Here is a 114,139-nt window from a genome sequence, read left to right on the forward strand (position 1 = left end):
GCTGGCAGCAGAGCCTGCAGCGGCGCGAGCTATGGCAGCAGCTGACGCGCAAGACCCGACAGCGCCTGCAACAGATTTATGAACAGAAAAATACTGAACCCTTTGATGCCAAAGCGCTGGAAGCCATCAAAAGCAAAGTATTTGACGAATTCCGTGCCACTTATACGCAGCTCAGAACGCAATGGATTGCCACTGACGAGCCCCTGCTGACCAGCATCGCTCTGCGCGAGCAGTATGACCGGCGCCTGACCCAGACCGATGAATGGGTGGCCCAGGCCAATAACGCCAGTTTCGGCGCCCTGGCCGCCTATGACGACTGGGTTCCCGCCATGACTAGTTGGTGGCTGCGGCTGAGCGGCGACGGCCCGCCCACGCGAGACACCTGGCTCAGCTTCTATGCGCAGATGCGCGATCTGTCGGCTCTGCCTGCTGAAGAACGCAAGCGACGGCTATGCGCCCAATGGGGAGAAGCGGCAAAAACAGCGACTCAGTGCCAATAAATATTTAAAATTGACATAAAACAATTTTTTACAAGGGTTAACCATGTAGGAGGCTTCAGCGGTTTTTAAGAAAGTCCCGCCAGACTTCTCCGATACCTATTTTTTTGCCGTCTACCGTGGCTACCCAAGACTCCGTTTCTGCCCCATTTTTCAAGGGGCTTTTTCAACCTCGCACGCCTCAGTTCATCGCTCTGGCCCTGGCCATCTGGCTGACACTGACGGCCAACTGGGCCCTGTGGCTGCGCCTGCCTTCCCTGGACGGCTATCACGGCAGTCTGGCCCTGCTTGCCCTGCGGGTTGTGCCGCTGGTGCTGGGCGCCAGCCTTCTGCTGACCTCTTTGTTTGCCTGGCCGCGCTTTACCAAGCCGTTCTGGGTTGCGCTGCTGCTGGTGGCAGCCAGTTCCCAGTACTTCATGGTCAGCTACGGCACCGTGATGGACAAGGGCATGATTCACAACATCCTGCAGACCGATGCGCGCGAAAGCTCGGACTTGTTCAACATCAAGCTGCTGGGCGAGGTGTTGATCATCGCCATAATGCCTGCCATCTGGCTGTGGAAAACCCCGCTCAAACGCGCCAACAGCGCCTGGCGCAATGTGCTGCGCACCGCCTTGCTGCTGCTGGGCGGCATCGCCCTGATAGCCGCATCGCTGGCCGTTTCGTACCGCGATCTGGCCCCCGTGGTGCGCAACAATCTTTGGCTGCGCTACATGATCAACCCCATCAACCCCGTGCTCTCGGCGGCTTCGGTGGCGCTGGACCCCATACTCAACAAGCCCAGACCCTTTGTCAGTATCACGGGGGGCGCAGCTCTGGGAGCCAGCTATGCGGCAGCCCAGAAACCGCCGCTGCTGGTGCTGGTGGTGGGCGAGACGGCACGCTCAAAGAACTTCAGCCTCAACGGTTATGAACGCGATACCAACCCCGAGTTGGCCAAGCGCGATGTGCTGAGCTGGCGCAACGCCCGCTCCTGCGGCACCAGCACCCGCGAATCGGTGCCCTGCATGTTCTCCAACCTCGGCCGTGAAGGCTTTTACGCCTCCAAGGTCGAGCATGACAACCTTCTCGACGTGCTGCAGGCTGCCGGCCTGGCCGTGCTTTGGGTGGACAACCAGGCCGGCTGCAAAGGCGTGTGCAAGCGCATCCCCATGGCCGACACCGCCGACAGCGTGAACACGCCTGCTGGCAAGGCCTTGTGCACCCAGGATGGCGAATGCCTGGACGCGCTGCTGCTCAGCGGCCTGGACGAGCGCATCGCCAAGCTGGACCCCGCACGCCGCGCCAAGGGTCTGGTGCTGGTCATGCACCAGATGGGCAGTCATGGCCCCGAGTACTTCAAGCGCTCCACCCCAGACCTCAAGGCCTTCACGCCCGAGTGCGCCACCAATGCCCTGTCCAGCTGCTCGCAGCAAAGCGTGGTCAATGTCTACGACAACTCCATTCGCTATACCGACCATTTCCTGGCCCAGACCATAGACTGGCTCAAGACCCAGCAAAGCCAGTTCGAAACCGGCATGTTCTACATGTCCGACCACGGCGAGTCGCTGGGCGAGCTCGGTGTCTATCTGCATGGCATGCCCTATGCCATGGCACCCGATGATCAAAAGCATGTGCCCATGATTGCCTGGCTGGGAACGCTGGGTGCTCGCACCGGCTTGAATCAGGGCTGCCTGAGCAAGGCACTGGATCAGCCGCTCTCGCATGACAACCTGTTCCATACGGTCATGGGTCTGATGGATGTCATCTCGCCGACCTACAACCAGCCGCTGGATGCATTTGCCAGCTGCCGCAAGGCCGGCTAGGCATTGACTGCGAAGCACAAAATGGCCAGCCGGATCAATGATCCGGCTGGCCATTTTCGTGTTCAGGTGCTGCGTTGACAGCGCTCAGAAACAGTGCATCACTCGCCCTGAGAGCCGCGACGTGCCCAGCCCGTGGTGTGCTTTTCCAGCAGATTGAACAGTTCGTACATCACCATGGCCATGGCCCCCACCACGATCAGCCCCGCAAAGGCCAGCCCCATCTGCATGGAAGATCCTGCGGAGACCAGCAGATAGCCGATACCCTCGTTGGCAGCCGTCATCTCGCTGACCGTGGTGCCAACGAAGGCCAGCGTGATCGCGACCTTGAGCGAGCCATAGAAATACGGCAGGGAGCGCGGCAGGCCGACCTTGATCAGCACGTCCCAGCGCTTGGCCCCCAGCACGCGCAGCACATCCTCCAGTTCGGGCTCCAGCGTGGCCAGACCCGTGGCGATATTGACCATGATGGGGAAAAAGCTGATCAGAAAGGCCGTGAGAATGGCAGGCCCCGCGCCGATGCCGAACCAGACCACCAAAATCGGCACGAATGCTGCCTTGGGCAGTGCGTTGAACGCCGTCATCAGCGGGTAGAACGCCGCATAGGCAAGACGCGAGGATCCGATCAGAAACCCCAGCAGCACGCCCACCACGATCGCCAGGGCAAAGCCTGCCATCGTCACCCAATAGGTGCGCCAGGCATGCATGGCAATCGTGCCCGCGAACTCATAGAGCTGATGGCCTATGGCCCAGGGGCTGGGGAAGATGAATTCCGAAACGCCGAAACCCGAACAGATGATCTGCCAGAGCAGGACGATCAGCAGCAACAGCAGCCAGGGAGCCCAGCGCTCAGCGGTTTTTTGATGTTTCATGGTGCGCCTTATTGAGGAATGGCTGCACCGGTGTCGGAGCCGCTTTTGCGCAGGGCACCGATATGGCCGCGCAGCTCGTAGACGATGTCCGAGAACTCGGGTGTGTAGGTGACCTCCAGATCACGCGGGCGCGGCAGATCGATGTCGCGGCGCACCACGAAGCGGCCCGGGCTTTTGCTCATCACATAGACGGTATCGGCCAGGAACACGCTCTCGCGCAGATCATGGGTGACCAGGATCACATTGAACTTCTGCTCAGCCTGAAGGTCGCGCAAGATGCACCACAGCTCTTCGCGGGTGAAGGCATCGAGCGCGCCAAAGGGCTCGTCGAGCAGCAACATCTGAGGCTCGTGAATCAGGGCGCGGCAGATGCTGGCGCGCTGCTGCATGCCGCCGGACAGCTGCCAGGGGAATTTGCGCTCATAACCGGCGAGTCCGACCTTGCCCAGCAGCTCAATGGCACGCGCCTCGTATTCCTTGCGCTTTTGCTTGAACTGCGAACGGTGCGGCTCCACGATCTCCAGCGGCAGCAGCACATTGTCCAGCGTGGTGCGCCAGGGCAGCAGCGAGGAGGACTGGAACGCCATGCCCGAGATCTTGAGCGGCCCTGTCACGCGCTGGCCATCGACCGTGATACGCCCCATGGACGGCATCTTCAGGCCCGTGGTGAGCTTCATGAAAGTGGACTTGCCACAGCCCGACGGACCGACGATGGCGATGAACTCGCCGCGCTGCACCGTGAGGTTGATGGCCTCCACCGCAAAGTGGTTGGCCTGCAGCAGCTCTTCGTTATAGGCCAGCCAGACGTCTTTGAATTCGACAAATGGCCGGACAGCTTCTGTATCTGATGACTTCATAAAAACAGGCTGTAGCGCTTGTCACACAAGCGCGTCCAGCTATCAATCAATGAGTAATTACTTCTTGGGAAAAACGTCGAGATCCGCGACGGGCGGCAGGAAGCGGCCGTTCCAGAGCGTCTCGGGATTCACGCGTGTCTTGGTCGCATAGACGTCCGAGATCTGGGAGGCCATCAGCGCCATGCGTGTGGGGCTGACCTGGCCAAAGCCTTCGCCGCGCGCATCGGCGGTGTTGATCACCGTGTCGATCGCCAGCTGCAAACGGCGGCTTTCCAGAGCGGTGTTGACGATGCCGTCGCGCTCCTTCACATAGGCAATGGCAGCACCGGGGTTGGCCATGACTTCCTTGGCGCCCTTGCTGAAGGCCTTGAGGAAGGCGCGCACGGCTTCGGGGTTCTCGCGCACCAGCTTGGCGCTTGCGATGATGGCGTTGCCATAGAGCTTGACGCCGTTGTCGGCAAACGGCATGACCGCCACATCGGCCGCCTTCACGCCACGCGCTTCCAGGTTCAGCAGCGAAGTAAAGGTAAAGCCCGTGATGGCATCGATATCGCCGCGTACCAGCATGGTCTCGCGCAGCGGAGGGTCCATGGTGGTCCATTGCACATCGCCGACCTTGTTGGCCTTGGCAAACAGCGGAAAGCCGCGTCGGCCTGCATCAAAGACCGGCGCTCCCAGCTTCTTGCCCGTCAGGTCCGCGGGCTTGGCGATGGCGCTCTTCTTGAGCGCCATGACCGAGGCCGGCGTGTTGTTGTAGACCATCATCACGGCCACGGGCTTGTCTTTGACATCGGGGTTGTTGGCATGAAACTCCATGAGCGCGGCCAGATCGGCAAAGCCCATGTCGTAGGAGCCCGATGCCACGCGCTGGATGGCGCCGCCGGAGCCGCTGCCGGCATCCACCGTCACATTCAGCCCTGCGGCCTGGAAATAGCCCTTGGCGACAGGCTGCAGAAACAGCGCCGCTGGCCCTTCGAAACGCCAGTCGAGCTGGAATTTGATGGGCGTGGCGGCAAAGGCTGCCGTGGCGCTGGCGAAGCTGCCCAGGGCCAGAACGGATTGCAGGAACAGGCGCTTGGTTTGCATGGTGGCTTCCCTCTCTCTATGTCAACGAGTTGCGGTTGGATTCATGTCGGCGCTCAGACCTTCCAGGCGCCCTGGTGCGAGCTGCTGGCCTCTTCGATCAAGGCCGGCCCTATGCATTCGATGGCGTGCGAAGCGGCCTGGAACACATCGCGGCAGGACAGCTCGGCATCTTTCTGGTCGAGCCGCTCGCCGCGGAACACGCGCAGCCGCTCGGCATCGATGCCATAGACCACTCGGCCGATGGCGGACCAGAAGATCGCGCCGGCACACATGACGCAGGGCTCGGCAGACGAGTACAGCGTGGCGCCAGCCAGTTCATCGCGTGAATGCAAGGGACTGGCCAGGCGGATCGCGGACAGCTCGGCATGGGCCGTGCAATCGCCGCTCTCGCCGTTGGCATTGCTGGCCTCGGCCAGAACGCGCCCGTCGGCAGCCACGATCAGCGCACCGAACGGCCGGTTACCGCGCTCGCGCGCCGTATCCGCTAGCGCAATGGCTTCACGCAAATAGCAGCCATCCGTGTCATTCAAGGCCTGTGCTTGAGGTAAGGACATGGGCCAACCCTCCTCAGGCCTTGAGCATGCGCGCCGACTTGGCGGGCAGCATGCTGCTGTTGAACAGCGCATCGGCAGATGGCGTGGTCTTGAGCGCAAAGGTCTGCACCACACTGTCCAACTGCTGCTCCAGCAAGCGCTTGCTGAAGTCGCCCAGCCCATGGCTTTTCGTATCTGCTGCGGCTACGTACTGTGCGGTGATGGACCAGCGCTCCAGCTCCAGCTTCTCATCGAGAATCGGCTCGCGCTGGCGCACGGCAGCAATGCCTGCAGCTGGGTTGGCAAGGCATTCCACAATCGCACGGTTGGTGGCACGCAGGAAAGCGGCCACCACCTGCGGCTTCTCGGCGATCAGTTGGCTGGACGCAAGGATCGCATTGCCATACAGATGAACGCCTGCATCGCTGTAGCGCAGTATGGAGAGTTCCTCGGGCTTGAGGCGCGTAAACAGCGATACCGCCGACTCATGGAAATAGGTGGCGGCATCCACATCGCCACGCACCATGACGTTGTCACGTGCCGAGAATTCCGTCGTCGACCAGGCAAACAGATCGGCAGGCAGATTCTTGTGCCGCGCAACCATGGGCCAGGCTCGGCGCGTGGACTCCACTGCCGCTGCAGCCACCTTCTTGCCCTTGAGACTTGCAAAATCCGAAGTGATGCCTCTGTCCTTGCGCCCGATGATCACAAAGGGCGCGCGGTTGTAGTACTGGTAGACGGCCTGCACGCGAGGTGTGCCGGCGTTCTGCGCATTGAACTCAATCAGCGAACTGATATCGCCCAGTCCGAGCTGGTAGGCACCGCTGGCGATACGAGTAATCGAAGCCACCGAGCCCGACCCTACGTCCAGACTCACATCCAGCCCCTCATCGCGGTAGTAGCCGTTTTGCTGAGCCAGAAAGAACGGCGCCGTCTGGCCGTTGACGCGGAAATCCAGCGTGAATTTCAGCGGAGTCAGCGACTTGCCCTGGGCATGAACCCAGGGTGCGCCGCAAAGAGGCAGGGCAGCAAGGAAATGGCGACGTAGCATGGTGGAACTCTCAGGTCTCTGGCGACAGGAACGCCAGCAGCTGCCGCTGCTGACAGGACTTGAGCAATTTCCGGGCACTGCACGCGGATGCAGGCTGAACGCTTCTACTCGTTCAACCTTCTAGCAATTGGCGTGCCTGCTTTGGGTTGCGCCTTGCCAGGTATCAACAAAGTGCATGCAAAGGGGATGGATGCATGGATTCATGCACGGCAATGCACCAGATTGAAGCCATGCACCAAAACCAAGAGTGCCAGCGCCCGGGTAAATGGCTGGCACGCTGTTTGCTGCACTCAAATCAAGAGTAGAAGCGTTCAGCACGGTGCTCTGACCGTCCCCCGGTCAGCAGCTTCGCGGGTCATTGCTCTTGAAGTGGGCGCGGCAAGCAGCCACGCCTGGTATCCACACTTCAGATGCCCCGCAGCCTCAAGCATCACTGGCAACGCCGGTGTCTGAAGTCATCGCAAGAGAAATTCTTATGCAGACCGTGACCAGCCACTCTTACAGCCTTGGCGAACTGGACAAGGAAGCCCGCATGGGCGGGCAAGGCGCAGAAACTTCAGCGCGCGAAGTTCGCGTCATCGACATCAGCGACTTCGAGCAGCGCAAGCAGGAGATTGCCGAGCAGATCTGGAGCGCTTCGATGGAAATCGGCTTCTTCCAGGTTTCCGGCCACGACATTGCCCAGGCCGATATCGACGCCGCATTCGGCAGGGCAGAACAGCTATTTGGCTTGCCACCCGAAACCAAGGCGCAATGGCCGCTATCGCGCAATGCAGGCTGGGAGCACAAGGCGCAAATTCGCCCTTCCACGCGCACCCCCGACCAGAAAGAGTCCTATCAGGTCACGCGCCCGCGCATGCAGGGTCTGTGGCCCAGCGAGCAGGAGCTGCCCGGCTTCAAGCAGGCCACGCTGGCCTTTGAGCATCAATGCTGGCAGGTAGGCATGCAACTGCTGTCCTGCTTTGCCTACAAGCTGGGCTTTGATGAGGAGTTCTTCACCCGCGCACATGACCCCGCTGTGCCCAGCTACCAGAGCACGCTGCGCATGCTGCATTACTTTGCCGTGGACCCGGCACTCAAGGACGAAATCGGCCTGTGGCGCGCAGGCGCACATACGGACTTCGACTGCCTGACGCTGTTGTTCCAGCGCGCCGGCCAGGGCGGGCTGCAGGTGCTTCCCGGCAAGGAGGCCGAGGCCCAGCAATGGACCCCCGTGAAGCCCGTGGATGGCGTCATCACCTGCAATATCGGCGACATGCTGATGCGCTGGAGCGACGACCAGTTGCCCAGTAACTTCCACCGCGTGCGCAACCCTCAGCCCCATGAATACCAGGGAGCCCGCTACAGCCTGGCCTTCTTCTGCCAGGCCAATGAGGATGCGGTGATCGAAGGGCCGGCCAAAAAATATCCGCCCATCACAGGGGCGGAATATTTGCGTCGGCGCATCAGCGCCAATTTCTCGAACAAGTACTGACACCCCCTGAGCAGCCCTGCCGCTTCCCCCAAGGGGGACGACACCTTCGGGGCGGGGCGACCCTTCCTCGGTGTGCCTAGCCTCGGGGCGCGCCAGTTTCCAGCTCCCCGTCCTTGGCGCAGTGTGATGTGGTCTGAATTGAAACGACAAGGCCCCGGAACCCGGAGCCTTGTCGGCAATCAGGGCTGGCGCAGATCAGCGCAGCGACTCGATGAGATCGATGTACTGCTGCTTGGCCTCATCCAGCGTAGTGCCTTCCAGCTTGGCCCACGCATCCCACTTGGCACGAGCCACCATGTCGGTGAAGCTGGGCTTCTTGGCTTCGTTGTCACCCTCGGTCGCTTGCTTGTACAAGGCATAAATCTTGAGCAAGGTGGCGTTGTCGGGACGCTCGCCGAGCGAGGTGGAATTCTTGACGGTCTCTTCAAACCGGGCGTTCAGATCGGACATGAAAGGTCTCCTGCGCTTTAGTAATCGAGGCCAGTGTAGCCAAAAATCCGCTAAATTAGAACGACCGTTCTTTTTATTTCACAAAGTACTGCGACGTCGGCAAGCAAGCAGCCCTTTGCGGCACACGCTCTCTCAGATCCGCCCCTTCGCGATTCGCCTTACGGCAGTAGCAACGGAGTGCCTTCAGAACATCATGCGCAGACCCGCATCAAAGCCCAATGCGCTGCGTGGCTGCATGCCAGGGCTGTTGCTGTAGGCCGGTTGCGGCATGATGACCGGGCTGCTGACGGCCAGCGGCGTCACACCCATCACCGCAGGATTGTTGTGTCCATTGCTCACGCTGATACGTGACACCGTGGTGTAGAGCGCCGTACGTTTGGAGAGGTTATGCACATAACCCAAGGCCAGCTTGTTCACCGAGGCGTCGCCAGTTCCCTGCCCATTTTTGAATTGCACCCTGGCCACCGACGCCCTGAGCTGATGCAGTCCGACAGGGATTTGCACACCAGCCAGAAGCCCGTCATAGCGGTCTGTGGCCCGCACATCGCTGCGCGCATTGCGCACCTGCGACCACTCGCCCAACACGCGGACCGGCCCGAAGTTGTACGAACCTCCCAGGTTCAGGGACTTGATGGTTTCCTTGCGGCCGTTGAAAGTGCCCAGCATGCTTTCGCCATAGCCCAGCGCAATATCGGTGGGGCCGCTGGCCCAGCCTATGCGGCCTCCCGCATAGCGGCCGCGCCTGGCATCATTTTCCGGGAAGGCATACATCAGCTGGCCATAAAGTCCGCCCAGCCCTGTCGGCAGGTGGTAGCCGATGGAGTTGTTCGCGCGCAGATAATTGTCCGTGCCTGCCGACAAACCGTTTCCCAGCAAGCGCTCAGGCAGCGTGCCGCTGGTCTGCGTACTCAGTGCACGGTTGATGGCCAGGTTGCTGCTGACCACCGCCAGCAAATTGACGCCCACACCGTTGACGGAATAGGGATCAAAAGCCCAGTCATTCAGAAACGAAGGCGTGTGATCGCGCCCAAGGCGCAGCTCGCCCCAATTGCCCGCCAGGCTGACGGTGGAGCGTCGCCCAAAGTTCAGCGCGCCGCCGCCCGTGTCGTTGGTCACAGGCGCTTCCAGCCACATACTGGCAGACATTCCAGCACCCAGATCTTCAACGGCACGAACACCCAGGCGGCTGGCCAGATTGCCCGATGGTGACAGCGCCCAGATACCTTGGCTGGCCGTGCGACCAGAGCCATCCCAGGAATTGCTGCGCACCATGTAACGGCTGACGCCCGCATCCATGACACCAAACAGCGTCACGGATGACTGAGCGCCGGCCAGACTACTGGCGGACAAGGCAAAAAGACTCCAGATATAGCGTGAAATACGTGGCATGTCATGTCTCCTTTTCGTTATGAATTTGCGGTCTTGATCCGCGAAATCACTCTAGAAAAGGAAGGCTGCAGCTCTTGTGCAGTTGATGCCATTCATTGCTTATTTGGTGCCATGTTCCCAAGGTGAAATCCCTAGGAATGTCGCCCTGCCACATGACCAATGTCAGGCAGAAAAAAGCCGGCACCTTGGAATAGGTGCCGGCACAGATCCTCGCAATGGCTTTACGCGCCCGACATTTGCACCCAGCAGCTCATGGCACGAGTACCGTTGCCCCCACGGTCTTGCGCGCCTCCAATGCGCGATGGGCTTGTGCCGCCTCGGCCAATGCAAACTCCTGCTGCGGCTCGCTCACAATGCGCCCTGCCAGCACATGCTCGAACAGCTCTGCAGCCATCTCCAGCATATGTGAGCGGGGCTGGATGTAATGCATCATGGCCGGCCGGGTCATCCAGATCGAGCCTTTGGCGGCCAGCAGCGATGAGTCCACCACCACGGAGCCGGAAGAGGTTCCGTTGCTGACCAGCGAGCCACGCGGCTGCAGGCAATCGAGCGAGTCCATCAGTGTGTCCTTGCCTACCGAGTCATAAACCACGGGAACGCCCTTGCCTGCCGTGATTTCCTTCACTCGCTCGACGATGCTTTCGCGCGAAGTCACGATGGTGTGCGCGCATCCGTTCGCCCTGGCCAGTTCGGCCTTCTCATCCGTGCTGACCGTACCAATCATGTTGACCCCCATGGCGCGGGCCCACTGACAGGCAATCAGACCGACGCCTCCGGCAGCTGCGTGGTAGAGAATGGTTTCACCGCCCTGCAGCGGATAGACCTGACGGAACAGATACTGGGCCGTCATGCCTTTCATCATGAGCGTGGCTGCAGTACGGTCTGAAATTCCGTCGGGCAGCGGAATCAGCACTTCTGCAGGCATCACACGTGCCTGTGCATAAGCGCCTTGCGGACCGATCAGATAGCCAACGCGGTCACCCACCCGGATATCCGTCACACCCGTTCCGACGGCCTCGACCACCCCGACGGCATCCGAGCCCAGTCCGTTGGGCAAGGCCAGCGGGTAACGCCCGGAGCGGAAGTACACATCGATGAAGTTGAGCGCGATATAGCTATGCCGCACACGCGCCTGGCCTGGGCCGGGGTCTCCCACGGCAACGTTTTCCAGTCGCAGAACTTCTGGACCGCCAGTCTCGTAAAAGCGAATGGCCTGAGTCATGAAATACTCCTGTCTCTATTGTTCACAGCAAGGTGCAGCAAGCGCTGCAAAGCAAAAGTCCGGGCATCCTCAGTCGCAGACATGCCCGGAACGTTTGACGAGCCGACTCAGTTCAGCTTGATACCGAAATTCCTGACGATCTCGCCATTGCGCTGGTATTCGGACTGCAGATCGGTAGACAGCTGCTCCAGCGTGCGCTCCTGCTTGATGGGCTCGAAGCCGGTGGACAGATAGCGCGCCTGCACCGCCTGGCTGGCGTTGACCTTTTGCAGCGTGGCATTGATCTTCTCCAGCAACGGCTGCGGCGTCTTTGCCGAGGCAAAGACGCCGGCCCAGTTGCTGAAATCAAGTTCCGGATAACCGAGCTCGCCCATCGTCGGCACATTGGGAAAATCGGACAAGCGGCTCTTGTAAGCAACGGCCAGCAGCTTGACCTTGCCGCTGGGAACCAGCGGTTTGGTGGTCACGGAGCCGTCGAACATCAGCGGAATCTGATTGCCCATGATTTGTGCCAGTGCCGGTGCAGAGCCTGGAAACGGCACATGCTGCATGTCCAGGCCAGCCTTCTGATTCAGTATCACTCCGGCGTACTGCGATGCCGTCCCCTGGCTGTAGGAGGCAAAGGACAGCTGACCCGGATGGGCCTTGATATAGGCAATAGCCTCCTTGGCATCCTTGGCCGGAAACTGGGGCGAAGCAATGAAGACCATGACGGAGCGTGCCATCTGCGAGACGGGTTTGACATCCTTCATGGCATCAAAGCCCCCCTTGAGCACATGCGGAACCTCGGTCAGGATATTGGTCACCGTCACTAGCAGGGTATTGCCGTCTGAGGGCTGGGACAGCATGTATTTCACCGCCATGGCACCGCCGGCACCGGGGCGGTTTTCCACAATCACAGGCTGTTTGAGCTCATGCGCCAGCTGATCGCTGATGATTCGTGCAAACACATCGATCGTGCCGCCGGGCGGGGCTGGAACAATGAGCTTGACGGGCTTGTCGGTGAAAGCGAAGGCGCTGCCAGTTGGCAAAGCTGCAGCCAGAGCAATGGACAACAGGACTGGAATGCGTTGCATCGTGCGATCCTTTGACCTCAGGCGACTTTGCGCAGAAAACCCTGCTGAGCACCGTTGCGATTCGGAGCAAAGCCGTTCCTTGTCAGGCTCTCCTCCACGGTGTCGTAGAACACCCCGATCTGGCAGATTTCGCGCGCCTGTGCAGGCGTGGCAATGGGGCGGCTGCATTCCTTGGCAATGCGCACCAACTGCTCGATCTGCTCCACCGTGCCCATTTTTCGGGTTCGGGTCTGATTCCATAGATTGTCTTCGGTGCCGCAGCGCACATGCAGGCCCATGGCAATGCCCATGAGATTGATGGGCAGCACGTTCAGCACCGAGGCCTCCACCGTGAGCACCGCACCGTCTGGCACGGCGCGCACAAAATTGGCCAGGCTGTAGACGCTTGGCTGGTCCATGCCGCCGCCGATGGCCACCCAGTTCAGCACCAGCGGACCTTTGTATATGCCGCGACGCATCAGCCGCTCAACCGACTCGAAGCTGTTGATGTTGTAGCACTGGAAGGCACTCTGAATGCCCGCCGCACTCAGGCGGCGTATATGTTCTTCGGCCCAGCCCGGCTGTGCAGGCACGGTCATTTCCTTGTAGGCATTGAACACCGCTGGGTCCTCCATCGAAGTGCCCTGGATATCCCGCGCATCGAACTGCTCCAGAATGTTCATCTGCGAGGTATTGATGGTCACCGTCACCTGATCGGGCTTGGGGTCCAGCTCGGCCAACATGTGGCGGGTATCGTCAGACAGCCATTTGGCGGCCGCGCCATCGGTTTCGGGTGCAAAGCTGATCGACCCACCCACCTGGATGATCATGTCCGGGACGCGGGCACGCACGCCGGCAATCAGCTCGTTGAACTTGGAAAGCCGCTTGCTGCCGCGACCGTCGAGCTCACGCACATGCAGGTGCAGCACCTGGGCACCGGCGTTGTAGCAGTCCACGGCTTTTTGAATCTGCTCCTCCATCGTGACGGGAATTTCGCCAGGGAAGTCCTCCGGCAGCCACGAAGGCGCATAAGGAGCTGCAGTGATGATGAGAGGCTGCTGATTTTCGGCAACCAGGTGACCGTCGAGAAAATTCATGATGGTGTCTCCGTTGTTATATGAAAGCCATTCCCGCACTTTGATCCTTGGGTACAGCTGTGCTTGCATCGCACGGCACGGCCAGGTCCTGCGCCTTGCCACGGGCGTCTCTGCCGATGCTCAAAAAGTCGGTGTTCCAATGATTCCAGCACGCTCCATCTTTCGATGGCTTGGCGGGTAATCCATCACCGCGTAATGCTGTGTCGCGCGGTTGTCCCAGATGGCGATGCTGCCGGGCTCCCAGCGCCAGCGGACCTGGTACTCGGGGATCGCGGCCTGGCTGATCAAGAACTGCAGCAGACTGGATGAGCCCTGGGTGAAGTCCTGGCCCACACGCACATTGGCAGGCGTGTGGAAGTTCGTGAAATGCGTGGTGAAGCCGCTGACGAACAGGACTTTCTCGCCGGTTTCCGGATGTGTGCGCACGACAGGATGCTCCGCATCCGGAAACTGCGCCTTGAGGGCCAGACGCTTGTGCGCAGGCATGGCGGCACCAAAGGTGCACTCAATGCTGTGGCGTGCCCGCAGCGGAGCTATCACGTCCTTGATATGCGATGGAAGCATCTCGTAAGCCAGCGCCATATTGGCCCACATGGTGTCGCCGCCAACCGGCGGACATTCAACGCAGCGCAGAACGCAACCCATGGGCGGCACCTCGCGCCAGGTGGCATCGCAATGCCAGGAGTTTTCATACCGGTCCAGCGGCTTGTCCGGCGTCTTGTAGATCTGCACCAGGCCGGGATGATCGGGATCGCTGCCGACCACCGGGTGATCCTCCAGCTCGCCAAAACGCCGGGCAAAACCAACATGCTCGGCGCGACTGATACTCTGGCGACGCAAGAACAGCACCTTGTGCTTGAGCAAGGCCGTCTTGATCTCTGCGAAAAGCCCATCATCGCGCAGCGCATCCGCCAGTTGCACATCGACCAACTCCGCGCCTATGGCACAGGTCAGAGGGTTTATCTGCATAGCTGTCTCCTACCTTTTTTGAACCCGGGCTTGTTGCAGGTCTCTGCCGTCCGGTAAGTCCACTGTAGAAAACCTGTGTCACATAGGTTGTGCATTTCATGCCGCACCTTATGCATCTCATGCCAGAATTTCCACGCCTCTATGCATGGAGCAGTCATGGTCACTTTTGTGCGCGCGGCATCTCTGACAAATTTCTCGGAACTCTTCAGCGAGCTGGGTGGAGACCCCGACGCAGCATTGCGTCGTGCGGGGCTGCGACCCGCCGTGGTGCGCGAGCAGGATCAGCTGATCGATGCGCTGACGGCCGGGCGCTTGCTGGAAGAAGCTGCAAGCATCACGGGTTGCGAAAACTTCGGCCTTCGCATGGCGCAATCGCGGCAGGTCTCGAACTTCGGTGTCGTCAGCCTTTTGTTGCTGCACCAACCCACCTTGCGCAAGGTGCTGAGTACGCTGATCGAGCATGTGCACATGCTCAATGAGTCGCTGGTGATTCATATGGACGACGCCAATGGCGTCGTGGTGCTGCGCGAAGAGTTCACCCTGCCGGAGGCGCTTCCGCAATCCATGGAGCTGGCAATCGGCGTGCTGTTTCGCACCTGCAATCTGCTGCTGCATGAGCAATGGCGCCCGCTGCGGGTCTGCTTCAGCCACCCCGCGCCCAGCGACACCAGCCTGCACAAGCAGATGTTTCGTTGCCGCGTGGAGTTTGATGCGGACTTCAACGGCATTGTGTTTCGCACCGAGGACCTGGATGCACCCAACCCCTTGGCCGACCCGGTTCTGGTGCGCTATGCCAAGACCATGGTGGACACCACGCAGCAAGGCCGTCAGGCCTCGATCGCTCAGCAGGTGCGCAAGGCCATCTACCTCATGCTGCCCTCGGGCAATGCCACCTGCATCTGCGTGGCCCAGGGTCTGGGGCGCAGCGTACGGACCCTGCAGCGCGAGCTTGACGGTGAAGGCCTGAGCTTTACCGACCTGCTGCAGGAGGTTCGCTCAGATCTTGCGCAGCGCTATGTGCGCAACCCTGACTACCCTGTGGGCCAGATCGCCTCCATGCTGGGCTACAACAGCCACAGTGCCTTCACACGCTGGTTCAGCACGCTCTTTGGCTGCCCGCCCGAAGTCTGGCGTGAAAGAAATCTTCCACCCAGCCCGCAACGGCGGGCCCAAGCCTTCAGCCGCACGTAGGCTGGTGCAGCCAACGCTGGGCCAGCTTGACCCAGAAGGTCGCGCCCAGCGGAATCAGCGCATCGTTGAAGTCGTAGCTGGGGTTGTGCAAGGTGCAGGGACCGCCGCCATGCCCGAGGGCGCGATGATCACCGTCGCCGTTGGCGATAAAGCAGTAGGCACCGGGCTTTTCCAGCAGCATGAAGGCGAAGTCCTCGGCCCCCATGGATGGCTCTTGAGGCACCACACCAGCATCGCCCAGAATCTCGCGCATCACGGCCTGGGCAAATTCGGCCTCGGGGGCCGTGTTGATGGTGGGTGGGTAGTTGCGCACGAACTCGAACGAGCATTGCGTGCCATGCGCCGCACAGACAGCCTCGCTGATCTGCTGCATGCGCTGCTCGATGAGGTCCAGCACCTCCAGCGTGAAGGTACGCACCGTGCCCTGCAGCTCCACGCTGTCCGGCACGACGTTGGTAGCCTCGCCGGCATGAACCATGGTGACCGACACCACACCCGCCTCAATGGGCTTGACGTTACGACTGACGATGGTCTGGAAAGCCATGATGAGCTGGGCCGCCACGGGTACCGGGTCCACCACCATATGCGGCATGGCCGCGTGGCCGCCCTTGCCGCGCACCACGATCCTGAATTCGTTGCTGGATGCCATGGCGGGCCCCGCACCCACGGCCATGGTGCCAGCCTTCATGCCCGGCCAGTTGTGCATGCCAAACACGGCCTGCATGGGGAACTGCTTGAACAGTCCGTCGTTGACCATCTCGCGAGCACCGCCACCGCCCTCCTCGGCAGGCTGGAAGATGGTGTAGACCGTACCTTCGAAGCTGTCGCGATGTGCGGCCAGATATTGCGCCGCCGCCAGCAGCATGGCCGTGTGGCCGTCATGACCGCAAGCATGCATCTTGCCCGCATGGCGGCTGGCATGGTCAAAGGTGTTGAACTCCTGCATAGGCAGGGCATCCATATCGGCACGCAGGCCGATGGCTCGGCCGCTGCTGCCGCCGTCACGACCTTGGATGATGCCCACCACACCGGTCTTGCCCAGACCGCGATGGATTGCTATGCCCCATTGCTCCAGCTTCGCCGCGACCAGATCCGAGGTCCGTATTTCCTCGAAACACAGCTCGGGGTGGGCGTGGATATCGCGACGCAGCGCGGCAATGTCAGGGGCGCTTGCTTGAAGTTCGGGCAGCAGGGCCATGCGCTCTCTCCTTGGGGTCATCAATGGCAAAGATGCCATGATGGCCCAAAGCGAGAGAGCTTGCGCCCTGTGCACCTCAAAGCCTCACACCCGGACCTTTCCGTCGCCCGTGAGCATGGACAGCTCCACAAAACGGGGCTTGCCCGCCTGTGCACGAAATGCGATAGGAAAGCCCGCAACCTGCTGGCCATTCATGGCCTCCAGCGCCGCCACCAGGCCATCGCGCTGCAGACGACCTGCGGCAGAGGCTGATTTCAGCGCTTCGCTCACGACACGGGCAGCCAGATAGCCTTCCATGCTGGAGTAATCGGGCTGCAGCGAAGCACCGCTTTTTTGCAGTGCAGCCTGAAACTCACGCGCCAGGGGATGCGAGGTCTTGAAAGGCGAGGGCACGACCTGGGTGACCACGACGCCCTCGGCCTCCTTGCCAAGGGCCTGCGCCAGTGCAGAAGTGCCCACGAACGACACGTTGTAGAACTGACCGCCATAGCCTGCCTGGCGTGCCGCTCGCACAAAGGCAGCGCTGGCCGCATAGGTGCCGACCTGCACTATCACATCGGCACCCAGCGGCACCAGAGTCTTGACGGCCTTGGCCACATCCTGGGAATTTCGCTCCACCGTCGCGGCACCCACGGGTTTGAGGCCATGGCCTTGCAGCGCCTGCATCACCCCCTCGAGACCTGACTGGCCATAGGCGTCGTTCTGGTGAAACACCGCGATCTTCTTGAGGCCCAAAGAAACCAGTTGTCTGACCATGAGAGCGGTTTCATCGGCATAGGAGGCACGCAGATTGAAGACCGTCTGCGCCAGCTTGGGGTCGCGCAGGCCGGCGCCCCCCGTCAGTGGAGCAATCAGCGGCAGCTTGGCTTTCTGCAGCAAAGGCAGTGCGGCCATGCTGGTGGGAGTGCCCAGATAGCCGAACAAGGCCATTACATCGTCGGCAATGAATTTCTGGGTATTGGCCACGCAACGCTCTGGCTCATAGCCATCGTCCAGCGTGCGCAGCTCCACCTGGCGGCGGCCAATGCCGCCCTGGGCGTTGAGCTGATCGAAGTACAGCTTGGCGCCCTGCACAAACTGCATACCCAGCTGCGCCGAAGGGCCGCTCAGTGCACAGGACTGCCCAAGCACAATGGGTCCGCTCGAATCCTGGGCATGACTGGCGCCGGTCCAACTCCCGGCTGCCACAGCTGCACCAGCAGTCATGAATTGACGACGATTCCACTCCACTCGCTTGTCCTGCATTGCTCTCGATCTCTTTCTACGGGCTACTCATTGCTACGGGCTGGATCGGCCCGTTTCTGGGGTCTTGCATCTCAGGTTTTTTGGCATGGATGCGCGCCGCATAATAGGCCCACAAAACGGTCTTCAGCCGCAAACCGGCCCAGAATTTTCGAGCCCACGACATGCCTCATATCGTTCAAGTACGCGGCGCCTGCCCGCATGACTGCCCGGACACCTGCGCCCTGGTCACCACGGTGGTCGATGGCACCGCCACCAAGGTGCAAGGCAATGCAGAACACGCTCACACGGGCGGCGTGCTCTGCGCCAAGGTCAGCAAGTACACCGAGCGCACCTACCACGCCGGGCGAGTGCTGCAGCCTCTCAAGCGCAGCGGCCCCAAAGGCAGCGGCCAGTTCACCCCCGTGAGCTGGGACGAAGCGCTGAGCGATATTTCCCAGCGCCTGCACGGCATTGCCCAGCGCGCGCCTGAAGCCATACTGCCCTACAGCTATGCCGGCACCATGGGACTGGTGCAGAGTGAAAGCATGGACCGGCGCTTTTTTCACCAGTTGGGCTCCAGCCTGCTGGATCGCACCATCTGCGCCAGTGCCGGCAGCGAGGCGCTGACTGCCACCTATGGCGGCAAACTGGGCATGCGCGTGGAGTTCTTTGCCGAAAGCAAGCTGATCCTGATCTGGGGCAGCAACAGCATTGCCAGCAATCTTCATTTCTGGCGCTATGCGCAGGAAGCCAAGCGCCAGGGCGCCAAGCTGATCTGCATAGACCCGCGCAAGAGTGAGACTGCCGACAAATGCCAGGAGCACCTGCAACTGCTGCCCGGCACCGATGCGGCACTGGCTCTGGCGCTGATGCACGAGCTGATCGTGCATGACTGGCTGGACCATGACTACATCGCCCAACACACCCAGGGCTGGGACGCACTCAAGGCCAGAGCATTGCAATGGCCGCCCGAGCGCGCCGCCAGTGTCTGTGGCCTGAGCGTGGAACAGATTCAGTCCCTGGCACGTGATTACGGCACGACCAGACCAGCGGCCATTCGCCTCAATTACGGTATGCAGCGAGTGCGCGGCGGCGGCAATGCCGTGCGCGCCGTGGCCTGCTTGCCGGCTCTTGTCGGTGCCTGGCGCCACCGCGCGGGCGGCCTGCTGCTATCCGCCTCGGGGGTCTCGCCCTTCAAGCGGGCCTCTCTTCAGATGCCGCAGTTGCTGGGTGAGCGTCGCCCACGCACCCTGAACATGAGCCAGATTGGCGATGTGCTGCTGCATGAGGGTGATACCAGCTTCGGCCCCAAGGTGGAAGCCGTCGTGGTCTACAACAGCAATCCCTTGGCAGTGGCGCCAGAGTCAACCAAGGTGGCCGCGGGCTTTGCGCGCGAAGATCTGTTCACCGTGGTGCTTGAGCATTTCTTGACCGACACCGCAGACCATGCCGACTATGTGCTGCCCGCCACCACGCAGCTCGAGCATTGGGACATCCACGGCAGCTACGGCCATACCGATGTGCTGCTGAATCGCCCCGCGATCGAGCCCCAAGGTCAGGCGCGCAGCAACGCGCAGATCTTTCGTGATCTGGCCATGCATATGTCCAGGCTGGACTCCGCTTTTGCGGCAGCATATTTTTCTGAGTCTGATGAAACTCTATGCCGCACAGCAGTCTCGGACACAGCTATTGATTTTGAAGAGCTGCTGCAACAGGGCTTTGCCCATATCCCGCTGCCCGATGCTCCGTTTGCCGAAGGCGGCTTTGCCACGCCATCGGGCAAATGCGAATTCGACAACCCCGCCCTGGCGCGGCTGGGCATCAACACCCTGCCCGACTACCTGCCCAATTACGAGCCGCCCACGACGGCCTACCCGCTGGCCATGATCTCGCCACCCGCACGCAACTTTCTCAACAGCAGCTTTGCCAATGTGGCCAGTCTGGCCCGCATGGAAGAGCGTCCGCTGCTGGAGATGCACCCCGATGACGCAACTGCGCGCGGCATTGCCGACGGTGACCAGCTGCGCGTCTTCAACCAGCGCGGCGAGCATGTCTGCCACGCCGCCGTCAACGGCCGCGCTCGCGCCGGCGTGGTGGTGGGCCTGGGCATCTGGTGGCGCAAGCAGGGAGCCAACGGCACGAATGTGAACGAGCTGACGCATCAGCAGCTCACCGATATTGGCCGAGCGCCCTGCTTCTACGACTGCGCGGTACAGGTGGAAAAGTTCAAGGAGTTGTCAGCCTGATGCGGCTGCATTGTGGTTGACCATGAGCAGGGCCACGGCTCGAGCAACCATAATGCAGACACTCAATGAATATGCGGCCGGGGTCTGAGCCTGTCAGAGCACACAGGTACAGCGCAGAGCCGCCCTGCTCTCGCGACATCATCTGTGAAGAAATCTCTCCCCTGGCAACGCCGCCTGGCACCGACCCGACTTGACCTGCGCCGCCTGATTCTGGTCCTGACCATCTGCAGCGCGCTGATCCCGTTTCTCAACACCTTCTATGCCGGCTATCTGGTGCAGCGCCAGCAGCTGATAGACAACACGCTCGAAGGTCACCATGCCTATGCGACCAAGCTGGCGCAGAGCACGGATGATTTTCTGCAATCCGCCCTGCAGCAGCTGGAATACAGCGCCAATCTGATGGGCGCGCACATGGACGACGTGGACTATCTGGCCAGGGAGGCCACACGTCTGCGCCTGCAAACCAAGAGCTTCAACTCCGTCACCATCATCGACCCCACGGGCTATGTGCTGGCGACATCGCCCGAAACCCTGCAGATCAAGGGCAAGACGCTGCAAAGCGCCGGAGTGACACAGACATTGAGCACTCGCGGGCCCGTCATCAGCCAGCCCTATATGTCCACGGCCGGCAACTACATCGTCTTTGTCTCGCAGCCCATTTTCGACCCTCAGGGCGAATTCCTGGGAGCGGTAGGCGGCAGCATCTACCTCAAGGAAGACAGCATCCTCGACACCCTGCTGGGCTCGCACTTCTACCAGGATGGCACCTATGTCTATGTGGTGGACAGGAACAAGCACATCATCTATCACCCCGACAACCAGCGTATCGGAGATCAGGTGATCAACAACGATGTCATCAACGCCGTGATCCGGGGCGAGTCGGGAACGGCGCCGGTCGTCAACAGCAAGGGCGTGGAAATGCTGGCCGGCTATGCCGTCATCCACGCCTCGGGCTGGGGCATTGTGGCCCAGCGTCCCAAGGCGGCCACGCTGGCCCCGCTCAACAAGCTGATGCGCTCCGTGCTCTACAAGACCCTGCCCATCGCCCTGCTGATGCTGGTGGTCATCTGGTGGAGCGCGCGCCGCATTGCCAGCCCACTGCGCCAGCTCGCCAACGGCGCTCACGATATGGACAAGCCCGAGACGGCGCAGAACATCCAGGCCGTCAAGTCCTGGTACTTCGAGTCCCACGAACTCAAGAAAGCCATGCTCAAGGGCCTGGGCCTGCTGCAACGCAATATCACCAAGCTGCGCGAGGATGTGAACACAGATCCGCTGACAGGCCTGGGCAATCGCCGTCATCTGGAGGCAGCTATCAGCGCCTTTCAGACGCAAGCGCTGCCGTTCTCGGTGATTGCCATCGACATCGATCACTTCAAGCATATCAACGACGGCTTTGGCCACGATACAGGCGACGAGGTCCTCAGACAGCTCGCACGCACCATGCGCGAGGTCTCGCGTGTCGATGACCTGCCCTGTCGAGTGGGTGGAGAGGAGTTTCTGCTGCTGCTGCCCGGCACGGGGCTGGAGGCCGCCGCCCATGCCGCCGAGCGTCTGCGTCATCTGGTCGAGAAGATGGAGATACCGCCAGTGGGCCATATCACGATCTCGCTGGGCGTGGCCCACTGGCCCGACAGTGCTCCCGATATCAAGGCCGTCTTCCAGCAGGCCGATGCCATGCTCTACGCAGCCAAGCGAGGTGGACGCAATCGTGTCATGGTCAGTAAGGCCAGCGAGCCTCCCAGCGAGCTCTGAGCCCGGCGGGTCCGTAGTTCCGCTCCCACTCTCAAGGCGTATCCGCTGTCACAGCCGATACGCTTTTTTTGCAGCTTATTGTGTGACTCCGCTGCACCAATTTGGCGATTGATGCTTCAAATTAGTGAGCATGCACCATACGAGTTAAGAGGATTGAATGCAGATTGATCTGAATTACATAACAAGTAACTGATTTCATTGAACTAATGCCTTGAGCCCCTTGCCCTGGCACAGCTCTTGCTGAAAACCCTTGCCCCGCAGCCCCGGATGGACAGCGGAATACACAACAGCAAAGGGATTTCAGATGCCAGAGCCAAGCAAGCATGTCAGTCGCAGACAACTGCTCTCGATGATCGGAAAGGTCGCGGGCGGCAGTGCCATGTATCAAGCCATGAGTTCACTGGGATATGCCGCCCAATCGCATTACAGCGGTCCGGTCAAGCTCGGCAACGCCAGACCTGGTGCATCGGTTCTGGTGCTGGGCGCTGGCCTGGCAGGCATGGTGGCAGCCCACGAGTTGCGTGCGGCCGGCTACAAGGTGCAGTTGCTTGAATACCAGAGCCGCGCCGGAGGCCGCTGCTGGACGCTGCGCGGCGGCGATGAATTCAGCGAACTCGACGGCACGCGCCAGAAAGTGGGCTTTGCCAAGGGCAACTACTTCAACCCCGGCCCCTGGCGTGTGCCCTACCACCACCATGCGATGCTGGATTACTACAAGCGCTTCGGCATCAAGCTCGAAGCCTTCAACCAGGTCAACTACAACGCATATCTGCACAACAGCAAGGCCCTGGCCGGCAAGCCTCAGCGCTTTCGCCATGTGCAGACCGATGTCTACGGCCATGTGGCCGAGCTGCTGTCAAAGGCTACCAATCAGGGCGCATTGGACCAGAGCGTCAGCCGGGAAGACAAGGAACGCCTGCTGGAGAGCCTCAAGGCCTGGGGCGTGCTGGACAAGGAGTACCGCTACCGCGCCAGCAATGCGGTCAGCGATTTCCGTGGCTACGACATCGACCCCGGCGGCGGCATGATGGCGCTGGCCAAACCTTCGACGCCCATGGGCCTGCACGAGCTGCTCGAATCCAATTTGTGGCGCCAGATGGGTGTGGGCAATATCTACGAATTCCACAGCGCCATCTTCCAGCCCGAAGGCGGCATGGACATGCTGGCCCAGGCCATGGCACGCGATCTGGGCTCTGCCATCCGCTACAACGCCAAAGTCACCAGGATCGCCCAGAACGACAAGGGCGTAACCGTGGACTATGTGGACGCCCTCAAGCCCGGCGCCACGCTGCAGGCCCGCGCCGACTGGTGCGTGTGCACGATTCCGCTGTCCATCCTGAGCCAGATCGAAGTGCAGGCCGGCAGCGCCATGCAGAACGCGATTGCTGCCGTGCCCTACGGTAGCTCCATGAAGGTCGGACTGGAGTTCAAGCGCCGCTTCTGGGAAGAGGATGAGCGCATCTACGGCGGCATCAGCTACACCGATCTGCCGATCCAGCAGATCTCCTACCCCTCCACCGGCTATATGAGCCGCGGCCCCGCCGTGCTGCTGGGCGCCTATGCATTCGAGAACTCCAACAGCTACCGCTTCTCCTCGCTCAAGCCGGCCGAGCGCGTTCGTCTTGCGCTGGAGTACGGCGCGCAGATCCATCCGCAGTACAAGCAGGAGTTCCTCAACGGTGTGTCGGTGGCCTGGCATCGCATGCCCTGGATCAACGGCTGCTTCGGCAACTGGACCGATGCGCTGCGCGAGCAGCACTACAAGGATCTGGCCCAGATCGATGGTCGCCTGGTGCTCGCGGGCGAGCATGTCTCGTACATCCCCGCCTGGCAGGAAGGTGCCGTGCTGTCCTCGCTGGACGCCATCCAGCGTCTGCACGCCAAGGCCTCCAGCCTCTGATCGCCCATGTCCGCCACAAGGAACTTCACCATGCACACATTGCACCGTCTTTGCGCCGCTTGCGCCCTGGCCCTGGGTCTCTGCGGCGCCGTCCTGGCCCAATCACAGGGCATGAAAACCCAGGATGTGAAAAACCTGCAAACGCTGCAGTCTGCCGCCGTTCTTTCCATCTCGCCCACCGATACCCAGGCGCTGATGCAGAACTTCTCTGCGGTCCGCCCACGCTTCAGTCAGAGCGGCGGAGAGACCCTGTACCAGGCCATCTGCCAGGGATGCCACATGGTCAAGGGCGAAGGTGCCAAGGGCGCGGGCTTCTACCCTGCGCTGGCCTCCAACCCCAAGCTGGCAGCCGCTGCCTACCCGGCCTCGGTCGTCATGAACGGCCTGCACGGCATGCCGTCCTTTGCCAGCAAGCTGTCCGATGAGCAGATTGCCGACGTCGTGAACTATGTGCGCAGCAACTTCGGCAATCAGTACCCGGACAAGCTGTCTGCCGCCGACGTCAAACCCTTTCGCGTCACCCCATAAATCCATTCAGGAGATCACATGAACGTTCCATCCATCTTAAAGACCGCCACCACCGCCGCCCTGCTGGGCACTGCAGTCCTGCTCACCGGCTGCGCAGCCACCACCTCCGGCAGCGGCGATGTCCTGCGTTACAGGACACCGGGCTCGACCTTCCCCATCGCCGCAGCCGTGGAAATCCCCACCGATGCCCGCACCGTCTACCTCTCGGGCAAGGTGCCGCCAGTGGTGGACAAATCCAAGCCCGCCACTGATCCTGCTGCCTATGGCGGCGACACCGAGGGCCAGACCGTCGCCATCCTCAAGGGCCTGGAAGAGCAACTCAAGAGCATGAATCTCGGCATGAGCGATGTGGTGAAAATGCAGGTCTTCCTGGTGGCCGATCCCGCCAAGGGCAACAAGATGGACTTTGCCGGCTTCATGCGCGGCTACACCCAGTTCTTTGGCACGGCTGCCCAACCCAACCTGCCCGCGCGTTCAGCCTTCCAGATTGCAGCCCTGGCCAACCCGGCCTGGTATGTGGAAATCGAGGTCGTGGCCGTGCGCGCCACCAAGCCCGTCAAGTAAGTGACGCACCGGCCTCAGCCCTGGGCCCTCGAAAAATAAACCGGGAGGCATTCATCGCCTGCCCCATCAGCGATGAATGCCGACTCCAGCGCCGCTCAGTGGGCGGGGGAGCCAGATCCCTGCTGGGCGCTGCGCGCATCCAGGGCCAGGAAATGGTGAACCACTGGCTTGTCCGGCCCCTGGTGGTAGCGCAAAGCGGCGGCCTGCAGATCGGCGTCGGCCTTGGACACGCGACCATGCTGGCGCAGGTGCTCGGCCCAGGACTCAACCAGAAACCACTCGATCACCCGGCCGGGCTCGCCGGTGTGTTCAGCCACGCCCCAGGCATAAGCCCCATCGCGACGGCGCTCCTGGGCCACTTGCTGCATAGCCTGGAAAAAGGCGGTCAGATCTTCGTGGGCAATGCGGTATTCGATCTGAATCATGACCGGGCCACGATCGTGGGCCACGGGTTCTGCCAGCAGGGGCTCGGGCCAGTGGTTGGACGGTTGCAGATCAGCTTCGCCAGCAGGCAGCTTGACGCGGTGGAAGACCAGAGACACTACTCCCAGGCCCAGGGCACCGAGCAGCAGCGTGACCGACAGGCCCAGCTGGCCAGCAATCAGGCCCCAGCCCAGACTGCCCAGGGCCATGGCGCCGTTGAATACCATCAGGTAGATGGCAAGACCCCGGCCGCGCACCCAGTTGGGCAGCACCGCCTGGGCCACGCCGTTGAGCGTGGTCAGCGCAACAATCCAGCCCAGGCCCAGCCCCAGCATCAGCGCCACGGCAGCCCACTGGGGCGGCGCCAGGGTCAGCATGCCCATGACCAAGGCCGTAACGACAGAAGCCAGCAACACCAGACCGTCGGTATCGAGACGCTTGCGCAGCTTGGGCAGCAGCACGGCGCCCAGAATGGCACCGGCGCCCACAGCGCCCAGCATCACGCCATAGAAACCGGCCGTGCCACCCAGCATGCGCCGCGCCACCAGGGGCAGCAGAGCCCAGACCGAGCTGGCGAACAGGAAGAACACGGCGGCGCGCAGCAACACCACATGCAGCTCGCGGCTGGCACGGGCATAGCGTACACCTGCCCGGAAGGCGCCGAAGAACTGCTCGTTGAGCGCCGAGGCCTCGGCCTTGGGACGTTTCCACCAGATGAGGGCGGCGATCACGAACACATAGCTCAGCACATCAAGGCCGTAGGCCGCGGCGGCGCCAAAGCTGGCCAGCAGCAGGCCGCCGGCGGCCGGACCGATGGCTCGGGCGATGTTGATGCCCAGGGAGTTCAGCGCCACTGCGCTCTTGAGTTCGCTGCGCGGCACGAGCTCGGGCACGATGGACTGCCAGGTCGGGCCCATGAGGGCGGCGCCAATGCCGCCTACAAAGGTCAGGGCCACCAGGTATTCCACCGTGAGGGTGTTGGTCTGGGCCAGCACCAGCAGTGTGCCGCTCACGGCTCCCAGCAGCACCTGCACCCCGATAAGGAAACGGCGGCGGTCCAGGATGTCGGACAGCACGCCGGCCGGGATGGCCAGCAGGAAGACGGGCAGCGTGGCCGCCGTCTGAATCAGCGCGACGGCCGTGGGGCTGGACGAGAGCTCGGTCACCATCCAGGCGCTGGCCACATCGCGCATGAAGCTGCCGATATTGCCCAGCACCGTGGCGGCCCACAGCACTGCAAAAACGGGGATGGCCAGGGGCGCAAAGCTGCCCGAGGCGGTTTTCTGGTTATCCGGCATGGGAGCCTCCAAGATCGTGCCAGGCGACGAGCAACATGCCGCCAACCAGGCCCCAGTGTTCAAAAAATACGTTGGCAGCACGCTGGCGCTCAGCCTGCGGCACTGCCCAGAAACGGTCGGCCAGCAAGGCCGCCAGCACCGTGAAACCTGCGAGGGCCAGCGCCCCCAGCCAGCGCCCCCAGCCAGCGGTACCAGCCCGTGAGGATCAAGGCCGAGGCCGCTAGCTGCAGCACCAGGACGGCGGCTGCGATGGGTGCGGCCGGGATGAGGCCCAGGGTCTTCACCTCGGCCACCGCCCCGCGAAAATCCCGCGCCTTGTGCCAGCCACCCTGCAGATAGGCCGCACACAGGCACAGCAGGGCCAGCGACTGCACCCAGGGTGCGGTCGCTGCGGCATGCAGCGCCTCACCCATGTCACACCGCCCAGCAGGCGCAGCCCAGCGCGCCCCAGAAGCCCTTGAGATCGGCCACGGGCAGCTTGCTGCTCCAGGCCGTAGCATGGGCATGCCCGTGCAGATTGCAGTTGCTGGCGCAGGCACAGCTGGCAGCGGCGTTGCGCATCACGGACTGCAGCGGCGCGCTTTCCTGCACTCCCCAGGCGCCGTATCCCTTGAAGGTGCGCACGGGGGACCAGTCGGGCATGGCCAGGGGCGGGGCCGATTCGTCGAAGTCGGCAAAGGCGCCGGCACCGTAGACCACCTTGCCGCCCACCACGGTGAGCAGGGCCGAGGTATCGGCAATGTCGGATTCGGGGCAGGCAAAGAAATCGCGGTCAGGCACGATGAGGTCGGCCAGCTGGCCCACCTGGATGCGGCCTTTCTTGCCCTGTTCGTTGCTGAACCAGGTCACGTTTTCGGTCCACATGCGCAGCGCCTGGTCACGGCTCAGGCAGTTGCGCTGGGGCGTGAGCTGCAGGCCGCCCACGGTCTTTCCCGTGATGAGCCAGGACAGGGAGACCCAGGGGTTGTAGCTGGCAACACGGGTGGCATCGGTGCCGGCGGACACGTTGACGCCTTTCTCCAGCATGCGCTTGACGGGGGGCGTGGCTTCGGCCGCAGCGGCGCCATAGCGTTCGACGAAGTACTCGCCCTGGTATGCCATGCGGTGCTGCACGGCCACGCCGCCGCCCAGGGCTGCGATGCGGTCTATGGACTTCTCGGAAATGGTTTCTGCGTGGTCGAAGAACCAGTTCAGGCCGGCCAGGGGCGTGTCTTCATTGACCTTCTCGAACACGTTGAGCGCGCGGTCGATGGTCTCGTCGTAGGTGGCGTGCATGCGCCAGGGCCAGCGGTTCTGGGCCAGGATGCGCACCACCTCTTCGAGCTCGCCTTCCATGCCGGGCGCCAGTTCGGGCTGGGGCTGGCGGAAGTCCTCGAAGTCGGCGGCCGAGAACACCAGCATCTCGCCTGCGCCGTTGTGGCGGAAGTAGTCCGTGCCCTGCTTGTACTGCGAGGTGGCGGTCCAGCGCAGAAAGTCGTCCTTCTCTTCCTTGGGCTTTTGCGTGAACAGGTTGTAGGCCAGGCGGATGGTGAGCTGGTCGGCATCGGCCAGCTCCTGGATCACATCGTAGTCGTCGGGATAGTTCTGCATGCCGCCGCCCGCGTCGATGGCGCCGGTCACGCCCAGGCGGTTGAGTTCGCGCATGAAGTGGCGCGTGGAATTGAGCTGGTAGTCGCGCGGAAGTTTGGGGCCCTTGGCCAGCGTGGCATAGAGGATGAACGCATTGGGCTTGGCCAGCAGCAGGCCCGTGGGATTGCCGGCGCTGTCACGCAGGATCTGGCCGCCGGACGGCTCAGGCGTGTCCTTGGTGTAGCCCACGGCGCGCAGGGCGGCGGCGTTAAGCAGGGCACGGTCGTAGAGATGCAGGATGAAGACCGGAGTGTCGGGCGCCACGGCGTTCAGCTCGGCCAGCGTGGGCAGGCGCTTTTCCACAAACTGGTGCTCGCTGAAGCCGCCGACCACCCGCACCCACTGGGGCGCGGGCGTCACGTCCACCTGGGCCTTGAGCATGGCCATGGCATCGGCCAGGCTCTTGACGCCGTCCCAGCGCAGCTCCATGTTGAAGTTCAGGCCACCACGGATCAGATGCAGGTGGTTGTCGATCAGACCCGGCAGCGCGCTGCGTCCGCCCAGATCGATGCGTTGGGTCTGCAGGCCTGCCAGGGGCAGGACCTCGCGGTCGCTGCCAACGGCGCTGAAGCGCCCCCGGCTTACAGCCACGGCCGTGGCCGTGGGCTTGCTGCGGTCCAGCGTGGTGAAACGGCCGTTGAACAGGATCAGATCGGGGGTGGAGGGCTGGGTCATGGAGGTCTCCATTGGTTCAGCGGCGCGAAGAGTGCGCCAGATTTCTTGGCGAGCAGACCGAAGTCGCATGGAGGACCGCAGCCGTACATGGGTACGGCGAGAGCCGCAGGTGCGAGATCGGTCTGCGCTGCAGAAAGATGATGTGCTCTTTTCAGCCTTCGTGGGCGCCGAACATGGTCTTGGCGTAGGTGATGCCGATGCCGTAGCCGCCACCCAGCTTCTTGGCGATGCCCGTGGTCATGTCATAGGTCTCAGTGCGGGCCCAATCGCGCTGCATTTCCAGCAGGTATTGCAGCGAGGTGATGGGCTGGGCACCGGCCTGGACCATGCGCTCCATGGCGCGGTTGTGCGCTTCTGTCGAAATGTCGCCACAGGCATCAGCGATCACAAAGACCTCAAAACCCTGGTCCAAAGCCGACAGGGCCGGTCCGACGATGCATACGCTGGTCCACAGGCCGGCCAGCACGATGCGGGGCTTGCCGATCTCGTTGACCTTCTTAATGACTGCCTCGTCTTCCCAAGTGTTCATGGAAGTGCGGTCCAGCAGGGCCTGACCAGGGAATGGCGCAGTCACTTCCTCGAACATGGGACCGGAGAAGCTTTTTTCGGCAACGGTGGTCAGGATGGTGGAGGCACCGAAACCGGCGGCAGCCGAAGCGACCAGGGCGGCATTGGAGCGCAGCTGCACGGGATCGATGGAGTGCGTGGCAAAAGCCATCTGCGACTGGAAGTCGATCATGATCAGTGTGTGGTCATGGGGGTTGAGCAGCTTGGCACCGGGCTTGGCGACAGCGACGGGACGGGCGATGGATACATTGGTGTTGGTCATGGCGAAACTCCTGGGTAAAAGGTGAGCGAGAGGCTGCAGGGGAAACAAGAAAACAGGATGAAAACCGCTGCTTACAAGGCGGGAAGTTCGCGGGGGCGCAGGTCAAACACCAGCACCTCCGCGCCTTCGCCCTGATCGAAGCGCAAGGCACCGGCGTTGCGGATGCGGGCGCCGTCGCCTTCGGACAGGCGCTCGCCGTTGACATTCAGGCTGCCGCGGGCCACATGCACATAGACGTGGCGCTCTGGCCCCACATCGAGTTCGGCAGACTCTTCGCCGTCGAACAGGCCTGCATAGACCCGCGCGTCCTGGCGCACGGCCAGCGTGCCGTCCTGGCCTTCGGGGGCGATGATCAGACGCAGGCGACCGCGCTTGTCGGCATCGCCCACATGGACCTGCTGGTAACGGGGAGAAGCACCGCGTTCGCCTGGAACGATCCAGATCTGCAGAAAGTGCACGGGGTCCTGGGCCGAATGGTTGAACTCGCTGTGCTGCACGCCGGTGCCGGCGCTCATCATCTGCACGTCGCCGGGGCGGATCACCGAGCCCGTGCCCATGGAGTCCTTGTGCTCCAGAGCGCCGTCCAGCACGTAGGAGAAGATTTCCATGTCGCGGTGGCCGTGGGTGCCGAAACCCTGGCCGGGGGACACCTGGTCATCGTTGATAACCAGCAGGTCCGAGAAGCCTTGCTGGTTCAGATCACGGTAGTGGCCGAAGGAGAAGGTATGACGCGATTGCAGCCAGCCATGGTTGGCGCGACCGCGGTGGTTGGATTGGCGAACTTCAAGCATTTTCATCTCCAAAAAAATCGATCAATTTCACACTTCCTGCTGCAGGCCTTCTTGCCTTTTTTCGCTGCGTTTCGTGTTGCGATGGATGAAGTATCGGCGGCCAACAAAGGTCAAATATTGAAAGAAAAATGCTTTAATCATCGAAAATTTCGATGATTAGTTTTTACACACCCCACCATGCTCAAACTCTCTCTGGAAGCCATTGAACTCGTGGATGCCATCGCGCGCTATGGTTCTTTCGCCAGCGCGGCCGAACGCCTGCACAAAGTGCCATCGACCATTTCCTATGCCGTATCCAAACTGGAAGAGCAACTGGGCCTGAACCTTTTCATGCGCAACGGCCCGCGCGTCAGCCTCACGCCTGCAGGTGAGGAACTGCTCAAGGAAGGGCGCTGGCTGCTGGCGGCAGCGCGCCAACTCGAGTCCCGGCTGCACCAGGTTGCTACGGGGTTTGAAACCGAAATTCGCCTGGTCCACGACTCACTGATTCCCACCAGTGCGTTCGGCCCCGAAATCCAGGCTTTCGAAGCCTTGAACAGCGGCACGCGCCTGCGCATCGGCAGCGAGACCCTGACCGGTACCTGGGAAGCCCTGCGCGAAGGCCGGGCCGACCTGGTGGTGGCTGCGGGCGAAGGCCCGGCCGGCGGCGGCTACAAGGCGGTGGCCGTGGGCCAGCTCGACTTTGTGTTCTGCGTGACAGCCAGCCACCCGCTTGCCCGCCTGGGTCGACCGCTGGCGCGCAGCGATCTGCTGGAGCACACGGCCATAGTAGTTGGCGACGGCGCGCGTTCGCTAACCGACCGCACCGTGGGTCTGTTGGCGGGCCAGCGCCGGATCACCGTGCCCGATATGCAGGCCAAAATCCAATGCCAGATTGCAGGCCTGGGCCTTGGCTTCCTGCCGCGCGCCTGCGTGCGCGTGGAGCTGGAAACGGGGATGCTGGTGGAACTGCCGGTGGAGGAGCCACGCCCGCCCGAGACCTTCTGGCTGGCCTGGCGCAGCGATGCGCGTGGCCGCGCACAGCAATGGTGGCGCGAGCGCCTGAACCGCCAGTTGCTGCCCGGCATACTCCCCTATTGAAAACAGCCCTGCAACGCAAGATTGCAGGGCTGTTGCTGTGCGACGGACGAGGTCTGCTGAACGGCTCACGCCATGCGCCATGACCTCGCGAAGTCCAGGGACGGGACGATCAGTCCAGCTTCACGCCAGCGACCTTGATCACCTCGCCCCAGCGTTTGGCTTCGGTGCGAGCCAACTGGTGGAACTGCTCGGGCGTACCGGGCAGGGCTTCCATGCCGAAGTCAGCCATGCGCTTGACCACGTCGGGGTCCTTGAGGGCTTTTTGCAGGTCTGCATTGAGACGCTGCACGATGGCTGGCGGCAATCCCTTGGGAGCCAGAATGCCCTGGAAGGCATAGACCTCGGAATCCTTGAGACCCAGCTCGGCCAGCGTGGGAACATTGGGCAGATTGGGCACGCGCTTGGCCGTGCCTATGGCCAGAGCCCGCACCTTGCCGGACTGAATCACCGGCAGGCCCGATGCCAAATCCAGGAACATGCAGGGCACCTGGCCACCCATCACATCGGCCAGGGCGGGCGCAGCGCCCTTGTAAGGGATATGGGTCAAACTCGTGCCGGTGCGGTTCTTGAACAGCTCCATGGCCAGATGGTGGGGCGAGCCATTGCCGGGCGAGGCGTAGTTGAGCTTGCCGGGGTTGGCCTTGGCATAGGCCAGGAATTCCTTGAAATCCTTGGCTTCGAACGCGGGGTTGACCACCAGCGCCATGGGGAAGCGGCTGATGCCGCCCACATAGGTGAAATCCTTGTCGGGGCTGAAGGGCAGCTTGCTGAACAGGTGCTCATTGAACGCCAGGATGGCGTTGTCGGCCGACATGATGGTGTAGCCATCGGGCTTGGCCGAGGCGACGAGCTGGCCGCCGATATTCGTCGAGGCGCCGGGACGGTTGTCCACCACGATGGTCTGGTTCAGCGTCTTGCGCATGGACTCGGCCACGGTGCGGGCCAGCACATCGGTACCGCCTCCGGGTGGGTAGGGCACTACCCAGCGCACAGGGTTGGCGGGCCAGTCCTGCGCCATGGCGAAGGGGGATGCGGCAGCAGCCGAGCTGGCTGCCACGGCAGCCAGGAATTGACGACGATCCATCGTTTGTCTCCTTGAGGGTGATGTAGGGGGTTGTGGAATGATTTTTAGACCCCGCCAGGCTGCCTTTTCTATTAATTGATAGCTGCCTGCGCTTGTCTCTATTCGGCTTGAATCGGCTTTGACTCCGATTTTTGTATGGATGGCGGTTTGAAGCTCACGCGCTCGACCTGATAGCCTTTCTGACGCAGCAGCTCAGGCAGGCCCTTAGGCCCGACCATGTGCAGCGCACCCACGGCAGCAAACACGGTCTTGCCCTGCTGGAGCTGACGAACAATGCCATCTGCCATACCCGGATTGCGTCCATCCATGAGGCGCGCGTACTTGAGCCGATCACGCTCGGTCTTGATGCAGTCGCACCAGTCGGCATAGTTCTCCAGCTGTTTTTCATTGCCGCTGGCCCAGATATTCGCCAGCTGCTGCAGGATTTCCGGAGCCTTGGGGTCATCAAGCTGGTCCAGCCCGTCGCGCACGCTTTCCTGGACCTCCGCAGGGTCGTCGGAAAGCAGCTCCTCGAGCTGGGTCTGCGCCGACTCCAGCCCCAGCACGGGCTTGTGCAATGCATGGGCCATGCCTGCCAGCAGCAGATCGGCGCCAAACTCGGCCACCAGCCCCTGCTTGCGGCCCAGTTGGCTGACCAGTCCCAGCAGCTGAGCGTCCGGGCGTTGTGTGCTCAGATGCTCGGCACAGGCCTGCTTTCGCTGCTGCGCCAGCCGGGCTTCCAGCTCTGCGGGCAGCGCAGGGGCGTCGACACGGGCCTGGAAGCCTTCGATCAACTGCTGCATGACCTGCGGATTCAGCACATCAAGCTCCAGCGCCAGCAGGTCCGCCCCATACATGGAGCGCACGATGGTGCGGCCGGGCAAGATCCACTCCCGCTTGCCTACATGCAAAGTGCCGTAAAGCCAGCTGGTGCGCTCGCCGTCCTGCACGCGCCAGAGCAGGCCTCTGTCCTGCATATGGGGGGCCATGGCCTGCACTTCAGCGGGCGTTGGCAGGCTGAACGGCGGCGGGCAACTGGCAGCAGATTCGGCGGCAGGCTCTGCCGCCATGGACAGGCCCGTCAACAAAGCGAGCGCCATGGCCGGCACGGCCTTCAGAGGCAAAATCCAGCGCGAGAGATTAAGACTTGGCATGGGCATGGCGGCTACAACGAGGGCTTAGTCTTCAGAGCTATCGACAGGCTGAGCTTCGGGCAAGTCATCCTTGCTGCCTCCGGGCGGCGCAATGTTCTGGTCGATGGCACCGAAAATGCTCTGGCCGTCCTTGCCCTTCATCTCGATGCGGATGGTGTCGCCGAACTGCATGAACTCGGTCTTGGGCGCGCCATCCTGAATGGTCTCTATGCAGCGCTTTTCAGCGATGCAGCTATAGCCCTTGGGCCATTCCATGCGCTTGTTCTTGCCGCTGCCGGTCTCCACGCCCTTGTTGCTCACCGTGCCGCTGCCCACAATGGAGCCGGCGCGTACATTGCGGGTCTTGGCGATATGGGCGATCAGCTGGCCGAAGTGAAAAGTCATCTCCTCGCCCGCATCGCACATGCCGACCTTGCGGCCGTTCCAGGTGCTCTGCAGCGTCAGATGCAGACGGCCGCTCTTCCAGGCATCGCCCAGCTCGTCCAGTGTCACAGCCACGGGACTGAAGGCCGTGGCGGGCTTGCTCTGGAAGAATCCGAAGCCCTTGGCCAGTTCGCCAGGTATCAGATTGCGCAGGCTCACGTCATTGGCCAGCATGACGAGACGGATGCCGTCCAGTGCATCCCTGGCATCCGTGCCCATGGGCACGTCGCCGGTGACGACGGCGATCTCGGCCTCAAAGTCTATGCCCATGGCCGTGTTGGGGACGATCACATCGTCGCAGGGGCCGATGAAATCATCGCTGCCGCCCTGGTACATCAGCGGGTCGGTGTAGAAGTTGGCCGGCACCTCGGCATTGCGCGCCTTACGTACCAGCTCCACATGGTTGATATAGGCCGAGCCATCGGCCCACTGATAAGCTCGCGGCAGCGGTGCCATGCAGCGTTGGGGATCAAAGGGAAACGCGTGGCGGGCCTTGCCATGATTGAGTTCGTGCGACAGATCCTGCAGCTGGGGGGCCATATAGCTCCAGTCATCCAGCACCTGCTGCATGCGATTGGCAATGCCGGTGGCATAGCAGGCCTGGCTCAGGTCACGCGAGACCACGACCAGTTGCCCGTCACGCGAGCCATCCTTGTAGGTTGCCAGTTTCATTCTCTGTCCCTCTGCTCACGGCAGCGGTGCTGGCACAATGCCTGACAACGCTAGCCAAAATTACGATTGGTTAAATTGATTTAACTAAACAAAATACGATTCTATTGCAATGGAAAAGGAACGCGCAGGGATTCAGTCGGTCGAAGTGGGTTTCTCCCTCGTCGAGGCGCTGGCACAGGCCAGCGGACCGCTGATGCTCAAGGATGTCGCCGCCGCCGCCGGCATGAGTGCCGCCAAGGCTCACCGCTATCTGGTGAGCTTTCAGCGCATCGGACTGGTAACCCAGGACGAACGCAATTCGCGCTACGACCTGGGCCCTGCGGCGCTGAAGATCGGCCTAGCCTCGCTGGCCCGTCTAGACCCGGTGCGCCTGGCACGTGAACGCATCCCGGCACTGCTTGAGTCCCTTAATCACACGCTGGCCATCGCTGTCTGGGGCAATCATGGCCCGACCATCGTGCATTGGGAGGAATCGGCGCAGTCCGTCACCGCCAACCTGCGCCTAGGCGACGTCATGCCCATGCTGGCATCGGCCACGGGGCGCTGCTTCGGCGCCTGGCTGCCGCGCGAGGCGACTGCCGCATTGCTGGAGCCCGAAATCGAGCGTGCGCGCAAAGCCCGGCGCCAAGACCTGCCCCAGACCGAGGAAGCCGTGGCGGCCATACTGGCCGAAGTGCGCGAGCGCGGTACGGCCCGCGTGGTCGACACCGTGCTGCCGGGCATCGTGGCTTTTTGCGTGCCGGTCTTCGACGCGTCCGGCCATATCGTGCTGGGGCTGATGACCCTGGGCTCGCTCGCGACTTTCGACCCGGACTATGGTGGTGCAATAGACGCGCCGCTGCAGGCAGCCGCCCGCCAGCTTTCCAGCGATCTGGGCTGGCGCGCCGATCCCAACCACTGAAACCCGCAATCTCCGAATCACGCTCATGGGCCGCTCCCCTCAGGCAAGCCAGGCACACAAGACTCTGCTGCCCATCACCGGCTTGGTGTTGGCAGCCCATGGGCTGTTGCTCTGGGGTCTGCCAGAGCCGAGCCCCCCAGACAGGCCTGCCGACGCCCAGATCGTCATGGAGACGCGCATGCTGCAGGCGCCCTCTCCTACCCCGCCACCGCCTGCCGCCCCCAAACCGGCTGTGCCACCAGCACCGACGCCCCAGACTGCACCCCGCAAGCCGGCTCCTGCTCCCGTGCCCGTTCCCGTACCGGACGCACAGGATTCCATACCAAATCCACCTCCAGACCAGGAGCCACAAACGCAAGGCGCTCCTGAAACAGAAGCACCCGCCAATAAAGAGCAGCCCACTGCTGCAGCAGAGCCGGCTTCCGAGCCCATGGCCGAGCCTCCCGAAGCCAATGGTGCCGACACGGCCCGCCCCATCCATGTCACGCCCGCAGGCAGCGCGCCGCTGCCGCCTAGCTCTGTGCTGCCCGTCACATTGCCCAACTCCGCCACGCTGGAGTTCAACGCCTCGGGTCAGGTCAAGGGTTTTCAATACTCGGCCAACGCCCAACTGCAGTGGCAGCATGACGGCCAGTATTACCAGGCCAGGCAATCGATCAGCATGTTCTTGCTGGGCGAGCGCGCCCAAACCAGCGAGGGGCTGATTACCCCCAAGGGCCTGCAGCCGCTCAACTTCAGCGACAAAGGGCGCAAAACTCAGTCCGCCGCCTTTGACGTGGCCAGCGGCAAGGCGCACTACAGCGGCGGCCAGACCGATGCGGCCATTGGCGATGGCGTGCAGGACCGCCTCAGCGTCTTTCTGCAGCTCTCGGCCCTGATGGCCGCCGCCCCCGAAAAATACCCGCCAGGCACACTAATAGAGCTGACTACCAGCAGCGCACGCTCGGCGGTGCGTTGGCAGTTCCGCGTGGGTGCCAGCGAGGCGCTGGAGCTGCCGTTTGGAAGCGTCATGGCGCTGCGCCTGGACAAGCTGCCCGGCAAAAGCAGCAGCGACCAGCGCGGCTCGGTGTGGCTGGCTCCGGCCATGCAATACCTGCCCGTGCGCATCAAGCTCAGCCAGGGGCAGGATGACTTTGTCGATCTGCAGCTCAAGAAATACCAGCCCGCCCCGCAATAGCCCGCAGTGTCGCCTCCTGGCGTAAACCCCAAGGCCACCGCATCGAAAGCGCTCACTTACATTCCAGCCAAGGCCTGCAACCTGCACCGGCTCGGGCTGAACGCTGTCGCAGCGCTCAAGGACTTGCCTACTACAGCTTGGGAAAACCGGTTGCCCACAACCATGTCAAATCCATGGAATACTGTGCTCAAGTGCCAAGAGCAGGCATTTCCACCTTGAAATGCGGCACCCTGTCGCCATATCCATGGCAGGCATGCTCATAACGGAAGTGAAAGGGGGAACACCATGCAAATGCTTTACGACTCTGAATCCTTTGCGGTGCTCCATCTGCGTCCCGATATGGAAGCAGACGCTCCGGCAGGCAAAGCCAAGGCCGAGATCCAGCAACCCCATCAACTGCCGCGCCACGGCTTCGAGATCGTGGACAAGCGCTCGGGCAAGGAGGTGTATCTGGATGGCTCCTGGGCCGAAATGTTCCAGAAGCAGATCCTTGCCTGGCAGCAGGACGCCCCCACCGAGGAAGAGGTGGAGGAAATTCTCGACACCTACACGGGCCTGGCCCAGCAGCCGGTCATCATTCACTGAACACCTTGCAAAAGCCACTCGAAAGAGTGGCTTTTTTCATGTCTGGGGACATGCTTTAGCGCATGTCAGAAAAGCGCGAGCCGCTATGACTTTCTGCACAACAGCAGCAACACCCAGGCAGTCAGCATGCCGCCAAGAAAGCCAAGTAGCCACCCTCCCGCCCCCAGCGCCTGCCAGTAGCCCCAGTCAATGCCCTGCTCTGCGCAGTGAATCTCGCACTGGGGGTTGTGCTCCCAGGCCATCCACATCAAAAGTCCGCCCATCGCAAAGCCGACGCAGGCGCTGATGATCAGGACCGGCTTCCAGGGATTTCGCCCAATGCGGATCACGGCCTCGCCCCCGGCAGTGCTTTGTTCAGCCACCGGTACAGCGGCGCCACCAGCAGCAGTACGGCAATCAGCCGGCAGACCTGGAAGGCCGTGACCACGGGAACGCCCAGTTGCAGCACCTTGGCGGTGATGGCCATCTCGGTAATGCCTCCCGGCGATGTACCCAGCAGCAAGGTCACCCAGGGCAGGCCTGTGCCCCAGTGCAGCAGCCAGGCAAAACCGGCGCAGACTGCCATCAAGCCCACGGTACCCAGCGCCACCATGCCCAGCCAGCGCGGAGCCGTGTGCAGGAATTCACGTCGAAAACGCACTCCCAGGCTGACGCCGATCACCAGCTGGGCGGCATTCATCAGCCATTGCGGCACGGCCGACAGCTCCAGGCCTGCCATGGTCAAGCCCATGGATACTGCCAGCGCGCCAAGAAACCAGGGATTGGCGCGCCTGAGCTTGAGCATCAGCAATGCCCCCGCGCCAGTGGTCAGCACCAGCCAGGCAAAGCCGGACCATTGCACGGTGCGCACGCTGGGCAGCGTCAGGCTAGGATCGCCCTGCAATCCTGCCCATTGCAGGGCAAAAGGAATGCTCACCGTCACGATCACCAGCCTCAGGCTGTGCGCCGCAGCCACCAGATCGGTGCGCGCATGCTCGCGCTCTGCCAGCAGAGTCATCTCCGAGGCCGCGCCTATCGCGCCCGAGAAATAGGTCGTGGCGCGCAAGCGCTCTTTGTCCATGTCCGGCTGCGCCAGCATGGAGGCGGCCTGCACGCGATACAGCCAGCGCCCGAAGGCCCAGCCCAGCAGCAAGGCCCAGGCAATGGCCAGCGCAATCGCCCACCACAGGCCAGCCACCAGCTCGGTCACGGCAGGCGTGAAATACAGGCCCAGTGCTCCGCCTATCGTCCACTGCCCCAGATCGCGCAGCCTGGCCCAGCTCTGGGTGGGAGCTCCGCCAATCGATAGCAGGGAGACGGAAATCAGCGGACCCAGCATCCAGGGCAGCGGCGTATGCAGCATCAGACAGAGCTGGGCAGCCAGCCAGGCCAACAGCAGGGTGGCGGCCACACGGGCCAGAAACGCGGGGGGAAGCAATACGGACATGTGCACGGGAATCCGGCAAGGCACGACAATGGACGCGCGACAGGGGCAATGCCCCGCAGTATCGCGGCAAAACTCGGTGGGCAAAGCCGGTACGAAATCTACAGCTACGAAGCCATGCCCCGTCTTAGACGAATGCAATCAGCTCATATGTGGACTTTCATTTCTGCGGCGCGGCCGCACCAGCGTTTCAATCCTTTGGCCCTGACGGCTGTTGCCGGCGTCCTGCTGCTGGGCGGCTGTGCCCATCAAAGCGCTCAGTTGACCTCCGACACAGAATGGCAGCAGACACTGGGGCAGTGGGTCGGAACACCGGTCATCCTGCTCGGCGAGCAGCATGACCAGATCGCCCATCACCAGTGGGAGGCAGCTACCGTGCGCCACCTGGCAGCACAGGGCCGGCTAGCGGCCCTGGTGGTCGAGATGGCCCCTGCAGGCGGCAGCACCCGGAGCCTGCCCGCATCAGCCAACGATGAGGAGGTGAAAACCGCTCTGCAATGGGCTCAGGGCGGCGGCCCGGGCGGCTGGCCCTGGCAGGACTATGGCCCGGTGGTGATGGCTGCCGTGAAAGCCGGCGTGCCCGTGCTCGGCGGCAATCTGCCGCGCACCCGGATGAAGCAGGCCATGGGCGAGTCCCGCTACGACGCACACCTGCCGGCTGCGGGCTGGCAGCTGCAGCTCGATGCCATCAAGGATGGTCACTGCGGCCTGCTGCCCGAATCGCAGTTCGCGCCCATGGCCCGAATTCAGCTGGCCCGTGACGAATCCATGGCCAGAGTGTCTGAAACAGCCGTACGTGAGCTGGGCAAGCCCGGCAAAAGCGTGCTGCTGGTAGCGGGCCGCGGCCATGTGCGCAGCGATATCGGCGTGCCGACCTGGCTGCCAGCAGAGTTCAAGCAAAAAGTGGCGATAGCCCAATCTGATAAAGCGCAGACTGCTATCACGATGAAGGCAGACAAACAGCTGACGCTGGAAGGCAATGCCTCCGAGGACCAATGCCAGCAACTGCGCGAACAATGGAAAAACAAACCAGCGCCCAAGCCTTGACGGGCTGATGCAGCGCTGGTGATCCTCAGTCCGCGGTTGCGACAGCCACCAGCGGCTGCCCCTCACGCGTCTTTTCCAGCAGGCGCGTGAAGTCTTCGGCCGGCAAGGGCCGGCTGCAGAAATAGCCCTGAAAGTAGTCACAGCCTTTTTGCTGCAAGAACGTCAGCTGCTCCTGTGTTTCCACGCCTTCGGCCAGGACCTTCAGACCCATGGCATGACCCAGGGCAATGACCGAGCTGCTGATGGTCATATCGTCCGCGCTGTGCGGAATGTCGCGGATAAAGCCCTGGTCGATCTTGAGCAGATCGAGCGGAAAACGCTTGAGGTGCGCCAGTGAGGAATAGCCGGTGCCAAAGTCATCAATGGCCAGGCGCAGGCCCAGTTCGCGCAGGCGGTTGAGCACGGCCAACGCCTCTTCGGGCTTTTCGGCCAGTGCACTTTCGGTGATTTCCAGCTCCAGCAAGCTGGCCGGGAAACCCGACTTGTTGAGCGCATCGGCCGTGGCACCGGCAATATCGGTCAGCAAAAACTGATGCAGCGAGACATTGACCGCAATCGTCAGATCGGGCAGACCCGCAGCACGCCATTGCTGGCCCTGACGGCAGGCCTCGCCCAGCACCCACAGGCCCAGCGGACCGATGACGCCCGAGTTCTCTGCCACGGTGATGAAGCGGGCCGGAGAGATCAGGCCGTCCTCGGGATCCAGCCAGCGCACCAGAGCTTCCGCCCCCACCAGGCGCCCCGTCGCCAGATCGATCTGCGGCTGGTAATGCAAGCGCATGTGACCGAGGTCCAGCGCACGGCGCAGACGCGCCTCCATGGCCAGGCGCTCGCGCGCGGCCTGGGTCATGTTTTCATGGAAGAAGCACCAGGCATTGGAGCCCCTGGCCTTGGCTCCATACACCGCCGCATGGGCACCCTGCAGCAGATCGTCGGCCGTCAGCGCATGGTCGGGGTACAGACAGATACCGGCACTGACACTCACCACAACAGACAGCCCGTCTGGCGTGGTCCAGGGCTGGCCGGCTGCGGCCATCAGGCGCTCGGCCACCTCCACCGCACTGTTGCGGCCGCATATCGACTGGGCCACCACGCAGATTTCATCTCCCGCCAGGCGGCCGATGATGTCGCCGTGCCGCAAAGCGCCCTGCATCTGCACCGCCACATGCCTGAGCACCTCGTCGCCGATGGAATGGCCGTAGCTGTCGTTCACGTCCTTGAAGCGGTCGATGTTGAACAGCAAGACCGCCATGCTGCGCTTGCTGCCCTGGCTCAGCGCTACTGTCTCGCCCAGCATTCGCGTGAACTGCGCGCGGTTCGGCAAGCCGGTCAGGATGTCGCGATGGGCCAGAAACTCCAGCTGCTGCTCGCGCGCCTTCTCGGCCGAGATGTCGGTGAACATGCAGACGTAATGCGTCACCTTGTCGTTGGCATCCTTGACCGCGCTCAGCGACATGCGCTCGGGAAAGATCTCCCCGTTCTTTCGCCTGTTCCAGATTTCGCCCTGCCAGTGGCCCGTGGCGTGCATGCTGGCCCACATGGCGTCGTAGAAGGCCTTGTCATGCCGGCCGGACTTGAACATGCGCGGCGTCTTGCCCAGCATCTCCTGCTCGGAAAAGCCCAGCAGCCGCGTGAACGCCTGGTTCACCGAGAGAATGCGGCTGTTTGCGTCGGTTACCACCACGCCCTCGATGGTGTTGTCCACCACAGTGGAAGCAAGGCGGCTGCGCTCATCGGCCTCACGACTCGCAGTCTGGTCGGAGAGCAGGCCCGAGATCCGTATCAGGCGTCCGCTCTCATCCTTGTAGGCTTGGCCGCGTGCGCGAAACCAGCGATACAGACCGTCAAAGCACAGCAGACGTGCCGTCAGCACCAGCATGCTGCCCTGCTCCAGCGCCTGCTGGGCCTGGGCACGCGCAGCTGCGGCATCCTCGGGGTGCAGGCGCTGCTGGAAATCGAACTCGCGAGCCAGATCCTGGCCCTGGTAGCGCAGCAAGGCGCTCATGCCCGTGGAGAAATTCAGCCGCTGCTCCTGCGCATCCCATTCCCACACGCCATTGCCGCTGCCCTCCAGCGCCAGGCGCAACATGGTCTCGCTGCGCACCATCGCATTGCGCGCACTCACCATCTCGCTGAGATCCTGCAACACGCAGACCAGGGCCACCGGCCCGTCCACGCCCGATGCCGCCACGCGGCTGGTTGTGCACAGCACGGGCGTGACGTTGCCGGTGCCGGCATGCACGCATTGGCGCAGCACCTGGAAGTAATCAGTGCTGCCGTCCAGCAGGCGCTGCAGTTGCAGAGCAACTTCGTCCTGGTCATTCACCGGCACAAGAACGCGAAAGTCCTGACCGCGCAGAGACTCCACGCTGCGGCCCAGCCAGCCCGCCAGCTTGGCATTGGCCCAGACAATCTCTGCCCCGCCCACATGCACGCGAGCCATGCCGGCCGGTGCGTGACGCACCACCAACTCCAGCTCCTGCGCCGTCTCCCGGCCACGCTGGTCGGCACGCGTCTTTCGCTGCATAAACCAAAGTGCAACCAGCGCTGTCGCCAGCAACCAAACAATGAACAGGCCTATCTGCCAACGCAGCGACTGTCGATTCAGCGATACATCAAAATAGCCGAGCACGCCAGCCTGCGCCCCCAACCACAGCATCCCCGCACACAGATAGAGGGTGACAATCACCCGGGGTGTGAGCGGAGAATGCCCCTCCTCGCTTTTCATGAATTTCCTTTGTCCGCAGGGTCCTCGCCTTGCTGCGACAATTGCCGAGCTATGACCCAAGCCTATATTTTGACTTTATCCTGCCCAGACCGACTGGGCCTGGTGCATGCCGTTTCCGGATTCTTGCTTGAGCAAGGCGGCAATATTGAAGAAGCAGCGCAGTACAACGACCCGGTAACCGGTCTGTTCTTCATGCGCGTGCAGTTTGCCTGCGATGGCAAAGACGCCGCCTCCTTAAAGGCATCCGTTGCCGAATTAGCTGATCAATATCAAATGCAGTGGAGTTTGCACTCCAAAGCCGAGCGCATCAAGACCGTCATCATGGTCAGCAAGGAAGGCCACTGCCTCAACGACCTGCTGTTCCGCTGGAAGTCGGGCCTGCTGCCTATCGAGATCAAGGCCATCATCAGCAACCACCGCGAGTTCTATCAGCTGGCGGCCAGCTACAACATCCCCTTCCATCACATTCCCGTGACTGCCGCGACCAAGGCCCAGGCCGAAGAGCGCCAGTACGAGATCATTGAGGAAGAAGGCGCCGAGCTGGTGGTGCTGGCGCGCTACATGCAGGTGCTGTCCAACGACCTGTGCAAAAAATTGTCCGGCCGCGCCATCAATATCCACCACAGCTTCCTGCCCAGCTTCAAGGGCGCCAAGCCCTACTACCAGGCGCATGACCGCGGCGTGAAGCTGATCGGAGCCACCGCCCACTATGTGACGGCCGACCTCGACGAAGGCCCGATCATCGAGCAGGACGTGGCACGTGCCGACCATACCGACACCGTGGAAGACCTTACGGCCCGCGGCCGCGACACAGAGAGCCAGGTTCTGGCCCGCGCCGTGAAATGGCATAGCGAGCGCCGCGTCATTCTCAACGGTCACAAGACCGTGGTGTTCCGCTAAATCCCTGGGCTTGGGATTGATCATATGACCCGCAGCCCCGGCGCCTTGAACAGCATTACGGCCAGGCGGATTCCGCCGATACAGTGCCTGCTCACCTTCGAGGCTCTGGCGCGGCTGCGCTCGGTCACGTTGACGGCGGAGGAGCTGTGTGTAACGCCCAGTGCAGTCAGCCACCGGGTCAAGCAGCTTGAGCAGATTCTGGGGGCTCGCCTGTTTGGCCGAACGGATTTCTCGCTGACCACGGACGGCAGCTCCTATCTGGCCCATGTACGTGAAGGCCTGGGCGCCTTGCAACGCTTTCCAGGAGCCTCGGCATCGCCTGGGCGCAGACGCCTGAAGCTGGCCGTCACCCCCACCTTTGCGCGCGTGATCCTGATCCCGCGCCTGCGCCAATTCACCGAGGCCTACCCCGAGATCGACATTGCGCTGCAGGTGTCGATTCCGCTGCTGGATGTGATCGGCGAGGATGCCGATCTGATGGTTCGCTTCGGCGCCGGCCACTATGCCGATGTGGAGCACATCGAACTGGCCCGCGACACGGTCACACCGCTGGCCTCGCCCAGCTTCATCCGCGAACATGGCCCGTTCGAGCGCCCGGACGATCTGGAAGGCATGCCGCTGCTGCGCAGCCCGCTGGAGCCCTGGCGCACCTGGTTCGCCGCGACCGGCCTCGACATGGCCGAGCCCAACGAAGGCTCGCAGTTCAACGACATCGGCCTGATGTGCGACGCCGCATCGGCCAGCATGGGCATTGCCCTGGTACGCCACAAGCTCGGCGCCCCCTGGCTGGAAAACGGTACGCTGGTGCGCCTGTTCGATGTCGATGCTCCCAGCCCTCACGCACACTATCTGTGCTGGAAGACCGGCATCATGGACCGCTGGGAATGCGCGGCCTTCGCAGAGTGGCTGCGCAAGGCCATGGGCTGAGCTGCAATCTGGCAGCTTAGCGGCGGCGCAGCTCTTGCTCGCCGCCCCTGGCCTGGCGAGCAGGTCGTTACACGGGCTGCTCGGTAGACAACGAAGATGGAGCACTCACGGCATGAACCTGCAGCCCAGGCTTTACCCCGGCCTTGACCAGAACCAGGCACTCAACAGCGAAGCGTCTTCGCTGCTCATCCGCGCCCTGGCCGGCACGGGCAAGACGACCACGCTGGCCATCAAGGCCGCCGACCTGATCCGCACCCAGGGCGCGCGCAACGTGCTGATGCTGGCCTACTCGGAGGCCGGTATCAAGGCCATTCAGACGCGCCTGGACCGGCTCTCTGCTGTGCGCCTGGAAGGCCTGCATCTGCTCACTCTGGAGCATTTTTGCGGCCGCCTGCTCGAAGAGCAGGGCGACCCTGTCCCCAGGCTCTCCTCCGGCCTGGAAAAGAACCTGCTCATCCAGCAGGCGCATGAAGCGCTGTCGCAAGAGGCCGAGCGGCATGCCGAGCTCGACATACCCGAGCTGGCGGACTACTTCGCACGGCCTCTGGACATCAGCGCCTTCCTCGCCTTTGAGGCCCAGGCCAAGCAGTGCATGCTGGAACTCGACATCGACAACAGCGGCCTCGGTGCGCTGGCATATTGCCGCGACAGCGCTCTGGACTACGGCCTGTACCGGCTGCTGCGCAGCTATGAGCGGCTGCGCGCAGGCCCCACCCAGGAGCCGCTGTTCTATGCGCCCGGCGACTGCACCTACGCGCTGGCCTGCCAGCTGGCAGCACTGGACTTCGATGCCGGCTTCCCGCTGCTGCAGGGTCGCTTCGAAGCCGTGCTGTTCGACGAACTGCAGGATCTGGATGAGGCCGCTCTGCTGGTGCTGCGCCATCTGGCGCGCGGCAACGGGCGCTTCATCGGTGTCGGCGACTTCAACCAGCACATCCTGCCGGGCGCCTCCTCCATCTTTGGCGACAGCGCCCAGCGCATCCTGCAGGAGCTGCCCGCGGGCACCGCCCAGGCCACGCTCAACACGACCTATCGCTTCGGCCCCGTCATCTGCCAGGAACTCAACCAGCTCTTCGGCACGGAGTTCGACGCCCATTACCGCAACGCCTCGGCCTGGTTCGAACATCGCCAGGGCGATGATGAGGACTGCGCACGGCAATTGCTGGATATTCATGCCGTCGTGGCCCGCCTGCCCCGCAAACCGCAGGACCCGCCGGCCGTGCTGCGCGTCATCCTGCATTCGCCCGAAGATTCGGTGCTACTCGAATGGCTGTTCGCACACGAGGGCGTGCACTATGCCTGCAAAGGCATGCAGCGCTTCTACCAGCGCCGCGAAATCGCACTGGTGCTGGCCATGCTGTGGGTCATGCAGGGTTGCAGCGGCGGTGCGCTGCTCTCACAAGGCATTCTGAACAGCGCTGCCGAAGGTCTGATGCGCTATGTGCGCAATGCCAGCCCGCCCGACCGGGATCTGCTGGCCAACGGCCTGTTCGACATGACTGCACTGGGTGACGCCCCGCCGGAGTCCGACACGCTGCGCATTGCCGCCGAACTCATGGGACAGCAAGCCGCCATGCGCCGCTTCCTCGCCGCCTACATCGCACCAGACTCCCCCTGCGCCCGGTTGCTGGCCCTGCCCGCCGACCAGTGCGCCGATGCGGGGCAGTTGCTCCAGCACCCTCTGTTGCGACAGTTCTTTGCCCAGGCCCCCATCAGCCAGGAAGAACTGCGCCAGTGCCTGGCCAGCCTGCAAGCGCTGTCGCGCATCTGCACCGGGCTTTCCGTCGATGAATTCCTTGGCCGCCTCAGCCTCATGGTCCAGTCGAGCATCGCGCAGCATCAGCGCCATGAAAAACCCAGCTTGCAACTGCTCACGGTAGAACGCAGCAAAGGCCATGAATACGAGTATGTGGCCGTACCCTTCGTCAATCCCAGGCACTTCTCGCCCAATGCGAGTGACCCACAACGCAACATGCTCTACGTCGCCATGACCCGCGCCAGCAAGCGCCTGTGGATACTGGAAAGCAGATGACGACGCAAGGCCATGGGGCGATGCAGATCAAGCCCGTATCTCATAAGCGGGTCAAAACACCATAACGTCGCCCCCAGCCGACATAGCCACAGTTGCCCTCTCCCACCCTTGTTGCAGCCCTCCCACCATGGACTCACAACAACGAGGAGGAGACCCATGCAAACCCCATTGCGCTGCGCCTGGCTACTGGCCGCCGGAATCACCGCCAGCCTGACCCTGCATGCGCAGGAGAACAACCTCACCATAGGAGCCAGCTTGCCGCTGTCAGGCTCGCAGGCCGAGGCCGGCAAGGAAGGCCTGAGCATCATGCAGGCGCAGGTGGAGGCATTCAACAAGCAGGGAGGCCTGGGCGGCAAGCCTTTGACACTCAAGGTGCTCGATGATGGCTACGAGCCACAGCGCGCCGCCAGCAATGCACGCCAACTGATCCAGGAAGGAGCCCTGGCCCTTCTCAACTGCTGGGGCACGGCCAGTTGCACAGCCATGCACCCCGAGGTTCAGCAAGGCCAGACGGCCCTGGTGGGCGTGATTGCCGGAGCCGGCAGCATGCGCCAGCAGCCGGGCCGTTTCATCTATCCACTGCGCGCCAGCACCCAGGCTGAAATCGCGGCCATGCTGCAGCAGATGCAGACCATAGGTCTGCGGCGGATCGCCATCGTTCACCAAAACGACGGCTTCGGCAAAGACAGCCTGCAGATTGCCCTGACCGCCTTTGCCGCCAAGGACCTCAAACCCGTCATCACGCTGGCAGTGGAAGCATCGGGCAGCAACACCCCGGATCTGGCCAGGCAACTGGCCGCCCTGCCCGATCTCCAAGGCGTCATCGTGCTGGCGGGCGCCTCTGCCACCATAGGTCTGATCACCATGGGCAGACAGGCTCATGTCATGGCGCCTTTCTACAACCTGGCCGCCCAGGCCAACCGTGCTGTGGTGCAAGGGCTGGGCCCTCATACGCGCGGCATTGCCTTCACCACCCTGGTGCCCAGTCCCTGGAAGGGCGCGGTTTCGGCTATCAAGGACTACCAGCAGCTCCTCGGCCACGGCGGCATGCCGCCTGCCTCCTATCTGGGCCTGGAAGTCTTTCTCAACACCCGAACCCTGCTGGATGCGCTGCGTAAGGCTGCGCCCACAAGCAGTCGAGCGGGCCTGCTGACCGCCCTCGACGCCATGGGCGAGATTCGCTACGGCACCATGCATCTGCGCTTCACACCGCCTCGCACCGGCTCCAGCTATGTGGGGTTGACCATGATTGATGCAAGCGGCCATTTCAGGGAATAAATCAACTCCAGGTCTTATTCATCAATCGTCAATAGCTATCGCTTCAAGAGCAAATATCATCATCGTCTCAAAGCATTTCAAGCAGCTTTGCAATAAAGCTCACACCAATGCGCGGGCGCATCCCCTACATTTGCAGGCATGACGTCCGCCAGCACTTTTACCGATCTCGTCGCCACCTCCAGCGCAGCTGCCAACGCCGCGCATCACCCGCCCGAGCAGTCCGAGCGTGCTCGGCGCCAGGCAGAGGTGGTGGAGGCTCTGCGCCCCCATGTGCCGGCGCATGCCCTGCTCTATCAGAGCGAAGACACCACGCCCTATGAGTGCGACGGACTGACGGCCTACCGCCAGCGCCCGCTGCTGGTCTGCCTGCCCGAGACTTATGCACAGGTGCAGGCCGTGCTCAAGGCCTGTCACGCCATAGGTGCCCCTGTCATTGCACGTGGCGCCGGGACGGGGCTTTCGGGCGGCGCCATGCCTCACCCCATGGGCGTGACGCTGTCGCTGGCCAAATTCAACAAAATCCTCAAGGTCGATGCCTACAGCCGTACAGCCCTGGTGCAGTGCGGCGTGCGCAACCTCGCCATCAGCGAAGCCGCTGCCCCCTACGGTCTGTACTATGCACCCGACCCCAGCAGCCAGATCGCCTGCACCATCGGCGGCAATGTGGCCGAGAACTCGGGTGGCGTGCACTGCCTCAAGTACGGGCTCACGGTACACAACGTGCTCAAGGTCAAAGGCTTCAGCATCGAAGGCGAGCCCGTCGAGTTCGGCTCGGATGCACTCGACACCCCCGGTCTGGACCTGCTGGCCATCATGATAGGCAGCGAAGGCATGCTGGCCGTGGTGACCGAGGTCACGGTCAAGCTCGTGCCCAAGCCCCAGCTGGCGCGCTGCATCATGGCCAGCTTCGACGATGTGCGCAAAGCCGGCGACGCAGTGGCCGCGGTGATCGCGGCCGGCATCATTCCGGCCGGGCTGGAAATGATGGACAAGCCCATGACGGCCGCCGTGGAAGACTTTGTGCGCGCCGGCTACGACCTCACGGCCGAAGCCATCTTGCTGTGCGAAAGCGACGGCACGCCCGAGGAGGTGGAGGAAGAGATCGCCCGCATGAGCGAGGTTCTGCGCCACGCCGGCGCCACGGCCATCACCGTCAGCGAAAGCGAGGAAGAGCGTCTGCGTTTCTGGAGCGGACGCAAGAACGCCTTCCCCGCCAGCGGCCGCATCAGCCCCGATTACATGTGCATGGACTCCACCATTCCCCGCAAGCGTCTGGCCGACATCCTGCTGGCGATTCAGGAGATGGAGAAGAAATACCAGTTGCGCTGCGCCAATGTGTTCCATGCAGGAGACGGCAATCTGCACCCCTTGATCCTGTTCGATGCCAACAACCCCGACGAACTGCACCGCTGCGAGCTGTTCGGCGCCGACATTCTGGAAACCAGCGTCGCCATGGGTGGCACGGTGACGGGCGAGCATGGTGTAGGTGTGGAAAAGCTCAACAGCATGTGCACCCAGTTCACAACGGCCGAGAACGCCCAGATGTTCGCACTCAAGGCAGCGTTTGATCCGCAATCGCTGCTCAACCCCGGCAAGGTGATTCCCACGCTCAACCGCTGCGCCGAGTACGGCAAGATGCTGGTGCGCGGCGGACAGATTGCCCATCCAGATCTGCCGCGCTTTTAACCTCCAGGAGAGCCATGCAGCGCAAATACCGGTTGATTCTGAGTCTGTCTGCGCTGCTGCTCATGGCTGCCAGCCCAGGTGCGCATGCGCGCGGCTATGCCTCCACTGGCAAATGCGGTATCTATCCGCGCCTGGCCATCACCAGTCCCCCAGGCACCTGCGTAGGGCTGATAGCCGACGATGCCCATGGCCTGCGCTTTCCGCGCCGCGCATTGGAGATTGAGCCGGGCCGTATCTGGGTGCTGGACATGGGCAACTGGATGCCCCAGGTGGGCCAGCTGATCGAGCTGCGGCTGCCGCCCGACGCCGCCACTGCAGCCAATGCCAACACCACGGCCAGGGCCGTCGAAGCCAGAGTGTTGCTGAGCAAGCTCAACTATCCTTCGGGAATGGCGCGCGGGCCGGACGGCAAAATCTATATCGGCGAGGCCGACAAGATATGGCGCGCTGCGGTGCCTGCACTCGGACAGACACCTCAGCCCGAGATGCTGGCCAGCGGCCTTCCGGCCGACGGTGCGCACCTGCTCAAGGAGCTGGCGTTTGCGCCGGACGGCAGCCTCTACGTCAATATGGGCTCGGCCACCGATGCCTGCCGGGGTGAAGACCAGAAGCAACCCGTGCCCTGCCCCGAACGCGCCACGGCCATGCCGCGCGCTGCCGTCTGGCGCATGGTGCTGCAGGCTGGCAAGCAACCCGTCAAGGAATTCAAACCCTTTGCCAGCGGTCTGCGCAACTCCATGGCGCTAGCCGTAATGCCCGACGGCCCTGCGGCAGGCACCGTCTGGCAAGGCGAAAACAACATCGACTACCGCGACCCCAAACAGCCGCCAGAAGAGCTCAACCTGCTGCGCGCGGGTGCCGACTACGGCTGGCCTTACTGTACAGGCGCACGCCAGAACGCACAGGGCTATGAAAAGCGCTTTGACTGCAGCAAGACCGAGGCGCCGCATATGCTCTGGCCCGCCCATGTGGCTCCGCTGCAAATGCTGGCCACGCCTGCGGGCAGCGCATTTGGCGGGCAATTGCTGGTGGCCTGGCACGGCCAGCGCGCAGACGGTCAACGCCTCGTGGGCTTTGCGCGCGACGGCAAGGGCCGCCCCTCTGGCAAGCCCATTCAATGGCTGAGCAACTGGGACGCCAGGCCCGGACTGCGTCCCGGCGGCCGCCCCACGGGCATGGGCCTCGATCATGCGGGCCGCCTGCTGGTGGTGGAGGACTTCAACCGCAGCCTGCTGATGCTGATGAGTGAAGCGGGCACGGCGCCAAGACCCAAGTAGCCCAGGCAAGACGCTCAGTTCAGCAGATCGCGTCCACGCGCCAGAAACCTCGCGTACTCCTCGTCGGGGACAAACAGGCCGCCCGTAGTCCAGACAATATGTGTGGCGTTTGCCATGTGCGGCAGCAGCTTCTGGCGCTGCAGATAATCCTGACCCGCAGCACTCTCCAACAAGGCGCGCGGACCGCCAAAGCCCGCTGCGGCCGATGGCTCGATCTGCAGCCCCTCTCTATCCTGCAGCAGGCACAGATGGCGAAACAGGGTTTCGTCCTCCACCGTGAAAACTCCGCCGAGAAAGCCTCGCACCACGTCGGCAGCCAGCTCCGATGCACGCGGCACTGCCAGACCATCAGCCTCGGTCTGGTTGTTCAGGCCCAGCTCATAGACCGAAGGATGGGCGTCCAGACCAGGCAGCGCTGCAGCACCGGCCAGCATCTCCACCATGAAACAGGGCGACTGCACAGGCTCGGCAAAAAAACAATGCACATGCGGCCCGAATGCCTGCTGCAGACCCAGCGCCACGCCGCCGGGCGCGCCCCCTACGCCGCAGGGAATATAGACAAACAAAGGATGCGTTTCATCCACGGCAATCTTGTTGTCTGCAAGTTGCGCGACCAAGTGCGGAGCCGCCGCCGCATAGCCAAGCAGCAGCGAAAGCGAATGCTCGTCATCCACAAAGTGACAATGCGCATCCTGGTCGGCCAGCGCGCGGCCTGCAGCAACGGCCTGGGCATAGTCGCCGGTATGCTCCACCACCTGCACGCCACGGGCGCGCAGGCGCTGCTTTTTCCACTCCTTGGCATCAGCAGACATATGGACCGTCGCCTTGAAGCCCAGACCCGAAGCCATGACGCCAATCGACAGGCCCAGATTGCCCGTGGAGCCTACCGCCACCTGGTACCTGGCGAACATCGCACGCGCAGCATCGCAGGCCAGTTGCAGATAGTCGCCGTCGGCCAGCAGGCCATGCTGCAAAGCGATCTGCTCCGCATACTCCAGCACCTCATGCACGCCACCGCGCGCCTTGATGGAGCCCGCCACTGGCAGGCTGTGATCGGCCTTGAGCCAGAGCCGGCCCAGTTGCTCGGGCAGCTGCAAAGCCTGCTGCATCTGCGGCACGTGCAGCAGCGCCGACTCAATACGCCCGCCAGACGCCTGCAGCTCTGGAAACAGCCGCGCCAGCAAGGGTGCAAAACGTTCAAAACGCTGTACAGCCTGCTGAACCTGAGCTGCGTCTATGGAGTGTGTGGACCGAGCCCCTTCGCTGCGCCCGGCCCATAGCGCGGGCCGGGCATGACGCAGGTCGTCAACAAGGTCGCGCAGTGCGGAGAAAGTCATGGCTGGCATCCATCGTCATACAAGACCGCCATATTAGGGCCAATGGTGCATGCCAGACAGGTCCGCAAAGGCGCAGCATGGTCGCTATACCTCGCCCATGGCAGGGTCGCTGATCGTGTGCTGACCAGTTTCCACGCGACCGGCAAAGCGCCGGTAGTACGCTGGATCGCTGCTGCAGGTTACGGCAAAGTCATACCACTGGCCGCTGGCCTTCAGCTCCCAATGCCTCTCGGCGCTGGCGGCGGCGGCAACACTAACCGTCCATGGACCGTCGCTCAGATAGGCCATGGGTGTGACGGTGAACACCGCAGACTGAGCGCCCTTGTTCATCAGATCCACGTAGACATTGCCATTGGTGATGTCGTAACACACACGCACCTCGGGGGCGGCCTGTGTACTGCCCAGGCGATTCAGGTCGCCCTTGAAGTGGCGGTGAAAACCGTTGGGGCCCAGCACCCAGAGGTCGTACTTGCCGAAATTATCACGCACGGCATCCCAGGTATCGGACAGAGTCTTGCCCGCTTCCACCATATAGCGGCGCGGCGTGCGATCGAGCTTGTAGCGGTCATAGACATGGAAGACTGCCGCCTGCGTACCGGTGTTGGCAAACACCAGCTCCACCTGGCTGTTGGCCTGACAGCGCGCACTGGTGTGTAGCTCGTAGGGCAAGGCCCGCGACGGACGCGTACCGCCTGCCTGCAAAGGCAGTTGCATATCGCGCGGCACCGGCACCGCGGGCAGCTTTTGCTGATCGGCGCGCAGCTGGTCGGCGACATCGCGTGTGGACCGCCCGGCCAGCACGGGCAGTGCCTCGTTGTTCGGCGTCTTGAAGTTGAAGGTGCTCAGAAGATCTCCACATACCGCACGGCGGAACGGGCTGATATTGGGCTCCTTCACGCCGAAGCGGGCCTCCAGAAAACGCAGCACCGACGTATGGTCGAACACCTGCGAGTTGACCCAGCCGCCACGGCTCCAGGGCGAGATCACATACAGCGGAACGCGCGGCCCGGGACCGTAGACACGGCCATCGGGGGCGGGCTGGCTGCGGCTGCCTGCCGGTGCGCCATGCGTGAAGTACTCGGCCTGCAGATCGGCTTGCGGCAGCGTGGTCTTGCCTGCATAGGTCTTGTCGGCGTTCTGCGATGGCGCCGAGGGAGAAGGCATATGGTCGAAGTAGCCATCGTTCTCGTCGAAGTTGACCAGCAGCACGGTCTTGCTCCAGACATCGGGATTGGCCGTCAGCGCGTCCAGCACCTCCTGCAGAAACCAGGCGCCCTGCACAGGGCTGGATGGGCCGGGGTGTTCGCAATAGATGGACGGTGCATTGACCCAGGACACCTGCGGCAGCTTGCCTTCGCGGATATCGCGCTTGAAGGCGTCCAGGTATTCCTCTGGCTTGTTGCCGGGCAAGGTGTTGGCAACGCCTTTGTACAGCGGGTTGGCTGCGTTGTCGCTGGCCGCATCATAGGCGTGGTAGGGCAAGGCCTGGCCGGTGTTGGTATACGGCGCATTGGGTGCGCCGCCGCTGGAGACCGGAAAGCCGGAGGCCAGATTCGCTCGGCGAAAGTTCTGGAACGCCCCCAGCATGTTGTCGCCCCACTCGTCGGGCATGTTCTGGTAGCTGATCCAGCTCACCCCGGCTTCCTGCAGCCGCTCGGCATAGGTCTTCCATGTGTAGCCGGTGTTGGCATCGCTGGGCACGCCGTTGATGGCATCCCACTCGTTATTCACGAACGCCACGTTCTGCGGTATGGCACCGTTGGTGCCTGTCATGTGGAATGACCGATTGGCGTCGGTGCCGGTGTGCATGGCGCAGTGGTAGGCATCGCAGATCGTGAAGGCATTGGCCAGCGCGAACTGGTAGGGCAGCTCCTGCTCCTTGAAATAGCCCATGGAGGTGTCCGTCTTGGCCACGGGCCAGCGCGACATGCGGCCGTTGTCCCAGGCCTGCTGACTGTCCAGCCAGGAATGGGGGGTGCCGGAAACGCGCTGCGCATTGTTGGCCGTCCCGTCCAGATGGTAGGGCGTGATGACCGTACCGTTGGTACGCTCCTGCTGCCAGACCTTGCGGCCGTTGGGCACGGGAATCGTCATCCGGTCGCCAAAGCCGCGCACCCCTTTGAGCGTGCCGAAGTACTGGTCGAAGGAACGGTTTTCCTGCATCAGGATCACCACATGCTGCACGTCCATGACGGTGCCCGTGACGTTATTGGCAGGAATGGCCAGCGCACGGCGGATGCTCGGAGGAAAGGCGGCCAGTGCGGCAGCGGAAAAGGCGGCGTTCTTGCCGGCCTGCAGAAGGTTGCGTCGCGAAATCATGGTGAAGCCTTGTCTGTCACCGCGCTCAGGGAGCACAGCGCATCTCCGGCTTGGCCGGCTCGGTGGGGGTCGTGGGATTGGTGGGGGTCGTCGGGGCAGGCGGGCTGTCATCGCTGCCACCACAGGCGGCCAGCGTGGCGGCCGTCAGGCAGACGAGCGCCAGCGCCTTGATCAAACGCTTGTTTTGCATGGAGTCTTTCGCTTGGATGTCGACAGGTTTCGACCGGCAAGAATCTAGGAAAAGCTCGTGTCATCCCGATGACGTTCGTGTTTCAGTACGTTTCTTCGCATCGGGCCAGCGCTCAAGATTCGCGAGCCTTGCTCGGCACGAAGCGCCATGCAAAAAGGGCCGATGCATTCGCATCGGCCCTGTGCAGAAAACATCGAAACGCCAGTCAGAACGCTGGCGCTTGCACGGCTACTCGCGCTTCTGGTAACCGAGTCTGTACAGCAGCGGAAGCACCAGCAGCGTCAGCACCGTGGACGAAAGAATGCCGCCAATCACCACCGTGGCCAGCGGCCTTTGCACCTCTGCCCCCGTTCCCGTGGCAATCGCCATGGGCACAAAGCCCAGCGATGCCACCAGAGCCGTCATCAGCACGGGACGCAGACGCGTGAGCGCCCCTTCGGTGACGGCCTGTTCAACGCTCATGCCCTGCTCGCGCAGCGAACGGATATAGGCAATCATGACCAGGCCGTTGAGCACGGCCACGCCGCAGAGTGCGATAAAGCCGATGGCCGCCGAAATGGACAGCGGAATTCCGCGCAGCCACAGCGCCGCGATCCCGCCCGTCAATGCAAACGGAATGCCGGTGAAGACGATGAGACCGTCGCGTACATTGCCGAACATGGCAAACAACAGCGTGAACACCAGCGCCAGTGCCACGGGCACCACGATCATCAGGCGCTGGCGGGCCGACTCGAGGTTCTCGAAGGTTCCGCCCCAGCGTGTCCAGTAACCTGCAGGCAACGCAACGCCTTCGAGTTCCTGCTGAGCCTGCGCCACGAAGGAGCCGATATCGCGCCCGCGTACGTTGGCGCTGACAACGATGCGGCGCTTGCCGTCCTCGCGGCTGACCTGGTTGGGCCCCGGTGCCAACTCCACCGTCGCCACCGATGACAGCGGCACAAAGCCCAGACGCCCGTCGCCGCCGCGCGGCAGCGCAATCGGCAGGCGGCCTATGCTGTCCACATCGCTGCGCATCGCCTCTGGCAGGCGGACCTGGATGGCAAAACGTCGATCTCCCTCGAATACCGTGCCGGCTTCACGCCCGCCGAATGCCGTGCTGATGGCATCTTGCACATCGCCCATGTTCAGACCGTAACGCGAGGCTTTTTCGCGGTCGATCTGTACCGTGAGCATGGGCAGGCCCGTGGTCTGCTCGACCTTGACCTCGGAGGCACCAGGAATCTTTTGCAGCATGGCAGCCACGGCCTGTGCGGACTTTTCCAGCTGAGCCATGTCATCGCCGAAGATCTTGACGGCCACATCGCTGCGCACGCCCGAGATCAGCTCATTGAAGCGCAGCTGTATCGGCTGCGAGAACTCGTAGTTGCTGCCCGGAATCTTTTCTACAGTCTCTTGTACGGCAGCCAGCAGATCGTCACGCGAGCGTGCCGGATCGGGCCATTGCTCACGCGGTTTGAGCATGATGTAGCCGTCCGAAATATTAGGCGGCATGGGGTCGGAGGCGATCTCTGCCGTGCCGGTGCGCGCAAACACGCGCTCGATTTCAGGGAACTGCTTTTTGAGCTCGCTCTCGATCTGCATCTGCATCTGCACCGACTGCGTAAGGCTGGTGCCCGGTATGCGCAGCGCCTGAATCGCAAAGTCGCCTTCATTGAGATTGGGCGCAAACTCACTGCCCATGCGCGTGGCCAGCAACAGACTCAGGGCGACGATGACGCTGGCCGCCGTCAACACCACTGCTGGTGCATGCATGACCTTGTCCAGCACTGGCGCATAGGCACGGCGCGCCCACTCCATCAGACGGTTTTCCTTCTCGGCCACCTTGTCGCCCATGAACAGTGCGATCGCGGCAGGGATGAAGGTGATAGACAGCAGCATGGCCCCCAGCAGCGCGATCACCACCGTCAGCGCCATGGGGTGAAACATCTTTCCTTCCACACCGGTGAGCGCAAAAATGGGCAGATAGACCACCATGATGATGAGCTGACCGAACAACAACGGACGCCGAGCCTCCTTGGCTGCCGCAAACACTTCTTCGAAACGTTCGCTGCGGGTCAACGATCGGCCTGCTGCCGCCTGCGCATGGGCCAGACGGCGCACGCAGTTCTCCACGATCACCACCGCGCCGTCAATGATGATGCCGAAGTCCAGCGCCCCAAGGCTCATCAGATTTGCGCTGACGCGCATCTGCACCATGCCCGTGAAGGTGAACAGCATGGACAGCGGAATGATGAGCGCCGTGATTAGCGCTGCCCGCAGATTGCCCAGGAACAGGAACAGGATCGCCACGACCAGCGCCGCACCTTCGATCAGGTTCTTCTTGACCGTGGCAATGGCCTTGTCCACCAGATTGGTGCGGTCGTACACCGTCACGGCCTTCACGCCGGGCGGCAGACTTTTGTTGATCACCTGCATGCGCTCATGCACCGCCTGCGCCACTGCGCGGCTGTTCTCGCCAATCAGCATGAACACCGTACCCAGCACCACTTCGCGACCGTTGTCCGTGGCTGCCCCCGTACGCAGCTCACGGCCCAGGCCCACATCGGCCAGATCGCGCACACGAATCGGCTGGCCTTGCGCCGAGCCCACGATGACTTCGCGAATATCGGCAATGCCCCCCACCTGCCCCGGTGCGCGGATCAGATACTGCTCACCCTGGCGTTCGATATAGCCGGCCCCCACATTGGCGTTGTTGCGCTCCAGCGCCGTGACGATATCGGCCAGCGTGAAACCATAGGCAGCCAGCTTTTGCGGCTGCGGTGCCACCAGATATTCCTTGGCGAAGCCGCCAATGGAGTTGATCTCGGTCACGCCCGCCACATTGCGCAACTGGGGCTTGATGACCCAGTCCTGGATCTCGCGCAGATCCATGGGCGTATAGGGCGTGCCGTCTGGCTTGGTGGTGCCGTCATCGGCCTCCACGGTCCACAGATAGATCTCGCCCAGCCCCGTGGAAATAGGCCCCAGCGCAGGCGCGACGCCGGCCGGCAGGGCGTCGCGCGCCTGCTGCATGCGCTCGTTAACCAACTGGCGCGCAAAGTAGATGTCCGTGCCGTCCTTGAACACCACGGTCACCTGGGACAGGCCGTAGCGCGACAGCGAACGGGTCTGCTCCAGGCCCGGCAGGCCGGCCATCACGGTCTCGATGGGGAAGGTGACGCGCTGCTCGGTCTCCAGCGGCGAATAGCCGGGCGCCGACGTATTGATCTGCACCTGCACATTGGTGATGTCGGGCACGGCATCGATGGGCAGGCGCTGGTAGTTGTAGATACCCAGGCCCACCAGGGCAAGCGTGGCCAGCATGACCAGCCAGCGCTGGGCAATGGCAAAGCGGATGATGCGCTCAAACATTCAAACTCCAAAACAGGATTCAGGGCCCGCGCTCATTTGCGACCTGACAGAGGGACACCGAGCAAGGGCCGCCTCGCAGCGGGGCCGCCCAGGCGAGGGGGTCGTCCCTTGGGGGAAGGCGCGCCGCGCCTCAGGGGGTTCCATTTAATGCACATGCTCGGCCGTGGCCTTGCCCAGCTCGGACTTCAGCACGAAGGCCCCGTCCTTCACATAGCGCTGGCCTGTACTCAGGCCCTGCAGCACTTCGGTGTTCCGGCCATCGGTCTTGCCCAATTTCAGGGCCTGCGCCTTGAAGCCGCCGTCCACCGGCACAAACACCACGGGCTTGTCGCCGTCGATCTTCTGGATGGCCGCACTGGCCACCGTCACCGCCGCCTTCTGGCCGGATGCCGTCAGTTCCACATTCACGAAGAGGCCCGGGCGCCAGATACCATCCGGGTTGTCCAGGGTGATGCGTGCCGGTGCCGTGCGGGTTTCCTGCCCGATCAAGGCGCCCACATAGGCCACCGTCCCCGTGGCTCTCGATTCAAAGGCCGTCGCATGCACAGTGGCCTGTTCGCCCACGCGCACAAAGGGCAGGTCGCCAGCGGCCACCTTCATTTCGGCCCAGACCGAACGCAGATCGGAGATGGTGAACACGGCCGTGCTGTCCTGCACGGCCTCGCCCACGGAGAGATGCTTTTCCACCACCACCCCATCGAAGGGCGTGCGCAGCTCGAAGCGGTTCAGCGCCCCGGCAGAGCCTGAGCCAGCACCGATCGCAGCCAGCTTCTGCTGCGCATTGGCGGACGCGATCTCGGCCTCGCGCAGCACCTGCTGGGCCTGCAGATAATCCTGCTCGGCCGAGATCTTTTCCTGCCACAACTGCTTCTCGCGCTGATAGGTGGTGCGCGCCAGTGCGAGGCGCTTTTGCGCGGCCATCAGCTCGCTGCGCTGCTCGGATACCGCAGGGCTGGTCAGGGTGGCCAGCAACTGGCCCTTCTTTACCACCTGCCCCAGATTAGCCGCCACACTCTCCGCCACGCCCGCCACCCGCGGCACCACATGGGCCGTCCTGTCCTCGTTGAAACGAATCTCACCCGGCAACTGCAGCATGCTGGCTATCAACGCCGGGCCGGCCTCGGCCAGCGCCACGCCCGCAGCCCTGGCACGCTCGGCATCGAGTTTGAGCAGGCCTTCATCCTCATCATCGGCATGAGCGGATTCGGGCTTGACTGCGGTTTTTCCGGTGCTTGCTGCCTGTTCATGCCCAGGCTCGCTGCCATGGTCATGCCCCTCTTTTTCGTCATGCTCATGCCCACTCTTTTCTTCATGGGCATGACTCTTTTCTGCAGCTCCGTGGGCATGGCCTTCCGCGTTTGCAGCCGCTGGCTGCGTACCGTAGACAATGGCTGCAGCAGCGGCCGCACCCAGCGCCAGAATGATGGCGATGGCAATCGCCGTGCGGCGTGGCTTAGGGGATGTGGAATTCATGATATGTGCTTGTTCTTACTCAAGACCGGGCACATCGCCCAGTTGGCGGGTGATGTCGGCAGCCGCCTGATGGGTTGCCACCAGCTGCTCCAGATAGAGGCTGCGCGCCTCGGCCAGCGTGCGCTGGGCGTCCAGCACTTCCAGGTAGCTGAACTTGCCCATGGCAAAGCCCTTGGCAGCAACTTCGTAGGCGGACTGGGCCGCCGGCAGGACCTGCTGCGCCAGTTGCTCGGCCTGGGCCCGGCTGGTCTGCAGCTGCTCGCGTTGCTGCTGCAACTGTGCGTACATTTGCTGGCGCGTGGCCAACAGCTCGTCCTCGGCCTTGTCTGCCAGACGCAGCGCCTGCAGCTGATTGCCGCGGTTGCTGTCCAGAATCGGCAGCGGCACCGAGATACCCACCACCAGCTGATTGCGTCCCACTTCCTGCGCACGCTTCATGCCCAGACTCACGCTGGGGTCAGGCAGGCGCTTGGCACGCTCGAGCTCGGCTACGGACCTGGCTTGAAAAACGGCCTGCTGCGCGCGCAGCATCTGCGGTGAATGCTCCAGCTTTTCCAGCATCAAACTTTCATCGGGCAGCACCGGCAGTTGCGCCAGCTCCCCCACCGCGCTGCCAAATGCCGCAGGCTGCGCTCCCCACAGCGCCGCCAGCTGCTGACGTGCCACACGCAGACCGGAGCGCGCTTGCGCCAGCGCCAGCTCGGCACTGCTCTCGGCCACGCGAGCCTTGGTTTCCTCGAGCGGCGCCACCTTGCCTGCCAGCACACGCTTGGCCGCAGCATCTCGGGCACTGCTGGCAATCTCCAGCGTCTTCTGATGCAGCTGCACGCGTTGCTGGCCGGCCAGCACATTGGCAAATGCCGTGCGCACATCGGCACGCAGAGCGGCCTGCGCGGCTTGCAGCTCGGCCCTGACCAGTTCGCGGCCATGCTCGGCCGCCTTCATGCGGGCCTCGCGCTTGCCGCCGATCTCTATGGACTGGTTCCACTGCAGCGTCATGGAGCGGGTTTCGCGGCGCGTGTCTTCCTGCGAATAGGCCAGCTCGGGATTGGGTCTGGCGCGACTTTGGACCAATGCCCCCTCGCTGGCCGCCAGGGCCTGCGCTGCAGCTCGCAGACTGGGGTTGTGCTCCATGGCCAGCGTCAGTGCGGCCTGTAGGCTGATTGGCGCTGTTGCTGTTGCTGTTGCCGGCGCAGCTTGTTGCGCCCAGGCACAAGGCACGAAAAGGCCCAAACCGCTGCCCAGCAACGCAGCGGCCGCCTTGGTGATGAATGTCATGGTGATGCTCCGCCGGCATGCCTGCCCTTCCATTGGCAGTCTTGTGCAAGCGGAGCAAATCTAGCCTCATAGCCCCCACAGGGTTCTGACCTCAAGATGACAAATTTGTCATCTTTGCAAACGACCGACTTGCTCGACAATCTGCGCATGAAGCTTCTAGTCATCGAGGACGAAACCAAACTCGCCGAGTACCTGCAAAAAGGCCTGGGCGAGGAAGGCTTTGTGGTCGATGCCGCGCACAACGGCATTGACGGCCTGCATCTTGCCACCGAGCAGCCCTACGATCTCATCATTCTGGACGGAATGCTGCCCGGCATAGACGGCCTGGCCGTGCTGGCGGCTCTGCGTCAGTCCCGCCAGACGCCAGTGCTCATGCTCACGGCCCGCGCCCAGGTGGAAGACCGCGTCAAAGGACTGCAGGCCGGCGCCGATGACTATCTGGTCAAGCCTTTTGCATTTTCAGAGCTGGTGGCCCGCATTCATGCACTGCTGCGCCGCGGCCTGCAGGCTCAGGCCACGCCCGAAGCCACGGTGCTGCGCATGGCCGATCTGGAGCTGGATCTGCTGCGTCACCGCGCCACGCGTGCGGGCCAGCGGCTGGACCTGACGGCCAAGGAATTCAATCTGCTGAGTCTGCTGTTGCGGCGCCAGGGCGAAGTGCTGTCACGCACCGAGCTGGCATCCCAGGTCTGGGACATGAACTTCGACAGCGAAACCAATGTCGTCGAGGTCGCCGTGCGCCGCCTGCGCCTCAAGCTCGACGCTCCGTTCGAGCTGCCCCTGCTGCACACGGTGCGCGGCATGGGCTATGTGCTGGAGCTTCGCGAGGATGGCTAGAACTTACCAGTCACGCTCGGTGATCAACTCTTCACGGTCGGCATCATAAAAACCGTAGGCATGGGCAATCGCCAGAAAATCGCTGCCAATGCAACCCCGAGCCACTGTTTCAATCTCGCTACCCTGCTCATCAAATTCTTGCTGCAAGTCATTGAAGCGCTCCGTCGCCACCAGGGTCAGCGCATAAAGCTGCTCCAGACTGGCAGGCTTTTTCGCCTCAATCTGCTGGCACAGTTCCACCAGAATGTCTGCTCCTTTTTTTACCAGTGCGCCGGGGTAATACGCATCGTCATACATTTCTGCCAAAAAGCGGTAGCCCGCCATTTTTGAATTGCTCAAGCTCACAAAATATCTCCTGAATACAAGGCCGTTGCAGCATAGCAGCGCTATGCGGCAGAACCTGATCCCAAGGAAAACCCATGACCCCATCCATTCCCCATCTGGGCAAACGCCTGTCGCGTGCGCTGGCCCTGCAAACCATGCTGGGGCTGGGTCTGGTCTGCGTGGCCGTGTATTGGGGCAGTCTGCTCGCCTTGACACTGCGCCAGCAGGAAAGCCTGGAGCAGAAACAGACCACAGTGACGCACTTGCTTCAGCAAGACCGGGATAGCCACTCCCCGGGCGCCATGCAGCACATGCTGTCCGACTTTCTCACCGGGCATGAGGACATGTCGATACGCGTCACGCAACAAAGCGGCCAGCTGTTCTTTGAAAAACTGAATCGCCCGCTGGACGACCGCCACAGCACAAGCCGCAGCTTTAGCGTGGAACTGCCTGCCAGCTCTGCCGAGCAAATGCCTCAAACCCTGCAGGTCCTGCTGCTGCTGGACCGCCGTCCCGACGATGCCCTGCTGCGCCAGCTGGCCTGGATTCTGGCTCTGGCAGCCGTGAGCAGCTCGCTGCTGGTCTCCCTCACCAGCGCCTGGCTGGTGCGGCGCGGGCTGGCGCCTCTGCATTCGCTGGTGGAGCAGACCCGGCAACTGGGCGCAAAGGATCTCACACACGACTGGCAGACCAGACTTGACGACAGCAACCAGCCCCAGGAGCTGCGTCCGCTGATTGCCCAGTTCAACGCGCTACTGGAGCGGCTGGCCGTGGCCTACCGCCAGATGGAGGCCTTCAACGCCGATGTGGCCCATGAGCTCAACACCCCGCTGACCACGCTCATCAGCAGCTGCGAGCTGGCGCTGCGCAAGCCCCGCGATGCGGGCGAGCTGCGCGACATCCTGGCCTCCAACCTGGAGGATCTGCAGCGCATGGCCGGCATCGTGGCGGACATGCTTTTTCTCTCTCACGCCGATCGCGGCGAGAGCGCGCACCGCATTCAGGTGGCCAGCCTGGCCAGCCTCGCGGACGAAGTGGTGGAGTACCACGAAGCCGCGCTGCAGGAGGCCGGTCTGCAGGTGCGGGTGCAGGGCGATGCTCAGGCCCAGGTCGATGCGCGATTGCTGCGCCGGGCGCTGTCCAATCTGCTGGGCAATGCCACCCGCTATGCCACGCCGGGCAGCTGCATAGAGATACAGATCAGCATGCCGCAGGCCGGCCAGGTCACGCTGGCGGTGCACAACCAGGGCCAGGCCATTGCGCCCGAGCACCTGCCCAGGCTGTTTGACCGTTTCTACCGCTCGGACGCAGCGCGCAGCCAGGCCGATCGCAACCACGGCCTGGGCCTGTCCATCGTGGCCGCCATTGCACGCATGCATGGCGGACAGGCGTTTGCGCACTCCGACCACCCCGTCACCAGCATCGGGCTGAGCCTGCCTGCAGGCCAGGACGCGCAAGCCCGGGCACCTGTTTCCGGAGGCAACCGGGCGTAAATGCCGGGGATGCCCACAAGCAGCACCGCGCGGGGATGACACGGAGCTGCGCGTCCAGGCCGCAAGATGGCCGGCCGTGTATCGCTGAAAGGAAACACCATGCATTGCTTGAGACATGCGGCCTGCCTGGCCTTGGCCGCCAGTGCTGCTCTTGGCCTGCCCGCTCTGGCTCAGGGCCGGATTCCCGATATGCAGCAGGCCGGCGCCCTGCGCTACAGCTGTGGCGGCATCGGCGAGGACGAATCCACGCTCATGCGCGCCGCGATGAAGGACTACCCGCTGTCGCTGCTGTTTGCGCAAAAGGACGGTGCCTACCTGGCCAATGTGGCGGTCGAGGTCAGCTCCGGCAAGGACAGCAGCCGCTTCACGGCCAACGGCCCGGTCTGCCTGATCCAGCTGCCCGCCGGCAGCTACAAGATCACCGCCACCACCAGGGAAGGCAGCAGCCAGACCCAGGCGGCAGAGATCGGCAAGGGGCCGCGCCAGCTGGACTTCCGCTACTAGCGACAAGCCGCTGGCAGGCAGCGGCAATGTCCCGGGGCCGTTCAGGGGAGATGCGCGCTGTCGCGCTCCTCGGGGCCAGGCAATGAGGACAATAAGCGCCATGTCCCAAGATCAAGACGCATCCACCTATCAGGCCCATCTGCAGGCCGGCAACGCGCTGGTGCAGCAGGCCCAGAAGATTGCCACGCAGGACTTCGAGCAGGCCCGCGCGTTCTGGCAGGCCGCCGGCAAGGAGTTCTATCTGGCGCACAAGGCCGATATGAGCGAGCCCGAAGCCGCCTTTCGCCTGGCACAGGCCTGGATGGCCGAGGCCCACGCCTTGCAAAAGGAAGAGAACAGGAGCGCGCTGGTCATGTGGGCCAACGCTGCTGCGCAATGCGAGCTGGCCTTTGACCTGGAGCCCGAGAACGGCCGCATCGCCATGACGGCCGCCAGCTGCCATCTGTTTGCCGGCCAGACCGATGCCGCCAAGGCCTGGCAGCTGATTGGCAAGCAGCTGCTGCCGCCCGAGCCTTCCGCGCCCGACGCCTGATATTTTTTAATAGCATTCAGCGCATGAAAATAAAGGGTTTCAATGCTTTTATGCATTGAAACCCTTTACTCATTGGCGAAAGCAGCTATTAAATTTTCTGTCTCTCACGGAGACTGGCGCTCGAGTGCGGTGCGGATCTGCTGCGCATTGGCCTGCATGGCCTGGGGGCCGCTGCTGCCCAGCAAATACCAGAGCTGCGGATCGACGAACACCAGCTGCTGCTTGCGGCCCGCACGCGTGCTCTTGATGATGTCGTTGTCGAACAGCACCCGCGACGGCAGGACCGGCTGGCCGTCCTTGTCCCTGGTGCTGCCCGTGCCCGCATTGCGGTCGATCACGAACAGCCATTCGGGGTCGATCCTGGCGATATCGTCCATCTTCAGCGCAATGCCGCGCGCCTGTGCCGGGTCTGCGGGCAGGGCTGGCTTGATGCCCAGCACGTCATGCAGCAGACCGAAGCGCGAGCCCGGCGTCTGGGCGCTCATGTTTTGGTTGACGGCCAGCACCAGCAGGCCCGGTGCAGCCCGGGCCGCGACGGCGCGGGTGGCCTCGACTTCGCTGCGCACCTGCTGCATGAGCTGCGCGCCCTGCGCCTGCTTGCCCCAGAGGCTTGCCAGTGCGGTCACATTGCGCTGCATATCGCCGAGCAAGTCCTTGCCCGAGGTGCTCAGATCCAGCGTGGGCGCGATACGGCTCAGCGCTTCGTACTTGCTGGCCGAGCGGCCGGCCACCACGATCAGATCGGGACGGATGCGGCTCAGCGCCTCGTATTCGGGCTCAAACAGCGATCCCGCCACCTGGTAGCGGGCATCGGCGTAGCCGGCCAGATAGGCGGGGAAATGAACCCTGGGCACTCCCGTCACCGGCAGCTTGAGCGCCTGCATGGTGTCAAGCGAAGCCAGGTCGTACACCACCACGCGCTGAGGAACCAGGAGCAGCTCGGTCACGCCCCGGGCATGCTCGACCTGCATGCGGGCGGGCTGGGCCGCAGACGGCCGGGCCGCCTGCGTTTGCGCCCAGGCGGAGCCGGCCATCATCAGCAGTGCCAGAGTGGCGGCGCGGCGGCTGTTCGGTTGTTGCATGAAGAACCTTGAAAAGCAAAACGGAAGAAAAGTCGGCAGCCAGTTGCCGCTCATCCCGGCAACGGCTGCGATGGCGACAATCAGAACTTGACGTTCATGCCCAGCCAGTAGCGGCGGCCGTCGAGCACGGTGTCGTAATTGACGCCGTCATAGATGACCTGCTTGTCCAGCAGGTTGTAGATGCCCGCGTACAGCGTGACGGTCTTGTTGAGCTTGTAGGAGCCGCCCAGGTCCAGCATGGTGTAGCTCTTCTGGGTGAAGCTGCCCGAGGATGCCCCGCCCGTGGGCGCGCTTTCCTCGCCGCGGTAGGACGCCTTGAGCCAGCCGTTGAGCTGGGCCGTGGGGCTCCAGTCCAGCGAGACATTGAACAGATGGCGCGGCAACTGGTTCAGCGGCAGGCCGGCAAACTGGCCGCTCTTTTGCTCGGACTTGGTGAAGGTGTAGTTGGTCTTCAGGCGCAGCGTCTTGCTCAGCTGGGTGCCCAGCGTGGCCTCCACGCCGCGCGTGATGGCGTTGTCCACATTGATGTTCGTGGTGGGCACGCGGCCCGAGCTGTTGAGCGGGCCGCAGCTGGGGCAGGCCACGCGGGTGATCTTGTCCTCGAACTCGTTGTCGAACACCGTCAGCCCTGCCGTGGTGCCGGCGCCGCTGTCGTAGAGCACGCCGATTTCCTTGGTCAGCGAGGTCTCGGGCTTCAGGTCGGGGTTGCCGTAGATATTGCCGCCACGGCTGCTCTGGCCCCAGTCACCCACGGTCTGGCGCAGCGACGGGGCGCGAAAGCCCGTGGAGACGCCGCCCTTGACCGTCCATTGCGCCGCCGGATTCCACACGCCATACAGGCGCGGGCTGACCTGGCCGCCGGCCTGGCTGTCATGGTCGTAGCGCAGGCCGCCGGTCAGTGCGAAGTCCTTGTGAAGGCGCCACTCGTCCTCGGCAAACACGGCCCACTGGCTGCGGTTGATGCTGGTGCGGCTGGCATTGGGCAAGGTGTTGGTGGTGGTGTCCGTCAGGTCCTGCTCGTTGTAGCTCACGCCCGTGGTCATCAGATGGCTGGCCCCCAGCGGCGCCACCCAGCTGCTGTTGAAGACCGTGTTCTTGATGGTCATGTCGCGCGACAGATTGCGCGTCTTCTCCTGCTGCAGATAGGTGTCCGAAGATGCCCAGCCCCAGCGTCCCTTGTGCTGCAGCGAGAAGTTGTCACGCTCGAATTGGCGGTCGCTGAGTGCAGCCGTGGCCGCCAGCGTCTTGCCCGGCGTCGAGGTGTAGTGCTGCTTGCCCGTGCCCAGCTCGGCAATGATGTCGTGGTCCTTGTTGGGCGTCAGCGCCAGCTTGACGTTGAGCGCGCGGTTGTCATAGTCGTTGTAGCCGTTGAGGATGTTGTCCTCGCCGCGCTTGTTGTAGTTGCCGTAGATGCTCAGGCCCAGCAGATCGGTCTGTATGGGGCCGGACAGATAGAAATTGCTCTGGTAGATATTGCCCGAGGAAGAGCGCTCCTGCAGCGTGGCCTCGGTGCGGATGGAGCCCATCCACTCCTTGGCCACCTTGCGTGTGATGATGTTGATCACGCCGCCCATGGCGTCCGAGCCGTAGAGCGAGGACATGGGGCCGCGCACCACCTCGATGCGCTCTATCGCCTCCAGCGGCGGCACCCAGCTCTGGTCGGTGCCGGTGGAGCCGTTGGCCTGGGTTTCGCGCGTGTTGGTGCGCTTGCCATCCACCAGGATCAGGGTGTAGTTCACGCCCATGCCACGCAGGCTGATGTCGTTGGAATTGTTGTCCGAAGGCACCAGATTCACGCCGGGCACGTCGCGCAGCGCATCATGCAGATTGTTGTAGCTGCCTTTTTCGAGCTCTTCGCGCGTGATGACGGAAATCGATGCGGGCGCATCCTTGATCTCCTGCTCGAAGCCCGAGGCCGTCACCACCACGGTCTCCAGAGATTTCTCCTGAGCCGCCGTCAGCCCCTGGGTCAGCAGGCCGGCCGCCGCCAGCGCCATGCCCAGCATGGGACGCAGTGGCCGGCGGGCGGTGGACAGAGGACGGGAAGACGAAGAGGCGCAGGCCGTGGCGAAGCCTGCAGCAGCGGCTGCATGAATTTGCATGATGAGTTTGGAAAAAGATGCACATCGACCAGGCACGGCTGCGCCCCATGGCCAGGGCCACGGAAAGCAGGTGCCGGTCAGCGAAGCATTCGCGCTGTTGGAGTGATGAAGAAGGCAATCACGATCTGCGCATGAGATCGTCCCTGGCTACACCATGCAGCGGGGCATGGCGGCATGCGGCCATTCAATGGGCATGCCTGGCTGAGTCAAAGATTACCGCAAGGTCTTCTTGTTGCGAATGGTTCTCATTTTAAACATAAACAGCAAGCATTCGAAAGAATTTTTACTGTTAAGTACTTTGACCAGGCCAGAACCAGCGTCGCCCGGCATCGGAATGCGCTACTGCGCCGTGAAAGGGCTTTAGCCCAGCCAGGCCAGCAGGCTGCGCCACAGGGCCGCAGCATGCGAGATGAGAAACAGCAGCAAACCGATGGCCCCGCCCACCAGCGTGCCGTTGATGCGTATGTACTGAAGATCCTTGCCGATATGCGCCTCGATCAGCGTGGCCAGCTGCTCGGCATCCCAGCGCTGCACCGTGTCGGCAATATGGCGGGCGATGAACTGCGAGACATCGGGCGCCAGCGTCGTCGCCCAGCGCTTGAGGCGCTCGTTCATGGACTCGCGCAGTGCCTCGTCATGCGCCAGAGCCTGGCCCAGCCAGCGCCCCATCACGGCGGCGCGCCGCGCCATGGCCGAATTCTCGTCGGCCAGATCACGCTCCAGCCTGGCGCGCCAGCCGGCCCACAGCTCGCGCAGGTAGACAGCCAGCTTCTCGTCGTGCAGCAGATAGTTGCGCAGCTTTTCCACACGCTCGGCGTAGGCCGGGTCGTTCTGCAGACCATCGATCAGGCGCTGTATCGAGTTGTCGAAGGCCTGGCGCAAACGGTGGCCGGGGTTCTGGGCCACATCCTGCAGCAGGCTGTCGAGAGCGCTGGCAATCACGCTGGCGCCCTTGTCACTGAGCCAGTCGGTGGGCAGCATTTTTTCCTTGATCGGGTGCTCGCGCTTGAGCCAGACCACGATGGTCTGCGCGATCATCACATGGGTCTGCTCCTGGCGCAGCACGCGGCTGATGCGCGCCAGCACATCGTCGAGCACCTCCTGGTGACGCCCGCCCGCCGTCAGCCCCGACAGCAGCGAAGCGGCCGCGCGCGACAGATCCACATGCTGCATCACGGCCTTGAGCGACTGGGTCAGAAACTTCTCGACCTGCTTGTCCTGCACCATCTCCAGCGCGGCCAGTGCCAGCCGCGCCACCTGTCTGCCCAGCAGTTGGCTGTTGGCGGGAGCCGTCAGCCAGTCGGCCAGCGCCTGGGCCGGGTTGTTGCGCTCGATCAGCGCCACCAGCGAAGGCGCGTCGAGAAACTTGTCGCGCACGAAAGTGGCCAGGTTGCGCCCTATGCGGTCCTTGTTGCGCGGAATGATGGCCGTGTGCCGCCCCACCAGCGGCAGCGGAATGTGGCGGAACAGCGCCGAGACCGCAAACCAGTCGGCCAGCGCCCCCACCATGGCGGCCTCGCAGATGGCACGCAGGCACACCAGCCACAGCGGCACGGCCTGGCCCTCCAGCCCCCAGCGCGAGCCCGCCAGCGCCGTGGCGATGAAGCCGGCCGTCACCAGCAGCAGCAAAATCAGCGGCAGCCGCTTGGCGCGCTGCAGGGACAGGCGTTGTTCTTCGGTGAGCATGGCGCAAGCATAGGCGAGTCGGGCCGGCTCGCCTATGCCTGCGGCCCCGATGGCCGCGCATGGCCTGCGCTGCACCATTGCGGCAACAGGCGGCAGGCTTTTGCAATTGCACCGAAAATAGCGCTCTTGTATTGCCTGACTCTCGAGAAATCATGACCGAAGCCACCCGCCCCGAACTGCCCGACCATCTGTCCGTTGACCCTCGCAGCCCCCACCATGTGGCTGCCGTGTTCGAGCACGACATCGGCATCCGCTTCAACGGCAAGGACCGCTTTGACGTCGAGGAATACTGCGTCAGCGAAGGCTGGGTCAAGGTGCCCGCCGGCAAGACCCTGGACCGCAAGGGCAAGCCCCTGCTGATCAAGCTCAAGGGCACGGTCGAAGCGTACTACCGTTGACCGCCTGAGGCGCTTTGCGCCTGGGCGGCCCTTGCTCGATGCCTCTCACTGGGCATTCGCCCAGTTCAAAGAGCAATGAGCCCAATCGCCGTCTCAATAAAAAGAGCTGCTCGCGCTGGTTCTGCAATGGTTTCAGATACTTTATGCACTGAAACTCAGCAATACCAAGCGCAGGCAGCTCTTTTTTCATGAGCATCCATTTGTTTGCAGATCACAGCGCTCAAAACCGGCGCGCCCAAAACGAGGGACGCCTAGCAAGGGCCGAGGCAAAACCGCTCAGGGGGTGCGATAACGTCAGGCCAGAGCTTCGGCCGGGCCGAAGAACTCGTAATGCACCTGGGCCTCGGGCACGCCCAGCTCGCGCAGCGACTGCTTGACGCTGCGCATGAAGCCGCGCGGGCCCAGGAAGTAGACATCGGCATCGCGCGACTCGGGCAGCCACTGGGCCAGTCGCTCGGTGCTCAGCAGGCCCTGGGCATCGACTTCATCGCCCGCATCCGCCTGGTCGTAGCAATAGCGGCGCGTGAGCTGCTCATGGCTGCTGGCCAGCGCATCGATCTTCTCGCGAAAGGCGTGCACGCCGCGATCGCGCGCGCAGTGGATGAAGGTGATCTCGCGGCCCGTGGGCAGCGCGGCCTGCAGCATAGGCAGCGTGGGCGTGATGCCCACACCGCCGCTGATCAGCACCAGGGGCTTGGCGTTGGCCTGCAAGGTGAAGTGGCCGGCAGGCGGGAACAGCTCCAGCGTATCGCCCACTTGCAGTTGGTCGTGCAGATGGTTGGAGACCTTGCCGCCGGCCTCGCGCTTGACGCTGATGCGATAGCTCTTGCCGTTGGCAGGCGCCGACAGCGAATAGTTGCGGCGCTGCTCCAGGCCGTCGACCACCACGCGCAGACCGATGTACTGGCCGGGCTGATGGGCGATCACCGCGCCGCCGTCCGCCGGCTCCAGGTAGAACGAGGTGATCTCGGCCGATTCGGCCTGCTTTTGCACCAGCTTGAAGGCGCGCGCACCGCGCCAGCCGCCTTCGGCCGCCGCCGTCTGATCGTAGGCGCTGCGCTCGGCCGCGATCAGGATATCGGCCAGTTGCTGATAGGCCGCCGCCCAGGCAGCGATCACCTCGTCCGTGGCGATCTCGGCGCCCAGCACCTCGCGAATGGCGCGCAGCAGGCAGGTGCCGACGATGGGGTAATGCTCGGCCTGCACCTGCAGCGCCACATGCTTGTTGATGATCTGGGCGGGCAGATTGCCCAGGTTTTCCAGGCGGTCGATGTTCTTGGCATACATCAGCACGCTGTGGGCCAGAGCGCGTGGCTGGGCACCGCTTTGCTGGTGAGCCTGGTTGAACAGCGGGCGCACCTCGGGGTACTCGCCCAGCATGGTCTGGTAGAAATGCGTGATCAGCGCCTCGCCGCCGGTTTCCAGCAGCGGCACGGTGGCCTTGACGATCTCGCGTTGACGTTCGGTAAGCATGCAAATCTCCTGGTTGCTGCCTTGCCAGCTGCAAGGCTTGAACAGATAAATGCAAACGGCATGCCAGCATCAAGACCACTGCAAAACAATGGCTTGCAAAAATATGAGTCAATATGACATTGCTCAATTGATGTCTTTTTGACGCATAACGCTGTCGTTATGACAACATCCCACATTCTCAACGCCGTCAGCCCGCTGATCGCCGATCTGGCCCAGGACCTGTCCGAGCGCGAACGCCTGCGCCGTCTGCTGGCCGCACTGCGCAACCTGCTGCCCGCCGATGCCGTGGCCCTGCTGAAGCTGGAAGGTGAATGGCTGCGCCCCATGGCGATCGACGGCCTGATGCCCGATACGCTTGGCCGACGTTTCCGTCTGGCCGAGCACCCGCGCTTTGCCCAGTTGCTGGCCGCCGGCCAGGCCATGCGCTTCGAACCCGACAGCCCCCTGCCCGATCCCTATGACGGGCTGGTGGCGCACAAGGGCCAGGCCATCAGCGAGCTGCATGTGCATGACTGCATGGGCTGCGTGCTGCAGCTGGGCGGCATGCCCTGGGGCCTGCTGACGCTGGATGCACTGGAGCCGGGGCGCTTTGCCGACCCTGCGGCGCTGGCCATGCTGCAGGCCTTCAGCAATCTGGCTGCGGCCACCGTGGCCACGGCCGAGCGCGTGCACCAGCTGTCCCAGCTCGCGCGCGGCGCCACCGGCTCTGCCAGAGCAGCCGCGCCGCAGGAGCGCGGACTGCAGGGCGCAAGCCCCGTCATGCGCCAGCTGCAAAAAGACATTTCCCTGGTCTCAGCCAGCGATCTTTGCGTGCTCATCACCGGCGAGACCGGCACTGGCAAGGAGCTGGTGGCGCAGGCCGTGCATGCGCAGTCGGGCCGTGCCGGCAAGCCCATGATCAGCATCAACTGCGCGGCCCTGCCCGACAACCTGGTCGAGAGCGAGCTGTTCGGCCATGTGCGCGGGGCCTTCACAGGAGCGCTGAGCGAGCGCAGCGGCAAGTTCGAGCAGGCGCACCAGGGCACGCTGTTCCTCGACGAGGTCGGCGAACTCTCGCTGCCCGTGCAGGCCAAGCTGCTGCGCGTGCTGCAAAGCGGCCAGCTGCAGCGCCTGGGCTCGGACCGGGAGCACCATGTGGATGTGCGCGTGATCGCCGCCACCAACCGCGACCTGGCAGCCGAAGTCGGTGCCGGGCGCATGCGCGCGGACTTCTATCACCGCCTCAATGTCTATCCGCTCAATGTGCCGCCGCTGCGCGAGCGCGACAGCGACGTGCTGCAGCTGGCGGGCTATTTCCTCGAGGAGAACCGCTCCAGGCTCAGGCTAGGCGGTCTGCGCCTGGATGCGGCCGCACAGGCGGCCTTGCTCAATCGCAGCTGGCCCGGCAATGTGCGCGAGCTCGAGCACTGCATCAGCCGCGCCGTGCTCAGGGCCCTGAGCCGCCATGACGGCAGCGCCAGCCGCGCCGGCTCCAGGCTGCGCATCGTGACGCTGGGGCTGGCCGATCTCTGGGAGCGGGCCGAGGCGCCAGCCACCGAACAGGCCCCAGCGTCCATGGATCCGGCCACACCGACGGCTGCGCCCGAGGCCGGCCTGCGCGCCGCCGTCAGCGCCTATGAACGCCAGCTGGTCAGCTCCAGCCTGGCCCGCCACCAGGGCAGCTGGGCCGCCGCAGCGCGCGAGCTGCAGCTCGATCGTGCCAATCTGCAGCGCCTGGCCAAGCGGCTTGAGATCGACAGGCCTTGATCAACGGCCCTGGATGCCCAGCAGCTCCACATCGAAGTTCAGCGTGGCATTGGGAGGCACGGCGCGGCCCGCGCCGCGTGAGCCGTAGGCAATGGCTGGCGGGCAGGTGAACTTGGCCTTGCCGCCAACCTTCATCTTCTGCACGCCCTCGGTCCAGCAGGGGATCACGCCATTGAGCGGGAACTCGATGGGCTGCTTGCGGGCATAGGAGCTGTCGAACTCCTTGCCGGTATCGGGGAAGTAGCCGCGGTAATGCACCTTGACGGTATCCGTCGCCTTGGGACTGGGGCCGCTGCCTTCGACCTGACTTTCATAGATCAGCCCGCTGGCGGTGGTGACCGGCGCAGCATGAACCACTGCGCCAGCACCCATGGCCCATACAAGACCGATCACGGAGATTGCTTTTTTCATATCGGATGCGCTGAATAAACAAAACCCGACTTTAGTACGAAGTCGGGTCGAAAAAATGTCACGGCAGCAATACTGCCGGCCACCTTGGCTCAGGTCCGGGCAATGCCGATATCGTCGAGCGCCTTGGACAGATGCGCCACGGAGCGATCCGAGTCATGCCATTTGTCCAGGCCGAACAGGCCGATGCGGAAGGTCTTGAAGTCCGGGCCTTCATCGCATTGCAGCGGCACGCCCGAGGCGGTCTGCAGGCCGACCTTGAGAAAGGCGCGGCCGCTCTGGATTTCCGCATCCGTGGTGTAGCTCACGACCACACCGGGAGCCTTGTAGCCCTCGGCGGCCACGCTGGGAAAGCCGCGTGACTGCAGCAGCTCGCGCACCTTGCGCCCCAGCTCCATCTGCTCTTCGCGCACCTTGGCAAAGCCGTACTCGCGCGTCTCCAGCATCACGTCGCGCAGGCGCAGCAGCGCATCGGTGGGCATGGTGGTGTGATAGGCGTGCTGGCCTTTTTCATAGCCCTCGGCAATCTGCATCCATTTCTTCAGGTCGCAGGAGAAGCTGGAGCTTTGCGTGTGCTCTATGGCCTCGCGGGCGCGCGCCGAGAGCATGACCATGGCGCAGCAAGGCGAGCTGCTCCAGCCCTTTTGCGGTGCCGAGATCAGCACGTCCACGCCGGTTTTCTCCATATCGACCCACATGGCGCCGGAGGCCACGCAGTCCAGCACGAACAGCGCGCCGACCTCGTGCGCAGCGTCGGCAACGGTGCGCAGGTATTCGTCGGGCAGCATGATGCCGCTGGCCGTCTCCACATGCGGGGCAAACACCACCTTTGGGCGCTCCACGCGAATGGTCTCGGCCACATCGGCTGCCGGGCATGGTGCCCAGGGGTCCTGGCTGCCCTCGCCTTGCTTGCGCGCCTTGCAGACCACGGAGCCGCCGCCCAGGCCCGCATCGGCATCGAAGATCTGCGTCCAGCGGTAGCTGAACCAGCCGTTGCGCACGATCAGCACCCGCTCGCGGTTGGCGAACTGGCGCGCAACGGCTTCCATGCCGAAGGTGCCGCTGCCGGGAATCAGCACGGCCGTGTTGGCGTGATAGACATCCTTGAGCATGCCCAGGATGTCCTGCATCACACCCACGAACTTCTTGGACATGTGGTTGAGCGCTCTATCGGTGTAGACCACCGAGAATTCAAGCAGGCCATCGGGATCGACGTCGGGCAAAAGTCCGGGCATGGGATATCTCCAATCGCAAATACTGGGCAATCAAAAACACCCCGGAGCAGCCGTTTGGCCGCCGGGGCGCTGGTGCAAGACATTCAGCTTAGCATGAGCCGGAATATGGTTTTGCGTATGCAGCTCATATCAAAAACATGAGCTACAAGCGCTTTGTACGTCGAAGATTCCGGCCGATTAAACGCTGCAAATGCGTAATCTCCATCAGCGTTTACCATGTGTCCACGAAGCGGCCTTCACCCTCGCGCAGGCGCGCACCGGCCAGGCCGCGCACCAGCCAGGCGCGGGTCTCCGCAGGGTCGATGACGGCATCGACTTCCAGCGTTGCAGCCATGTGCATGGCCTCGCCATGCGCGTATTGCTGGGCCAGCAGCTTTTGAAACAGCGCATCGCGCTCAGCCCCCTCGGGCAGGGCTTCGAGCTCCTTGCGAAAGCCCAGCCGCACCGCGCCCTCCAGACCCATGGCGCCGAACTCGCCCGTGGGCCAGGCCACATTGAAGATGGGCGCATGAAAGCTGCCCGCCGTCATGCCCATGGCGCCCAGGCCATAGCCTTTGCGCAGCACCACGCTGAAGTATGGGACGCGCAGCTTGGCCGCCATGACGAACAGCCGGCTGACATGGCGCACCTGGGCGGTTTTCTCGATCTCCGGCCCCACCATGAAGCCGGGCGTGTCGACCAGGCTGACGATGGCGATGCCGTGGGCATTGCACAGCTGCATGAAGCGCGCCGCCTTGTCGGCCGCGTCGGCATCGATGGCGCCGCCCAGATGGCCCGGGTTGTTGGCCATCAGCCCCACGGGCCGGCCCTCGATGCGCGCCAGCGCAGTGTGGATGCCGGCGCCGAAGCCAGCTCTCAGCATCAGCAGACTGCCCTCGTCCACCAGCCCGGCCATGGCGGCGCGGGTGTCGTAGGCGCGCAGGCGGTTCTCGGGCACGACCTGGCGCAGCAGGCGCTGATCGGGCTCGGACCATTGGTCGATGCGCCCCTGGAAGAAGGACAGATAGTGCCTGGCCGCGGCCACGGCCTGGGCCTCGTCGTCGACCAGGATGTCGATCACTCCATTCGCGTGCTGCACGCTGGCGGGACCGACTTCTTCGGGCCTGAAGACACCCAGGCCGCCGCCCTCGATCATGGCCGGTCCGCCCATGCCGATATTGCTGCTGCGCGTGGCGATGATCACATCGCTGCAACCCAGCAACGCGGCATTACCCGCAAAGCAGCGCCCATGGGTGATGCCCACCACCGGCACCTGACCCGACAGCGCCGCATAGGCCGCGAAGGTATGCACATGCAGGCCCGCGACCACGGGTGTATCGGTATCGCCGGGCCGGCCGCCACCGCCTTCGGCAAACAGCACCACGGGCAGCTTCTGCTGCAGCGCAATGCCCAGCATGCGGTCGGTCTTGGCGTGATTGCGCGCCCCCTGGGTGCCGGCCAGCACCGTGGCGTCATAGGACATGACCACGGCGCGCGACCGCTCTGCACCAAACTGCGCGGCATTGATGGAGCCCATGCCCGTGACCATGCCGTCGGCCGGTGTGTTGGCCACCAGATCGTCGAGGCTGCGCCTGCGCGTCTGCGCGGCAATCGCCAGCGCTCCGTATTCGATGAAGCTGCCTGCATCGCAAAGATCGGCAATGTTCTCGCGCGCGCTGCGGCTGCCCTGGGCATGGCGCCTGGCCATGGCGCCTGGTCGCGCCGCATCGAGCGTGAAGCCATGGCGCTCCTTGACGCGCTGCAGATCATCCCGGATGTGGTCGGGGTCCTGCAGCTGCGCCTGCACCTCGGCATGCGCCGCCTCGCCCTGCACGGGCGCGAGCACCAGCAAGGCCTGGTCCTGCGCCACATAGCTGCCGGGCTCTGCCAGCAGTTGCTGGACATGGCCTGCGGCCTGCGCCAGCAGCACATGCTGCATCTTCATGGCTTCAAGAATGCCCAGCTCGGCGCCCTTGGCCACCGTCTCGCCCGCTGCCACGGACCATTGCACAACCCTGGCCGGCATGGGCGCCAGCACAGCATTTTCAGGAGCTTGCTGCGCTTGATACACCTTGATTTCAGAATCAAAAGTATCTGAGTTCGTTGAATAGCTTGCGCTTGAAGCTATCTCTTTCGCAGCATCCAGCAGTTGCGGCAAGACCTCTTCGAGCCAGCGCGTGTGCACGGTCTGATCCAGCATCTCGGGCCGCTGCGCCAGGGCCTGCAGCAGCGGCAGATTGGTGGCCAGGCCCGCGATGCGGCAGTCGGCCAGCGCACGCCGGGAACGGCGCAGCACATCCTCGAAATGCGGCGCGTTGCTGTGCACGACGAGCTTGGCCAGCAAGGTGTCGTAATGGGGCGACGGGCTGACACCCTGCTGCGCATGGCTGTCCAGGCGTATGCCCGGCCCTTGCGGCCACTGCAGCTCGCCAATGCGGCCGCTGCCGGGGCGGGAGTGGCCCTGGGCATCGAGTGTTTCGGCATTGATGCGCCACTGCATGGCATAGCCGCGCGGCCGGGGCGGGGCATTCACGTTCAGGCCCAGATCGGCGAAATGCTCGCCCGCCGCAATGCGGATCTGGGCCTGCACCAGATCGACGCCAAAGACCTCTTCGGTAATCGTGTGCTCCACCTGCAGACGCGGGTTGGCCTCGATGAAGACATAGGGCAGAGACTCGGACTGCAGATCGACCAGAAACTCGAACGTGCCCAGGCTCTCGTAGCGCAGCCTGGCTGCCATGCGCAGCGCATCCTCGGTGATGCGCTCGCGCAGCGGCTGCGTCAGGCTGGGGCTGGGCGCAATCTCCACCAGCTTCTGGAAGCGCCGCTGCAGCGTGCATTCGCGCTCGCCCAGCGCCATGGGCCATTCGCTGCCGTCGCCCAGCAACTGAATCTCGATATGGCGCGCGCCGCTCATCAGCCGCTCGACATAGACGCCGTCCACGCCGAACGCTGCCTGGGCCTCGCTGCGGCAGCGCTGGTAGGCGGCCGCCACATCGCCCTCCTCGGTGACCGCACGCATGCCGCGCCCGCCGCCACCGCCGATGGCCTTGATCATGATGCCGCTGGCCCCGTCGGCCTGCTGGCGCGCAAAGAACTGCTGGGCCTGCTCCAGCGTCACGGCCTCGGTGCTGCCGGGCATCAGGGGCACGCCGCATTGCTGCGCCAGCGCACGGGCCCTGGCCTTGTCGCCAAGCAGCGCCAACTGCTCGGGCGTCGGGCCGATAAAGCGCAGCCCGGCTGCCGCACAGGCGCGCGCAAAGTCCGCGTTCTCGCTGAGAAAACCATAGCCCGGGTGCAGCGCATCACAACCATGCTGCTGCGCGATACGCAGCAGATGCGCGCCATCGAGATAGGCTGCCGGGCCGCTGGCGCCCAGTGCCTGCGCCTCGTCTGCGGCCTGCACATGCGGGGCCTGTGCATCATCGGCGGCGTACACCGCCAGGCTGGCAATGCCCAGCTCCTGCAGCGCTCGGATGATGCGCAGGGCGATTTCACCGCGGTTGGCGATCAGGACTTTCTTGAACATAGGACTCTCGTTTGAATAGCTTCTAGCACTCACCAACCAAGGGGTTCACCCGCTTTTGGCGCAAAGATTCAGGGGATGTCCCTGAGCAGGCGGCGCAATACCTTGCCAGCGCCGGTGGCCGGCAAGGCATCGATGAAGCGCACCTCGCGCGGAGCCTTGTAGCTGGCCATGTTTTCCTTGCTCCAGGCCAGCAGCCCGTCCGCCTCCAGGCTTTGCCCGGGCTTGCGCACGATGAAGGCGCGCACGACCTCGCCTTTCTGGGCGTCGGCAACGCCGATCACGGCCGCCTGGGCAATGGCGGGATGCTTGATCAAAATTGTCTCCACCTCCTCGGGGAAGACGCTGTAGCCCGAGACCTTGATCATTTCCTTGAAACGGCCGATGAAGGTCAGATAGCCGTCCGCATCGAACTTGCCCATGTCGCCGGTATGCACCCAGCCGTTCTTGAGGGTCTTGGCCGTGGCCTCGGGCTTGTTCCAGTAGCCCTTGAAGTTGCCCGGGCCGCGAATGATGATTTCGCCCACCTCACCTGCCGCCAGCGGCGCGCCGGTCTCCGGATCTATCACCCGGATCTCGTTGCCCGGCGAGGGCTTGCCATGCGTGCCCCAGCGGATGGCATCGCCGGGCATGAAGGTATCCATGGTGTGGGTTTCCGAGAGGCCGTAGGCCGCCTCGCTGGAGATGGCGTTGGGCGCGAACTGACGCCATTTCTGCGCCAGATCCTCGGTATAGGTGATGCCGAAGCTGGTGACGGTGTTGCGGCGCAGCGCGCTGAAATCCATCTTCTCCACGCCAGGCACCTGCATCAGCGCCACATTCATGGGCGCGATGCTGTACCACCAGCTGACGCGATAGCGCTCCAGCGCCTGCGCCACAGCCAGCGGATCGAAGCGATGCAGCAGCACGCAGGTCGCCCCCGAATGCACAGGCATGTTCACGCCCATGGACATGCCGGCAATGTGATAGAGCGGCGCCACGGCCAGCAGGACATCCTCGGCGCTGACCCCGGTCACCTGGGACGCGCCGGCCGTCTTGTACGCGGCCGCGCCGAAGCTCAGCATGGCGCCCTTGGGCAGGCCCGTGGTGCCGGAGGTATAGGTCATCAGCGCCACCTCATCCATGTCCACCTCGACATGGGAAGGCCTGGCGCCGCTGTGCATGAGATCCCAGAACGACGTCACATCGGCGGGCAGCTGCTGCACGGGGGCCTGCAGCTCGGCAGGCAGGGACAGCGTGGGCGCTGCGGGAAGCCAGTCGCCGTAGCGCACGGCCAGCACATGCCCAAGTGCCGTGCTGCTGCGCACCTTGTCCACCACGGGCAGCAGCACATCGGCCGCGATGATGATCCGGGCCTGCAGATCGTTGAGCTGGTATTCGAGCTCGTGCTCCTTGTTCAGCGGCCCGCAGGGGCACACGATGGCTCCGATCTTCTGCACCGCGTAATGCGCAACGATGTACTGCGGGCAGTTGTTCATGAACAGGGCGACGGGCTCGCCCTGCTTAACGCCCAGCTGCTGCAGATGGGCGGCCACGGCATCGCTGGCCTCATCCATCTGGCGCCAGCTGATGTGCTGGCCGTACCAGATGTAGGCATCGCGCTCGGGGTGGTTGCGCGCGTTGCGGCGCAAGGCCTCATGCAGGGGGATGAGGGTCTCGGATTCAGCCATGGTTGTCTCCTGGGTGTCTCGTATAGACCGAACAGCGGCGCCACTTTGCGGGCGTTCTCAGGGATTGCCTTAGGGCAATCTGCTGCTCGGCGTCTTGTCAATGTATACCTGCCGGTAGAACAATGCTACCCATCGGTATAACGAATGCGACACGCGCAAACCCTCATGTCCGCCCCATCCAGAAAGACCGCCAGAAAGCCGGCCGCCCCCGTGGCGCCGCGCGGCCGCCAGCGCCTGCCCACGGCAGGCTCCGACGAGAAGCGCGAGCGCATTCTCAAGGCCGCCGAAGCCCTGTTCGACCGCTATGGCTATGCCAACACCACCATCGAGCAGATCGTGCAGGCGCTGGGCGTGACCAAGCCCTTTGTCTACTACTACTTCCGCAACAAGCAGGAAATCTTCGAGACCCTGTGCTGGGCTCCGACCGAGGCCTGCTTCACGGTGCTGGACTTTGCGTCCGACGACCCGCGCCCCGCGCATGAAAAAGCCGTGGACGGCCTGCAGCGCCTGATCGCCGCCACCATTGCGCACTACCCGGCGGGCTTTTTCCCCTACCGCGAGCCGCAGGCCTTTAGTCCCGCCTATCTCAAGGCCTCGCGCAATGTGGCCCAGCAGTTCTACAAACAGTTCTGCGCCCTGCTCGACGAAGGCCGCGCCAGCGGGCATTTCGATTTCCGCGACACCCGCATCACGGCCCAGGCGGCCTGCAGTCTGCCGGGCTTTCTCTACAACTGGTACCAGCCCGGCGGCAAGCTGGGGCCGGCCGAGATGGTGGTCGAACTGACCGATCTGGCCTCGCGCGTGCTGGGCCTGCGCAATCCTGCACCTGCACCTGCACCTGCTCCTGCTCCTGCACCACGCAAGCGCGCGAGCCGCACTGCGCCGCCGCCGCAAGACCCTTCGCCCCCCAGGCGCCGCAAGAGCGCTTCCTCCACCAGCAACAACGCCAGCTGAGAGCCCCAGAGGCCAAGGCGCCATTCCAACTCCCTGGAGACAAAACCATGTCCGTTCGCTTCTCAGCCATTGCGCTGGCCGCCGGTCTTTGCGCCGGCAGCGTATCCGCCCAGACGGCAGAGCCGTTCAAGATCGCATTCATCGACCCGCTCTCCGGCCCGTTTGCCAATGTGGGAGAGGTCATGCGCAACCATGTGCTCTATGCCGTCGATGACGTGAACGCCAAGGGCGGCCTCTACAACGGCGCGAAATTCCAGCTGCTGCAGTTCGACAGCAAGCTCTCGGCCCAGGAGAGCCAGAGCGCGCTGCAGGCCGCCATTGACCAGGGCGCACGCGTGGTGGTGACGGGGGGCTCGGGCTCCTCGGTGGTCACGGCCCTGGTGCAGGCGGCATCGCGCTACAACCAGCGCAACCCGGGCAAGGAGGTGCTGATACTCAACCACAGCTCCATCGATCCCGAGCTGACCGGCAAGTCCTGCAGCTTCTGGCATTTCATGTTCGATGCCAACACGGCCATGCGCATGCAGGCCATTGCCAACTACATCAAGACCCAGCCCGAGATCCGCAAGGTCTTTCTGCTCAACCAGGACTATGCCCACGGCAAGCAATGGGCCAGCTTCGGGCGCAGCATGGTCGGCAAGGCAAGGCCAGACGTACAGTTCGTGGGCGAGACCCTGCACCCCATGGGCCGCATCAAGGACTTTGCCCCCTATGTGGCCAAGATCAAGGAAGCCGGAACCGATTCCGTCATCACCGGCAACTGGGGCCAGGATCTGGCTCTGCTGCTCAAGTCCGCAGGTGATTCGGGCTACAACCTGCGCTACTTCAACCATAGCGCAGGCGGCTTTCCGGGCACCGTGACCTCCATTTCCCAGGCCAGGACAGGCCAGGTGACCTGGGTGGCGGAATGGCACCCCGGCATGGCCGACCGCGCCCAGGCCGACGCCCGCGCCAGGGAGTACAAGGCCAGGATGAACCAGGACTTTCTGGCCCCGCGCATGGACCTTGTGCCGCGCATGCTGGCCGCTGCCATGGCCAAGGCCCAGTCCACCGAGCCCGTGAAAATTGCCAAGGCCATGGAAGACATGTCCATGGACACCGTCTTCGGGCCCGTCAAGATGCGCGGCAAGGACCATCAGCTGCTGCTGCCCCAGGTCGTCAACACCATCGCCCCCGTGGACGACAAGCTGGTCAAGACCGGCTGGGAAGGCACGAACTACGGCTTCAGAACCGATGCCATCTATTCAGCGCAGCAGGTCGAGCTGCCGACCGAGTGCCAAATGAAACGGCCTTGAGCACAATCTCCTGTGCGGTATGGCATGGCCTCAGCGGTCTGATACCGGCGCGGACCAACTCAGAGACACCAAGGAAGGGCCGCCCCGCACCGAGGGTGTCGTCCCCCTCCCCTAGCGCGCAGCGCGTAGAGAGAGAGATAGAGAGGGGGAAGCCGCTACGCGGCTCAGGGGGTGGGCGTACCGTAGGTACGCCTTCCAAATACCCCGCTGCCCACGCGCACCATGGTGCTGCCCGCTGCCACGGCGGCCTCCAGATCGCCGGTCATGCCCATGGACAGCGTGTCGAAATGTTCCAGCCCCGCGAGAGCGCTGGACTTTATGGCATAGAAGATGGACGCAGCCCTTTTGTGGACTTCGCACTGCGCTTCGAAATCAGGAGTGTCGTCAGGAATGCTCATGATGCCGCGCAGCTGCAGATTGGGCAGTTTCACCATGGCTTCGGCCAGCTCCAGGGCTTGCTCGGCCATGACGCCGGACTTGGTGGCGCCGCCATCCACATTGACCTGGATGCAGACATTGAGCCGTGCCATGCCCTGCGGACGCTGGGCCGAAAGGCGCTCGGCGATCTTGAGCCGGTCCACGGTCTGAGCCCAGTCGAAATTCTCGGCCACCAGCCGCGTCTTGTTGCTCTGGATGGGGCCTATGCAATGCCATTGCAGCGCCTCGCCGCCCGCCAGCTGCATGGCGCGCACCGCGGCAATTTTCTCCACGGCCTCCTGGATATAGTTCTCGCCGAAGCTGCGCTGGCCGGCCAGCACGGCCTCGCGCACCGCATCCGCGCCAAAAGTCTTGGCAACGGCCAGCAGCTGCACCGATGTCACGGGCCGGCTTGCACTGGCGCAAGCGGCTGCGATGCGGGCATGAATCTGCCCCAGATTGTTTTCAATCGTCGTCATAATTGGCGCCAGAGTATCAAACCAGAGAGGGATCTCCGTGGATATCACGCAATTGCTGGCATTCAGTGTCAAGAACAAGGCTTCGGACTTGCATTTGTCGGCAGGACTGCCACCCATGATTCGCGTCCACGGCGATGTGCGTCGCATCAACATCGATCCGCTGGACCACAAGACCGTGCACGCCATGGTCTACGACATCATGAGCGATGCCCAGCGCAAGCAGTACGAAGAATTTCTCGAAGTGGACTTTTCGTTCGAGATCGAAGGCCTGGCCCGTTTTCGTGTCAACGCCTTCAATCAGAACCGCGGCGCGGCGGCCGTCTTCCGTACCATTCCCAGCAAGATCCTCACGCTGGAGCAGCTCAACGCCCCCAAGATCTTTGCCGACCTGGCCCTGAAGCCGCGCGGCCTGGTGCTGGTGACCGGCCCCACGGGCTCGGGCAAGTCCACCACGCTGGCGGCCATGGTCAACTACCTCAACGAGACCGAGTACGGCCATATCCTGACGGTGGAAGACCCCATCGAATTCGTGCATGAGTCCAAGAAATGCCTGATCAACCAGCGCGAAGTCGGCCCCATGACGCTGTCGTTCGCGGCAGCGCTGAAGTCCGCGCTGCGTGAAGATCCGGACGCGATTCTGGTTGGCGAAATGCGCGACCTGGAAACCATCCGCCTGGCCATGACGGCGGCCGAAACCGGCCACCTGGTGTTCGGCACGCTGCACACCTCGTCGGCGGCCAAGACCATCGACCGTATCATCGACGTGTTCCCGGCCGATGAAAAGGAAATGGTGCGCGCCATGCTCTCCGAGTCGCTGCAGGCCGTGATCTCACAGACGCTTTGCAAGACCAAGGACGGCCAGGGCCGTGTGGCAGCGCACGAGATCATGCTGGGCACGCCCGCCATCCGCAACCTGATCCGCGAGGCCAAGGTGGCACAGATGTACTCCACCATCCAGACCAGCCAGAACATGGGCATGCAGACCCTGGACCAGAACCTGACCGATCTGGTGCGCCGCAACCTCATCAGCCCGGCCGAAGCGCGCAGCAAGGCGAAGATTCCCGAGAATTTCCCGGGATAATGCTTCCCCCCTGAGCGGCTTTGCCGCTTCCCCCCAGGGGGACGACAGCCTTTGCTGCGGGGCGGCCCTTGCTGGCTGTCTCTCGCTTGGGCCGCGCCAGTTTTTTAGAGTGGCCCTTGCTGTTGGCCGCTGGACAAGGAGTGATCATGGAACGCGATCAGGCCAGTAAATTCATCAACGATCTGCTCAAGCTCATGGTCAGCCGCAACGGCAGCGACCTGTTCATCACGGCGGAGTTTCCGCCCGCCATCAAGATCGACGGCAAAGTCACCAAGGTTTCGCCCCAGCCGCTGAGCCAGCTGCATACGCTGGCCCTGGCGCGCTCCATCATGAACGACAGGCAGGTGGCGGACTTCGAGCACACCAAGGAGTGCAACTTCGCCATCTCGCCGGCCGGCGTGGGGCGCTTCCGTGTCAATGCCTTCATGCAGCAGGGCAAGGTCGGCATGGTGCTGCGTACCATTCCCACCACCCTGCCCACGATTGACGGCCTGGGCGTGCCGCAGGTGCTCAAGGAAGTGACCATGACCAAGCGCGGCCTGTGCATCCTGGTCGGCGCGACGGGCTCGGGCAAGTCCACCACGCTGGCTGCCATGGTGGACTGGCGCAATGAGAACTCCTTCGGCCACATCATCACGGTGGAAGACCCCGTGGAATTCGTTCATCCGCACAAGAACTGCGTAGTCACGCAACGCGAGGTGGGGCTGGATACGGACAGCTGGGAAGCGGCACTCAAGAACACGCTGCGCCAGGCGCCCGACGTGATTTTGATGGGCGAAATCCGCGACCGCGAAACCATGGAGCATGCGATTGCGTTCTCTGAAACGGGGCATCTGTGTCTGGCCACACTGCACGCCAACAGCGCCAACCAGGCGCTGGACCGCATCGTCAACTTCTTCCCCGAAGAACGCCGTCCGCAGTTGCTGATGGACGTTTCGCTGAACCTGCGGGCCATCATTTCCCAGCGCCTGATCCCCAAGCAGGACAGCAAGGGCCGTGTAGCCGCCATCGAGGTGATGCTCAACTCGCCGCTGATCGCCGACCTGATCTTCAAGGGCGAGGTCGTCGAGATCAAGGAGATCATGAAGAAAAGCCGCAATATCGGCATGCAGACCTTCGACCAGGCGCTGTTCGACCTGTTCGAGTCCAATCTCATCACCTACGAAGATGCGCTGCGCAATGCAGACTCGGTCAACGACCTGCGTCTACAGATCAAGCTCAACAGCCAGCGCGCCCGGACGCTGGATCTGGCGGCCGGCACCGAACACCTGACCATCGTCTAAGCCCAAGGCGCTGGCATCTCTTCCCACAGGAGGAGCGCGGTTTTTGCTGGGTGGCGGGCCGCCCTGCCCCCTGCTGTCAGCCACGGCCATGCACTCCGGCGCTACCATGATCGAACTGTTTCGCACCAAGTCTTAGAGGATTTCATGAGCACCGCCACCATCGCCTCCCGCAGCTACGCTGCTTGCGCTTCCACTCCTGTGGCCTTTCTGGGCCTGGGTGTCATGGGCTATCCCATGGCCGGGCACCTGGCTGCGGCTGGCCACCAGGTCACGGTCTACAACCGCACGGCGGCCAAGGCCGAGGCCTGGACCGAGGAATTCCCCGGCGGCAGCCATGCGGCCACGCCCCGTGAAGCCGTCAAGGGCGCACGCATGGTCTTCTCCTGCGTGGGCAATGATGACGACCTGCGCTCCATTGTGCTGGGTGACGACGGCGCCTTTGCGGGCATGGAGCCTGGCGCCGTCTTTGTCGATCACACCACGGCCTCGGCCCAGGTGGCACGCGAGCTGTATGCCGAAGCACGCAAACGCGGCCTGCACTTTATCGATGCCCCGGTATCGGGCGGCCAGGCCGGGGCAGTCAACGGCCAGCTCACCGTCATGTGCGGCGGCGATCAGGATGTATTCGATCAGGTTGCCCCGGTGGCTGACGCCTTCTCGCGCGCCTTTACCTATATGGGAGCATGCGGCAACGGACAGCTGACCAAGATGGTCAATCAGATCTGCGTGGCCAGTGTGGTTCAGGGCCTGTCCGAAGCCATTGCCTTTGGTCTGCGTGCCGACCTGGATGTGGAGAAGGTCCTCGACGTGATCGGCAAGGGGGCCGCCCAGAGCTGGCAGATGGACAATCGCGGCAAGACCATGGCCGTGGGAAAGTTCGACTTCGGCTTTGCCGTGGACTGGATGCGCAAGGATCTGGGGCTGGTGCTGGCCGAGGCCCAGCGCAATGGCGCGCGCCTTCCCGTCACCGCGCTGGTGGACCAGTTCTATGCCGATGTACAGGCCATGGGTGGCAATCGCTGGGATACCTCCAGCCTGATTCAGCGCTTGCGCTGAGCCGCTGCGCCATGAAAAAAGCCGGACTCGAGTCCGGCTTTTTTTGTGACCGTCAGTTCGCCTCAGTTCATGCTGGAGCGATCCTCGACCACAGGGGCGGCCTTGGATGTTGCAGCAGCCAGCTCATCTTCGGAGATGACCTCAAACAGGCGCACAACCTTGCTCACATCGTTGACGCCACGGGCAATCTCGGCAGCCCGCTTGGATTCGCGCGGCGTGACTATGCCCATCAGATAGACCACGTTGTTCTCGGTCACGACCTTGATGGCCGAGGATGAAATGTCCTTGGCGTTGACCAGACTGGCCTTGACCTTGGTCGTGATCAGAGAATCCTGGGAGCGCTGACCCAGAGTGGCCGTGAAAGGCACGACCTCGATCTCGTTGTAGACCTGGCGCACGGTGGATTGTTCGCGCACCAGCTTCTCGATGGTCGCCTTGTCCGTCGCATTGCCTGCCTGGCCGGTCAGCAGCACTACACGGTTGTAGCTGGTGGCGCTGACGCGGGCCTTGTCGCCCATCACCTCGCTGATGCGATTGCCGGCACGCAGTTCTATGCCCTGGTCCTCAACCTGAGTGCCGGTGGTGCGCCTGTCCACTGCCGACATGCCCGCCACAGCGGCACCGCCACCCACCAGAGCCACGCAACCGCTCAAGGCACCGCCCAGAGCGGCAACGGTCAGGGCCGCACATGCAACACGGGTCCACTTCAACTTCATAAAGGCATCTCCTGGTCACCAAGCAGTTGAGAGTCCACACCGTCGGCCAGACAGTGCAGGATCAAGGTATGGGTTTCGCGCACGCGCGCCGCACGGTCATGGGGCACGCAGATCAGTACATCGGTCTCGCGCACGGCGGTGGCCAGATTGCCGCCGGTGCGGCCTGTCAAGACCACGGCCATCATGTCGCGCTCGTGGGCGGCTTCCAGGGCCTCCAGCACGGCCGTGTCGTTGCCGGTCACCGACATGAGCAGCAGCAGATCGCCGGGCTGCCCCAGCGCCCGCACCTGACGCGCCAGGTACTGGCTGGCATTGCCGCCCGAGCCCGTGGCTCCCACGCTGCCCAGCAGGCCGCCATCGGAAGTCAGGGCCACGGCCGCCAGCTCGGGACGATCGCGCTCGAACCCTGTCACGCACAGGGAGGCAAATAACTGGGCATCGCTGGCCGAAACACCCGTACCGCAGGCCAACACCTTGCCGCCGCCCGTCACGCAGGCCAGCATGGCCTGTACGGCGGAAGCAATAGGTTGGCTCAGCGCCTGGGCGGCCTGGTACTTCAGGTCGGCACTGTCGATGAAATGCTGTTGAATTCGTTGCTCTAGCATGGAGGCCCGATGATACCCGCCACCTGTTATCTCTTTGGTAGCAAACCGTTATTTGCGCATCAGTGTTGCGCACAACTATGACGCGGCGACTAAAGCGCCTCGAATGCCGCTTGGAGCCACTCTATGCGCATCTGGTTCCCGCAGCTGTCGACCAGCACCACATCAAAGCGGCATGGCGGCGCTGCCGCAAGCCTCATCAGATAGTGCCTGGCGGCCAGCACGATGCGCTGCTGCTTGAGGCGGCCGATGCTGCCGGCGGCACCGCCGAAGCGCTCGGTGTTGCGGCTGCGGACTTCGACGAACACCAAAGACCCGTCGCGGTCACGCAGGATCAGGTCGATTTCGCCGCCACCACGGCCCTGCGTCCGATAATTGCGCTCGACAAGCTTCAGGCCCCGCGCCAGCAAATGGGCCAACGCGGCATCCTCGGCCTGCTGCCCGCGTGCGGTTGTGCTTTGCGCCGGCTTGGGCCGCTTTCCAAGGAAATCCATTGACTACCTCTTTCGCCTCTGCACTGACTGCCGCACATGACGCGGCCGCTTCCCAGCATTATCCGCAGGCAGCCCTGTATGTGGTGGCGACGCCGATTGGCAATCTGGCCGACATCAGCCTGCGCTCGCTGCATGTGCTGCAGATCGTGGACTGCATCGCCTGCGAAGACACGCGCCACACCCAGGGCCTGCTGCGCAGTTACGGGCTGGACCGCCCCGGCAACCAGTTGCTGGCCGTGCATCAGCACAACGAGGCAGAAGCCGCCCAGCAGGTGATCGAGCGCCTGCAGCAAGGCCAGCGCGTCGCCTATGTCAGCGATGCAGGCACACCCGGCGTCAGCGACCCGGGCGCGCGTCTGTGCGCGGCGCTGCAGGCCGTGGGCCTGCGCAGCATTCCGCTGCCCGGCGCCAGCAGCGTGACATCGGCCATCAGCGTGGCCGGTGCCGTCACGCCGGCACAGGGCGAAAGCGGTTTTGTGTTTGCCGGCTTCTTGCCCACCAAGAATGCCGAACGGCTGGCCGCCGTGCAAAAACTGGCCGACCAGCCGCGTTGCACCGTGCTGCTCGAAGCCCCGCACCGCATCATCGAGCTGGCCCAGGCACTGGCCTTGCTGGGCGAGCGTCGCGTCACGCTGGCGCGCGAAATCACCAAGCAGTTTGAAGATATCGCGAGCATGCCGGCCCACGAGCTGGCAGCCTGGCTGCAGGCCTCGCCACAGCGAGTCAAGGGCGAGTTCGCCATCGTGCTGCACCCCGTGACGGTGCAGCAGGAGTCAGGCGAGGCCGAGCGTGTGCTCAAGCTGCTGCTGGCCGAGTTGCCGACCAAGACGGCAGTGAAGCTGGCCGCCGAAATCACGGGCGCCAGCCGCAACACGCTCTACGACCGTGCGCTGGAGCTCAAGCGAGCCGCCGAAGAAGAATAAGCACTTGAACCGGGCGCGGTACAAACCGGAGACGCCTGGCAAGGACCGCTCCGACGCACCGCTGCCGCCCCCCTTGGGGGAAGCCACGTAGCGGCTCAGGCGGCTTCAGGCTCAGGCATAGGCCAGACCGGTGGCCACGCCGCCGAACAGGTCGCCTTCGACCTGAGGCACATCGGGGAAAGCAACGCGCAGCGCATCGCGCAGGGTTCGCAGGGCCGACGAGCCGCCGGTCAGATAGATGGCGTCTGGTGCCGCCACGCCGGCCTGGCGCACACAGTCCTGCGCACATTCAACGACCTGCAGCAGCAAGGCCTGCAACTGCTCCTGCAGAACCTCCGGGGAGATGGCCGCCGGCAGGTCTTGCTCCAGCCAGTCCAGAGCTATGACCGAGGCCGCATGGCTTTGCGAAGCCGCAATCTTGGCCTGCTCCACCGCATCGGCCAGCCTATGGCCTTCACGCCAATCCAGCACCTTCATCAGGCGCTGGTGCAGTTGCGGATCGCTGTAATCGCTCTTGAGACCGCGTGCCGAAGCCAGGGCCTTGGCCGTGTACAGCCACTGGATCAGATGCCAGGTGGAGAGATCGAAGAACACGCTGCTGGGTACCTCACGCCCGCTGGGGCCGATGTGCTTGTAGCCCAGCAGCGGCATGACCTGGGCCACATTGAGGCGATGGTCGAAATCCGTGCCTCCGATATGCACGCCGGTGGTGGCAAGAATGTCCTGGGTGCGGTCTGCATGTCCTGCCTGTTGCGGGCCCAAACGCACCACCGTGAAGTCCGAGGTGCCACCGCCGATATCGACCACCAGCACCAGTTGCTCCTCGCTCAGGCGCTGTTCGTAATCCAGTGCCGCCGCAATCGGCTCCAGCTGGAAGCTGACTTCTCCCAGGCCGGCGGCGCGCGCCGCAGCGGCCAGCGCATCCTGCGCCTGACGGTCTCGCTGCGGGTGCTCGTCGACAAAATGCACGGGACGCCCCAGCACCACACGCTCGGGAAGACGTCCGTCCAGCGCCTGGCGCGCCTGGTCGGCCACGCGCTTGAGAAAGATCGCGATGATGTCCTGGTAGCTGACAAGCTGCTCGTGCACCGCAGTCTTTTCCAGCAAAAGGCTGCTGCCCAGCAGGCTTTTGAGGGAACGCATCAGACGCCCTTCCTCGCCTGCCAGATACTGCTGCATGGCATCGCGGCCGAAATGCGTGCTGTGCTCTTCGGTATTGAAGAACAGCGCCGTGGGCATGCCGGTGGCCGCCCCTTCCAGGGGCAGCAAAGCGGCGGTCTTGCCAGGCAGGCGATAGGCAGCGGCAGAGTTGGACGTTCCGAAATCGATGCCCAGAGTGGCAGGCGTTTTAGCTGTGGTCATGAAAGGCAGCGCTGCACCGCGCCGGCCCGCAAAGGCTGCCGCGGCCGCAACGAAAACGCCCACCGAAGTGGGCATGGGTGTCAGCAGGGGCGCTATTCTAGCGCCCCTGTTATTGGACCTAGGCGGCGGCGGTTTCCACCTCGATCCCGGAATGCTGTGCCAGCTCAAGGCGCACCCCGTGGGTGGCGACCTCGTCAAGTGCCCCTGCTGATGCCTGCTGCGGCACCGACAGCACGACCGCATAAGGGCCTTCGCCGCGCGTGGCCAGTCTTTGGGCCAGAGGGCCCTGCGCCTGGACGGGAGCGGCCAGCACCAGCTCGGTGGAGCCCAGACCCAGCGACACCTGCTGCGTGCTGCCGTCGGCCGAGACCCTCAGCGGGCCGACGCTCACTGCATCGCCGAGCAATGCCCGCCAGCGCGCCAGGCTGGCCTGCAGATCCTTCACCACCACATCCAAGCGGGCCACGCCGGTTGCGCCATTGGGATGCACGCGGGCCTGGCCTTCAGGCACGCGCAGGGCACGCGGCGTCAGGTCGCCACACAGAAACGGCAGGTCCGGGCTTGGAGGGCGTGCATTGCGCCAGCGTAGCTGCTCTCCATCGGGACGCAGACGCCCGCCCTCATAAGGGGCTTCATAGCCCAGGCCGCGCGCCTGGGCCGCCGCCACCACGGCGCCAGTCTCAGTGGGCAGCAGCGCGAAGTCGACTAGGCCCTCGCCGTGCTGCTGCAACTGCTGCCACCAGCGCTCCTCGGGCGCTGCGGCACGCCAGGCAATGAGTTCGAAATAGGCCCCGTCGGCAAAAACCACCAGGGCGTTGTGCGTGGAGCGGCCCGGGTGCTCGCCGCCGCGCAGCACATTGAAACCCAGGGACTGGTAGTCGGCAATCGTGCGCTCCAGGTCCTGGACCGCGATGACGATATGGTCGAGTGGCAAGCTCATGCAAAAGTCTTTCCAAAAGGTTCTCAGGCCGCCAGGCGCTCGGGCGCGCTGGAGTCGGTATGGCGCACCTCGGCGCGGATGGACTGGGGGTTGCGCAGCAGGTTCAGGATGGGGCAGGTTCTCTCCACGGCCTCGAACAGCGCATCGATCTCGGCGCGGCTGGCCGGCGAATCGATATGCACGGTATAGCCGATCTCGTGCGGCCAGATCGGCGTCGTCTCGTGGCCGGGCTTGCCGCCGCGCGGGTCTATGACGCCCGTGACCTCGACCTCCAGGCTCTCCAGCGGCACCTGGCGCTCCGCCGCCTGGATCAGAAAGATATGGGTCACGCAGGTGCCCAGCACGCCCAGCTGCAGCTCAGGCGAGCTCGGCCCCAGGTTGTATCCCGCGAAGTCGGGTGGGCTGTCGCTGATGACCTGGTGCTCGCGGATGCGCAGACGGCGCACTCCGCTGCGCCCCTCGGCACGCACGCTGGCCTTGAGTCTGGCGGCCTGGGCCGTGCCCGCCGCAATGGCGGCACTGCGTGCCAGCACGGCCGCGCGTTTTTCGGAAAGATATTCGTTGAGATGACTCATGAGCGGGCTTTCGATAAAGGAATGCCAGGCCATTGTTGTGAGAGCGGCACGCCGGACCAACAAAGGAATTCGTCTGCGCTTATGCGCTTAGCAAATATGCAGGCTCGCGCCTCTTAGTTGTTTTTCGAATAACGATGCTACTCAATATATGAACACGAATATTTGGCGTCGATAGCATGAGAACCATGAATCCGGTCAGCCGCTGCGGCAATGCGTCCGGAACCTGAGTTTTCAACGCCATGTGGCGACGAGGTATGAACGTGTTTTTCCCTTCGCAGACGGATCCGTCGATAAAACAGCCAGTGAACAAGTCGGCCAAACGCCGCGCTCTATGGGCCGCAGTGGCAGTGCTGACGGGCAGCATGCTGCTGGCTGGCTGCTCCAGGCAATCCGGCACGGCCCAGGCCGATGCATCGGCCAAGCCGACTCAGGGCGGCACCCTGGTCTACCTGGAACAGCAGGCACATACCAATCTCTATCCGCCTGCCGGGGGCTTTTATCCCAACGGCGGCGTGCTCAACCAGATCACGGACAAGCTGACCTACCAAGACCCCGAGACGCTGGAGATCCAGCCCTGGATCGCCGAGTCCTGGACCGTGAACGCCGATGCCACCGAGTACAGCTTCAAGCTGCGCTCCGGTGTGAGCTTCTCGGACGGATCGCCGCTGGACGCGGCCGCCGTGGCGCGCAACTTCGACACCTACGGTCTGGGCAACAAGGCGCTCAAGCAGCCGGTTTCCGAGGTCATCAACAACTATGAGCGCAGCGAAGTCGTCGATCCGCTGACCGTGAAGTTCTTCTTCAAAAAGCCCTCGCCGGGCTTTCTCCAGGGCACTTCGGTGATCGGCTCGGGCCTGGTCTCGCCGGCCACGCTGGATCGTCCGTTCGAGGAGCTTGGCGATGCCACGCGCATCATAGGTTCGGGCCCCTTCGTAGTGGCCAGCGAGACCCTGGGCAAGGAGCTGGTGCTCAAGGCGCGCCAGGACTACAGCTGGGGTCCGGCCAAGCTGGCCCACCAGGGCCGCGCACGCCTGGATGAAGTCAAGTTCATCGTCACGCCCGAGGACAGCGTGCGCATAGGCGCGCTGCTGGCCGGCCAGGCCGGTTTCATCCGCCAGGTCCAGGCCTATGACGAAAAGCGCGTGGAGCAACAGAAGTTCACCATCTACGCGCCGTCCACGCGCGGCGTGAACAACAGCATCGCCATCCGCCCCGACAACGCCCTGGTGGCCGACCTCAAGGTGCGTCAGGCCCTGCTGCATGGCACCAATACCAAGGAGATCGTGGAAACCCTGTTCTCGCCGCGCTACCCGCAGGCACGTTCGGTGATCGCCTCCACGGCAGCTGGCTATGTAGACCTGTCGGCCAAGCTGGTCTTTGACGAGGCCAGGGCCAGGCAATTGCTCGACGAGGCCGGCTGGAGCCTGGGCGCCAACGGCTTGCGCCAGAAGAACGGCCAGGACTTCGTGCTCTCGACCTACGAATCCCTGCCCCAGCCGCAGAACAAGGAGACCTTGCAGCTGGTGGCCCAGCAATGGGCCAGGCTGGGCATCAAGCTCAATGTGCTGGCCGGAGACTCGGGCAGTCGCACGGTGGACACACTGGACCCCGACAAGACCGGCGTGCTGCCGGGCATGGTGGGCCGCGCCGATCCTGACGTGATCAAGAGCAATTACTACCCGAGCAATCGCAATGTGCTGCTGCAAAAAGGCGGTGTGAGCCAGAAGGTCAAGTCCTTCGAGGACAGCAAGCTCAACCACCTGTTCGATGCCATCGCTGCCGAGACCGATGCCAACCGGCGCCTGGCGCTGACCGGCGAGGTGCAGAACTATCTGATCGACCAGGCCTATGTGATCCCGATCTTCGAGGAGCCCCAGGCCTTCGCGGGTGCGACCTGGGTGCGTGAAGTGGGCTTCGAGGCCGTGGGCCGCCCCAGCTTCTACAGCACCTGGCTGGTCAAGCGCTGACAAAGGAATCGCCCATGCCTCGCCGCTATCTGCTTGGCCGCATCGCGCAGGCCGCCCTGGTGCTGTGGGCGGCATTCACCGCCTCCTTCATCCTGCTGCAACTGCTGCCAGGCGATGCCGTGCTGATCAAGTTCCTGAACCCCGAGCTGGGCCTGGGCCCGCAGGAGATCGCCGACATCCGCGCCGCCTATGGGGCTGATCAGCCTGTCTGGCAGCAATACCTGCACACCCTGGGGCAGTTCCTCACGGGCCATTTCGGCTACTCCTTGCAAGCCGGCGTGCCCGTGAGCCAGGGACTGGCCACCAGTCTGCCGCCCACGCTGCGCCTGGCAGGCCTGGGCTTTTCCACGGCGGCGCTGCTGGCCATAGCGCTTGCGGCGGCGGCCAGCCTCGCGCCTCTGGCCTGGCTGCGCAATGCCCTGCAAGCCCTGCCCTCGGTCTTCGTCTCCGTGCCCGTTTTCTGGCTGGGCATCATGCTGATCCAGGTGCTGTCCTTCCGTCTGGGCTGGATTCCCGTCATCAATCCCGGCCCCTGGGAGGGCCTGGTCCTGCCCACGCTGACGCTGGCCGTCCCGATTTCGGCGCCGCTGGCCCAGATCCTGCTGCGCAATATCGACACCGTGCTGGCCCAGCCTTTCGTGGCCGTAGCCCGCGCCAAGGGTGCTTCTCGCGCCTGGGTGCTGCTACACCATGTGACGCGCAATGCCCTGCTGCCGACCTTGACGATCGCCGGCGTGCTGTTCGGCGAGCTGCTGGCCGGTGCCGTGGTCACCGAGGCCGTGTTCGGCCTCAACGGCCTGGGCACGCTGACCCAGCAGGCCGTGGGCAACCAGGACACGGCCGTGCTCCAGGCCGTGGTCGTGGTCTCGGCCGCCACCTTCGTGCTCATCAACCTCGCCGTGGACCTGCTCTACCCGCTGCTCGATCCTCGTTTGCGTCATTCTGTGGAGAACCGGGCATGAACACCGCCGTCTCGACCATCATTCCCAAGCCCCTGGCTTCCAGCGTCGCGTCGTCCGCAGCGCCCAAGCTTGGGCCCCCGCCGGCACCGGCCGCAAAAAGCCTGCGCCCCGTCCTGATCGATCTGCAAACGCTCAGGCGCCTATCGCCCACGCTGGCCCTGGCCTGGCTGGTGATTGCCACGGCCGCACTGTGGGCACTGGTTCCAGGCTGGTTTGCCCATCAGAATCCCGTCGTCGGCCAGGCCGGCCAGCAACTGCTGGCGCCCGGCCTCACGCACTGGCTGGGCACGGATGCGCTGGGGCGTGATCTCTGGGCCCGTGTGGTGCATGGCTCCGTGCACTCACTGTCTGGCGCTTTCCTGGCCGTGGCGGTGGGCCTGGTGGCGGGCACGTTGATCGGCCTGCTGGCCGGAGCCACGGGCGGCCGCGTCGATGACGCGCTGATGCGCCTGGTCGACGTGCTGCTGGCCGTGCCCTCGCTGCTGCTGTCGCTGACCATCATCATCTTGCTGGGCTTTGGCACCATCAATGCGGCCATCGCCGTGGGGGTGGCATCCGTGGCCGGCTTCGCGCGCCTGGTGCGCTCCGAAGTGGTTCGCGTGCGGCGCTCTGACTATGTGGAGGCGGCCTTCGGCAGCGGCGGACGCTTTGCCGCCGTGCTGTGGCGCCATGTGCTGCCCAATTCGCTGACTTCGGTGGTGGCCCTGGCCGCACTGCAGTTCGGCTCGGCCATCCTGTCGATTTCCACGCTGGGCTTTCTGGGCTACGGAGCGCCACCGCCCACGCCCGAATGGGGTCTGCTGATCGCCGAAGGGCGCAACTACATCGCCACCGCATGGTGGCTGACCACGGCGCCAGGCCTGGTCGTGGTGGCCGTGGTGCTGGCCGCCAACCGCATCGGCGCCTCATTCGCGCGGAGGCCGGCATGAGCGCCCTGCTGCAAGACCGCCCATCCACGGCAATCCCTGCCGCTGCTGCCGCCCCGCTGCTCGAAGTCCAGGACCTGGTTATCGCCTACCGTGACCACGGCGGCCAGGAACAGCGCGTGGTCCACGGCCTGTCGTTTTCCGTGGCACCGGGCGAGGTCGTGGCCCTGGTCGGCGAATCGGGATCGGGCAAGACCACCACGGCCCAGGCCGTGATCGGCCTGCTGGCCGACAACGGCCGCCGCGAGCAAGGCAGCATCCGGCTGCAGGGCACCGAGGTCTCGGACTGGAGTGCCGCGCGCTGGAACAGCATTCGCGGCCGCGTGCTCAGCCTGGTGCCCCAGGATCCAACCACCTCGCTCAACCCCGTGCGCACCGTGGGCAACCAGGTCGGTGAAGTCCTGCGCATTCACGGCCTGCGCGACCGCGCTGCCATCGAGGCGCGCGTGATCGACCTGCTGACCCGCGTGGGCCTGTCCCAGCCCGCCCTGCGGGCGCGCCAGTATCCGCACGAGCTGTCGGGCGGCATGCGCCAGCGCGTGCTGATCGCCATCGCCATCGCGCTGCGACCTGCGCTGATCATCGCCGACGAACCCACCAGCGCGCTGGACGTCACGGTGCAGCGGCGCATCCTGGATCTGATCGACGAGCTGCGCCGCGAAACCGGCACCGCAGTGCTGCTGGTCACCCACGACCTGGGCGTGGCCGCAGACCGCGCTCATCGCCTCATCGTCATGCAGGGAGGTCGCATTCAGGAGCAAGGCCCGACACTGGAGCTTCTGCGCAATCCACAAAGCGCCTATACGCGCCGCTTGCTGTCCGACGCGCCCTCGCTCACGCCTGCGCCCCGTCGCACTGCGCCAGCGGCGGCGGCGGCGGCCGCTACCGAAGATTGGGCCATCGAGGTCGAGGACCTGGTACACGATTTCCATGCCCCCGGCCGCGGGCGCGGCGTTTTCCGCGCCGTGGACGGCTTGTCGCTGCGCCTGCGCCGGGGCTCCACGCATGCCATCGTCGGCGAGTCGGGCTCGGGCAAGACCACGACCATACGCGACATCGTGGGCCTGGGACGTCCCACATCGGGTCGCATCCGCATCGCCGGCACCGAACTCACGGGCCTGCGCGGCGAGGCCCTGCGCCAGTTGCGGCGCAAGGTCCAGCTGGTCTATCAGAACCCGTTCAGCTCGCTGGATCCGCGCCAGCGTGTCTTCGACATCATCGAGGAGCCGCTGCTCAACTTCGAGCCGCTACCGGCTCAGGAGCGCCGCCAACGCGTGCTTGACATGCTGGAACGCGTGGGCCTGCCGGCCGCCGTGCTCGAACGGCGCCCGCATGCGCTCTCGGGCGGCCAGCGCCAGCGCGTAGCGATTGCACGCGCCCTGGTGCTGCAACCGGAAGTGGTGGTGCTGGACGAAGCCGTCTCGGCATTGGACGTGACCGTGCAGGCCCAGATCCTCGCCCTGCTCGCGCAGTTGCAGCAGGACCTGGGCCTGAGCTATCTCTTCATCTCGCACGACCTTGCCGTGGTGCGCCAGATCGCCGACACGGTGTCGGTGCTGCGCGCAGGCAAGGTGGTGGACGCGGGCAGCGTCGAGGACGTGTTCCTACGCCCCACCAGCGACTACACGCGCGAACTCATGGACGCCATTCCCGGCAAAAGGAGCATCGATTTTGTCCCTCACCCCGCCTGACAATCTTCATCACCCTCGCCTGGGCTTCTTCAGCCGCCTGCTCGATGAGGTACCGGCCGGCGAACGCTACCGCCTGGTTACCGAGCAGATCGCCCATGCCGAAGCCCAGGGCTTCGACTCGGCATGGATCGCCCAGCACCATTTCCACGAAAGCGAGGGCGGCCTGCCCTCACCTTTTGTCTTTCTCTCGCATGTGGCGGCCCGCACGCGGCGCATCCGCCTGGGCACGGGCGTGGTCACGCTGCCGCTGGAAAACGCGCTGCGCGTGGCCGAGGACGCGGCCGTGCTGGACCTGCTGTCGGGCGGCCGGCTCGAAGTGGGTCTGGGCACGGGCGGCACGGCAGAGTCCTTCGAGGCCTTCGGCGTCGCGGGCAGCGAGCGCGGCGCGGTCTTCGCGCGCAACTTCGCCGTGCTGCGGGATGCCTGGGCCGGGCGCGAGCTGGCAGGCGGCGTGCGCCTGTACCCCGCAGCCCCGCAGTTGCTGGAGCGCGTCTGGCAAGCCACGTTCTCGGTCGAGGGCGGGGCTCGCGCCGGCGCCAACGGGGACGGGTTGATGCTCTCGCGCACCCAGCCCCGACCCGAAGGCCGGCCTCAGGCCACTCTGTCCGAGATACAGAACCCCATCATCGACGCTTATCTCGCGGCCCTGCCCGCAGGTCGCACACCGCGCATCCTGGCTTCGCGCACCCTGCTGGTATCCGACAAGCGCTCTCAGGCACTGCAATGGGCCGAGGCCGGCCTGCGTCGCTCGGCCCTGCGCCATGCGGCCCTGGCCTCAACCTCCTCCACGCAATGGGCAACGCGCGTCGACCCACAGGCGCCGCTGCAGCAGCTCATTGAAGCCTACGACGTACATGTGGGCACGCCCGAGGACGTGATCGCCTCGCTCAAAGCCGACACGGCGCTGGCGCAAGCCACCGACATCGTGTTCCAAGTGCACTCCATCGATCCTCCGCTCCTGGCCATTCTGCGCTCCATCGAGCTGACTGCGTCCGTCGTGGCACCAGCCCTGGGCTGGCGCCGCAATGATCCCCCCGCCAGCTCTTCCCACCCCCTTGCCCGGACCGGGCTGCTTCAAGCCGCATGACCATGAGCATTACCGCCCAGACCCGCTTTCCCGAAGATGTGATCGACCATCTCGCCGATATCACTGCCGGCAGCGCGCTGGATCAGGTGCGCCGCCACCGCAGCGAGGCTCGCACCCAGGCCCAGCAAAGCTTTGCCGCACTGTTCACCCCCGCCGAGCCCGTTGCGGGAGCCGTCTCGCTGCGCGAGCGCCTGACGCTGGCCGCCTTCACGGCAGGCCTGCATGGCGAGCCACGCAGCACGGCCTTCTACACACGCGCCCTGGCGGCCGAGAATGCCGATCTGGCCGACGCCGTGAGCTCGGAAGTGGTGCACGGGCGCGCTGCCAGCCTGCAGGCCGGCAGCGGCCCGCACGGCCCCTACGGGATTTATCCGGCCGGCCCCTTGAGCCGCGAGGACCAAAGCGGCCCCAGCTACGCCGTGGACCCGGCTCATGCGGCTTTGCTAGGCCCGCGCCTGAGCGCCGCACTGGCCCATGCCCATCTGCTGGCCTACCACCCACGCGATGCGAGTGCCCGGGCTTTGCAGGCGCTGCAGCAGGCCGGCTGGAGCGAGACCGATATCGTCATCCTGTCCCAGCTCGCCTCTTTCCTGTCCTTCCAGATCCGCCTCGTGGCGGGGCTGCGCGTGCTCGGCGCACGAGCTGCAATCACCACGGCATCGTCCACCATCGCCCTGCAAGCCCAGCCATGACCACTACGCACAACACCTCTGTCCAGATCTTCACCCAGGAGCAGCTCGACTGGCAGCCATGGATAGCTCCGCTGCAGGAGAGCGAGCTGAGCGAGCGCCACTATGCGGGACTGGTGGATGCGGCGCGCGCGCATTCACCCTATTTCCGGCTGCTGGCGCGCGACCCAGACACGCTGGGAGCACGCACACGCACCGACAAGGACATCTTCTACAACCCCGATGCCGGCCTGCCGCGCGCCGAGCGTGAACTGGCAGCAGCTGCAACCTCACGCACCAACGGCTGCATCTACTGCGCTTCGGTACATGCGCGCTTTGCCACGCATTTCTCGCATCGCACTGCCGATGTGCAGCGCCTGCTCGATGAAGGTCCGGGCACCGACCTGGGCCCTCGCTGGAATGCCATCGTTGCCGCCGCCGTGGCCTTGACGCAGACGCCGCCCGCACTGGAGTCCAGTCATATCGATGCGCTGCGTGCAGCCGGCCTGGACGACGCCGCCATCTCCGATGCGCTTCACGGCACGGCTTTCTTCAATTGGGCCAACCGACTCATGCTGTCCCTGGGCGAGCCCCTGCATACCGCCACCTGACGCCGCAGCTCACCACAGCCCCAGCAGCTTCCACCAGGCAGCTCCGACGACAGCGAAGATCAGCAGTTCCAGCACGCACATGGCAGCACCTACGCGCCACCAGACACCCAGAGTCACATAGCCGCTGCCGAAGATGATGGGCGATGTTCCGGTCGCGTAGTGCGTCAGCGTCATCATGATGGCTGAACCGGCCGTCATCATCAGCATGAAGGGGACGACGTAATCGGCTGGGATCAGTTGCGCGCCCACGGTCAGAAAGGCCAGCATCATGGCGCTGATATGGGCAGTGGTGCTGGCAAACAGATAGTGCGAGAAGACGAAGACGCCCACCAGAATAGCGGCCACGGGCAGCCAGTCCAGGCCGCTGGCGACGATGGCATTCTTCAGGCCCTCGGCAAACCAGGCGACCACCCCTAGCCTGTTGAGCTGCTCGGCCAGCATCACCAGGGCACCGAACCAGATCAGGGTGTCCCAGGCGCTTTTCTCGGACAACACATCATCCCAGTCGATGGTCCCCGTGATGATCAGGGTGAACAGACCCAGAAAAGCCACCACGGTCGGGTCCAGCGTGAAAGCCGGGCCGAACAGCATCTGCGGCACATTCGCCCACAGCAACAGCATCATGCCGAAGGTCCCGAGCATCACCCGCTCCTTGCCTGACAGCGGGCCCATACGGGCCATCTCGGCACGCGCGTACTCCACGGCATTGGGCGTGGCCTTGAGCTCGGGTGGCGACAGCAGATAGACCGCCAGCGGCATCAGCAGCAGACACAGCAAGCCCGGCAGCAGCATGTACAGCGCCCAGCTTGTCCAGCTCAGATGCAGGGACTGGCCCGTGGCCTTGGCGACCAGGTCCACGACTAACGGATTAGGCGCGGTTGCGGTCAGGAACATGGCCGAAGTGATCGGATTGGAATGGTAGTTGACCAGCGCCAGATAGGTCCCGACCTTGCCCTGGGTTCCCTTGGCCGGGTCCGATTCGAAGGCGTTGGCAATGGACTTCATGATCGGATGCACGATACCGCCGCCGCGTGCCGTGTTGCTGGGCGTGAACGGGGCCAGCACCAGCTCACAGATCGCAAGTCCGTAACCTATGCCTATGGTGCGCTTGCCCATCAGCGCAATGAACAGCAACCCGATGCGGTTGCCGAGCCCCGTTTTCTTGAGGCCGCGCGAGATCAGAACAGCCACCACGATCAGCCAGATCAAGGGGTTCGCAAAGCTGCTCAACGCATCCGTGATCGCACCCTTGGAGGAACTGGAGGTCACCTGAGACAGCGACACGATGACAATCGCCATCAGAGCCATCACACCTATGGGCATGACCTTGAGAATGATCGCCACGATGGTCGTCAGAAAGATGGCCACCAGCTGCCATGCCTTGGCATCCAGCCCAGCCGGCACCGGCGTCAGCAGCAGACCGATCAGCACCAGGGTGGCAATCAGTGCAGGCACCAGCCGAAACGGCACGGCCGATTTGAGGTAGCGGAACATCGAGACGATTTTCTCGAACATACAAGTCCTTTTCTTTACCTGCAGCGCATCGAGACACCATACCTCAGCTCGGAGAAATCCAGGAGACACGGACGGGCATTGGTGGTCAGGTCGCAGACTGGCATCATGATGCAGTGCCGCACGGCCTCGACCCCAGGCCGACGTTCACCTTATCGACATTTGATAAGCATCAAGACTTGTAGAAGCAAAACCGACGGCCAGAGCCGGGGTATGCCAGCATTCGAGTCTGGGACAGATGTCCATGGATTGAGCAGGAGAGCCACCCTACATGCCAGCGAATCGATTCTTGCCCGATGAATGGGAAAGCCGCCTTGAGGAAATAGACCGGGAGATCCTGCATCAGGCAGCTATCTGCAAGATCCGGCTGCTCGAGCCCGGTGCCGTGGAGCGCGTGCTGGCCAACGATGCCGGCATCTGCGGGTCCGCGCATGAGACGGCATTCAAGACCTTGCGCGGCCTGCTCTATCTGCATTACACCGAGGTACTGCACATCAGCGAGGTGCTGAGCCCGGAGATCGCCCAGGTGATTGCCAACCGGGTACGCGAGCATCTGCGCCGTCGCTCAGGCACACAGCCAGGGGTATGACGAGCCGAGGTGGGCGCAGCCTTCTGACCTATGGAGAAAATGGACAAAAAAAAGGTCACGACATTGTCGTGACCTTTTTCAATTTGGTTGCGCGAGAAGGATTTGAACCTCCGACCTTTGGGTTATGAGCCCAACGAGCTACCAGACTGCTCCATCGCGCGGTATTTCCAAATTATAGCAGGCTTTGCAGCCCGCTCTGGCTTATTCAGCTGCTGCAGCGGCTTCTTCAGCGCGCTCAACCAGTTCCACATAGGCCATGGGAGCGTTGTCGCCCACGCGGAAGCCCATCTTCAGGATACGTGTGTAGCCGCCGGGACGCTGAGCGTTGCGGGGACCCAGCACGTTGAACAGCTTGGTCACGCTGTCGCGGTCGCGCAGACGGTCAAAAGCCAGACGGCGGTTAGCCACGGTGTCAACCTTGGCCAGAGTGATCATGGGCTCGATGACGCGACGCAGTTCCTTGGCCTTGGGGACCGTGGTCTTGATAGCTTCGTGCTCGATCAGCGAGTTCATCATGTTCTGCAGCATTGCCTTGCGGTGTGCAGAAGTGCGGTTCAGTTTGCGGAGGCCGTTGCCGTGACGCATGGTGCTTTTCCTTTGCTCCCCGTTTTTATCCGGAGATCTTTTCTAAATTAAATCAGGCAGCCGTATCAGGTACTGCCCGAGGCACTTGGACTTTGCCAAAACCGAACGATTTCAGCAAAGTCCTCTATTGTAGCGATTAACGCTTTTCCAGGCCAGCTGGTGGCCAGTTCTCGAGCTTCATGCCCAGCGTCAGACCGCGGGAAGCCAGAACTTCCTTGATCTCGTTGAGCGACTTACGACCCAGGTTGGGAGTCTTGAGCAGCTCGTTTTCGGTACGCTGGATGAGGTCACCGATGTAGTAAATGTTCTCTGCCTTGAGGCAGTTGGCAGAACGCACGGTGAGCTCGAGCTCGTCCACGGGACGCAGCAGGATGGGATCGAACGAGGTGGCAGCACCGCGGCCACCGGCAGGAGCGTCGAACACGCTGGCGATATCGCCACCGTCGAGCTGGGCAAACACTGCCAGCTGCTCCACCAGGATCTTGGCGGATGCGCGCACTGCGTCTTCAGCGGTGATGGCACCGTTGGTTTCGATTTCCAGAACCAGCTTGTCAAGATCGGTACGCTGTTCCACACGTGCGGATTCGACAGCGTAGCTCACGCGCTTGACGGGCGAGAACGAAGCGTCGAGCACGATACGGCCGATCGACTTGGTCGATTCGTCACCGTAGCGGCGCACGTTGCCGGGCACATAGCCGCGGCCCTTTTCCACCTTGATCTGCATGTCCAGCTTGCCGCCTTGCGACAGATGGGCGATCACATGATCAGGGTTGACGATTTCTACGTCGTGGGGGGTCTGAATGTCACGGGCAGTGACAACACCTTCGCCATCCTTGCGCAGGCTCAGGGTGACTTCGTCACGATTGTGCAGCTTGAACACCACACCCTTGAGGTTCAGCAGGATGTTGGTCACATCTTCCTGGACACCGTCGATGGAGGAGTACTCATGCAGCACTCCAGCAATCGTCACTTCCGTCGCTGCGTAACCCACCATGGAGGAGAGCAGAACACGGCGCAGGGCATTGCCCAGCGTATGACCGTAGCCACGCTCAAACGGCTCCAGAACAACCTTGGCACGGTTGTGACCAAGTTGCTCGACATTGATTGTCTTGGGCTTCAGCAAATTCGTTTGCATGCAGACTTCCTCTCAATACCCTCGGCTCGTTACACCGGTAAGGCTGGTGAAGCACCCACGGCGCGATGCCTCGCGCCGTGGGGACGGTTTACAGAAATGTCGCTGCTAAAGATTAACGCGAGTACAACTCAACGATCAGGGATTCGTTGATGTCAGCTGCGAATTCATCGCGGTCAGGAGACTTCTTGAAAGTACCTTCTGCCTTGTCAGCAGACACTTCAACCCATGCGGGGAAGCCCACTTGAGCAGCCAGTTGCAGAGCCTCGACCACGCGAGCTTGCTTCTTGGACTTTTCACGCAGAGCAACCACGTCGCCTTCCTTCACGGAGAAGGAAGGAATGTTCACGGACTGGCCGTTCACAGTGATAGCCTTGTGCGACACCAGCTGACGTGCTTCAGCGCGAGTGGAGCCGAAGCCCATGCGGTACACCACGTTGTCCAGACGCGATTCCAGCAGCGACAGCAGGTTGGCACCAGTGTTGCCACGCTTGCGGTCAGCAGCTTCGAAGTAGCGGCGGAATTGCTTCTCCAGCACGCCGTACATGCGCTTGACCTTCTGCTTTTCGCGCAGTTGCAGACCGTAGTCGGAAGTGCGCTGACCGGAAGTGCGGCCATGCTGACCAGGCTTGGTGTCGAACTTTGCCTTGTCTGCGATGGAGCGACGTGCGCTCTTCAGGAACAGATCGGTGCCTTCGCGGCGGGAGAGTTTTGCCTTGGGGCCAATATAGCGTGCCACTTGATTTCCTTTGTGTCATCTACCGTGCGCAAACACGGGAGCCGCCCGCGATGCAAATGCACCTGGGCGGCGGTGGGCTTGATAAAAAATTAGATACGACGGCGCTTTTGAGGGCGGCAGCCGTTGTGGGGAACCGGAGTCACGTCCGAGATGGAAGTGATACGGATACCCAGAGCACCCAGGGCGCGAACCGAGGATTCACGGCCAGGACCGGGACCCTTGATTTCGACTTCCAGGTTCTTGATGCCCTGTTCGATAGCAGCACGACCGGCCACTTCCGAAGCAACCTGAGCAGCAAAGGGAGTCGACTTACGCGAACCCTTGAAGCCCTGGCCACCCGACGAAGCCCACGACAGAGCGTTGCCTTGACGGTCGGTGATGGTGATGATCGTGTTGTTGAACGAAGCGTGCACGTGCGCGATACCGTCAGAAATATTCTTACGGACCTTCTTGCGAACGCGAGCAGCTGCGTTGTTTGCGGGAGACTTAGCCATAATGATCTTTCAATCTCTTATTTCTTCAGAGCCGCTGCACCCTTGCGCGGACCCTTGCGAGTACGAGCGTTCGTGCGGGTACGTTGACCGCGCATGGGCAGGCCGCGACGATGACGGAAACCGCGATAGCAACCGATGTCCATCAAACGCTTGATGTTCATGGTGGTTTCGCGACGCAGATCACCTTCCAGAGTCATGGGATTCAGGAAGTCACGGATCTTTTCCAGATCAGCGTCCGTCAGGTCCTTGACCTTCTTGGAATATTCGATACCGCATGCTTCGCAGATTTTGCGAGCTGTAGTGCGACCGATGCCGAAGATGGCAGTCAGGCCGATTTCAGCATGCTTGTGCGGCGGGATGTTAATGCCAGCAATACGTGCCATATTAGTCCTCTAATGCTTTCAATCAACCTTGGCGCTGCTTGTGGCGCTGGTCAGTGCAGATCACGCGCACAACACCTTTGCGGCGGATGATCTTGCAGTTACGGCAGATTTTCTTGACCGAAGCCGAAACTCTCATTCTTTTCTCCTAAAACTTTCCATCCACTATCGGCCTATCGACCGGGAAACAATGCCCGCGATAGATCGATGGGCGTCTACTAACTTTTGGCAGGCTGCCCCCTTGGGCAGCCTTGTCATCAAATACCAGCCTTAAAGTTCGCTTTTTTCAGGAGCGACTCGTATTGCTGCGACATCACGTAGTTCTGCACTTGAGCCATGAAGTCCATTGTCACGACCACGATGATCAGCAACGATGTACCACCGAAGTAGAACGGAACGTTGTACTTCAGGATCAGGAATTCGGGCAACAAGCACACGAAGGTAATGTAGATCGCGCCAGCCAGGGTCAGGCGAACCAGAATCTTGTCAATGTAGCGGGCTGTCTGTTCGCCAGGACGAATCCCGGGGATGAAAGCGCCACTCTTCTTCAGGTTGTCGGCAGTTTCCCGGCTGTTGAAAACCAGGGCCGTATAGAAGAAGCAGAAGAAAATGATCGCGGCAGCATAAAGGATGACATAGATTGGCTGACCAGGGGTCAACGTGCTCGCAATATCCTTCAGCCAGCGCATGGATTCTCCTGCACTGAACCAATTCACCACCGTAGCGGGCAGCAAGATGATCGACGAAGCGAAGATGGGAGGAATCACACCTGCCATGTTCAGCTTCAGTGGCAAGTGCGAAGACTGACCACCGTACACCTTGTTGCCGACTTGTCGGCGTGCGTAATTCACCAAGATCTTGCGTTGACCTCGTTCGACATACACGACGAAATACGTCACGGCTGCCACAACGAGAACAATGAAGATTGCCGCCAGAATGCTCATGGCACCGGTGCGCACCAGTTCCAGCAGACCGCCGATAGAGCTCGGCAGGCCTGCGGCGATACCGCCAAAGATCAGTATCGAGATACCGTTGCCCAGACCACGTTCAGTGATCTGTTCACCGAGCCACATCAGGAACAGGGTACCGGCCGTGAGACTAACCACCGCAGTCATGCGGAAGCCAAAACCAGGGTTCAGAACCAAGCCTGCGGAGCTTTCCAGGGCAACAGCAATTCCCAAGGACTGAAACAGCGCCAGGCCCAGAGTGCCGTAGCGGGTGTACTGGGTAATCTTGCGACGACCCGCTTCACCTTCCTTTTTCATCTGCTCGAATGTCGGGACCACGTAGGTCATGAGCTGCATGATGATCGATGCCGAGATGTACGGCATGATCCCCAGTGCGAACACTGTGAAGCGCGAGAGCGCTCCACCCGAGAACATGTTGAACAGATTGAGAATGCCGCCCTGCTGGCCAGAGAACAGCTGCTGCAGCTGCGCTGGATCGATGCCCGGAACGGGGATATGCGCCCCGATGCGGTATACGACCAGCGCAAGCAACAGAAAAACCAGACGACGACGCAGGTCGCCGAATTTTCCAGTCTTTGCAATTTGAGCTGCGCTAGTAGCCACGGATGTCTTCTTTCAGAACTTTAATCAGGCGATGCTGCCACCGGCAGCTTCGATGGCAGCCTTGGCACCGGCGGTAGCGCCGATACCATTGAGCTTGACAGCCTTAGTCAGTTCACCGCTCTTGATGATCTTCACCACCTTAGCGATAGAGCCAACCAGACCGGCTTGCTTCAGAGCAGCCAGATCGACTTCGGCCAGGCCGAGCTTATCCAGCTCGGACAGGGTCACTTCTGCATTGAACTTCAGCAGATGCGACTTGAAGCCACGCTTGGGCAGGCGACGCTGCAGAGGCATTTGACCGCCTTCGAAGCCCACCTTGTGGTAGCCACCCGAACGCGACTTCTGACCCTTGTGACCGCGACCGGCGGTCTTACCCAGACCAGAACCGATACCGCGACCCACGCGACGCTTGGCGTGCTTGGCGCCGTCTGCAGGCTTGATGCTATTGAGTTCCATCATCAATCCTTTCAGAGAACCTTCACCAAGTAGGCGATCTTGTTAATCATGCCGCGCACTTCAGGAGTGTCCTGCAGTTCGCTGACGCTGTTCAGCTTGCGCAGACCCAGGCCACGCACAGTCGCACGGTGCGACTCTTTGGTGCCGATGGGGCTACGAACCAGCTGAATCTTGACAGTTTGTTGTGTTGTCATGTGCTGGACTCCGATCAGGCGGTGAAGATGTCTTCGACCGACTTGCCGCGCTTTGCTGCCACGTTCGCAGGGGTCGTGGAGTTCTTCAAAGCGTCGAAAGTTGCGCGAACCATGTTGTAGGGGTTCGACGAACCATGGCTCTTGGCCACGATGTCGGTGATACCCACCACTTCAAAAACAGCGCGCATAGGGCCGCCAGCAATGATGCCGGTACCCTTGGGAGCTGGGTGCAACTCGACCTTGGCGGCGCCGTGATGGCCCTTCACCGAGTGGTGAATGGTGCCGCTCTTCAGTGCAACCTTCATCAGGTTGCGACGGCATTCTTCCATCGCTTTTTGCACGGCAGCAGGCACTTCCTTGGACTTGCCCTTACCCATGCCAACGCGACCGTCACCATCGCCAACCACGGTCAGTGCAGCGAAGCCGAGAATACGACCACCCTTCACAACCTTGGTGACGCGGTTGACCGCGATCATTTTTTCGCGCAGACCGTCGTCACGACCTTCGTCTTGCACTTTGGGGGAAAATTTAGCCATTTGTATCCGCTCCGCTTAGAACTGCAGGCCCGCTTCGCGAGCGGCTTCTGCCAAAGCCTTCACGCGGCCGTGGTATGCAAAACCGGCGCGGTCGAAAGCCACTTTCTCAACGCCAGCAGCCTTAGCCTTCTCAGCAATGCGCTTGCCGATCAGCGTGGCGGCGGCCACGTTGCCACCCTTGCCAGCGGCGCCGAGTTGCGAACGCACTTCGACTTCTGCAGTGGAGGCCGAAGCCAGCACGGTAGTGCCGTCTTCCGAAACCACGGAGGCGTAGATATGGAGATTGGTGCGGTTCACGCTCAGACGGGCAACGCCTTGCTGGGCAATGCGGATGCGAGTCTGACGGGCACGGCGCAGACGCTGCTCTTTCTTGTTCAACATCATGCAGCTCCTTACTTCTTCTTGGTCTCTTTGATCACGACCTTCTCATTCGCATAGCGAATGCCCTTGCCCTTGTAAGGCTCGGGAGGACGAACGGCACGGATCTCAGCAGCCAATTGACCGACCACTTGACGGTCAGCACCCTTGATCACGATTTCAGTCGGAGTGGGGGTAGCGACAGTGATGCCGGCAGGCATCTCGAAGTTGACGGGGTGCGAGAAGCCCACAGCCAGGTTCAGCTTGGAACCTTGTGCAGCGGCCTTGTAGCCCACGCCAATCAGCGTCAGCTTCTTCTCGAAGCCTTCAGTCACGCCCTTGACCATGTTGTTGACCAGCTGGCGGATGGTACCGGCCAGAGCGTCAGCTTCACGGGAGTCGTTGGCGGGAGCAAAGGACAGCTTGCCGTCGTTGTTGCCGATGTTCACCAGGCCGTTCAAAGACAGCGACAGATCGCCGCCCTTGCCCTTGACCTTGATGGTTTCAGCGTTGATGGACACATCCACACCTGCGGGGATGGTCACAATAGCTTTTGCTACGCGAGACATTTCAGTATTTCTCCTTAATGTCCGTTAGGCCACATAGCACAGCACTTCACCGCCGATACCGGCAGCACGTGCTTTGCGATCAGTCATCACGCCCTTGGGAGTAGTGACGATGGCCACACCCAGGCCGTTCTGGACCTGAGGGATTGCGTGACGACCCTTGTACACGCGCAGGCCGGGACGGCTCACACGTTCGATACGTTCGATCACAGGGCGACCGGCGTAGTACTTCAGGGTAATTTCGAGTTCGGACTTGCCACCTTCGGACTTCACTTCGAAGCCGTCGATATAGCCTTCTTCCTTCAGCACTTGTGCGATGGCAACCTTGACCTTGGAGGAAGGAGCCGACACAGTGGCCTTGGAGACCATTTGTGCATTGCGGATGCGGGTCAGCAAGTCAGCGATGGGATCACTCATGCTCATGTTTAATCTCTCCTGCTTGCTTACCAGCTGGCCTTGGTGACACCGGGGATGTCGCCAGCAAAGGCCAATTCACGCACCTTAGCGCGACCCAGACCGAATTGGCGGAAGGTACCGCGAGGACGGCCAGTGATCTCGCAACGGTTACGCTGGCGAGTGGGGTTCGAGTTACGGGGCAGCTTCTGCAGACCCAGGCGAGCGGCGTCGCGCTCTTCGTCGGAACGCTTCACGTCGCCGGCGATTGCCTTGAGTTCTGCATACTTGGCAGCATACTTGGCTGCCAGCTTTTCGCGCTTCAGTTCGCGCTGAATCATTGCTACTTTAGCCATGCGCCACCTCAGTTCTTGAAGGGGAATTTGAAAGCGGCGAGCAGTGCCTTGCACTCTTCGTCGTTCTTCGCTGTTGTCGTGATGCTGATGTTCAGACCACGCAGAGCGTCCACCTTGTCGTACTCGATTTCGGGGAAGATGATTTGTTCTTTGACGCCAACGTTGTAGTTGCCGCGACCGTCGAACGAACGACCCGAGATACCACGGAAGTCACGCACGCGGGGCAGAGCCACGGTCACGAAACGGTCCAGGAATTCGTACATCTGAACGCCACGCAGGGTCACCATGCAGCCGATAGCTTGGCCTTCGCGGATCTTGAAACCAGCGATAGCCTTCTTGGCCTTGGTCACCACAGGCTTCTGACCAGCAATCTTGGTCAGGTCAGCCACGGCGTTGTCCATCACCTTCTTGTCGGCCACGGCTTCGCTCACACCCATGTTCAGAGTGATCTTGGTCAGACGGGGCACTTCCATAGCGGAGGTGTAGCCGAACTTTTCTTTCAGTTCAGCCGCGATCTTTTCGCGATAGAGTTTTTGCAGTCGTGCCATGTGTTACTCCTTAGGCGGCGATTTCAGCGCCATTGGACTTGAACACGCGAACACGTGTGCCGTCGGCGTTCACCTTGATGCCCACGCGATCGGCCTTGCCGGTCGCTGCATTGAAGATAGCCACGTTGGATTGGTGGATAGGCATGGCCTTTTCCACGATACCGCCGGTGGTGCCCTTCATGGGGTTAGGCTTGGTGTGCTTCTTGACCAGGTTGATACCGTCCACGATCACGTGGGAGTCATCCTTGCGCAGAGAAACCACGCCACGCTTGCCCTTGTCACGGCCGGTCAGCACGATAACTTCGTCGCCCTTGCGAATCTTGTTCATGGTGCTATTCCTTTAGAGAACTTCAGGGGCCAGCGACACGATCTTCATGAACTTTTCGGTACGCAGTTCACGAGTCACGGGGCCAAAGATGCGGGTGCCGATGGGCTCCAGCTTGGCGTTCAGCAGCACGGCGGCATTGCCGTCGAACTTCACGAGCGAACCGTCTGCACGACGGATGCCCTTGGCGGTGCGCACAACCACAGCACTGTAGATCTCGCCTTTTTTGACGCGACCACGAGGAGCTGCTTCCTTGACGCTCACCTTGATGATGTCGCCAACACTTGCGTAGCGACGATGAGAACCGCCCAGCACCTTAATGCACTGAACAGACTTCGCGCCGGTGTTGTCGGCAACCTCTAACCGAGATTCTGTTTGGATCATTTCAATATTCCCAACTTGCTCCAGCAACGCTCGACAGCCCCAGAGTCTTCTCAAGGGCTGATCAAGCAGCCGGTCAGTCTTGGGCCCGTCGTCCACCTTCCGGACCATTCCGGAAGGCTTCCCGCTGGGCAGAAAGTTCCACGCTTTTAAACGTGAAGCATGAGATTGTCGCAGGAAATCCCTTGTGCGTCAAGCTGTTAGCCTGCAATACCCGCACTGATTTCACTGGCGCAAAGCCTGGCGGACAGGCATCTCGCACTTGCAACTAAAACAATAGCGCACAGCGCTTGCAGTACATTGATTTCAAATAGAAAACCATTTGAAATCAATAGATAGCAAGCGCATCCAGCTCACATTTTCAAGAGGCCTGCGGGCCGCAGCCTGTTGCCCGCACGCCACGCCCCGCGCAGAGCGGCCGCGCAGATCAGCCCTGAGCGGGCAGATATTGGCGAGTCAGAGCCAGGAAATCGTTGAGCTGCACATCCTGCCCCAGCTCCTCGGTCAGGATGGCTGCAACGCGGGGCGCAATCTCGGCCGCCTTGCGGGCATCGAGAAAGAGCAGACGGCTGCGACGCGCCAGCATGTCCTCGACGGTTCGCGCGTACTCGAAGCGCGCGGCAAAGCGCACCATGGCCTCGGAAAGACCGTCCATCAGCCAGTTCTGCGCCCCCGGCAACGCCGCCACGGCGGCGGCATCCGTGCCGTAGGAGTGCAGGCCCTGGCTCTGATTCATGCTGTGCGTGACTGCGGCTTCGGGCGGCGCACCGACCAGGGGCAGGTTCACGGTCACGCCGGCTGGGCGGCTGGGCAGACGACCGATCTGGAAGCATTCGGCCAGCACATCCTCGGACATGGCCCGGTAAGTCGTCCATTTGCCGCCGGTGACGGTCACCAGACCCGTCTTGCTGGACATCACCGTGTGCTCGCGGCTGATCTTCTTGGTGTTCTCGCCATCATCGTCCTGCGGCTTGACCAGCGGGCGCAGGCCCACCCACATGCTGCGCACATCGGCCAGCGTGGGCTGGCGATTCAGATACTTGCCGGCCTCGCCGAGAATGAAGTCCAGCTCCTCAGGGAAAGGCAGGGGCTCGCGCGCCAGGTCGTGACGCGGCGTGTCGGTGGTTCCCAGAATGACCTTACCCAGCCACGGCACGGCAAACAGCACGCGGCCATCGGCGGTCTTGGGGATCAGCAGCGCATGATCCGTGGGCAGGAACTCGCGGTCCACCACCACGTGCACGCCCTGGCTGGGCGCCACCATGGGCTTGACGGGCTTGCCTTGGGCCTCGGCATCCTGCTGGCGGAACAGATCCACCCAGGGCCCCGTGGCATTGACCACGCACTTGGCGCGCACGGTGAAGTTGCGACCCGATTCCGCATCGCGGCAGATCAGGCCGGCAATCTGGTGGTTTTCATAGATCAGCTTCTCTGCCGGGCAGTAATTGATCAGCAAAGCGCCCTTGGCCGCCGCGGTACGCGCCAGCGCCAGCGCCAGACGCGCATCGTCAAACTGGCCATCCCAGTACTTGACCCCGCCCTTGAGACCTTTTTGCTGCACGGTCGGCAGGTATTTCACAGTCTTGGCGCTGGAGAGGAATTCGGTCGCCCCCAAGCCGGCCTTGCCGGCCAGCGCGTCGTACATCTTGAGGCCGATGCCGTAGAACGGCGTATCCAGCAGCTTGTACGAGGGCATCACAAAGGCCAGAGGCTGGGCCAGATGCGGTGCGTTGTGCAACAGGGTCGTGCGCTCATGCAGTGCTTCGCGCACCAGGGAGATATTGCCCTGCGCCAGATAGCGCACGCCGCCGTGCACCAGCTTGGTGGCACGCGAGGAGGTGCCCTTGGCGAAGTCCAGCGACTCCAGCAGCACGACCTTGAAGCCGCGTGCCGCCGCATCCACCGCCACGCCCAGCCCCGTGGCACCGCCGCCCACGATGGCCAGATCGAAGCTTTCGGTCTGCGCCAGGCGCTCCAGCAGTTGTGCACGCGTTGTAGCCAAGGGTTGAGTGGACTGGTTCATGGAACGACTTCTGCGGTGATCGCCGCGCCGCCCTCATCCAGCGATGAGACGCGCACAGCAAAGAACAAATTTCAGATCGAATATTTTCGCTCTTTTTCGCTTTTAGTGCATTGCAAATCCCAAATATCGATTCGTTTTTGCGCGATTTAAGCCTAAACCGCCGACCCGGCGCCGCTCCGGCCTGGCTGCCACATCGGCAATCGACGCGCTTGCACACACTCAAAGCATGAACTGCATTCTTCTTGCCACGCCAATTGTTACTGCTGCAACAACTCGCCACGATGACATATAACCGCAGCTTGCTGTCAGACTTCAGACTCGGCGCGGATTCATTTTTGTTTTTTACCGGGCAATTCCATAGAAAATCACCCTATTAGAGGTTCGTTTGGATTCGCTCACAATCCCTGCACTGCACGCTGCGGCTGGCGCTCTCCCCTGTAGAGCTCTTCGCCTGCAGCGCGTCCATGCGCCAATAGCACCTATATAACCAGTCACCAGTCATGAACAGCAATCCCCGCCAGTTGCAGCTTGTCGAAGAAGTCCGCGCCCGCCAATCCACCTCGGTGGAGCAACTGGCCGAAATCCTCGGGGTCACGCTGCAGACCGTGCGCCGCGACATCCAGAAGCTGGCCGATGCCGGATTGCTGGTGCGCTTTCATGGCGGCGTGCGCGTGCCCAGCGCCACCGTGGAGAATCTGGCCCATACCCAGCGCCAGGTATTGCACGCCGAAGGCAAGATGCGCATTGCACGCGCCATCGCCGAGGCCATTCCCAACGGCTGCTCGCTGATTCTCAACATCGGCACCACCACCGAAGCGGTGGCCCAGGCCCTGCTGCAGCACAAGGGGCTGCGCGTCATCACCAACAATCTCAATGTCGCCGCCATCCTCAGCAGCAACGCCGATTGCGAGGTCATTGTGGCGGGCGGCGTGGTGCGCACCCGCGACCGCGGCATCGTGGGCGAGGCTGCCGTGGACTTCATGCGCCAGTTCAAGGTCGACATTGCCGTGAT

General features: G+C 63.0%; 106 protein-coding genes and 1 tRNA gene (2 of these 107 running past the window's edge). 41 read left to right on the forward strand and 66 right to left on the reverse strand.

Going from position 1 to position 114,139, the window contains the following annotated elements:
- Together P353_RS20265 and P353_RS20270 are read left to right on the forward strand one after the other, a co-directional pair.
- Positions 1–500 carry the end of an aminopeptidase gene (locus P353_RS20265; RefSeq protein WP_034373630.1) on the forward strand. 682 nt of this gene lie to the left of the window's left edge, so the window shows 500 of its 1,182 coding nt (coding positions 683–1,182); its start codon lies off the left edge, out of view; it ends in the stop codon at positions 498–500.
- A 116-nt stretch (positions 501–616) separates the two neighbouring features.
- The gene (locus P353_RS20270) at positions 617–2,302 is read left to right on the forward strand and encodes a phosphoethanolamine transferase (RefSeq protein WP_232776728.1); all 1,686 of its coding nucleotides are present in this window, start codon (positions 617–619) and stop codon (positions 2,300–2,302) included.
- A gap of 98 nt (positions 2,303–2,400) precedes the next feature.
- Here the strand turns inward: P353_RS20270 and P353_RS20275 are convergent, their stop codons facing one another.
- The 5 genes from P353_RS20275 to P353_RS20295 are packed head-to-tail and all read right to left on the reverse strand — an operon-like array spanning position 2,401 to position 6,698.
- The gene (locus P353_RS20275; protein WP_003073654.1) at positions 2,401–3,171 is read right to left on the reverse strand and encodes an ABC transporter permease; all 771 of its coding nucleotides are present in this window, start codon (positions 3,169–3,171) and stop codon (positions 2,401–2,403) included.
- A gap of 8 nt (positions 3,172–3,179) precedes the next feature.
- Complete coding sequence (locus P353_RS20280) at positions 3,180–4,028, reverse strand: ABC transporter ATP-binding protein (protein ID WP_034373637.1); 849 nt, start codon at positions 4,026–4,028, stop codon at positions 3,180–3,182.
- A 57-nt stretch (positions 4,029–4,085) separates the two neighbouring features.
- A complete protein-coding gene (locus P353_RS20285) occupies positions 4,086–5,114 on the reverse strand; it encodes an ABC transporter substrate-binding protein (RefSeq protein ID WP_034373640.1) in 1,029 nt (342 codons plus the stop codon).
- Between the two features lie 53 nt (positions 5,115–5,167).
- The gene (locus tag P353_RS20290; RefSeq protein ID WP_034373642.1) at positions 5,168–5,668 is read right to left on the reverse strand and encodes a nucleoside deaminase; all 501 of its coding nucleotides are present in this window, start codon (positions 5,666–5,668) and stop codon (positions 5,168–5,170) included.
- Positions 5,669–5,681: 13 nt separating this feature from the next.
- A complete protein-coding gene (locus tag P353_RS20295; RefSeq protein WP_034373645.1) occupies positions 5,682–6,698 on the reverse strand; it encodes an ABC transporter substrate-binding protein in 1,017 nt (338 codons plus the stop codon).
- Positions 6,699–7,173: 475 nt separating this feature from the next.
- Between P353_RS20295 and P353_RS20300 the strand changes: the two genes are divergently transcribed.
- Positions 7,174–8,172 (forward strand): isopenicillin N synthase family dioxygenase, encoded by a 999-nt coding sequence (locus P353_RS20300; RefSeq protein ID WP_034373647.1) that lies wholly within the window; start codon positions 7,174–7,176, stop codon positions 8,170–8,172.
- 195 nt (positions 8,173–8,367) lie between these two features.
- Here the strand turns inward: P353_RS20300 and P353_RS20305 are convergent, their stop codons facing one another.
- From P353_RS20305 to P353_RS20330, 6 genes are all read right to left on the reverse strand, one after another.
- The gene (locus tag P353_RS20305) at positions 8,368–8,622 is read right to left on the reverse strand and encodes an acyl-CoA-binding protein (protein ID WP_034373650.1); all 255 of its coding nucleotides are present in this window, start codon (positions 8,620–8,622) and stop codon (positions 8,368–8,370) included.
- A gap of 183 nt (positions 8,623–8,805) precedes the next feature.
- Positions 8,806–10,011 (reverse strand): porin, encoded by a 1,206-nt coding sequence (locus tag P353_RS20310; RefSeq protein WP_034373652.1) that lies wholly within the window; start codon positions 10,009–10,011, stop codon positions 8,806–8,808.
- 250 nt (positions 10,012–10,261) lie between these two features.
- Positions 10,262–11,233 (reverse strand): quinone oxidoreductase family protein, encoded by a 972-nt coding sequence (locus P353_RS20315; RefSeq protein WP_034373655.1) that lies wholly within the window; start codon positions 11,231–11,233, stop codon positions 10,262–10,264.
- A 107-nt stretch (positions 11,234–11,340) separates the two neighbouring features.
- On the reverse strand, positions 11,341–12,309 hold the full coding sequence (locus P353_RS20320; protein WP_034373657.1) for a Bug family tripartite tricarboxylate transporter substrate binding protein: 969 nt from the start codon (positions 12,307–12,309) through the stop codon (positions 11,341–11,343).
- 17 nt (positions 12,310–12,326) lie between these two features.
- Positions 12,327–13,385, reverse strand: coding sequence for a 3-keto-5-aminohexanoate cleavage protein (locus tag P353_RS20325; RefSeq protein WP_034373660.1), 1,059 nt, complete (start codon positions 13,383–13,385; stop codon positions 12,327–12,329).
- A 120-nt stretch (positions 13,386–13,505) separates the two neighbouring features.
- A complete protein-coding gene (locus P353_RS20330; RefSeq protein WP_034373663.1) occupies positions 13,506–14,354 on the reverse strand; it encodes a TauD/TfdA dioxygenase family protein in 849 nt (282 codons plus the stop codon).
- 156 nt (positions 14,355–14,510) lie between these two features.
- On the opposite strand from P353_RS20330, the gene P353_RS20335 reads away from it, so the two are divergent.
- On the forward strand, positions 14,511–15,545 hold the full coding sequence (locus P353_RS20335; protein ID WP_034373666.1) for an AraC family transcriptional regulator: 1,035 nt from the start codon (positions 14,511–14,513) through the stop codon (positions 15,543–15,545).
- On the opposite strand, the gene P353_RS20340 is transcribed toward P353_RS20335, so the two are convergent.
- Together P353_RS20340 and P353_RS20345 are read right to left on the reverse strand one after the other, a co-directional pair.
- Entirely contained in the window at positions 15,532–16,743 is a 1,212-nt protein-coding gene (locus tag P353_RS20340) for a M20 aminoacylase family protein (protein ID WP_034373669.1), read from the reverse strand. The genes P353_RS20335 and P353_RS20340 overlap by 14 nt on opposite strands.
- Before the next feature lie 84 nt (positions 16,744–16,827).
- Positions 16,828–17,988 carry an ABC transporter substrate-binding protein gene (locus P353_RS20345; RefSeq protein ID WP_034373671.1) on the reverse strand — a complete coding sequence of 387 codons (1,161 nt, stop codon included), beginning with the start codon at positions 17,986–17,988 and terminating at the stop codon, positions 16,828–16,830.
- Between the two features lie 161 nt (positions 17,989–18,149).
- Between P353_RS20345 and P353_RS20350 the strand changes: the two genes are divergently transcribed.
- The 5 genes from P353_RS20350 (at position 18,150) to P353_RS20370 (ending at position 24,960) form a co-directional block, all read left to right on the forward strand.
- Positions 18,150–20,213: a molybdopterin-containing oxidoreductase family protein gene (locus tag P353_RS20350; protein WP_034373674.1), complete on the forward strand. Its 2,064-nt coding sequence runs from the start codon at positions 18,150–18,152 to the stop codon at positions 20,211–20,213.
- Positions 20,214–20,357: 144 nt separating this feature from the next.
- On the forward strand, positions 20,358–21,968 hold the full coding sequence (locus tag P353_RS20355; RefSeq protein ID WP_034373677.1) for a sensor domain-containing diguanylate cyclase: 1,611 nt from the start codon (positions 20,358–20,360) through the stop codon (positions 21,966–21,968).
- 304 nt (positions 21,969–22,272) lie between these two features.
- Entirely contained in the window at positions 22,273–23,868 is a 1,596-nt protein-coding gene (locus P353_RS20360) for a flavin monoamine oxidase family protein (protein ID WP_034373680.1), read from the forward strand.
- Between the two features lie 30 nt (positions 23,869–23,898).
- Positions 23,899–24,396, forward strand: coding sequence for a c-type cytochrome (locus P353_RS20365; protein ID WP_034373683.1), 498 nt, complete (start codon positions 23,899–23,901; stop codon positions 24,394–24,396).
- 18 nt (positions 24,397–24,414) lie between these two features.
- On the forward strand, positions 24,415–24,960 hold the full coding sequence (locus P353_RS20370) for a RidA family protein (protein WP_052084948.1): 546 nt from the start codon (positions 24,415–24,417) through the stop codon (positions 24,958–24,960).
- Positions 24,961–25,055: 95 nt separating this feature from the next.
- Here P353_RS20370 and P353_RS20375 read toward each other — a convergent pair whose 3' ends face one another.
- The 5 genes from P353_RS20375 to P353_RS20395 all read right to left on the reverse strand — a co-directional run bounded on the left by P353_RS20375 (position 25,056) and on the right by P353_RS20395 (position 30,605).
- Positions 25,056–26,681 (reverse strand): MFS transporter, encoded by a 1,626-nt coding sequence (locus P353_RS20375; RefSeq protein WP_034373686.1) that lies wholly within the window; start codon positions 26,679–26,681, stop codon positions 25,056–25,058.
- A gap of 89 nt (positions 26,682–26,770) precedes the next feature.
- On the reverse strand, positions 26,771–27,094 hold the full coding sequence (locus P353_RS20380; RefSeq protein ID WP_420093394.1) for a DoxX family membrane protein: 324 nt from the start codon (positions 27,092–27,094) through the stop codon (positions 26,771–26,773).
- A gap of 1 nt (position 27,095) precedes the next feature.
- Positions 27,096–28,985 carry an amidohydrolase gene (locus P353_RS20385; protein ID WP_034374182.1) on the reverse strand — a complete coding sequence of 630 codons (1,890 nt, stop codon included), beginning with the start codon at positions 28,983–28,985 and terminating at the stop codon, positions 27,096–27,098.
- A 151-nt stretch (positions 28,986–29,136) separates the two neighbouring features.
- The gene (locus P353_RS20390) at positions 29,137–29,814 is read right to left on the reverse strand and encodes an isochorismatase family protein (protein WP_034373689.1); all 678 of its coding nucleotides are present in this window, start codon (positions 29,812–29,814) and stop codon (positions 29,137–29,139) included.
- A gap of 71 nt (positions 29,815–29,885) precedes the next feature.
- Positions 29,886–30,605, reverse strand: a complete 720-nt coding sequence (locus P353_RS20395) for a pirin family protein (protein WP_034373692.1) — start codon at positions 30,603–30,605, stop codon at positions 29,886–29,888.
- A 177-nt stretch (positions 30,606–30,782) separates the two neighbouring features.
- Between P353_RS20395 and P353_RS20400 the strand changes: the two genes are divergently transcribed.
- Entirely contained in the window at positions 30,783–31,685 is a 903-nt protein-coding gene (locus P353_RS20400; protein WP_034373695.1) for a LysR family transcriptional regulator, read from the forward strand.
- A gap of 109 nt (positions 31,686–31,794) precedes the next feature.
- Here P353_RS20400 and P353_RS20405 read toward each other — a convergent pair whose 3' ends face one another.
- The 3 genes from P353_RS20405 to P353_RS20415 all read right to left on the reverse strand — a co-directional run bounded on the left by P353_RS20405 (position 31,795) and on the right by P353_RS20415 (position 34,997).
- Positions 31,795–32,769 carry a Bug family tripartite tricarboxylate transporter substrate binding protein gene (locus P353_RS20405; RefSeq protein WP_034373698.1) on the reverse strand — a complete coding sequence of 325 codons (975 nt, stop codon included), beginning with the start codon at positions 32,767–32,769 and terminating at the stop codon, positions 31,795–31,797.
- Between the two features lie 98 nt (positions 32,770–32,867).
- A complete protein-coding gene (locus P353_RS20410) occupies positions 32,868–33,902 on the reverse strand; it encodes a TraB/GumN family protein (RefSeq protein WP_034374185.1) in 1,035 nt (344 codons plus the stop codon).
- A gap of 24 nt (positions 33,903–33,926) precedes the next feature.
- Positions 33,927–34,997, reverse strand: coding sequence for a fumarylacetoacetate hydrolase family protein (locus P353_RS20415; protein ID WP_034373701.1), 1,071 nt, complete (start codon positions 34,995–34,997; stop codon positions 33,927–33,929).
- Positions 34,998–35,106: 109 nt separating this feature from the next.
- Between P353_RS20415 and P353_RS20420 the strand changes: the two genes are divergently transcribed.
- The 3 genes from P353_RS20420 (at position 35,107) to P353_RS20430 (ending at position 37,660) form a co-directional block, all read left to right on the forward strand.
- Positions 35,107–35,898, forward strand: coding sequence for an IclR family transcriptional regulator (locus P353_RS20420; protein ID WP_034373704.1), 792 nt, complete (start codon positions 35,107–35,109; stop codon positions 35,896–35,898).
- A gap of 25 nt (positions 35,899–35,923) precedes the next feature.
- Positions 35,924–37,075 carry a DUF3108 domain-containing protein gene (locus tag P353_RS20425; RefSeq protein WP_034373707.1) on the forward strand — a complete coding sequence of 384 codons (1,152 nt, stop codon included), beginning with the start codon at positions 35,924–35,926 and terminating at the stop codon, positions 37,073–37,075.
- Positions 37,076–37,360: 285 nt separating this feature from the next.
- Positions 37,361–37,660 (forward strand): DUF3567 domain-containing protein, encoded by a 300-nt coding sequence (locus P353_RS20430; protein ID WP_034373710.1) that lies wholly within the window; start codon positions 37,361–37,363, stop codon positions 37,658–37,660.
- A gap of 83 nt (positions 37,661–37,743) precedes the next feature.
- Here the strand turns inward: P353_RS20430 and P353_RS20435 are convergent, their stop codons facing one another.
- Positions 37,744–38,022: a hypothetical protein gene (locus tag P353_RS20435; RefSeq protein WP_232776731.1), complete on the reverse strand. Its 279-nt coding sequence runs from the start codon at positions 38,020–38,022 to the stop codon at positions 37,744–37,746.
- The gene (locus P353_RS20440; RefSeq protein WP_034373715.1) at positions 37,986–39,086 is read right to left on the reverse strand and encodes an AbrB family transcriptional regulator; all 1,101 of its coding nucleotides are present in this window, start codon (positions 39,084–39,086) and stop codon (positions 37,986–37,988) included. The genes P353_RS20435 and P353_RS20440 overlap by 37 nt, the downstream gene beginning before the upstream one ends.
- A 147-nt stretch (positions 39,087–39,233) precedes the next feature.
- Between P353_RS20440 and P353_RS20445 the strand changes: the two genes are divergently transcribed.
- Positions 39,234–40,130: a ChaN family lipoprotein gene (locus P353_RS20445; protein WP_034373718.1), complete on the forward strand. Its 897-nt coding sequence runs from the start codon at positions 39,234–39,236 to the stop codon at positions 40,128–40,130.
- A gap of 25 nt (positions 40,131–40,155) precedes the next feature.
- On the opposite strand, the gene P353_RS20450 is transcribed toward P353_RS20445, so the two are convergent.
- Positions 40,156–42,858 (reverse strand): bifunctional diguanylate cyclase/phosphodiesterase, encoded by a 2,703-nt coding sequence (locus tag P353_RS20450; protein WP_034373721.1) that lies wholly within the window; start codon positions 42,856–42,858, stop codon positions 40,156–40,158.
- Between the two features lie 51 nt (positions 42,859–42,909).
- Between P353_RS20450 and purU the strand changes: the two genes are divergently transcribed.
- The 6 genes from purU to P353_RS20480 all read left to right on the forward strand — a co-directional run bounded on the left by purU (position 42,910) and on the right by P353_RS20480 (position 50,958).
- Positions 42,910–43,758: a formyltetrahydrofolate deformylase gene (gene purU, locus P353_RS20455; protein ID WP_003068559.1), complete on the forward strand. Its 849-nt coding sequence runs from the start codon at positions 42,910–42,912 to the stop codon at positions 43,756–43,758.
- A gap of 24 nt (positions 43,759–43,782) precedes the next feature.
- Positions 43,783–44,685, forward strand: a complete 903-nt coding sequence (locus P353_RS20460; protein ID WP_012840040.1) for a LysR substrate-binding domain-containing protein — start codon at positions 43,783–43,785, stop codon at positions 44,683–44,685.
- Positions 44,686–44,797: 112 nt separating this feature from the next.
- Entirely contained in the window at positions 44,798–46,717 is a 1,920-nt protein-coding gene (locus tag P353_RS20465) for a UvrD-helicase domain-containing protein (RefSeq protein ID WP_034373724.1), read from the forward strand.
- Positions 46,718–46,873: 156 nt separating this feature from the next.
- Entirely contained in the window at positions 46,874–47,995 is a 1,122-nt protein-coding gene (locus P353_RS20470; RefSeq protein WP_034373727.1) for an ABC transporter substrate-binding protein, read from the forward strand.
- Positions 47,996–48,133: 138 nt separating this feature from the next.
- Positions 48,134–49,681: an FAD-linked oxidase C-terminal domain-containing protein gene (locus P353_RS20475; RefSeq protein ID WP_034373730.1), complete on the forward strand. Its 1,548-nt coding sequence runs from the start codon at positions 48,134–48,136 to the stop codon at positions 49,679–49,681.
- Between the two features lie 14 nt (positions 49,682–49,695).
- On the forward strand, positions 49,696–50,958 hold the full coding sequence (locus P353_RS20480; protein ID WP_034373733.1) for a PQQ-dependent sugar dehydrogenase: 1,263 nt from the start codon (positions 49,696–49,698) through the stop codon (positions 50,956–50,958).
- Positions 50,959–50,972: 14 nt separating this feature from the next.
- Here the strand turns inward: P353_RS20480 and P353_RS20485 are convergent, their stop codons facing one another.
- The 6 genes from P353_RS20485 to P353_RS20505 all read right to left on the reverse strand — a co-directional run bounded on the left by P353_RS20485 (position 50,973) and on the right by P353_RS20505 (position 60,906).
- Complete coding sequence (locus P353_RS20485) at positions 50,973–52,304, reverse strand: D-serine ammonia-lyase (protein ID WP_034373735.1); 1,332 nt, start codon at positions 52,302–52,304, stop codon at positions 50,973–50,975.
- 75 nt (positions 52,305–52,379) lie between these two features.
- Entirely contained in the window at positions 52,380–54,614 is a 2,235-nt protein-coding gene (locus tag P353_RS20490) for a phosphocholine-specific phospholipase C (RefSeq protein ID WP_198529107.1), read from the reverse strand.
- A gap of 25 nt (positions 54,615–54,639) precedes the next feature.
- A complete protein-coding gene (locus P353_RS29645) occupies positions 54,640–54,804 on the reverse strand; it encodes a hypothetical protein (protein WP_196354075.1) in 165 nt (54 codons plus the stop codon).
- Between the two features lie 228 nt (positions 54,805–55,032).
- Positions 55,033–58,155, reverse strand: a complete 3,123-nt coding sequence (locus P353_RS20495; RefSeq protein WP_034373741.1) for an efflux RND transporter permease subunit — start codon at positions 58,153–58,155, stop codon at positions 55,033–55,035.
- A 144-nt stretch (positions 58,156–58,299) separates the two neighbouring features.
- Complete coding sequence (locus P353_RS20500; RefSeq protein ID WP_034373743.1) at positions 58,300–59,628, reverse strand: efflux RND transporter periplasmic adaptor subunit; 1,329 nt, start codon at positions 59,626–59,628, stop codon at positions 58,300–58,302.
- A gap of 15 nt (positions 59,629–59,643) precedes the next feature.
- Positions 59,644–60,906 (reverse strand): TolC family protein, encoded by a 1,263-nt coding sequence (locus tag P353_RS20505; RefSeq protein ID WP_034373745.1) that lies wholly within the window; start codon positions 60,904–60,906, stop codon positions 59,644–59,646.
- A gap of 147 nt (positions 60,907–61,053) precedes the next feature.
- Between P353_RS20505 and P353_RS20510 the strand changes: the two genes are divergently transcribed.
- Positions 61,054–61,743 carry a heavy metal response regulator transcription factor gene (locus P353_RS20510; RefSeq protein ID WP_034374188.1) on the forward strand — a complete coding sequence of 230 codons (690 nt, stop codon included), beginning with the start codon at positions 61,054–61,056 and terminating at the stop codon, positions 61,741–61,743.
- Between the two features lie 3 nt (positions 61,744–61,746).
- On the opposite strand, the gene P353_RS20515 is transcribed toward P353_RS20510, so the two are convergent.
- Positions 61,747–62,088 (reverse strand): DUF5713 family protein, encoded by a 342-nt coding sequence (locus P353_RS20515; RefSeq protein WP_034373748.1) that lies wholly within the window; start codon positions 62,086–62,088, stop codon positions 61,747–61,749.
- A 74-nt stretch (positions 62,089–62,162) separates the two neighbouring features.
- On the opposite strand from P353_RS20515, the gene P353_RS20520 reads away from it, so the two are divergent.
- From P353_RS20520 to P353_RS20530, 3 genes are all read left to right on the forward strand, one after another.
- Positions 62,163–63,560: a heavy metal sensor histidine kinase gene (locus tag P353_RS20520; protein WP_034373751.1), complete on the forward strand. Its 1,398-nt coding sequence runs from the start codon at positions 62,163–62,165 to the stop codon at positions 63,558–63,560.
- Positions 63,561–63,659: 99 nt separating this feature from the next.
- On the forward strand, positions 63,660–64,064 hold the full coding sequence (locus P353_RS20525) for a hypothetical protein (protein ID WP_034374189.1): 405 nt from the start codon (positions 63,660–63,662) through the stop codon (positions 64,062–64,064).
- 100 nt (positions 64,065–64,164) lie between these two features.
- The gene (locus tag P353_RS20530; protein ID WP_034373754.1) at positions 64,165–64,596 is read left to right on the forward strand and encodes a hypothetical protein; all 432 of its coding nucleotides are present in this window, start codon (positions 64,165–64,167) and stop codon (positions 64,594–64,596) included.
- Positions 64,597–64,700: 104 nt separating this feature from the next.
- On the opposite strand, the gene P353_RS20535 is transcribed toward P353_RS20530, so the two are convergent.
- The 3 genes from P353_RS20535 to P353_RS20545 all read right to left on the reverse strand — a co-directional run bounded on the left by P353_RS20535 (position 64,701) and on the right by P353_RS20545 (position 69,466).
- Positions 64,701–65,678 (reverse strand): siderophore ABC transporter substrate-binding protein, encoded by a 978-nt coding sequence (locus tag P353_RS20535; protein ID WP_034373757.1) that lies wholly within the window; start codon positions 65,676–65,678, stop codon positions 64,701–64,703.
- Positions 65,679–65,758: 80 nt separating this feature from the next.
- Positions 65,759–67,780, reverse strand: coding sequence for a ligand-gated channel protein (locus P353_RS20540; RefSeq protein WP_034373760.1), 2,022 nt, complete (start codon positions 67,778–67,780; stop codon positions 65,759–65,761).
- Positions 67,781–68,140: 360 nt separating this feature from the next.
- Entirely contained in the window at positions 68,141–69,466 is a 1,326-nt protein-coding gene (locus P353_RS20545) for a DUF445 domain-containing protein (protein WP_034374192.1), read from the reverse strand.
- Between the two features lie 152 nt (positions 69,467–69,618).
- On the opposite strand from P353_RS20545, the gene P353_RS20550 reads away from it, so the two are divergent.
- On the forward strand, positions 69,619–69,864 hold the full coding sequence (locus P353_RS20550; RefSeq protein WP_003050615.1) for a DUF3297 family protein: 246 nt from the start codon (positions 69,619–69,621) through the stop codon (positions 69,862–69,864).
- A gap of 294 nt (positions 69,865–70,158) precedes the next feature.
- On the opposite strand, the gene hmpA is transcribed toward P353_RS20550, so the two are convergent.
- Entirely contained in the window at positions 70,159–71,337 is a 1,179-nt protein-coding gene (hmpA, locus tag P353_RS20555) for an NO-inducible flavohemoprotein (protein WP_034373762.1), read from the reverse strand.
- A gap of 159 nt (positions 71,338–71,496) precedes the next feature.
- Between hmpA and norR the strand changes: the two genes are divergently transcribed.
- A complete protein-coding gene (gene norR / locus P353_RS20560) occupies positions 71,497–73,083 on the forward strand; it encodes a nitric oxide reductase transcriptional regulator NorR (RefSeq protein WP_034373764.1) in 1,587 nt (528 codons plus the stop codon).
- Here the strand turns inward: norR and P353_RS20565 are convergent, their stop codons facing one another.
- The 4 genes from P353_RS20565 to P353_RS20580 form a co-directional block, all read right to left on the reverse strand.
- Positions 73,084–73,494, reverse strand: coding sequence for an FKBP-type peptidyl-prolyl cis-trans isomerase (locus tag P353_RS20565; RefSeq protein WP_003073797.1), 411 nt, complete (start codon positions 73,492–73,494; stop codon positions 73,084–73,086).
- 89 nt (positions 73,495–73,583) lie between these two features.
- Positions 73,584–74,726 (reverse strand): aminotransferase class V-fold PLP-dependent enzyme, encoded by a 1,143-nt coding sequence (locus tag P353_RS20570; protein ID WP_034373767.1) that lies wholly within the window; start codon positions 74,724–74,726, stop codon positions 73,584–73,586.
- Positions 74,727–74,937: 211 nt separating this feature from the next.
- Positions 74,938–78,234: an acetyl-CoA carboxylase family protein gene (locus P353_RS20575; RefSeq protein ID WP_034373770.1), complete on the reverse strand. Its 3,297-nt coding sequence runs from the start codon at positions 78,232–78,234 to the stop codon at positions 74,938–74,940.
- Positions 78,235–78,302: 68 nt separating this feature from the next.
- Positions 78,303–79,901, reverse strand: a complete 1,599-nt coding sequence (locus P353_RS20580; RefSeq protein ID WP_034373772.1) for an AMP-binding protein — start codon at positions 79,899–79,901, stop codon at positions 78,303–78,305.
- Between the two features lie 165 nt (positions 79,902–80,066).
- On the opposite strand from P353_RS20580, the gene P353_RS20585 reads away from it, so the two are divergent.
- Complete coding sequence (locus P353_RS20585; protein WP_052084952.1) at positions 80,067–80,855, forward strand: TetR/AcrR family transcriptional regulator; 789 nt, start codon at positions 80,067–80,069, stop codon at positions 80,853–80,855.
- A gap of 47 nt (positions 80,856–80,902) precedes the next feature.
- The gene (locus P353_RS20590; protein WP_034373775.1) at positions 80,903–82,150 is read left to right on the forward strand and encodes a branched-chain amino acid ABC transporter substrate-binding protein; all 1,248 of its coding nucleotides are present in this window, start codon (positions 80,903–80,905) and stop codon (positions 82,148–82,150) included.
- Positions 82,151–82,314: 164 nt separating this feature from the next.
- Here the strand turns inward: P353_RS20590 and P353_RS20595 are convergent, their stop codons facing one another.
- Positions 82,315–83,046 (reverse strand): YggS family pyridoxal phosphate-dependent enzyme, encoded by a 732-nt coding sequence (locus tag P353_RS20595; protein WP_034373778.1) that lies wholly within the window; start codon positions 83,044–83,046, stop codon positions 82,315–82,317.
- A 37-nt stretch (positions 83,047–83,083) separates the two neighbouring features.
- Here P353_RS20595 and P353_RS20600 point away from each other — a divergent pair, with 37 nt between their 5' ends.
- The 3 genes from P353_RS20600 (at position 83,084) to P353_RS20610 (ending at position 86,466) form a co-directional block, all read left to right on the forward strand.
- Positions 83,084–84,127 carry a type IV pilus twitching motility protein PilT gene (locus P353_RS20600; protein ID WP_003073812.1) on the forward strand — a complete coding sequence of 348 codons (1,044 nt, stop codon included), beginning with the start codon at positions 83,084–83,086 and terminating at the stop codon, positions 84,125–84,127.
- Between the two features lie 146 nt (positions 84,128–84,273).
- Positions 84,274–85,410, forward strand: coding sequence for a PilT/PilU family type 4a pilus ATPase (locus P353_RS20605; RefSeq protein WP_034373781.1), 1,137 nt, complete (start codon positions 84,274–84,276; stop codon positions 85,408–85,410).
- A 144-nt stretch (positions 85,411–85,554) separates the two neighbouring features.
- On the forward strand, positions 85,555–86,466 hold the full coding sequence (locus tag P353_RS20610) for an NAD(P)-dependent oxidoreductase (RefSeq protein WP_034373784.1): 912 nt from the start codon (positions 85,555–85,557) through the stop codon (positions 86,464–86,466).
- Between the two features lie 62 nt (positions 86,467–86,528).
- On the opposite strand, the gene P353_RS20615 is transcribed toward P353_RS20610, so the two are convergent.
- The 3 genes from P353_RS20615 to P353_RS20625 form a co-directional block, all read right to left on the reverse strand.
- On the reverse strand, positions 86,529–87,182 hold the full coding sequence (locus P353_RS20615) for a BON domain-containing protein (protein ID WP_034373786.1): 654 nt from the start codon (positions 87,180–87,182) through the stop codon (positions 86,529–86,531).
- Positions 87,179–87,787 (reverse strand): SIS domain-containing protein, encoded by a 609-nt coding sequence (locus P353_RS20620; protein WP_003068456.1) that lies wholly within the window; start codon positions 87,785–87,787, stop codon positions 87,179–87,181. The genes P353_RS20615 and P353_RS20620 overlap by 4 nt, the downstream gene beginning before the upstream one ends.
- 89 nt (positions 87,788–87,876) lie before the next feature.
- Positions 87,877–88,278, reverse strand: coding sequence for a YraN family protein (locus tag P353_RS20625; protein ID WP_034373788.1), 402 nt, complete (start codon positions 88,276–88,278; stop codon positions 87,877–87,879).
- On the opposite strand from P353_RS20625, the gene rsmI reads away from it, so the two are divergent.
- On the forward strand, positions 88,278–89,201 hold the full coding sequence (gene rsmI / locus P353_RS20630) for a 16S rRNA (cytidine(1402)-2'-O)-methyltransferase (RefSeq protein WP_034373791.1): 924 nt from the start codon (positions 88,278–88,280) through the stop codon (positions 89,199–89,201). The two genes, P353_RS20625 and rsmI, sit on opposite strands and share 1 nt — an antisense overlap.
- 111 nt (positions 89,202–89,312) lie before the next feature.
- Here rsmI and P353_RS20635 read toward each other — a convergent pair whose 3' ends face one another.
- From P353_RS20635 to P353_RS20645, 3 genes are all read right to left on the reverse strand, one after another.
- Positions 89,313–90,563: an Hsp70 family protein gene (locus tag P353_RS20635; protein WP_034374198.1), complete on the reverse strand. Its 1,251-nt coding sequence runs from the start codon at positions 90,561–90,563 to the stop codon at positions 89,313–89,315.
- Positions 90,564–90,681: 118 nt separating this feature from the next.
- A complete protein-coding gene (locus P353_RS20640; RefSeq protein WP_034373795.1) occupies positions 90,682–91,503 on the reverse strand; it encodes a VOC family protein in 822 nt (273 codons plus the stop codon).
- A 23-nt stretch (positions 91,504–91,526) separates the two neighbouring features.
- Positions 91,527–92,111 carry an OsmC family protein gene (locus P353_RS20645; RefSeq protein ID WP_198529108.1) on the reverse strand — a complete coding sequence of 195 codons (585 nt, stop codon included), beginning with the start codon at positions 92,109–92,111 and terminating at the stop codon, positions 91,527–91,529.
- 221 nt (positions 92,112–92,332) lie between these two features.
- Between P353_RS20645 and P353_RS20650 the strand changes: the two genes are divergently transcribed.
- From P353_RS20650 to P353_RS20680, 7 genes are read left to right on the forward strand one after another with little or no spacing between them, the layout of a single operon-like run.
- A complete protein-coding gene (locus tag P353_RS20650) occupies positions 92,333–94,045 on the forward strand; it encodes a TIGR04028 family ABC transporter substrate-binding protein (protein ID WP_052084953.1) in 1,713 nt (570 codons plus the stop codon).
- 14 nt (positions 94,046–94,059) lie between these two features.
- The gene (locus P353_RS20655; protein WP_034373798.1) at positions 94,060–95,007 is read left to right on the forward strand and encodes an ABC transporter permease; all 948 of its coding nucleotides are present in this window, start codon (positions 94,060–94,062) and stop codon (positions 95,005–95,007) included.
- Positions 95,004–95,936 (forward strand): ABC transporter permease, encoded by a 933-nt coding sequence (locus P353_RS20660; RefSeq protein ID WP_034373800.1) that lies wholly within the window; start codon positions 95,004–95,006, stop codon positions 95,934–95,936. The genes P353_RS20655 and P353_RS20660 overlap by 4 nt, the downstream gene beginning before the upstream one ends.
- A complete protein-coding gene (locus tag P353_RS20665; protein ID WP_034373802.1) occupies positions 95,933–97,624 on the forward strand; it encodes a dipeptide ABC transporter ATP-binding protein in 1,692 nt (563 codons plus the stop codon). Before P353_RS20660 ends, P353_RS20665 begins: the two co-directional genes overlap by 4 nt.
- Positions 97,605–98,711: a putative FMN-dependent luciferase-like monooxygenase gene (locus P353_RS20670; RefSeq protein WP_034373805.1), complete on the forward strand. Its 1,107-nt coding sequence runs from the start codon at positions 97,605–97,607 to the stop codon at positions 98,709–98,711. Before P353_RS20665 ends, P353_RS20670 begins: the two co-directional genes overlap by 20 nt.
- A complete protein-coding gene (locus P353_RS20675; protein WP_034373808.1) occupies positions 98,708–99,403 on the forward strand; it encodes a CMD domain protein in 696 nt (231 codons plus the stop codon). The genes P353_RS20670 and P353_RS20675 overlap by 4 nt, the downstream gene beginning before the upstream one ends.
- Entirely contained in the window at positions 99,400–99,990 is a 591-nt protein-coding gene (locus tag P353_RS20680; protein ID WP_034373811.1) for an alkylhydroperoxidase domain protein, read from the forward strand. Before P353_RS20675 ends, P353_RS20680 begins: the two co-directional genes overlap by 4 nt.
- Before the next feature lie 9 nt (positions 99,991–99,999).
- Here P353_RS20680 and P353_RS20685 read toward each other — a convergent pair whose 3' ends face one another.
- A complete protein-coding gene (locus P353_RS20685; protein WP_034373813.1) occupies positions 100,000–101,505 on the reverse strand; it encodes a DASS family sodium-coupled anion symporter in 1,506 nt (501 codons plus the stop codon).
- A gap of 268 nt (positions 101,506–101,773) precedes the next feature.
- Here P353_RS20685 and P353_RS20690 point away from each other — a divergent pair, with 268 nt between their 5' ends.
- Positions 101,774–102,091 (forward strand): hypothetical protein, encoded by a 318-nt coding sequence (locus tag P353_RS20690; protein WP_034373816.1) that lies wholly within the window; start codon positions 101,774–101,776, stop codon positions 102,089–102,091.
- Between the two features lie 84 nt (positions 102,092–102,175).
- Here the strand turns inward: P353_RS20690 and P353_RS20695 are convergent.
- The 19 genes from P353_RS20695 to P353_RS20785 all read right to left on the reverse strand — a co-directional run bounded on the left by P353_RS20695 (position 102,176) and on the right by P353_RS20785 (position 113,127).
- Positions 102,176–102,252, reverse strand: a tRNA-Met gene (locus tag P353_RS20695).
- A gap of 40 nt (positions 102,253–102,292) precedes the next feature.
- Positions 102,293–102,676, reverse strand: a complete 384-nt coding sequence (rplQ, locus tag P353_RS20700) for a 50S ribosomal protein L17 (RefSeq protein ID WP_003050544.1) — start codon at positions 102,674–102,676, stop codon at positions 102,293–102,295.
- A gap of 136 nt (positions 102,677–102,812) precedes the next feature.
- The gene (locus P353_RS20705) at positions 102,813–103,811 is read right to left on the reverse strand and encodes a DNA-directed RNA polymerase subunit alpha (protein ID WP_003050542.1); all 999 of its coding nucleotides are present in this window, start codon (positions 103,809–103,811) and stop codon (positions 102,813–102,815) included.
- 112 nt (positions 103,812–103,923) lie between these two features.
- Positions 103,924–104,547, reverse strand: coding sequence for a 30S ribosomal protein S4 (gene rpsD / locus P353_RS20710; RefSeq protein WP_003068426.1), 624 nt, complete (start codon positions 104,545–104,547; stop codon positions 103,924–103,926).
- An 89-nt stretch (positions 104,548–104,636) separates the two neighbouring features.
- The gene (gene rpsK / locus P353_RS20715; protein WP_003050538.1) at positions 104,637–105,041 is read right to left on the reverse strand and encodes a 30S ribosomal protein S11; all 405 of its coding nucleotides are present in this window, start codon (positions 105,039–105,041) and stop codon (positions 104,637–104,639) included.
- 17 nt (positions 105,042–105,058) lie between these two features.
- Positions 105,059–105,424 (reverse strand): 30S ribosomal protein S13, encoded by a 366-nt coding sequence (rpsM, locus tag P353_RS20720; RefSeq protein ID WP_003050537.1) that lies wholly within the window; start codon positions 105,422–105,424, stop codon positions 105,059–105,061.
- A 22-nt stretch (positions 105,425–105,446) separates the two neighbouring features.
- Complete coding sequence (gene rpmJ / locus P353_RS20725; RefSeq protein ID WP_003050535.1) at positions 105,447–105,560, reverse strand: 50S ribosomal protein L36; 114 nt, start codon at positions 105,558–105,560, stop codon at positions 105,447–105,449.
- A 118-nt stretch (positions 105,561–105,678) separates the two neighbouring features.
- On the reverse strand, positions 105,679–106,992 hold the full coding sequence (gene secY, locus P353_RS20730) for a preprotein translocase subunit SecY (RefSeq protein WP_003050520.1): 1,314 nt from the start codon (positions 106,990–106,992) through the stop codon (positions 105,679–105,681).
- Between the two features lie 24 nt (positions 106,993–107,016).
- Positions 107,017–107,448 (reverse strand): 50S ribosomal protein L15, encoded by a 432-nt coding sequence (gene rplO, locus P353_RS20735; RefSeq protein ID WP_003050519.1) that lies wholly within the window; start codon positions 107,446–107,448, stop codon positions 107,017–107,019.
- A gap of 11 nt (positions 107,449–107,459) precedes the next feature.
- Positions 107,460–107,642 (reverse strand): 50S ribosomal protein L30, encoded by a 183-nt coding sequence (gene rpmD / locus P353_RS20740; RefSeq protein ID WP_003050517.1) that lies wholly within the window; start codon positions 107,640–107,642, stop codon positions 107,460–107,462.
- 14 nt (positions 107,643–107,656) lie between these two features.
- The gene (gene rpsE, locus P353_RS20745; protein ID WP_003050515.1) at positions 107,657–108,178 is read right to left on the reverse strand and encodes a 30S ribosomal protein S5; all 522 of its coding nucleotides are present in this window, start codon (positions 108,176–108,178) and stop codon (positions 107,657–107,659) included.
- A gap of 15 nt (positions 108,179–108,193) precedes the next feature.
- Complete coding sequence (rplR, locus tag P353_RS20750) at positions 108,194–108,559, reverse strand: 50S ribosomal protein L18 (RefSeq protein WP_003050513.1); 366 nt, start codon at positions 108,557–108,559, stop codon at positions 108,194–108,196.
- 11 nt (positions 108,560–108,570) lie between these two features.
- Positions 108,571–109,104: a 50S ribosomal protein L6 gene (rplF, locus tag P353_RS20755; protein WP_034373819.1), complete on the reverse strand. Its 534-nt coding sequence runs from the start codon at positions 109,102–109,104 to the stop codon at positions 108,571–108,573.
- Between the two features lie 24 nt (positions 109,105–109,128).
- A complete protein-coding gene (gene rpsH / locus P353_RS20760; RefSeq protein ID WP_034373822.1) occupies positions 109,129–109,524 on the reverse strand; it encodes a 30S ribosomal protein S8 in 396 nt (131 codons plus the stop codon).
- A 20-nt stretch (positions 109,525–109,544) separates the two neighbouring features.
- Positions 109,545–109,850: a 30S ribosomal protein S14 gene (gene rpsN / locus P353_RS20765; RefSeq protein ID WP_003050509.1), complete on the reverse strand. Its 306-nt coding sequence runs from the start codon at positions 109,848–109,850 to the stop codon at positions 109,545–109,547.
- Between the two features lie 8 nt (positions 109,851–109,858).
- Positions 109,859–110,398, reverse strand: coding sequence for a 50S ribosomal protein L5 (gene rplE, locus P353_RS20770; protein ID WP_003050507.1), 540 nt, complete (start codon positions 110,396–110,398; stop codon positions 109,859–109,861).
- Positions 110,399–110,408: 10 nt separating this feature from the next.
- On the reverse strand, positions 110,409–110,726 hold the full coding sequence (gene rplX / locus P353_RS20775; protein WP_003050504.1) for a 50S ribosomal protein L24: 318 nt from the start codon (positions 110,724–110,726) through the stop codon (positions 110,409–110,411).
- A 12-nt stretch (positions 110,727–110,738) separates the two neighbouring features.
- On the reverse strand, positions 110,739–111,107 hold the full coding sequence (gene rplN, locus P353_RS20780) for a 50S ribosomal protein L14 (protein ID WP_003050500.1): 369 nt from the start codon (positions 111,105–111,107) through the stop codon (positions 110,739–110,741).
- Positions 111,108–111,531: 424 nt separating this feature from the next.
- Positions 111,532–113,127 carry a glycerol-3-phosphate dehydrogenase/oxidase gene (locus P353_RS20785; protein WP_034373825.1) on the reverse strand — a complete coding sequence of 532 codons (1,596 nt, stop codon included), beginning with the start codon at positions 113,125–113,127 and terminating at the stop codon, positions 111,532–111,534.
- Positions 113,128–113,627: 500 nt separating this feature from the next.
- On the opposite strand from P353_RS20785, the gene P353_RS20790 reads away from it, so the two are divergent.
- Positions 113,628–114,139, forward strand: partial view of a DeoR/GlpR family DNA-binding transcription regulator gene (locus tag P353_RS20790; RefSeq protein ID WP_034373828.1) — the 5' portion only. 253 nt of this gene lie beyond the right edge of the window; 512 of the gene's 765 nt are visible here — the first part of the coding sequence; it begins with the start codon at positions 113,628–113,630; the stop codon falls past the right edge of the window.

This window comes from Comamonas testosteroni (genome assembly GCF_000761245.1).
In the GTDB taxonomy this organism is placed as follows: Bacteria; Pseudomonadota; Gammaproteobacteria; order Burkholderiales; family Burkholderiaceae_C; genus Comamonas; species Comamonas testosteroni_C.

Coding starts and splice junctions, on each gene's coding strand:
- P353_RS20535 (WP_034373757.1), bottom strand. CDS start 65,678: ATGCAACAACCGAACAGCCGCCGCGCCGCCACTCTGGCACTGCTGATG.
- P353_RS20605 (WP_034373781.1), top strand. CDS start 84,274: ATGGAACGCGATCAGGCCAGTAAATTCATCAACGATCTGCTCAAGCTC.
- P353_RS20625 (WP_034373788.1), bottom strand. CDS start 88,278: ATGGATTTCCTTGGAAAGCGGCCCAAGCCGGCGCAAAGCACAACCGCA.
- rpmD (WP_003050517.1), bottom strand. CDS start 107,642: ATGACAACACAACAAACTGTCAAGATTCAGCTGGTTCGTAGCCCCATC.
- rpsE (WP_003050515.1), bottom strand. CDS start 108,178: ATGGCTAAATTTTCCCCCAAAGTGCAAGACGAAGGTCGTGACGACGGT.
- P353_RS20470 (WP_034373727.1), top strand. CDS start 46,874: ATGCAAACCCCATTGCGCTGCGCCTGGCTACTGGCCGCCGGAATCACC.
- hmpA (WP_034373762.1), bottom strand. CDS start 71,337: ATGCTTACCGAACGTCAACGCGAGATCGTCAAGGCCACCGTGCCGCTG.
- P353_RS20360 (WP_034373680.1), top strand. CDS start 22,273: ATGCCAGAGCCAAGCAAGCATGTCAGTCGCAGACAACTGCTCTCGATG.
- P353_RS20300 (WP_034373647.1), top strand. CDS start 7,174: ATGCAGACCGTGACCAGCCACTCTTACAGCCTTGGCGAACTGGACAAG.
- P353_RS20430 (WP_034373710.1), top strand. CDS start 37,361: ATGCAAATGCTTTACGACTCTGAATCCTTTGCGGTGCTCCATCTGCGT.
- P353_RS20390 (WP_034373689.1), bottom strand. CDS start 29,814: ATGACCAACACCAATGTATCCATCGCCCGTCCCGTCGCTGTCGCCAAG.
- P353_RS20335 (WP_034373666.1), top strand. CDS start 14,511: ATGGTCACTTTTGTGCGCGCGGCATCTCTGACAAATTTCTCGGAACTC.
- rpsM (WP_003050537.1), bottom strand. CDS start 105,424: ATGGCACGTATTGCTGGCATTAACATCCCGCCGCACAAGCATGCTGAA.
- rpsH (WP_034373822.1), bottom strand. CDS start 109,524: ATGAGCATGAGTGATCCCATCGCTGACTTGCTGACCCGCATCCGCAAT.
- rplX (WP_003050504.1), bottom strand. CDS start 110,726: ATGAACAAGATTCGCAAGGGCGACGAAGTTATCGTGCTGACCGGCCGT.
- P353_RS20395 (WP_034373692.1), bottom strand. CDS start 30,605: ATGCTTGAAGTTCGCCAATCCAACCACCGCGGTCGCGCCAACCATGGC.
- P353_RS29645 (WP_196354075.1), bottom strand. CDS start 54,804: ATGCAAAACAAGCGTTTGATCAAGGCGCTGGCGCTCGTCTGCCTGACG.
- rplR (WP_003050513.1), bottom strand. CDS start 108,559: ATGTTGAACAAGAAAGAGCAGCGTCTGCGCCGTGCCCGTCAGACTCGC.
- P353_RS20615 (WP_034373786.1), bottom strand. CDS start 87,182: ATGAAGTTGAAGTGGACCCGTGTTGCATGTGCGGCCCTGACCGTTGCC.
- P353_RS20500 (WP_034373743.1), bottom strand. CDS start 59,628: ATGAATTCCACATCCCCTAAGCCACGCCGCACGGCGATTGCCATCGCC.
- P353_RS20665 (WP_034373802.1), top strand. CDS start 95,933: ATGAGCGCCCTGCTGCAAGACCGCCCATCCACGGCAATCCCTGCCGCT.
- P353_RS20595 (WP_034373778.1), bottom strand. CDS start 83,046: ATGACGACGATTGAAAACAATCTGGGGCAGATTCATGCCCGCATCGCA.
- P353_RS20345 (WP_034373671.1), bottom strand. CDS start 17,988: ATGCAGGACAAGCGAGTGGAGTGGAATCGTCGTCAATTCATGACTGCT.
- P353_RS20465 (WP_034373724.1), top strand. CDS start 44,798: ATGAACCTGCAGCCCAGGCTTTACCCCGGCCTTGACCAGAACCAGGCA.
- P353_RS20275 (WP_003073654.1), bottom strand. CDS start 3,171: ATGAAACATCAAAAAACCGCTGAGCGCTGGGCTCCCTGGCTGCTGTTG.
- P353_RS20620 (WP_003068456.1), bottom strand. CDS start 87,787: ATGCTAGAGCAACGAATTCAACAGCATTTCATCGACAGTGCCGACCTG.
- P353_RS20685 (WP_034373813.1), bottom strand. CDS start 101,505: ATGTTCGAGAAAATCGTCTCGATGTTCCGCTACCTCAAATCGGCCGTG.
- P353_RS20480 (WP_034373733.1), top strand. CDS start 49,696: ATGCAGCGCAAATACCGGTTGATTCTGAGTCTGTCTGCGCTGCTGCTC.
- P353_RS20385 (WP_034374182.1), bottom strand. CDS start 28,985: ATGACCCAGCCCTCCACCCCCGATCTGATCCTGTTCAACGGCCGTTTC.
- P353_RS20655 (WP_034373798.1), top strand. CDS start 94,060: ATGCCTCGCCGCTATCTGCTTGGCCGCATCGCGCAGGCCGCCCTGGTG.
- P353_RS20640 (WP_034373795.1), bottom strand. CDS start 91,503: ATGAGCTTGCCACTCGACCATATCGTCATCGCGGTCCAGGACCTGGAG.
- P353_RS20650 (WP_052084953.1), top strand. CDS start 92,333: ATGAACGTGTTTTTCCCTTCGCAGACGGATCCGTCGATAAAACAGCCA.
- P353_RS20440 (WP_034373715.1), bottom strand. CDS start 39,086: ATGTCCGTATTGCTTCCCCCCGCGTTTCTGGCCCGTGTGGCCGCCACC.
- P353_RS20405 (WP_034373698.1), bottom strand. CDS start 32,769: ATGGATCGTCGTCAATTCCTGGCTGCCGTGGCAGCCAGCTCGGCTGCT.
- P353_RS20425 (WP_034373707.1), top strand. CDS start 35,924: ATGGGCCGCTCCCCTCAGGCAAGCCAGGCACACAAGACTCTGCTGCCC.
- rplE (WP_003050507.1), bottom strand. CDS start 110,398: ATGGCACGACTGCAAAAACTCTATCGCGAAAAGATCGCGGCTGAACTG.
- P353_RS20370 (WP_052084948.1), top strand. CDS start 24,415: ATGAACGTTCCATCCATCTTAAAGACCGCCACCACCGCCGCCCTGCTG.
- P353_RS20540 (WP_034373760.1), bottom strand. CDS start 67,780: ATGCAAATTCATGCAGCCGCTGCTGCAGGCTTCGCCACGGCCTGCGCC.
- P353_RS20675 (WP_034373808.1), top strand. CDS start 98,708: ATGACCATGAGCATTACCGCCCAGACCCGCTTTCCCGAAGATGTGATC.
- P353_RS20450 (WP_034373721.1), bottom strand. CDS start 42,858: ATGAAAAGCGAGGAGGGGCATTCTCCGCTCACACCCCGGGTGATTGTC.
- P353_RS20340 (WP_034373669.1), bottom strand. CDS start 16,743: ATGGCCCTGCTGCCCGAACTTCAAGCAAGCGCCCCTGACATTGCCGCG.
- P353_RS20410 (WP_034374185.1), bottom strand. CDS start 33,902: ATGCCAAGTCTTAATCTCTCGCGCTGGATTTTGCCTCTGAAGGCCGTG.
- P353_RS20565 (WP_003073797.1), bottom strand. CDS start 73,494: ATGAAAAAAGCAATCTCCGTGATCGGTCTTGTATGGGCCATGGGTGCT.
- P353_RS20660 (WP_034373800.1), top strand. CDS start 95,004: ATGAACACCGCCGTCTCGACCATCATTCCCAAGCCCCTGGCTTCCAGC.
- rpsN (WP_003050509.1), bottom strand. CDS start 109,850: ATGGCTAAAGTAGCAATGATTCAGCGCGAACTGAAGCGCGAAAAGCTG.
- rplQ (WP_003050544.1), bottom strand. CDS start 102,676: ATGCGTCACGGCAACGGCCTCCGCAAACTGAACCGCACTTCTGCACAC.
- P353_RS20645 (WP_198529108.1), bottom strand. CDS start 92,111: ATGGCCTGGCATTCCTTTATCGAAAGCCCGCTCATGAGTCATCTCAAC.
- P353_RS20520 (WP_034373751.1), top strand. CDS start 62,163: ATGACCCCATCCATTCCCCATCTGGGCAAACGCCTGTCGCGTGCGCTG.
- P353_RS20570 (WP_034373767.1), bottom strand. CDS start 74,726: ATGCCCGGACTTTTGCCCGACGTCGATCCCGATGGCCTGCTTGAATTC.
- P353_RS20380 (WP_420093394.1), bottom strand. CDS start 27,094: ATGGGTGAGGCGCTGCATGCCGCAGCGACCGCACCCTGGGTGCAGTCG.
- P353_RS20505 (WP_034373745.1), bottom strand. CDS start 60,906: ATGACATTCATCACCAAGGCGGCCGCTGCGTTGCTGGGCAGCGGTTTG.
- P353_RS20690 (WP_034373816.1), top strand. CDS start 101,774: ATGCCAGCGAATCGATTCTTGCCCGATGAATGGGAAAGCCGCCTTGAG.
- P353_RS20575 (WP_034373770.1), bottom strand. CDS start 78,234: ATGTTCAAGAAAGTCCTGATCGCCAACCGCGGTGAAATCGCCCTGCGC.
- P353_RS20545 (WP_034374192.1), bottom strand. CDS start 69,466: ATGCTCACCGAAGAACAACGCCTGTCCCTGCAGCGCGCCAAGCGGCTG.
- P353_RS20415 (WP_034373701.1), bottom strand. CDS start 34,997: ATGAAACTGGCAACCTACAAGGATGGCTCGCGTGACGGGCAACTGGTC.
- P353_RS20295 (WP_034373645.1), bottom strand. CDS start 6,698: ATGCTACGTCGCCATTTCCTTGCTGCCCTGCCTCTTTGCGGCGCACCC.
- P353_RS20550 (WP_003050615.1), top strand. CDS start 69,619: ATGACCGAAGCCACCCGCCCCGAACTGCCCGACCATCTGTCCGTTGAC.
- P353_RS20705 (WP_003050542.1), bottom strand. CDS start 103,811: ATGCAAACGAATTTGCTGAAGCCCAAGACAATCAATGTCGAGCAACTT.
- P353_RS20315 (WP_034373655.1), bottom strand. CDS start 11,233: ATGACTCAGGCCATTCGCTTTTACGAGACTGGCGGTCCAGAAGTTCTG.
- P353_RS20400 (WP_034373695.1), top strand. CDS start 30,783: ATGCTCAAACTCTCTCTGGAAGCCATTGAACTCGTGGATGCCATCGCG.
- P353_RS20510 (WP_034374188.1), top strand. CDS start 61,054: ATGAAGCTTCTAGTCATCGAGGACGAAACCAAACTCGCCGAGTACCTG.
- P353_RS20495 (WP_034373741.1), bottom strand. CDS start 58,155: ATGTTTGAGCGCATCATCCGCTTTGCCATTGCCCAGCGCTGGCTGGTC.
- P353_RS20680 (WP_034373811.1), top strand. CDS start 99,400: ATGACCACTACGCACAACACCTCTGTCCAGATCTTCACCCAGGAGCAG.
- P353_RS20475 (WP_034373730.1), top strand. CDS start 48,134: ATGACGTCCGCCAGCACTTTTACCGATCTCGTCGCCACCTCCAGCGCA.
- P353_RS20330 (WP_034373663.1), bottom strand. CDS start 14,354: ATGCAGATAAACCCTCTGACCTGTGCCATAGGCGCGGAGTTGGTCGAT.
- P353_RS20585 (WP_052084952.1), top strand. CDS start 80,067: ATGTCCGCCCCATCCAGAAAGACCGCCAGAAAGCCGGCCGCCCCCGTG.
- P353_RS20320 (WP_034373657.1), bottom strand. CDS start 12,309: ATGCAACGCATTCCAGTCCTGTTGTCCATTGCTCTGGCTGCAGCTTTG.
- P353_RS20635 (WP_034374198.1), bottom strand. CDS start 90,563: ATGACCACAGCTAAAACGCCTGCCACTCTGGGCATCGATTTCGGAACG.
- P353_RS20305 (WP_034373650.1), bottom strand. CDS start 8,622: ATGTCCGATCTGAACGCCCGGTTTGAAGAGACCGTCAAGAATTCCACC.
- P353_RS20460 (WP_012840040.1), top strand. CDS start 43,783: ATGACCCGCAGCCCCGGCGCCTTGAACAGCATTACGGCCAGGCGGATT.
- purU (WP_003068559.1), top strand. CDS start 42,910: ATGACCCAAGCCTATATTTTGACTTTATCCTGCCCAGACCGACTGGGC.
- P353_RS20580 (WP_034373772.1), bottom strand. CDS start 79,901: ATGGCTGAATCCGAGACCCTCATCCCCCTGCATGAGGCCTTGCGCCGC.
- P353_RS20530 (WP_034373754.1), top strand. CDS start 64,165: ATGTCCCAAGATCAAGACGCATCCACCTATCAGGCCCATCTGCAGGCC.
- P353_RS20490 (WP_198529107.1), bottom strand. CDS start 54,614: ATGATTTCGCGACGCAACCTTCTGCAGGCCGGCAAGAACGCCGCCTTT.
- norR (WP_034373764.1), top strand. CDS start 71,497: ATGACAACATCCCACATTCTCAACGCCGTCAGCCCGCTGATCGCCGAT.
- P353_RS20445 (WP_034373718.1), top strand. CDS start 39,234: ATGTGGACTTTCATTTCTGCGGCGCGGCCGCACCAGCGTTTCAATCCT.
- P353_RS20365 (WP_034373683.1), top strand. CDS start 23,899: ATGCACACATTGCACCGTCTTTGCGCCGCTTGCGCCCTGGCCCTGGGT.
- rpsK (WP_003050538.1), bottom strand. CDS start 105,041: ATGGCTAAGTCTCCCGCAAACAACGCAGCTGCTCGCGTTCGCAAGAAG.
- P353_RS20785 (WP_034373825.1), bottom strand. CDS start 113,127: ATGAACCAGTCCACTCAACCCTTGGCTACAACGCGTGCACAACTGCTG.
- P353_RS20290 (WP_034373642.1), bottom strand. CDS start 5,668: ATGTCCTTACCTCAAGCACAGGCCTTGAATGACACGGATGGCTGCTAT.
- rplO (WP_003050519.1), bottom strand. CDS start 107,448: ATGGAACTCAATAGCATCAAGCCTGCAGACGGCGCCAAGCACGCCAAG.
- rplN (WP_003050500.1), bottom strand. CDS start 111,107: ATGATCCAAACAGAATCTCGGTTAGAGGTTGCCGACAACACCGGCGCG.
- P353_RS20325 (WP_034373660.1), bottom strand. CDS start 13,385: ATGAATTTTCTCGACGGTCACCTGGTTGCCGAAAATCAGCAGCCTCTC.
- P353_RS20590 (WP_034373775.1), top strand. CDS start 80,903: ATGTCCGTTCGCTTCTCAGCCATTGCGCTGGCCGCCGGTCTTTGCGCC.
- P353_RS20310 (WP_034373652.1), bottom strand. CDS start 10,011: ATGCCACGTATTTCACGCTATATCTGGAGTCTTTTTGCCTTGTCCGCC.
- P353_RS20285 (WP_034373640.1), bottom strand. CDS start 5,114: ATGCAAACCAAGCGCCTGTTCCTGCAATCCGTTCTGGCCCTGGGCAGC.
- P353_RS20350 (WP_034373674.1), top strand. CDS start 18,150: ATGCCTCATATCGTTCAAGTACGCGGCGCCTGCCCGCATGACTGCCCG.
- P353_RS20280 (WP_034373637.1), bottom strand. CDS start 4,028: ATGAAGTCATCAGATACAGAAGCTGTCCGGCCATTTGTCGAATTCAAA.
- P353_RS20375 (WP_034373686.1), bottom strand. CDS start 26,681: ATGCCGGATAACCAGAAAACCGCCTCGGGCAGCTTTGCGCCCCTGGCC.
- rpmJ (WP_003050535.1), bottom strand. CDS start 105,560: ATGAGAGTTTCGGCTTCGGTCAAGAAAATCTGCCGTAACTGCAAGATC.
- rplF (WP_034373819.1), bottom strand. CDS start 109,104: ATGTCTCGCGTAGCAAAAGCTATTGTGACCATCCCCGCAGGTGTGGAT.
- P353_RS20420 (WP_034373704.1), top strand. CDS start 35,107: ATGGAAAAGGAACGCGCAGGGATTCAGTCGGTCGAAGTGGGTTTCTCC.
- P353_RS20525 (WP_034374189.1), top strand. CDS start 63,660: ATGCATTGCTTGAGACATGCGGCCTGCCTGGCCTTGGCCGCCAGTGCT.
- P353_RS20610 (WP_034373784.1), top strand. CDS start 85,555: ATGAGCACCGCCACCATCGCCTCCCGCAGCTACGCTGCTTGCGCTTCC.
- P353_RS20485 (WP_034373735.1), bottom strand. CDS start 52,304: ATGCCAGCCATGACTTTCTCCGCACTGCGCGACCTTGTTGACGACCTG.